Origin of the sequence: Rhizobium ruizarguesonis (assembly GCF_017357285.1) — a bacterium.
GTDB classification, from domain to species: Bacteria; Pseudomonadota; Alphaproteobacteria; order Rhizobiales; family Rhizobiaceae; genus Rhizobium; species Rhizobium ruizarguesonis.
In genome coordinates this window covers 4,816,913-4,931,945 of record NZ_CP071678.1, presented here as the reverse complement: position 1 = coordinate 4,931,945, position 115,033 = coordinate 4,816,913, and the positions used below count along the sequence as shown (strand labels likewise).

Here is a 115,033-nt window from a genome sequence, read left to right as displayed (position 1 = left end):
GTCGAAACAACGCAGGAGGCGCGGCCCCGAAAGGGCCGTGCCGTCGCCTTTGCAAAGGCGGCAGGGCGGTTCCTGTTTGCCGCCGTCACCACCTATTTCGGCCTGCTGGCCGTCACCTTTTTCATCGGCCGCGTCGTGCCGATCGATCCCGTGCTCGCCATCCTCGGCGATCGCGCGCCCAACCATGTCGTCGAGCGCGTACGCCAGGAGATGGGCTTCAACCTGCCGCTCTATCAGCAGTTCTTCATCTATATCAAAGGCATCCTGTCCGGCGATTTCGGTAATTCGGTCCTGACGACCAATCCCGTCATGGTCGATATTCGCCGTGCATTTCCGGCGACGGTCGAGCTTGCGACGCTCGGAACGCTGATTGGCGCTTTCGTCGGCGTGCCGCTCGGTGTTCTCGCCGCGGTGCGTCGCGGCAGCATCGTCGACCAGGTGGTGCGCGTCATCGGTCTGATCGGTTATTCGGTGCCGATCTTCTGGCTGGCGCTGATCTCGCTCGTCATCTTCTATGCGCAACTGCGCTGGGTGGCCTTTCCCGGCCGCATCGACATCGTCTTCGAATATACGTTCACGCCGATCACCGGCTTCTATCTGCTGGACAGTGCCTGGCAGGGGCAATGGGATGTCTTCTACGACGTGTTCCGCCATATCATCCTGCCCGCTTCGCTGCTCGGCTACTTCTCGCTTGCCTATATCAGCCGGATGACGCGCAGCTTCATGCTGAACGAGCTTTCCCAGGAATATATCGTCGCCGTGCGCGCCAAGGGGCTTTCGGAAACGCGGGTGATCTGGGGCCATGCGCTGCGCAATGCCGCCGTGCCGCTCGTTACCGTCATTGCGCTTTCCTATGCCGGCCTGCTGGAAGGATCGGTGCTGACCGAGACTGTCTTTTCCTGGCCGGGCATCGGGCTCTACATCACCAATTCGCTGCAGAATGCCGACATGAATGCCGTGCTCGGCGGCACGATTGTCATCGGTACGGTCTTCATCGGCATCAACCTTCTGTCCGATCTTCTCTACCGGACGCTCGACCCGAGGACGCGAAACCGATGACGGTGACCGCCAGCCCATCCCAACCGATGAGCCGCCGCGAATGGCTGCTCTCCGACCGGCCGCAATCGCGCCTGCAGGCCCGCCTCGGCCGCACCTATGTTACCTGGCGGCAGTTCACGGCAAACCGACTTGCCGTCGTTGGTCTGCTGATCATCGTGGCGCTGCTTTTCATCGCCGCCTTTGCCGATGTGCTCGCAACGCATAATCCGGTGATCGGCGATCTGCGCAATGCCCGCCTGCTGCCGCCCGGCACGGGGGAATTCTGGCTCGGTTCGGATGACCAGGGCCGTGATATCTATTCCCGGCTGATCTACGGATCGCGATTGACGCTGCTTGTCGTTGCGCTCGTCGCCGTCATCTCGGCGCCGATCGGGTTGATCGTCGGCACCGTCTCCGGTTATGCCGGAGGCTGGGTGGATGCGACGCTGATGCGCATCACCGATATTTTCCTTGCCTTTCCGAAGCTGGTGCTGGCGCTCGCCTTCGTCGCAGCCCTCGGTCCCGGCATCCAGAATGCGATCATCGCCATCGCCATCACATCCTGGCCGCCCTATGCCCGCATCGCGCGCGCCGAGACGCTGGCGGTGCGGCGTTCCGACTATATTTCGGCGGTGAAGCTGATGGGCGCCTCGCCGCTTCGCATTGTCGTGCGCCATGTCATGCCGCTCTGCATTTCCTCGCTGATCGTGCGCGTGACGCTCGACATGGCGGGCATCATCCTGACGGCGGCCGGTCTCGGTTTCCTCGGTCTCGGCGCGCAGCCGCCGCTACCGGAATGGGGTGCGATGATCGCCTCGGGACGGCGCTTCATCCTCGATCAATGGTGGGTCGCGGCGATGCCCGGCATCGCCATCCTCATCGTCAGCCTCGGCTTCAATCTCCTCGGCGACGGCCTGCGCGACGCGCTCGATCCGAAGGAGAGCGGCCAATGACGACACTTCTGACGGTGGACAAGCTCAAGGTCAGCTACCCCACGCGCACAGGCGTGATCGAGGCCGTACGCGGCGTTTCCTTCACTCTCGGCAAGGAAAGGCTGGGCATCGTCGGCGAATCCGGTTCCGGCAAGTCGCAGACCGGACGGGCGATCATGGGCCTGACGCCGAAACACGGCATCGTCACGGCCGACAGGCTTAATTTCAACGGCATCGATCTGATCAACGCCTCCGCCGGCGAAAGACGCAGGCTGCGCGGCAAGCGTATCGCCATGATCCTGCAGGATCCGAAATATTCGCTCGATCCCGTCATGTCGATCGGACGGCAGATCTGCGAAACGCTGCGGACGCATGAGAAGGTCGGCAAGGCGGAGGCGCGCGAGCGCGCGCTCGCCATGCTGGAAGCGGTGCAGATCCGCGACCCGAAACGCGTCTTCGACCTGCATCCGCACGAGGTTTCGGGCGGCATGGGGCAGCGGGCGATGATCGCCATGATGCTGATTGCCGGGCCTGAGCTGCTGATTGCCGACGAGCCGACCTCGGCGCTCGATGTGACGGTGCAACTCGACGTGCTGAGGATCATGGACAAGCTGGTGTCCGAGCGCGGCATGGGGCTGATCTTCGTCTCCCACGATCTAAGGCTGGTCTCTTCCTTCTGCGACCGCATCGTCGTCATGTATGCCGGAAAGATCGTCGAGGAGCTGGCGGCGGCCGATCTTAAACATGCGCAGCATCCCTATACGCAGGGATTGCTGAATTGCATGCCCGAGATCGGTGCAAACCGCCATCCGCTGCCGGTGCTCGACCGAAAGCCGGAGTGGGCGGCATGAGCGCAGCTCTCCAAGTCGACAATCTCAGCGTCGTCTACGACCATTTTCATGCCCTGAAGGATGTCAGCATCGCCGTCGAACGCGGCGAATCCTTTGGCCTTGTCGGTGAGTCCGGCTCGGGAAAATCGACCTTGCTGCGGGCCGTTGCCGGACTTGCGCCGGTCAGCGGCGGTGCGATCAATATCGACGGTGAGCCACTGAAGGGCTCGAAGCGCAGCAAAGTTTTCTACCGGCGCGTGCAGATGGTCTTCCAGGATCCTTATGGTTCGCTGCATCCGCGCCAGACGATTGACCGGCTTCTGCTCGAACCGCTTGCAATCCACGGCATCGCCGACGGCGAGAAGCGTATCGCCCGAGCGCTTGACGAGGTCGGCCTCGGCAACGGTTTCCGTTTCCGCTACCCGCACCAGCTCTCCGGCGGCCAGCGCCAGCGCGTGGCGATCGCCCGGGCGCTGATCGTGGAGCCGTCGATCCTGCTGCTCGACGAGCCGACATCGGCACTTGACGCCTCGGTGCAGGCCGAGGTGCTGAACCTGCTGGAGCAGATCCGACGCGACCGCAAGCTCACCTTCGTGATGGTGAGCCATGATCTCGGTGTCGTCACCCATATGTGTGAACGGCTGGCCGTGATGCGCAACGGCGCCGTCGTCGAGCGGTTGAGCTCGCAGGAACTGGCGACGGGTGCGGTTCACGAGGACTATACGAGAAATTTGATGATCGCGAGCAAGGGTTTCGTCAAAGCCTGAAGGTCAATCTTTTCAAACCTTTGAAAAGAAAAGATCGGCGGCGGTGTTAAGGATAATGTTTCCCTAAAAGACGACCATTCGACTAGACTATTGACAGCTGCCTTGCTTCTGTCATGATCCCGTTAACGTTTGTTAGCTTTCGTGATCGATGGAGGTTGAAGCATGTTCTTTCTCGGTGGGATGACCATGGGCTACCTCGATCCTCCCGTAAGAACCGATCGCCGGGAACAGATTTCGGTATCCCTTCCCGCGGAAAAGGACCGTCGGCTGATCGAGGCTTCCTCCAACCCGCCTGAGAACGAGAGTGCCGTCGAGCGCTCGTTGATCTGGGCTTGGCGTACGCTCTGCTAAAAGGGCTGGTTGAATTTTCTCTTCCGTACGCTCTGGACGGAAATTTATCTCTACCTACTTGATAGAGAAAATAAGAATATAAGCGCGAGCCGCACAACCGGCCGCACGAGAACAACGGAGGCGACATATGGCAGATCTGGGTATTTCGCATGCTCACGTGAACCAGTATGGTTCCGTACCGACCAAGAAGCCGCTCACCACGCGCCACAGGCTTCAGACGATGCTCCACGGCGCAATCTTCACCGCGGCATTCCTGTTCGTCGTCGCCATGGTTTGCGGCGTCGTCGGATAATCCGGCGGATGATAAGCGTCGGCAGATGCCGGCGCTGCGGTGGTTTCCGCCTCTATTGAATTCCGGACTATTCAATTTGTCTCGGCATTCTCCTGACACTCGAATGTCAAAAGGAGATTGGTCACGAGATGACTTTTGTTATGGTTGATCGACGTTCCGATCCCCATCATCATTCTTCTCTATTTTTCACGCCATCTGAAGCGTCCCACGGCGGCCTTGATCTCGAGCGCAAGTGGCGTGGGCCGCCAGCCGCCCAAACCGCCGCCAGGCGCATGGTCAGGCAATCATGCGTCTTTCGTTTTTCTGAAATCGAACAGCTCTTGCATTGCCGGAACCAGGTGCCGGCATTTTCGTCATTTCCACTGCCCAGACAAGCTCGCTGGGCGGCGGCGCATGCCTTGCGACTTGAATTTTCCCAAGGATGTCCAAATTTTCGACATGGCTTTCGTGGAGAGGGTATCGATGGTCTCGATCACCCGTCGGGCCGCGTCCTGATCAGGGCTTAGCCCGTTTGCATCGCTTGCCAAGTGTCGTTCACCCCGGCTTCATCGATCTTTGAAGAATAGGGCTCCGTTCATGTAGCAGTCATGATAAGCAGTGCAAAAGGCTGAGCAAAACAGCCATAACTTCGTTTGGATCCAGAACCGAACCCATGTCTATTTCAAATCTTTCTCCGAGCCTTTCGCGCGAACCCGAGACGAAGCAGATCGATCATAACGATTCGATCCGCTCGACCTATCTTTCCATCGAGGACATCAAGGCGATGGGCGATGCGGTCGCCCGCAACGGCGTCGACAAGCTGCCGGCTTTCGCCCCCTTCGATTTCTTTGCGCGTCATAAGGAAAACGAGAAGGAAATCCTGCGCGTCTACCGGACCACGGCGACCGATGTCGAGGCCGGCGAGACCATCACGCCGGCGGCAGAATGGCTGCTGGATAATCACTATATCGTCGAAGAGGCGATCCAAGAGGTGCGGCGCGACTTCCCCCGCCGCTTCTATCGCGAATTGCCGACCATGGTCGTCGGCGGCGTCGAAGTGCCGCGCACCCTCGTGCTTGCCTGGCTCTATGTCGCCCATACCCACAGCACGATCTCGCAGGAAAGTCTGACGGCGCTGGTCGATGGCTTCCAGGCCAGCGAGACGCTCAGGATCGGCGAACTCTGGGCGTTGCCCTCCCTCGTGCGCTATGTGCTCGTGGAAAACCTTCGCCGTATTTCAAGCCGTGTCGAAGCCAGCCGCCGCCTGCGCCGCCGCGCCAACGAGGCGGCCGACGAATTGGTGCGCCTGACCGACCCAGCCGGGGCGGCCGCCTATCTGAAGACGCTGGAACCGCTTGCCGAGGACAATACCTTCTCGACGCAGTTCCTCTACCGCCTGCGCGACGGTTCGCAGACGTCGAGCCTGGCGATCACCTGGCTCGACGAGCGGCTGGAGGAGCTCGGCCGCAACACCGAAGAGGCGACGACGGCCGAACACAGCCGGCTGTCTTCCGGCAACGTGACGATGGGCAACATCATCCGCAGCCTTCGCGAGATCGATGATGCCGAATGGTCGGTCTGGGTCGAGCAGGTCAGCCATGTCGACAAGCTCCTCTGGGAGCATTCGGATTACGGCATCCTCGATTCCGGCTCGCGCAACAAATATCGCAAACAGATCGAGAAGCTGGCCAAGCGCTCGCCGCTGTCGGAAATGGAAATCGCCCAGCTGGCGCTCGACATGACCGATGCCGCCAAGGCCTCCGGCGAGCCGCAGCCGCATGAACCGAATGTCGGTGGCTTCCTGTCGGGCGCGCAGCGGCCGAAACTCGAAGCACGGGCGAACTATCGCCCGACAGTCATCCAGCATTTCGTGCGTGCCGTGCGCCGGTTCAACTGGCTGGCGATTGCCGTGCCTGTCATGCTGCTGACGGTCATCGCCATGGCGATCGTCGGCAAATTCATGGCGAATGCCGGCATGGGTGCGATCGAAATCGCCCTGCTGCTGATCATGTTCTCAGTGCCGGCATCGGAGGGGGCGACAGGTCTCTTCAACACCGTGCTGTCCTTCTTCGTGACGCCGGCGCGCCTCGTCGGCTACGAGTTCAAGGAAGGCATTCCGGAGGATGCGCGCACGCTGCTCGTCGTGCCCTGCCTGATCTCGAACCGCGACAGCGTCGACGACCACGTGCGCAATCTCGAGGTTCATTATCTCGCCAATCCGCGCGGCGAGATCTATTTCGCGATGCTCAGCGACTGGCCGGATAGCGAGGCCGAGGAAACGCCCGCCGATCTCGAGGTCCTCGATTATGCCAGGCGCGAGATCGCCAATCTCTCCGCCCGCTATGCCTATGATGGCAAGACGCGTTTCTATCTGTTGCATCGCCGTCGCCTCTATAATCCCTCGGAAGGCGTCTGGATGGGCTGGGAGCGCAAGCGCGGCAAGCTGCACGAGCTGAACATGCTTCTGCGCGGCGACCGCGACACGACCTATCTGCCGGGCGCCAATGCGGTGCCGGCCAATGTGCAATATGTCATGACGCTCGATGCCGATACGCGCCTGATGCGCGATGCCGTCACCAAGCTCGTCGGCAAGCTCTATCATCCGATCAACCGCCCGGTCATCAACCCGAAAACCGGCCGCGTCGAAAGTGGTTATGGCGTACTGCAGCCGCGGGTTACTCCGTCGCTGACGACGGGCAAGGACGCGTCGGTCTTCCAGCGCGTCTTTTCGATCAACCGCGGCCTCGATCCTTATGTCTTCACCGTTTCCGACGTCTATCAGGATCTCGCGGGCGAAGGCACATTCACCGGCAAGGGCCTTTATCAAGTCGATGCCTTCGAAGCGTCTCTGAAGGGCCGGATCGACGAGAACTCCGTGCTCAGCCACGATCTTCTTGAAGGCTCGATGGCGCGTTGCGCGCTCGTCACCGATCTCGAACTGGTGGAGGATTTCCCGATCCGGTACGAGGTGGAAACCTCGCGCCAACATCGCTGGGCGCGCGGCGACTGGCAGCTTCTCCCCTACATGTTCAATCCGAATTACGGCGTCACGGCACTCGGCCGCTGGAAGATGTTCGACAATCTGCGCCGTTCGCTGACGCCGATCGCCTGGTTCTTCGCCTCCGTGCTCGGCTGGTATTTCATGGGTCCGCTCGGCGCGCTTATCTGGCAGATTCTGCTGATCTTCTGCCTCTTCGTTGCGCCGACGCTGTCGCTCATCAACGGCATCATCCCGCGCACCAGCGATATCATCGCCCGCGCCCATCTCTATACGGTCTGGTCCGATATCACGGCCGCCAATGCGCAGGTTGCGTTGCGCATCGTCTTCATCGCCGATTCGGCTTGCATGATGGCGGATGCGATCGGCCGTTCGCTCTATCGCCTCTTCGTCAGCCGCAAGCTGATGCTGCAGTGGCGGACCGCCGCCAGCGTTCAGGCCGGCAGCCAGGGCACGTTGATTTCCTACTACAAGGCGATGTGGCATGCGCCGGCGTTGGCGCTGCTGGCGCTGGGTTTCGCAGCCCTCCCCGGCGACAACGCCTTCCTCGTCGGCATTCCCTTCGCGCTGCTGTGGATGTTCTCGCCGGTGGTGGCCTGGTATGTCAGCCAGTCGGCAGAGACCGAGGATCGGCTCGAGGTTGCCGATTCCGTGTCGAGCGAACTGCGCAAGATCGCCCGGCGCACCTGGCGCTATTTCGAAACCTTCACGACGGCCGAGCAGAATTATCTGCCGCCGGACAATATCCAGGAAACGCCGCATGTGATCGTAGCGGCGCGCACCTCGCCGACCAATATCGGCGTCTATCTGCTTTCCGTCGTTTCCGGCCGGCATTTCGGCTGGTTCTCCTTCGAGGAGACGCTCGAGCGGCTGGAGCAGACGATCGCGACGATCGACAAAATGGAGAAATTCCGCGGCCATCTGTTCAACTGGTATCACACCGATACGCTGCAGACGCTTGGGCCCCGTTATGTCTCGGCCGTCGACAGCGGCAATCTCGCCGGTCATCTGATCGCCATTTCATCGGCCTGTCGCAACTGGGCCGAGGCGCCGTCCGCCCATATGCAGGGCAATCTCGACGGCGTCGGCGACACGGCCGGCATTCTCGGCGAAGTGCTGGCGGACCTGCCCGATGACCGCAAGACCGTGCGCCCGCTGCGCCGGCGCCTGGAGGAGCGCATCGTCGGCTTCCAGAACGCGCTTGCCGCCGTCAAGCGCGAGCATGAATTCGCCTCGATCCGCATCATCAACCTCGCCGTTCTGGCGCGCGACATCGAGAAACTCGCCGCCAATCTCGACCATGAGGTCAAGTCGAAGCAGAGCGAAGAGGTCACCCTCTGGGCGGCATCGCTGGTGAAGGTCTGCGAGGCGCATATATCAGACAGCACCTTCGATCTTTCCAAAGTCGATGCGCTGAGGCCGCGCCTGGTGGCGCTGCGCGACAAGGCGCGCGATCTCGCCTTCTCGATGGATTTCGGCTTCCTGTTCCGGCCGGAGCGGCGCCTGCTGTCGATCGGCTACCGGGTCGAAAGCGGCGAACTCGACCAGGCGTGCTACGACCTTCTCGCCTCGGAATGCCGCCTGACCAGTCTCTTCGGCATCGCCAAGGGCGACCTGCCGACGGAGCACTGGTACCGGCTCGGCCGCCAGGTCGTGCCTGTGGGGTCGCGCGGTGCGCTGGTCTCCTGGTCCGGCTCGATGTTCGAATATCTGATGCCGCCGCTCGTCATGCAGGAACGCGGGGGGGGTATCCTCAACCAGACCAACAATCTGGTCGTCATCGAACAGATGAACTATGCCCGCAAGCTCGGTATTCCCTGGGGCATTTCGGAAGCGGCCTTCAATGCCCGCGACCACAACCTCAATTATCAGTACACGAATTTCGGCGTGCCGACGCTCGGCCTGAAGCGCGGCCTCGGCCACAATGCCGTCATCGCGCCTTACGCATCGTTGCTCGCCAGCCAGTACGACCCGCCGGCCGCGCTCGAAAACCTGCAGAGGCTGCGCAAGGTCGGGGCGCTCGGCAAGTTCGGCTTCCACGACGCCGTCGACTTCACGCCGACGCGCGTGCCGGAAGGCAAGAAATGCGCGGTGGTATACAACTATTATGCCCACCATCACGGCATGTCGATCGCGGCGGTCGCCAACGTCGCCTTCAACGGTCATCTGCGCGAGCTCTTCCACTCCGATCCCGTCATCGAGGCTGCGGAGCTGCTGCTGCAGGAAAAAGCGCCGCGCGACATTCCCGTCATGAGCGGCAAGCATGAATCCGACACGCCGGCCAGCATCCAGGACGATCTCTTGCGGCCGGAGCTCAGGAAGATCAGCGATCCGGCTTCGCGCGACCGCGAGCTCGTGTTCCTGTCCAACGGTCATTATTCGCTGATGCTGACGGCGACGGGTGCTGGTTATTCCCGCTGGAACGGTCTTTCCGTTTCCCGCTGGAAAGCCGATCCGACCGAAGATCGCTGGGGCAGCTTCATCTTCCTGCGCGATACCGCCACCAACGAATGGTGGTCGACGACATCAGAGCCGAAGGGTGTCGAAGGCGAAAAGATCAAGGTCGAATTTGCCGACGAGAAGGCGCAGTTCACCAAGACGGTCGGTGACCTCACTAGCGAGGTGGAATGCATCATCGCGACCGAGCATGATGCCGAGGCCCGCCGCGTCACCCTGCTCAACATGGGCACGGAAGACCGTTTCATCGAGGTCACCTCCTATCTCGAACCGGTGATCACCTCCGACGATACCGACAATGCGCATCCGGCATTCGCCCGCATGTTCGTCAAGACCGAGATCGGCAAGCGCGGCGACGTCATCCGCGCCGAACGCAACAAGCGCGACCCGAACGAGCCGAACATCAGCATCGCACATCTGATCGTCGACAATGCCGGCGACACCCGCCATACCGAATTCGAGACCGACCGGCGCAAGTTCATCGGCCGTGGCCGCAGCCTTGCCGATGCGGCGGCCTTCGATCCGGGCGCTACGCTTTCCGGCAGCGACGGTTTCATGCTCGATGCCGTCATGTCGCTGCGTCGCACCGTCCGCGTGCCGGCTGGCAAGAAAGTCAGCGTGATCTTCTGGACGATCGCGGCGCCGACCCGCGACGAGGTCGACAAGGCGGTCAATCGCTACCGTCATCCCGACGCCTTCACCCACGAGCTCGTTCAGGCCTGGACACGCACGCAGGTGCAGATGCGCCATGTCGGCGTCACCTCGCAGCAGGCGGCGGCCTTCCAGCATCTCGGACGCTATCTCGTCTATCCCGATATGCAACTGCGCAAGGACGAGGCGACCGTCGAGGCCGGCTTGCAGTCGCAATCGGCGCTCTGGCCGCTGGCAATCTCCGGCGACTTCCCGATCTTCACGCTGCGCATCAACGACGACATGGATCTCGACATCGCCCGCGAGGCGCTGCTGGCGCAGGAATATCTGCGCTCGCGCGGCGTCACCGCCGATCTCGTCATCATGAACGAACGCGCTTCTTCCTATGCGCAGGACATGCAGCATGCACTCGACGCCATGTGCGAGAACGTCCGTCGCATGGGTCAGGCAGACGGATTGCGCCAGCATATCTTTGCGGTTCGCAAGGACTTGATGGAGGAGAGCACCTATCGCGCGCTGATCGCGGCTTCGCGTGTCACGCTGCATACCAAGAACGGCAAGGTGGTCGACCAGATCAACCGCGCCGTGGCGCTGTTTGCACCCTCCAAGGAGGAACTGCAGGAGAACGAACGGGCCGAGCGCAACAAGCCCCCCGTCAAGCGTGTTGCACCTGTGCCACCGCCTGTCGTGCCTGCTGTCGTCATCGAGGAGGAAGGCGATCTCGACTTCTGGAACGGCATCGGCGGCTTTGCCCGCGATGGGCGTGAATATGTCGTTCGCCTGCCCGGAGGTCATGCGACGCCGCAGCCCTGGATCAATGTCATCTCCAATGACAGATTCGGCTTCCACGTGTCGGCGGAGGGCGCCGGATTCACCTGGAGCGCCAATTCACGCGACTATCAGCTGACCTCCTGGTCAAACGACACCGTGGTCAACCGTTCGGGCGAGGCGTTCTATCTCGCCGATCTCGACAGCGGTGCCGTCATGACGCCGTTCGCAGCGCTTTCCCCCCGCCCGGACATCCGTTTCGAAGCCCGCCACGGGCTCGGCTATTCCGTCTTCTCCAGCGTTCAGCATGAGATCGCGCTCGAGCTGACGCAGACGATCGACCGCGAAAAGCCGGTGAAACTGCAGCGCCTGCGCCTGCGCAACACCGGTTCGACCGGCCGCAGGCTGCGTCTCTACGGCTATGTCGAATGGATCCTCGGCAGCAATCCGGGACGCACGGTGCCTTTCATCCTGTCGAGCCATGACGAGGAGACGGGGGCGCTGTTTGCGACCAATCCCTACAGCATCGATTTTTCCAACCGCACTGCGTTCTTCGCGGCGAGCGAGACGCTTTCTAGCTTCTCGGCAAGCCGGCGCGAATTCATCGGCAAGGCGGGAACGATCCAGGCGCCGCAGTCCGTCATCTCCGCCGCCGCCCTTTCCGGCGCGACCGAACTCGATGGTGATCCGGCCGCGGCTCTTGCGATCGACATCGAACTTAGCGCCGGCGAGGAGCGCGACTTCACCTTCTTCCTCGGCGATACGCCGACGGAAGAAGAAGCGCGCACTGTCATCGCCGATATTCGCAAGGCTTCGTTCGACGATGCCGTCGAGGCGAACCGCGCCTTCTGGCGGGATTTCACCGGCAGGCTGCAGATATCGACGCCGGATCGCGGGATGAACAATCTCGTCAATACCTGGCTGCCTTATCAGAGTCTCGGCTGCCGCATCATGGCCCGCACTGCCTTCTACCAGGCAAGCGGTGCCTTCGGCTTCCGCGACCAGCTGCAGGACACGCTGGCCTTCGTGCTGCACGAACCCTCGCTTGCCCGCCGGCAGATCCTGAATGCCGCTTCGCGCCAGTTCCGCGAAGGCGACGTGCAACATTGGTGGCTGCCGGGAACGGGTGCGGGCGTGCGCACGCTGATTTCGGACGACGTCGTCTGGCTCGCTTACGCGATCCATCACTATTGCAACGTCACCGGCGACAAAAACGTCCTCGACGAGGAGATCGCCTTCCTGGAAGGGCCGGCACTGCTCGAAGGCCAGCACGACTCGTTCTACAAGCCGGAGATTTCCGAGGACAAGGCGAGCGTCTACGAACACGCGGCCCTGGCGCTCGATCTCGCCATCGCTCGCAAGGGGGCTAACGGCCTGCCGCTGTTTCTTGGCGGCGACTGGAACGATGGCATGAACCGCGTCGGCATCGGCGGGCGCGGCACCAGCGTCTGGCTCGGCTGGTTCCTGGCGGGCGCATTGCGCTCCTTCATTCCCTATGCCGAAGAGCGCGGCGACACGGCCCGTGCAGAGCGCTGGTCGGCGCATCTCACCGAGCTGAAGAAGGCGCTGGAAACTGCGGCCTGGGATGGCGGCTACTATCGCCGCGGCACGTTCGACGACGGTGCGCTGCTCGGCTCCAGGGAAAGCCCCGAATGCCGGATCGATTCGATCGCGCAGTCCTGGAGCGTGCTGTCGGGCGAGGGCGATCCGGCCCGCGCCGTCACGGCGATGGATGCGGTGCTCGATCAGCTGGTCGACGAGGATGCCCGCATCATCCGGCTGTTCACGCCGCCTTTCGTCAATTCCGCCAGGGATCCCGGCTATATCAAGGCCTATCCGCCGGGTGTGCGCGAAAACGGCGGGCAATATACCCATGCCGCGACCTGGGTCGTGATGGCGCTGGCGGAGCTGAAGCGGGGCGACGATGCCTTCCGCTGCTTCCAGATCCTCAACCCGATCACCCATGCGCTCGACAAGGCTTCAGCGGAGCAATACCGCGTCGAACCCTATGTCGTGGCGGCCGACGTCTACGGAAACGAGCCTTATACGTCGCGCGGCGGCTGGACCTGGTATACCGGGTCTGCCGGCTGGCTCTACCGCGCCGCCGTCGAGGGCATCCTCGGTATCCGGCTGAAGGACGGCCGGCTCTATGTGCGCCCGTCGCTCCCGTCGGAATGGGACGGTTTTGCGGCAGAGGTGGAGCAGGGCGACGGCAAATACCGCATTTCGGTCTCAAAAGCGTCCAATGACAGCGGCTACACTCTGTCGATAAACGGCTGCGAAGTCACCGATCCCGAAGAGGGATATCCGCTCGGATAACAGCGTTCTCCACGCTGAAAAACACGGCGATTCGCGACGGCCAAAAGGGAACCCTTTTGGCCGTCGTCGCGTTTGCAAATCGGATAATAAGGAGAGACCAATGGCAAGCACGCCGACCCACGCTATCGTCACGGGGCGCAGTTCCCTATCCGCAGCTGCGCCAGTGCGTGATACGAGGCTCGACGTCTTGCGCGGCGTGGCCCTGATCATGATCTTCATCAATCATGTTCCCGGACAGATCTTCGAATATGTGACGACGAAGAATTTCGGCTTCTCCGATGCCGCCGAGGCCTTCGTGCTGATCTCGGGCATTGCCGTCGGCCTTGCCTATGGGGGCCGCTTCCAGCCGGGCAACCGGCTCACGGTGGCGATCAAGGCGGCAAAGCGCGCCTTCACGCTCTATCTCGCCCATATGATCACCACCTTCATGACGCTGGCGCTCTTCATCTGCGGTGCCTGGCTGTTCCATCGGCCGGGATTGCTGGTCGAAATCAATATCCTGGCGGTTCTGATGAACCTGAAGGAAGGCATTCCGGCGCTGCTCCTGCTCGGCCACCAGATCGGCTACAACAATATCCTGCCGATGTACGGGGCGCTGATGCTGATGGTGCCGATCATCCTGCTGTTGAATGCGCGCAGCCCTTGGCTGGCGCTCGGCGTCTCGGGCACGGTCTGGCTGCTTGCGGGCATCTACGAAGTGGCACCGCACAACATGCTGATCGAGGGCTACTGGTTCCTCAATCCGCTCTCCTGGCAGTTCCTGTTTTCGATCGGCATCGTCTCGATGCTGCATATCAAGCGCGGCGGCACGATCCCGCAGCATCCGCTGCTGCTGACGGCCGCTGCCGGTTACGTCATCTTGTCCTTCGTCTGGGTGACCGGCCATCTCTGGATTTTCGGCAACTCGCTGGCAGCCCTTGGCCTGCCGCCTGTCATCACAGGTTTCGACAAGACCTTCCTGTCGCTGCCGCGGCTGCTGCATGTGCTGGCGCTGACCTATCTCGTTATCAGCATCCCGGCACTCTCGCGTATCCTGCGCCGTCCTGCGGACCATCCGCTGACGATCCTCGGCCGCCATTCGCTGAACATTTTCGTTGCCGGCACCATCCTTGCGATGATCGGCCAGGTGGTGCTCTACATCACCAACAAGGACCAACTGGTCGGTCCGCTCTTCGTGATCGCTGGGGTCGCGACACAATTCGCCTATGCCTATTATCTCGAGCGCAAGCGCCAGCAGGGAAAGGTCAAGGGGAAACTTGTCGCCGATACCGCCACCATCCCGGTTCCCGTCCGCATTGGCGGGACGGCAAATGCCTATCGCCGGAACGATCGGAAATAAGCATCGGGTTTGCCCGACATGAAGAAGCCGGCGGCCGATGGCCGCCGGCTCAATTTTTATGAACGAGGATGTTCACCAACTTGCCGAAGGGATCGCGCACGTAAAAGCGCCTGACGCCCCAAGGCTCGTCGGCCGGGCCGTATTCGATGGGGAAGCCTGAGGCCGACATCGCCTCGAAAGCGGCATCGAGGTCGTCGACCTCGATCGAGAGGTCGGGCACCTCAGTTCCGGACCCGCCTTCGCTGGCGATACTGAGTTGAACGTTCATCGAACGCGCGGCGCCGAACGTCGTGATCCAGCCGTGATCCATGATGACGTCAAGACCGAGGATATCCTGATAGAAGCGCCGGGCCGGGGTGATATCCGGTGCCTGGATATTGGCGACGATGCGCAGGACCTTCATGGCTTCGCTCCCCGTTGCTCTTTGACTGGCGGAGGCTAGGGGAGATCGGGGCGGGGATCAATCGTCCAAGCCCTGCGGAGACATTGCGGCGTTGGATATCCCTCGGCCATGCCGGGCATCTCCCCGACGGCCTTGATACATAGCTGTCAGATGTTCGGAGACATGTCTGACACTTCCGTGATGATTTCTCGGGAGGTCGGCATGGTCTGGTCTGGCGGAGAGATGCCCGGCAGGTACGACACTGTCTCTAGATTTTCGGGAAGGGTTTGAGGGGATGACCGCCTCGGCCTTCGTCTTCGCGATCGTTGCGCGCAAGGCATTGCTGTCATACGCTTTATCGCCGAGAATGCCTGACCTGTCTGGTTATTGAGAAGAGCGGCAGCTTGCGTGATCTCGCCGACTTGGCCGGCCGTCACGATAAAGCGCAGGGGACGCCCGAGCGCATCGGCCAGCATATGGATCTGGTCGTCAGTCCACCTCTGGAACGCCCCAGCGCCTGATCCTTGGCCCACCTTTTCCGCTCGCTGCCTGTTGATGGGCGCGCATGATGGTACTGTCGATCATTAAGTACTGATTGTCCCGGTCAGCAATGAGGGCATCAAAGACCAGCTCCCATACGCCGGCATGGCACCAGCGACTGAACCGGCGGTGGACCGTCTTCCACTTCCCATAGCGCTCCGGCAGGTGCTGCCAGTGTGCGTCCGAGCGCAGTATCCACAAACACCCGTTCACAAACAACCGGTTATCTACCCCCGTCCGACCCGGATCGCTGGCCTTACCTGGTAACAAAGGCGCAATTCTCGACCATTGCGCCTCGTTCAACTCGTATCGCTTCACTCCCATCAAAGGCCTCCGTGCTGCACACGATACCCCATGAATCAGTGATCAACCGATTTGGGAATCCTGAGTGTCGATTGGTCCTCAGTCCCAGAGCCAACAAAAAAGGCCGGAAGGAGTTACCTTCCGGCCTTTATCTTGAAACCCGAACCGATCAGGCGGCTTCGGTGGCGTGGGCCTTGCGGACCTCTTCGTCCGTCAGGATGCCGCTGGCGCGCAGCAGGGCGGCGAAGCGGCCGTTGCTGTGGCTAAGCTCGTCGAAGCTGCCCTGTTCGACCACACGGCCGTCGTCCAGGAAGAGCACCATATCGGCTTCGCGGACGGTCGACAGGCGGTGAGCGATGATGAAGGTGGTGCGGTTCTGGCGCAGGTTGTCGATTGCGGCCTTGACACGAGCTTCGGTTTCGACGTCGAGCGCCGAGGTCGCCTCGTCGAGCACCAGGATCGGCGCGTCCTTGAGGATGGCGCGGGCAATCGCGATGCGCTGGCGCTCGCCGCCGGAGAGCTTGTTGCCGCGTTCACCGACATGCGTATCGTAGCGATCCTCACGGGTCTCGATGAAGTCGGCGGCAGCGGCGGCTTCGGCCGCACGGCGCATTTCCTCTTCACTGGCGCCTTCGCGACCAAGGCGGATATTGTCGCTGATCGAACGGTTCAGCAGGCCCGCATCCTGGAAGACGGTGGCGATGTGGCGACGCAGCGACTTGCGGGTCACCTTGGTGATATCGGTGCCGTCGACGAGGATCTTGCCGCCCTGGGCATCGTAGACACGCTGCAGCAGGTTGACGAGCGTCGTCTTGCCGGCGCCGGTCGGGCCGACGATCGCGACCGTCTGGCCTGCCTTCACCGAGAAGGAGACATTGTGCAGGCCCTGTGAGCTGTTGCCGAAGCCGAAGGAGACGTCGCGGAATTCGATCGCACCCTTGACGTCCTTGATCTCGCCGTTGCCGGCTGGCTCTTCACGTTCACGCACCGAGTCTTCAAGCGTATAGAAGTCCTCGAGCTTGGAACGGGCCTCGAAAATCTGCGTCGCGAACTGGCGCATCAAGTCGAGACGGCCGATCAACAGGTTGGCAAAGCCGATGAAGGCGATGACGTCGCCAACGCGCAACTGGCCGGCCTGGACGAGCATGGTGCCGATGATCAGGACCACCATCATCGCGATGGTCGACGCCATGCGGTTCAGTGCGCTGGCGATCGCCCACCAGTCGAGCACCGGATATTGGGCTTCGAGCAGACGGTCGGCGAAGGATTTCAGCGCTCGGGTTTCGGCCTCGATGCGATTGTAGCTGTGCAGGACCGAAACGTTGCTGATCGAGTCGCTGACATGCGAGAAGACGGTGTGATAGTGGTTCTCGACCGAAGCCTGGCCGTCCTTGGTGCGGCTCATGACGACGCGGCCGATCAGCCAATAGGCGATGGCGAGCACCATAAGCACGGCGGAAAGGCGCAGGTCCATCGACATTGCGGTCGGCACCAGAAGCGTAAGCGCGATGACCGTCGACAGGTGGTTGCGCATGAATTCCAGCCAGAGGCCGAACAGCGTTTCGCAGGCGCGCAGCAATGTATGCAGCGCGTTGGAGGTGCCGCGCTGATGGTGCCAGCCAAGCGGCATGGAAATGATGCGGCCGAAGGCTTCCGTCAACAGCGTCGCCCGCCGGCCATGGGCCAGCCGGTCGGCCTCGCGGGCCACTAGGACGAAGGCAATAGTGTTGAAGACGGCGAAAGTCGCCCACATGAAGAGGATGGGCTTGACCTCACCCTTGCCCGAAATCGCATCGATAATGCGACCGAACAGGATCGGCTCCGCGATGGTAATCGTCGCAAGAACAATGTTTGCGACAACGACCAGGGATACGCGCAGCTTGTAGGCGCCAAGATAGCGCAGAGCCCTTGCATAGACCTTGAATAGCGTCACGTCGAACCTCTTGTGCATCTGCGAAAACGGGATGATGCGATGCTACAAAAGCCTACCTGAACGGGCGATTAACGGAGCATTCAGGGTTCAGTCGATGTGATGATTAACACGATCGCACTATTGCAGGATGCGACGAGATGGCCATGGCGCTGAAATTGCCGTCCGGATATATCTCGCAACAATTTGCGCTTGCATTTTATTAAATGTTTAGCACAGCATTAAATTACAGACTGCATTTATTGAGGAAGACCGTTTCGCGACCAGTTCGACAAGCCGCCGACGGCCTCAGGCGGGCATCAGGTCCGGGCAAGGGGCATTTTTGTGAATATTAATTCGTTAATTCAATTACTTGTAATTCTGGAAGAATGTTCAAATCCTGCAGGCGTCATTACCGAGTTGGAGCAGCTCCTCCATGCTTGCGGCTTCGAATATTACGGCCTGCTACGCCATCTGCAGCAGAATCCGGTACAGCAGAATCCAGAGCCCTGGGCTGCGGCGCTTGCCGGCCGCTGGCCGGAACAATGGCCGCAGATATATGCCGCGAAAAAATATGCTCTGATCGATCCGATGCTGCGCTATCTCGCCCACGCGCAGCGGCCTTTCCGCTGGCGGGAGGCGATGGCGGCCTTCCACAAGGATGCGCATCAACGCCGCATGGAGCAGATGATGGTCGATGCCTTCGGGCATGGAATGGAGGATGGCTACATCTTTCCGATCCACGGACGCAACGGCATTCTCGCCAGCCTCAGTCTCGCCGGCAAGCCGATCGAGCTGTCGCCGGTGGAGATCGCACTGTTGGAGGCGGTGGCGCGCAAAGCCTTCTGGCGGCTGCTCGATCTGAAAGGCGAGGCGCCGGCGCTGGAAACCGTGTTGCCGGCCGATACGCCGCTGACGCGGCGCGAGATGGAAATCCTGCATTATCTCGCCGAAGGCATGACGTCGATGGAGATCAGCAAGATGCTGAAGATCTCAAACCACACGGTCGACTGGTATATGAACGGCCTGCAGGACAAGCTGAAGGCGAAAAACAGGCAGCAGGCGGTGGCGCTTGCCTTCCGTCATGGACTGATAAGTTAGAGCAATTCCGCTTCTCATCGAAGCGGAATTGCTCCGGTTTTTTATTTTGACGCAACTTCGGACGGAAAACCGCTTCGCACTTTTTCTGGAGTTGCTCCAGAATGTCGAAAAATTGCATTTCGCAGTCGCAAGATAAATTGAACTTTCTGTGACAAGAAGTTAAGAATTTCCTTCGCGGGTGCAGCATGCCCGCGTCTGAACGTCTGAGGAGACCGTTTTGCCCATTTCCAAGATTCTCGTTGCCAATCGCTCTGAAATTGCCATTCGCGTGTTCCGTGCGGCCAACGAACTTGGAATAAAAACGGTGGCGATCTGGGCGGAAGAAGACAAGCTGGCGCTGCACCGCTTCAAGGCGGACGAGAGCTACCAGGTCGGTCGCGGCCCGCATCTTTCCAAGGATATGGGTCCGATCGAAAGCTATCTGTCGATCGCGGAAGTGATCAGGGTCGCGAAGCTCTCCGGCGCCGATGCCATTCATCCCGGCTACGGCCTGCTTTCGGAAAGCCCCGAATTCGTCGATGCCTGCATCGAGGCCGGCATCATCTTCATCGGCCCGAAGGGCGATACGATGCGCCAGCTCGGCAACAAGGTCGCCGCGCGCAACCTGGCGATTTCGGTCGGCGTGCCTGTGGTGCCGGCCACCGGGCCGCTGCCGGAAGACATGGCCGAAGTGGCGAAGATGGCGGAAGGGATCGGTTATCCCGTCATGCTCAAGGCCTCCTGGGGCGGCGGCGGGCGCGGCATGCGCGCGATCCGCGATCCAAAGGATCTCGCCCGCGAGGTGACGGAAGCCAAACGCGAGGCGATGGCGGCCTTCGGCAAGGACGAGGTCTATCTGGAAAAGCTCGTCGAGCGCGCCCGCCATGTCGAAAGCCAGGTTCTCGGCGATACGCATGGCAATGTCGTGCATCTCTTCGAGCGTGACTGCTCGATCCAGCGCCGCAACCAGAAGGTCGTCGAGCGCGCTCCGGCGCCCTATCTCTCGGAGGCGCAGCGCCAGGAACTCGCCGCCTATTCGCTGAAGATCGCGGCCGCGACCAATTATATCGGCGCCGGTACCGTCGAATATCTGATGGATGCCGATACCGGAAAATTCTATTTCATCGAGGTCAATCCGCGCATCCAGGTCGAGCATACGGTGACCGAAGTCGTTACCGGCATCGATATCGTCAAGGCGCAGATCCACATCCTCGATGGCTTTGCGATCGGCACGCCGGAATCGGGCGTGCCGCGCCAGGAAGATATCCGTCTCAACGGCCATGCGCTGCAATGCCGCATCACCACGGAAGATCCGGAGCATAACTTCATTCCGGATTACGGCCGTATCACCGCCTATCGCTCAGCGTCTGGTTTCGGCATCCGCCTCGATGGCGGCACTTCCTATTCGGGCGCCATCATCACCCGCTTTTATGATCCGCTTCTCGTGAAGGTTACGGCATGGGCGCCCAACCCATCCGAAGCGATCGCCCGCATGGATCGGGCGCTGCGCGAATTCCGTATTCGCGGCGTGGCAACCAACCTGACCTTCCTCGAAGCGATCATCGGCCATCCAAAGTTCAGGGACAACAGCTACACGACACGCTTCATCGACACGACGCCGGAACTCTTCCAGCAGGTGAAGCGCCAGGATCGCGCCACGAAGCTCCTGACCTATCTCGCCGACGTCACCGTCAATGGTCACCCCGAAGCCAAGGACAGGCCGAGGCCGCTTGATAACGCGGCCGAGCCGGTGGTTCCCTATGCCAACGGCAATACGGTCAAGGATGGTACGAAGCAGCTCCTCGACACGCTCGGCCCGAAGAAATTCGGCGAATGGATGCGCAACGAGAAGCGCGTGCTTTTGACCGACACGACAATGCGCGACGGCCATCAGTCGCTGCTCGCCACCCGCATGCGCACCTATGACATCGCCCGCATCGCAGGCACCTATGCGCATGCGCTGCCAGGCCTTTTGTCGCTCGAATGCTGGGGCGGAGCGACCTTCGACGTCTCCATGCGTTTTCTGACCGAGGACCCGTGGGAGCGCCTGGCACTGATCCGAGAGGGCGCGCCGAACCTTCTGCTGCAGATGCTGCTGCGCGGCGCCAACGGCGTCGGCTACACCAATTATCCCGACAATGTCGTCAAATATTTCGTCCGCCAGGCGGCCAGGGGCGGCATCGATCTCTTCCGGGTGTTCGATTGTCTGAACTGGGTCGAGAACATGCGCGTCTCGATGGATGCCATTGCCGAGGAGAACAAGCTCTGCGAGGCGGCGATCTGCTATACCGGCGACATCCTGAACTCGGCCCGTCCGAAATACGATCTGAAATACTATACCGACCTTGCGGTCGAGCTCGAGAAGGCCGGCGCGCATATCATCGCGCTCAAGGATATGGCAGGCCTCCTCAAGCCTGCGGCTGCGAAGGTTCTGTTCAAGGCGCTGCGCGAGGCGACCAGCCTGCCGATCCATTTCCACACGCATGATACCTCAGGGATTGCGGCCGCGACCGTTCTTGCCGCTGTCGATGCCGGCGTCGATGCCGTCGATGCCGCCATGGATGCGCTTTCCGGCAATACCTCGCAGCCCTGTCTCGGCTCGATCGTCGAGGCGTTGCGCGGTACGGAGCGCGATCCGGGCCTCGATCCGGAATGGATCCGCCGCGTTTCCTTCTATTGGGAAGCGGCGCGCAACCAGTATGCCGCCTTCGAAAGCGATCTGAAGGGTCCGGCATCCGAAGTCTATCTGCATGAAATGCCGGGTGGCCAGTTCACCAACCTCAAGGAACAGGCCCGCTCGCTCGGCCTCGAGACCCGCTGGCATCAGGTGGCGCAGGCCTATGCCGACGCCAACCAGATGTTCGGCGATATCGTCAAGGTGACGCCGTCTTCCAAGGTCGTCGGCGACATGGCGCTGATGATGGTGTCCCAGGACTTGACGGTTGCCGATGTCGTCAGCCCCGACAAGGAAGTCTCCTTTCCGGAATCGGTGGTCTCGATGCTGAAGGGCGATCTCGGCCAGCCGCCGTCAGGATGGCCTGAGGCGCTGCAGAAGAAGGCGCTGAAGGGCGACAAGCCCTATACCGTGCGTCCCGGCTCACTGCTCAAGGAGGCCGATCTCGATGCGGAGCGTAAAGTCATCGAGACGAAGCTCGAGCGCGAGATCAGCGACTTCGAATTCGCTTCCTACCTGATGTATCCGAAGGTCTTCACCGACTTCGCGCTCGCCTCCGATACCTACGGCCCGGTCTCGGTGCTGCCGACGCCCGCCTATTTCTACGGTCTCAAGGACGGCGAGGAACTGTTTGCCGATATCGAGCGCGGCAAGACGCTTGTGATCGTCAACCAGGCGATGAGCGCAACCGACAGCCAGGGCATGGTAACCATCTTCTTCGAGCTCAACGGCCAACCGCGCCGCATCAAAGTGCCGGACCGGGCCCATGGGGCGACAGGGGCCGCCGTCCGCCGCAAGGCCGAACCGGGCAATGCCGTTCACGTCGGTGCGCCGATGCCGGGTGTCATCAGCCGCGTCTTCGTCTCGCCCGGCCAGGCCGTCAATGCCGGCGACGTGCTGGTCTCCATCGAAGCGATGAAGATGGAAACGGCGCTGCATGCGGAAAAGGATGGCACGATTTCCGAAGTACTGGTGCGGGCGGGCGATCAGATCGATGCCAAGGACCTGCTCGTCGTCTACGCAGGTTGAACAACAAGTGGCCGTCGTTGAACAGCGCCCTTGAGCGCCTTTGCGAACCGGCTCCATTCACCCGATCGTGTACGATCGGCCTGTCAAAAAGCTGAGAGTTAGCAGCCTCCGCGCCTTGCCCGGCGTGGAGGCTTTCTCATAAACTTGGCCATCCGCCCCCAAGACCAATCCAGGAAACAATATCCATGAGCAAGTTGAAGATTGCCGTCATCGTCGGCAGCACGCGTATTGGCCGTTTTGCCGAGCATCCGGCCAAGTGGATTGCCGCTATCGCCGCCGAGCGCCAGGACATCGAGGTCGAGGTTCTCGACCTGCTCGACTACCCTATGCATTTTTTCGGTGAGCAGCGTGCCACCACCGCTGAAAGCGAGACGGCAGAGCGCTGGAAAAAGAAGCTGCGTGAATTCGATGGCTTCATTTTCACCGTCGCCGAGTACAATCACGCTCCGACGGCCGTTCTGAAGAACGCCATCGACCTCGGCGAGTTTATCCAGAAGCCGGTCGGTTTCGTCGGTTACGGCGGCGTCGGCGGCGCACGTGCGGTCGAGCATCTTCGCCTGATCTTCGTGGAAATGGGGGCGGCTTCGGTGAAAACGGGCGTGCATATCGCGCTTGGCGAATATCTTGGCGTCCTCAAGGAAGGCAAGAGTCTCAGCGATTACGCGCATCTCAACGAAGCAGCGAAGAACCAGCTCGACCAGCTCACCTGGTGGGGCAATGCGCTGAAGGCGGCGCGCTCGGTCGTCACGGCCTCCTGATTGGAGTTCCAGCAATGCCGGGATGTTCGCATCCCGGCATTAGATCCGGATGATTTTAGAACCAGGTCGGCCTAAAATCTGAATCCGGATCTAAATCAAAGAAATAGAGCATGATGTCGTCCGAAAACCGCTCACACTTTTCGGCATCATGCTCTAGCTCAGATATCGTAAGTATGGGCGGCGTTGATCGTCGAGATGAAGCGTTTGGTGCGCTCGCGCTCCGGCGCACTGAAGATCGCCTTGGCGCTGCCCGTTTCCACCACGCTGCCGGCTTCCAGGAAAACCACGTCATTGGCGATCTTCGAGGCGAGCCGGAGATCGTGGGTCGCCATCACCATCGTCGTGCCTTCGCTGGCAAGTTGGCCCAGCACATCGACCACTTCGGCCGAAAGCTCGGGATCGAGGGCGGATGTCGGCTCGTCACAGAGAAGCACGCGCGGCGACGGCGCCAGTGCGCGGGCGATCGCGACGCGCTGCTGCTGGCCGCCCGACAGCGTCGAAGGCCAGGCATCGGCCTTGTGCGTCATGCCGACCTTGGTCAGCAATTCCATCGCACGCTCGCGCGCTTTTTCCTTCGGCCATCTCAACACCGTCACCAGGCCTTCCATGACATTCTCGATCGCGGTCTGATGCGGGAATAGCTGGAAGTTCTGGAAGACCATGCCGGTCTGGCGGCGGATCTTCTGGATCGCCTGCCAGCTCGTTCGTTTGCCCGGCGCAAAGGCCAGCTTCTCCTCCCCGAGGCGGATAGAGCCGGCGGTCGGAATTTCGAGCAGGTTGATGCAGCGCAGCAGCGTGCTCTTGCCGCCGCCGGAAGGCCCGACCAGCGCGGTGACGCTGCCTTCGGGGATGCGGATACTGATATCCTTGAGGATGATGGCGTCGCCGAAGCGTTTTTCGATATTGGAAAGCTCGATCATGCATTTGCCTCCAGCATGCCGCCATAACGCGCGAAGCGGCGTTCCAGCCGCACCTGCAGCTGCGAGAGGACGGAGCTCAGGACGAGATAGATCAGCGCCGCCTCGATATAGAGGATCAACGGCTCATAGGTGGTGGCGACGATGCGTTGCGCCGCCTGGAAAAGCTCCGGCACGGTGATGGCCGCGGCAAGCGAGGTGTCTTTGACCAGAGAGATGAAGGTGTTCGACAAAGGCGGCACGGCGACACGAGCGGCCTGCGGCAGGATGGTGCGGCTCATCGCCTGGCGCCAGCTCATGCCGATCGAATAGGCGGCCTCCCATTGGCCCTTCGGCACCGAGGAAATGACGGCGCGGATGATCTCGGAGCTGTAGGCGCCGATATTCAGCGTGAAGCCGATGAGGGCGGCAGGGAAGGCATCGAGCAGGATGCCGAGGCTCGGCAGGCCGTAGAAGATGACAAAGAGCTGAACGAGCAACGGCGTGCCGCGGATGACCCAGACATAGAAGCGCGCGATGGCGGAAAGTGGCGTCGGCCCGAAGAGCCGGGCGATCGCGGTGGCGAGCCCGAGGGCCAGGCCGAAGACGAAGGATAGCAGGGTCAGCGGAATGGTGAAGATCAGCCCCGCCCACAGGAGCGAGGGCAGCGATTCCGCCATCAGTTGGAGCCAGTGCGCCAAGGGAGTTCCCTCTCGTCGGTTGCTACGTTGAAATGGAATACCCCTCCCCAACCCCTCCTCACAAGAGGGAGGGTTTATCGGAGGCCCGGACGCACCAAATAGCGACCCCGCTGTTGGCTGAGAGGCTGTTTTGAGATGAGAGCAGCAGCATCGAAACCCCTCCCTTTGTGGGGAGGGGATGGGGAGGAATTTAAATTACTTGGAAACGTCCTGGCCGAAATACTTGTCGGCGATCTTCTTGTAGGTGCCGTCGGCCTTGATGTCGGCAAGCGCCTTGTTGATTTCGGCGAGAAGCTCCGGCTCGTTCTTGCGGATGATGACGCCGGAGTAGTCGGCATTTTCCTGCTCGGCGACGATCTTCACCGGCGCGTCCGGCTTGTGCTTCTTGAAATCGAGGAAGGAGAGGCTGTCGTTGATCGTGGCGTCGGCGCGTTTGGTCAGTACGAGCTGGATCGACTGATCAAAACCGTCGGTGCCGACGAGCTCGGCACCGGCTTCGGTTGCGAGCTTGCCGAAGTTGCTGGTCAGCGACTGTGCGGCCTTCTTGCCCTTCAGATCGGCGAAGGACTTGATGCTGCCGTCGCCGTCGCGGGCGATTAGTACGGCCTTGGAAGCGATATAGGGCTCGGAGAAATCATATTTCTGCTTGCGGGTTTCGGTGATGCCGACCTGGTTGATGACGGTGTCGTAGCGCTTTGCGTCGAGGCCGGCGATCAGGCCGTCCCACTTGCCTTCGACGAACTCGGCCTTGACGCCGAGCTTGGCGGCGATCGCTTCGCCGATCTCGACATCGAAGCCGACGAGCTTGCCGCTTTCGTCATGATAGGTGAAGGGCGCATAGGTGCCTTCGGTGCCGATCTTGAAGACGCCGGCCGATTTGATGGCGGCGAGGTTTTCACCGGCATGGGCAGGCAGGAGGGCCGCAGCCTGAATGAGGGCGGCGGCGGCGACGGTTTTCAACCAGTTCATTGTTTCATCCATCCTTGGGAGGTGCTTCGGGTGAGGATAGTTGGCAGAAAATTATGGCGCCGGAAGCGTAGAAAACTGCGAATAAAAGCAGCAACTGCAAATATTTTTCTCAAACGGCCGCTCGAACCATGAATCCGGCAGAATCAGGCATCAAGCGGTGATGCGGCGGCGCAGCCTCTCGCTGACGATGATGATCAATCCGGCGCCGAGGATCATCGCTGCGCCGACAACCACATTCTGTGTCGGGACGTCGGCCCAGATCAGATAACCCAGGAGGAAGGCCCAGACGAGAGAGCTATATTCGAATGGCGCAAGCACGGAGACGGGCGCCTGGCGCATGCCTTCGAAAAGAGCGAACTGCGCGCAGCCGGCAACGACGCCGGTGGCAATGAGGAGCGCGAGCTGCGTCATATCGGGGGTCTGCCATGTCCAGATCACGGCAATGCCGGTCATGGCAAGAAAAAAGACGTTGGAAACGGTGAGCTGGATAATGGTCTTCTCGTGCAGCGAGGTCTTGCGCAGCAGCACCATGGCGGAGGCCCAGAGCACGGCTGCCTGCAGCGCTAGATAGACCGGCCAGGAGATGGTGAGGCCGATCGGATTGCAGGCAATGAGAACGCCGACGAAGCCGACGCCGACGGCCAGCCAGCGCGCCGGCGTGACTTTCTCCTTCAGGATGACCCAAGCCAGCAAGGTGCCGACGACAGGTGCGGCGTAATAAAGCGTGGTCACTTCGGCAAGCTGCAGGCGGCTTGCGGCGGAATAATAGGAAAGCCAGGCGCAGAGCAGAAGGATACTGCGGGCGACCATCGGCTTGATGATCGGCGATGTCATCGTCTGGCGGACGAGCTTGCCGCGACCATAGGCGAGAGAACCGACGAGGATGGTGAGACTGCGGAAAAACAGGATCTGCCAGACGGGAATGCTTGAAACCAGGATCTTGATGATCGCGTCGTGGAAGGTGAACGCCATATAGGCGACGGTCGTGAGCAGGATGCCCAGGCTGACGGAGTTTTTCACGGGGAGAAAGCACCAGGTGGCGGATATGCCGGCGGGAATCGGGATTGAGCAATCGATATTCCCGCCTTCAAGACCGGTCAATAGGGCATATTCGCTCTGGTAGTGCAGCTTTGTTTCCGAACGTCAGAAAACGTGTAACCGTGCATATTGCCTGCATGATCATAAGCGTTTATGCACGTTTTCGGTTTATGAGATCTCGATCCGGTAGGAACATGCAGGATTTTTTGTTGCGAGAGCGCCAAGGCGTGATTTCCGAGAGGCTGCGGCTGAATGGCCGCGTGCTGGCGACGGAGCTTGCGCTCGAATTCGGTGTCTCCGAGGATACGGTGCGGCGGGATCTGCGCGAGATGGCGGCGGCAGGGCTCTGCGAGCGGGTCTATGGCGGCGCATTGCCGGTCTCGCCGGCGCATGGAAGCCTGACGCAGCGTATCGGCTTTGCCGCTGACCGGAAACAGGCGCTGGGGCGCGCTGCGGCAAAGCAGATTGCCGCCGGCTCGACCGTGTTCTTCGATGCCGGCAGCACCAATCTGGCGATTGCCAATGCGTTGCCGGCCGAACTAGCACTGACGGCTGCGACGAATGCGCCGGCGATTGCCGCGGCGCTGATCGACAAGCCTGCCGTCGCCGTCATCCTGATCGGCGGAATGGTGGACCGGCAGACGGGCGGTTCGCTCGGCGCCAAGGCCTTGCGGGATATGGAGCAGATCTCGCCCGATCTCTGCATTCTCGGCGCCTGCGGCGTCGATCTCGAGGCCGGCATCACGGTGTTCGGCTTCGAGGATGCGGAGTTCAAGCGGTTTGCGACATCCAGGAGCAAAAGGGTGCTGGTGGCTGCAACCTCGGAGAAATTCGGCACTGCGGCCCCCCATAGCATCCTGCCGGTCGCGCATTGCGAATGCCTGGTCGTCGAGCACGATGCCGATCCGGCCATTCTCGCCGGTTACCGCGAGCGCGGATGCAGGACTGTTCTCGCCGAGAAAACGAACTGAGGCGACGTCATAGAGTTTAGGGAGACCGGGCCAAGCAAGCCCGGCAATGAGGAAAGACCGGAAATGGATAGTCATGTGAGTACGCCGGGAGCCCGGAGCGGCTTCATTACCAGAAGCAGGGCGGCGGTTTCCCTGCTCTTTCTCATGAACGGTTTTGTCGTCGGCTGCTGGGCGCCGAAGATCCCGGATTTTGCCGAGCGTCTGGCGCTGACCAAGTTCGAGCTTGGGCTGATGATCCTCGTCTTCGGCGTCGGCTCGCTGGTCATGATGCCGATCGCCGGTGCGCAGATCGCCAAACACGGCTCGCGTGTCGTCGTTCAGGTACTGGCTGTCTGCTTGCTGCCGTTGCTGCTGGCATTGACGCTCGCGCCAAATGTGCCGACCGGGGCAATCTCGCTCTTCCTGTTCGGCGGCTTCATCGGCGCAATGGATGTGGCGATGAATGCCAATGCGGTGTCGGTCGAGAAATCCATGCGCCGCGCCATCATGTCGTCCTGTCACGCTTTCTGGAGCCTTGGCGGACTGATCGGCTCCGGTCTCGGCGGCATCGTGATTTCCAAGCTCGGCGTGCTCGGCCATGCGCAACTGGCGACGGTGCTGGCGGCAATCTTCCTTGCCGTCGCGTGGCCGATGATCCTTGCGGATCCGCCGCATCCTGACACCAAGAAGGAAAAGACGAAGCTGCCGATGGTGCCGCTGCCGTGGCTGCTCGGGTTGATGGCGCTGTTCAGCATGGTGCCTGAAGGTGCGGTTCTCGACTGGGGCGCACTCTATCTCCGGCAGGAAATGGATGCATCCGTGGCACTATCCGGTCTTGGCTTCGCAGCCTTTTCGGCGACCATGGCAATCATGCGCTTTGGCGGCGACCTGGTGCGCGACCGTCTGGGCGGCGTCAAGACGCTGCGCATCTGCACGCTGTTTGCCATCGTCGGCATGCTGCTTGCAGGCCTGGCACCCAATGCCGAGATTGCCATCCTGGGCTTTGCCTTTTGCGGTATCGGCATTTCCAACATGGTGCCGATCGCCTTCTCGGCGGCGGGCAACATACCCGGCCTCAAGCCCGGCATCGCCATCTCGGTGGTCACGACCATGGGCTATTCCGGCATGCTGGTTGCGCCATCGTTGATCGGCTTTGTCGCCGAGCATATCGGCTTTGCCGTCGTTTTCATGGCGCTGCCGGTGCTGCTCATCGTCGTTCTCCTGCTCTCCAAGCTGGCCCATTATGCCGACGGCACGACCGGAGGCGGTCACTGAGCCGCCTCCCAACAAAAGTGATATCAGGGGCGGTTGACAAGAAAGCGGTCATGATCCACCTGAAAGGCACTGTTTCTAAAGCGCGTCGCAATCTTTCAGATTTGCTCCTCGCGCCTTAGGTCTTTATTTTTCGCATGTCGTTATCGCAAAACCGCTGCACACTTTTGCGCGACATGTTTTAGGGGTGCAAGAACTCTTCATGTTGTCAGCCGCCGATTTTGATCCGAAACCACGCCGCGCTTCCGTTGCCGTCGATGTCGGCGGCGTCATCGTCGGCGGCGGGGCGCCGGTCGTCGTGCAATCCATGACGAACACCGATACGGCCGACGTCGATTCCACCGTCGCGCAGGTCGCCGCTCTCCACCGGGCGGGCTCGGAGTTGGTGCGCATCACCGTCGATCGCGACGAGAGTGCGACCGCCGTGCCGAAGATCCGCGAGCGGCTGCTGCGCCTCGGCATGGACGTGCCTTTGATTGGCGACTTCCACTATATTGGCCACAAGCTGCTCGCCGATCATCCTGATTGTGCCGCGGCGCTGGCGAAATACCGCATCAACCCCGGCAATGTCGGCTTCAAGGACAAGAAGGACAAGCAGTTCGCCGAGATCATCGAGATGGCGATCCGTTATGACAAGCCGGTGCGCATCGGCGTCAACTGGGGCTCGCTTGATCAGGATCTGCTGACGGCGCTGATGGACCAGAATGCCGAAGCCGGGTCGCCGCTTTCGGCCCGGCAGGTGACGCGCGAGGCGATCGTGCAGTCGGCGCTGCTTTCGGCAGCCCTTGCCGAAGAGATCGGCCTGCCGCGCAACCGCATCATCCTGTCGGCCAAGGTCAGCCAGGTGCAGGACCTGATCGCCGTCAATTCCATGCTTGCCGAACGCTCCAATCATGCGCTGCATCTCGGCCTGACTGAAGCCGGCATGGGCACCAAGGGTATCGTCGCCTCGTCGGCGGCGATGGGCTTCGTGCTGCAGCACGGCATCGGCGATACGATTCGCGTGTCGCTGACGCCGGAGCCGAACGGCGACCGCACGCGCGAAGTCCAGGTGGCGCAGGAAATCCTGCAGGTCATGGGCTTCCGCCAGTTCATACCCGTCGTTGCGGCCTGTCCGGGCTGCGGACGCACGACGTCGACGGTGTTCCAGGAGCTCGCTCAGAACATCCAGAACGATATCCGCAAGAACATGCCGGTCTGGCGCGAGAAATATCCCGGCGTCGAGGCACTGAACGTCGCCGTCATGGGCTGCATCGTCAATGGGCCGGGCGAAAGCAAACATGCCGATATCGGCATTTCGCTTCCGGGTACCGGCGAGACGCCAGCGGCCCCCGTCTTCATCGACGGCCGGAAGGCGTTGACGCTGCGTGGTCCCAATATCGCCGCCGACTTCGAAGCGCTTGTCGTCGACTATATCGAGAAGCGTTTCGGCCAGCGGACGGCGGCGGAATGAGCGCCCGCAAGTTCGCATGAGCCGGTACTGGTCGCCAATCGTCAGCAAGCTTCGGCCCTATGTCGCGGGCGAGCAGCCCCGCATCGCGAACATGGTCAAGCTCAATACCAACGAGAGCCCTTACGGGCCGTCTCCGAAGGCGCTCGAGGCGATCAGGGACGCGGCGGACGATCGTCTGCGGCTCTATCCCGATCCCTCCGCCATGGAATTGCGCGGGACGATCGCGGCCCATTTCGGCCTGACGGCGGAAGAGGTATTCGTCGGCAATGGCTCCGACGAGGTTCTTGCGCATGTGTTTCAGGCGCTGCTGAAACATGAACGGCCGCTTCTCTACCCCGATGTGACCTACGCCTTCTATTCGACCTATAGCCTGCTATACGGCGTCGAAGCGATCGAGGTGCCTGTTGATGATGGGTTCCGGATCCGGCTGGAAGATTACGACAGACCATGCGGCGCGATCATCATCCCCAATCCGAATGCACCGACCGGTATCGGCCTGCCGCTTGCTGGTATCGAAGCACTTCTTGCCGCCCATCCGGATGCGGTCGTCGTCATAGACGAGGCTTATGTCGATTTCGGCGGTGAAAGCGCCATCCCGCTGATATCCACGCATCCCAATCTGCTGGTAATCCAGACCCTGTCGAAATCCCGTTCGCTTGCAGGTCTGCGCATCGGCTTCGCGCTGGGACAGCGGCCGCTGATCGAGGCGCTGGAGCGGGTCAAGGACAGTTTCAATTCCTATCCGCTCGATCGTCTGGCGCAGCTTGCCGCGACGGCGGCGATCAAGGACGAGGCGTGGTTCGAGACATGCCGGAGGAAAATCATCGCCAGCCGGGAAAGCCTCGGTTCTGAACTTGAAGCTTTGGGTTTCGAGGTCTTGCCGTCGCAGGCGAATTTCGTTTTCGCGAGGCACGAAAGCCGTTCGGGAGCAGCGCTTCAAGCCGCCCTACGGGAGCGCGGCATTCTCGTCCGGCATTTTGCCAAGCCGCGTATTTCGGACTTCCTGCGTATCAGCATCGGCACGGACGAGGAGTGTGCCCGTCTGGTTTCCGCCCTTGAGGAGATATTGGCCGCCTGACCAGGAAAGGCTCTAGTTCTTCCGGTCGGCGATGAAATGCGCCGCGGCGGTAAGGGTCGAGGCGCGGGCGCCATAGGGGGCCAGCAGCGCCTCGGCATCGCGGACATGCTCACGGAGCTGGGCCTCGGCCCATTCCATGCCGCGCAGGGCCACAAGCGTTCCCTTGCCGCGGGCCGCATCCTTGCCGGTTGCCTTGCCCATGGTCGCCGCGTCCGAGGTCAGGTCGAGGATGTCGTCGGCAAGCTGAAAGGCAAGGCCGATCTTTTCGCCGAAGGCGCGCAGGCGGCGGCGATCTTCCGGCAGGCTTGCCGAGATGACGGCGCCGGCTTCGCAGGCGAAGCGGATCAGCGCGCCCGTTTTCATCGCCTGCAGCCGGATGATGCCGGCCTCGTCAGGGACCTGCCTTTCCGCCGCGAGATCGAGCGCCTGGCCGCCGGCCATGCCGCCGAGACCGGCTGCGCGGGCAAGGGCCAGCACAAGCGATGCCTTGCTCGAATCGGGAAGGGTCGTTTCCGGCGCGGCGATGATGTCGAAGGCATAGGTCAGCAGGCTGTCACCCGCGAGGATTGCCGTCGCTTCGTCGAATTTTATGTGCACCGTCGGTTTACCGCGGCGCAGGTCGTCATCGTCCATGGCCGGCAAGTCGTCATGTACGAGAGAATAGCAGTGGACACATTCGAGTGCGGCGCCGACGCGAAGTGCCGCCTCAGCGTCGCCGCCGAGAAGGGCTGCACTTTCGACGACGAGAAACGGGCGCAGCCGCTTGCCGCCGTTCAACACGGCATAGTGCATGGCATCGCGCAGCGTCTCGGGCCTGGCGATTTCATCGGAAAGAGCATTTGCTGAAAGCAATGCGTCGAGCAGCGCCTCGATCTCGCGGGCGTTGTTCTTCAGCCTCGTCTCGAAAGTGTCCCGGTTCGCGTCCATGGGCGCTGTTTGGCATGAGCGCCCCCGGGCTTGCAACGGAATTGTCGATGGCGGCAGCAAGATTCGCCACGCACTCTGGCATAAGCTCTGCACAGGCGTTATGAGAACGACAGGAGCGAAATCGGACTGGGGACATTGGATATAGCGCCAGAGAGAGAGGACAGCGTCGACATGCCGGCTCGTCGGCGATGGTTCGAAGACCGGCGTGTGTTGAAACGCATTGTTCTTGCCGTGCTGATCGTGCTGATCCTTCCCTATGCGCTGATCCTTTTCTATCTGCTGCCCTTCATTCACCCCGTCTCGACGCTGATGCTGCGCGATCTCGTGCTGCTGCGTGGTTACGACCGGCAGTGGGTGTCGCTGGATAAAATCGCCCCGGTTGTGGTGCAGTCGGTGATGATGTCAGAGGACGGACAGTATTGCTTTCACGGCGGCGTCGACTGGGCGGAAATGCGCATGCTGGTCGAGGATACGCTGAAAGGCCAGGCGACGCGCGGCGGCAGCACGATCCCGATGCAGACGGCGAAGAACCTCTTCCTCTGGAACAGCCGCTCGTTCGTGCGCAAGGCGCTGGAACTTCCGCTCGCGGTGACCACGGATTTCGTCCTGTCGAAACGGCGGCTGATGGAAATCTATCTCAACATCGCCGAATGGGGTCCCGGCATCTACGGTATCGAGGCGGCGGCCCAGCATCATTTCAAGGTGCCGGCCTCGAAGCTGACGCGGCGCCAGGCATCGCTGCTTGCCGTCTCGCTGCCAAACCCGATCGACCGCAATGCCGGCAAGCCCGGACGAGGCCTTCGCCGGCTCGCCGGCGTGATCGAGAGACGCGCACAAGGTTCGGGCGATTACATCAAGTGCATCTATGACTGAGATCAGAACTTGTCGCTAGAACAGGATGATTTTAGGCCGGGTCCGCCTAAAATCTGAATCCTGTTCTAAATTATATAGTTAGAGCGGCAAGTGTCATCTGACATTCTTGGTTCTGCCATATGGGCGAATGCAGTCCAACCAGAGCCCCCGAGTCGCCCATGACCATCACGACATTTTCGCCCGAGCTTCTCTTTTGTTCGAAGAGGCACAATCCAACCCCGCCCGCCCATCTCGGCAGCCGCTATGGCAAGGTCGGCGGCTTTCTGCCGGAAGCCGGCAACACCATCGTTTGCCATCTCGAAAAGGGCTCGCAGACGCAGTCAGTACTGATCGAGGCGCGTGAGAAATATCTGGCGATGCCCGAGGCTCCGCAGTTCCTCTTCACGCCGATTTCAAGCATTCACATGACGCTTTTCGAAGGTGTCATCGAGACCAGGCGCCGCCAGGATTGCTGGCCGGGCGATCTCCCGCTCGATACGCCGATCGACGACATGACCGCGCTGATGGCGGCCAGGCTGGAAGGTTTCTCGATGTTCGACCCCTTCAAGGTCGCCATCGCCGAAGCGCGTCCGTCAGGCCTGCTCGTCGACGGGGCCACGGCGAACGACCGCAAGGTCATGCGCGCCTGGCGCAGCGCACTGGCCGATCTTCTCGGCTATCGCCAGCCGAACCATGAGGACTATAAGTTCCACATAACCTTCGCCTATGCGATCGAACGGCTGGAGGACGAAGCCTTGCCGCGCTGGCAGGCGATGCTCGATGACGTGGCCGACGATATCCGCCGCAAGGCCGCTGTTTTCGAGCTGACACCGCCGGCATTCTGCATGTTCGAGGATATGAACCATTTCCACGAATTGCTGATCTTCGATTTCGAAGCCTGAACGGGAGAGCCTCATGGACAAACCGACGCTTTACATCGCCAACAAGAACTATTCCTCCTGGTCGTTCCGGCCGTGGATGGCGCTGACGGCTGCCGGAATCGATTTCGAGGAAGTCTTGATCCCCTTCGACGATGCGGGTGGCAATCCCAATATCAAGGCGGTATCGCCGACCGGGCGGGTGCCGCTTCTCAAGCACGGCGCATTGAAGATCTGGGAATCGCTGGCGATCATCGAATATGTCGCCGAACTTTATCCGGACGCCGGCCTTCTGCCGAGGGATCGGGCCGAGCGGGCGCTCGCCCGCTCGGTTTCGATGGAAATGCTCTCGAGCTTTCGGGCGCTGCGCAGCGCCTGCCCGATGAATATCCGCCGGCCGAAGGGCAAGATCGCGTTGCCGGATGGTGTCGACGCCGATATCAGCCGCATCGAGACGATCTGGCGCGACCTCCTGCAGCAATCCGGCGGACCGTTTCTCTTTGGCGCGTTCAGCGGGGCGGATGCGATGTTTGCGCCTGTCGTCAACCGGTTCGACATCTATGATCTCGTCAGCCGAAACGACATCCTGGCCTATATGGAGACCATGAAGGCGCATCCGGCCTGGCGGAAATGGGAAGAGGCGGCCCGCGCCGAGCCTTGGATCGTACCGGAGGACGAAGTCTGAGCCTGGAATCATCGGCTTCGCAAAAAATACGCATGGGGACTGGTCAAGGCCACCCCTTGCATGTATAAGCGCGCCAAATTCCGAAATCGCGACATGTCCGTTTCGGCCGCCAGTGTGGCCGTGGGAATGTTTTGCCCGCAAGTGGAGTAAGAGAAATGGCTGTACCGAAGAGAAAAACAAGCCCGTCCAAGCGCGGTATGCGCCGTTCGGCAGACGCCCTGAAGGCTCCGACCTACGTCGAAGACAAGAACTCCGGCGAACTGCGTCGCCCGCATCATATCGACCTGAAGACCGGTATGTATCGCGGCCGCCAGGTTCTGACGCCGAAGGAAAGCGCATAATTTCCCGATCCGGCTTGTCCGATCAAAGTTTTAAGGCCGGCGTCACGCCGGCCTTTTGCATTTCGACGATATAATATTTGCAATGACTTGCAGTCAGGCAACGGTTTGCGGCAGTATTCTTCCATGATGCGCTGGGAGATTGCAGATGATAGCCGCCATGCCCCTAATGATTATCCCGTTTATTCTTTACAATCTTGCGATGCTGGGCCTGATGGGCGATGGCGGCATTCCGGCACTGCAACATGATATCATCGTACTGTCGATGATCTCGGGCGCCATCTGGAGCATGGCGCTCGGCGATCTTTTCATCGTCATCGCACTTGTCGTGCTGTTCTTCGAAATCCTCAAAGCGACCAGAACCGGTCCCGGCAATCTCGTCAACCACATGCTGTCGATGCTGGTGTTCATCGCGTTCCTGGTCGAGTTTCTGCTCGTCCGGGATGCTGCGACGCAGGTGTTCTTCATTTTGATGACGATCGCTCTGATCGATGTCATCGGCGGTTTTGCCGTGTCGATCCGGAGCGCCGGGCGGGATGTCTCGATCGGATTATAGGTTGTCGAGCTTGTTCTGAAGGGCGCGGAGCTGTTCCTTCAACTCGTCGATATCCTTGGCCTCGGCCTTGCGGCTTTCCTTGGCGGGCGGCGTCATGAAGGGCGAGAACATCTGCATCGCCTGCTGAAACAGCTCGGTATTGCGGCGAACATGGTCCTCGACCATCTGCATCGGCAACTGCAGGTTCTTGCCGAGCGGCGTTTCGCCGAAGGCGCGGGTCACCTGCTCGCGCATCTGGGCCTGCTGTTCGGTGAAGGAGCGCATCGAATGTTCGAGAAAGCTCGGCACGACCATCTGCATCTGGTCGCCGTAATAGGTGATGAGCTGGCGCAGGAAGGAGATCGGGAGCAACGTGTTGCCGGTCTTCGATTCCTGTTCGAAGATGATCTGGGTCAGCACCGAATGGGTGATGTCATCTCCGCTTTTTGCATCTTGTACGGTAAATTCTTCGCCCTTCTTCACCATCTCCGCCAGGTCTTCCAGCGTCACGTAGGTGCTGGTGCCCGTGTTGTATAGGCGGCGATTGGCGTATTTCTTGATAACGATCTGACCCTCATGCTTCGCCATATCAGTCTCCTGAACCCCCGTCTGATTTATGGATATTCCTCCACTTGAGACTGTAAACGCAAAAGAAGGCCGGTGACAATCTCTTTGTGCGATGCGGCAAACCTTTCACAGAGCAGATGAATCGGGCTTTCGCGGAAGGCTGCCGGTCTTCGCGTTTGACTTGTGCTCCAAGCTTTGCCAGTTTCCACTTATGTAAGTGAGACGAAAACGAGGAGCGTCCCCATGAGCAATCCATCCATCGTCATCGCCAGCGCCGGGCGAACAGCAGTCGGCGCCTTCAACGGCGCTTTCGCGACAGTCCTCGCGCATGAGCTCGGGGCGGCCGTCGTCAAGGGCGCTCTCGAGCGCGCAGGCGTCGATCCCGGCGAGGTGGATGAGGTGATCCTCGGCCAGGTGCTTTCCGCCGGTGAGGGCCAGAACCCGGCCCGCCAGGCGGCGATGAAGGCCGGTATTCCGCAGGAAGCGACGGCCTGGGGCGTCAATCAGCTCTGCGGCTCGGGCCTGCGCGCGGTCGCGCTTGGCATGCAGCAGATCGCCACCGGCGACGCCAAGATCATCGTTGCCGGCGGCCAGGAATCCATGACGATGGCGCCGCATGCCGCGCACTTACGCGGCGGCGTCAAGATGGGCGACATGAAGATGATCGACACGATGATCAAGGACGGCTTGACCGACGCTTTCCACGGTTACCACATGGGCATCACCGCCGAGAATGTTGCGCGCCAGTGGCAGCTTTCGCGCGATGACCAGGATCAATTCGCCGTCAGCTCGCAGAACAAGGCGGAGGCAGCGCAGAAGGCCGGTCGCTTCGTTGACGAGATCATCCCCTACGTCATCAAGACACGTAAGGGCGACGTTACGGTCGATGCCGACGAATATATCCGTCACGGCGCTACGCTGGAGGCGATGGGGAAATTGCGCCCGGCCTTCGACAAGGACGGCACGGTCACGGCCGCGAACGCGTCCGGCCTCAACGACGGCGCCGCTGCGGCGGTGCTGATGAGCGAAGCGGAGGCGGTCCGGCGCGGCATCCAGCCGCTCGCCCGCATCGTTTCCTGGGCAACGGCGGGTGTCGATCCGCAGATCATGGGCACTGGACCAATCCCGGCGTCGCGCAAGGCGCTCGAGAAGGCCGGCTGGTCGGTGAACGATCTCGATCTCGTCGAAGCCAACGAGGCCTTCGCGGCGCAAGCCTGCGCCGTCACCAAGGATCTCGGGTGGGATCCGTCGATCGTCAACGTCAACGGCGGGGCGATTGCGATCGGCCATCCGATCGGCGCCTCCGGCGCGCGCGTTCTCAACACGCTGCTGTTCGAAATGAAGCGCCGCGGCGCGAAGAAAGGTCTCGCCACGCTTTGCATCGGCGGTGGCATGGGTGTGGCCATGTGCTTTGAAGCGCTTTAAATAGCATACGATCCATGTTTGATTGAAGATCCCGCCAAGCGGCGGGCGAAAAACAAAAGGGGAGCGGAACATGAGCAGAGTGGCTTTGGTCACCGGGGGCACACGCGGCATCGGCGCGGCAATATCCATGGCACTGAAAAATGCCGGATACAGGGTCGCCGCCAGCTATGCCGGCAACGACGAGAAGGCCAAAGCCTTCCACGACGTTACCGGCGTTCCGGTGTTCAAATGGGATGTTTCGGATTACCTCGCCTGCGGCGAGGGAATTGCCAGGGTCGAAAGCGAGATCGGTCCGGTCGAAATCCTCGTCAATAATGCCGGCATCACCCGCGACGCGATGTTCCACAAGATGACGCAGCAGCAATGGCATGAGGTAATCAATACCAACCTCACCGGCCTGTTCAACATGACGCATCAGGTCTGGACCGGCATGCGTGACCGCAGCTTCGGCCGTATCGTCAATATCTCGTCAATCAACGGGCAGAAGGGCCAGATGGGCCAGGTGAACTATTCGGCGGCCAAGGCGGGCGATCTCGGCTTCACCAAGGCGCTGGCTCAGGAAGGCGCGAACAAGAACATCACCGTCAACGCCATTTGCCCCGGTTACATCGGAACGGAAATGGTGCTTGCCGTGCCGGAGAAGGTGCTGAACGAACGCATCATTCCGCAGATCCCCGTCGGCCGTCTCGGCGAACCGGAAGAGATCGCGCGCTGCGTCACCTTCCTCGTCTCCGACGATGCCGGCTTCATCACCGGTTCGACGCTGACGGCCAATGGCGGACAGTTCTTCGTCTAGGCATTGCTTCTTCGACTGAACAGTACGGATTAGATTCAAAACAATGGCGCGTCCGGCAGGACGCGCCATTGCTGTTTATCGATGTCTGTCGGTGATGCCGGCGGCGATCTTGTGACCGAAGTGGTGGTGCGTTTTCGGGAAGATCAAGAGCGGCGGTCGGTGTTCGGATGTCGCTGTGTCCGAACTCTGGCCGGCACTTTGCGCAGCGAGCGGTCTTCGCGGCTGAGGGCTGATATCGTGGTCGTCAGGAAAGCCGACGCGATGAGAACGACGACGAGAGAATTCAAGAAAATCTGGGTCATTGGAGGCGTTCCTTTCAACTGCGCTCGGCGGCTGTGCCTGCCGCTGCACTCGTGAAAGAAATATGTGCCTGCCCGTTGGGCGGTGGTAGATTTGACTTTCGCAACCGATTGTCAACGTCACGTTGACGAATGGACCAGCAAAGAAAACGGGCGCCGAAGCGCCCGTTGGGAGTCCGAGATGCTTTTGCCGATCAGCAGCGGGCCTCGTAGCGGCGGCCGTAGCGGTCGCGATAGACGCAGTAGCCGCGGCGTTCGACCGAGTGGCCGATCAGGGCGCCGGTCAGGCCACCGGCAACGGCGCCGACGGCTGCGCCGCCCCAGCTGTTGGTGACGACACCGCCGATGACCGCACCAGTGCCGGCGCCGATCGCCGTGCCTTGTTCGGTCGCTGTGCAAGATGCGAGTGCGCCGACGAGCGCACCAATAAGAACAATCTTCTTCATCATGTCGTAACTCCCCAGGTTAGTTGGCCTTTAGACGCGGCCCATTAGTACAAGGATAATGATAATCACGAGAACTAGCCCCAAACCGCCAGAAGGTCCATAGCCCCAGCCACGGCTATAACCCCAATTCGGCAAGGCTCCGATCAAGAGCAGAATGAGGATAACAAGTAGTATTGTGCCAAGCATGGTGTGTTTCCTTCATTTCACCGGCAATTTGGATGGACGAGAAACACGCATTGGCGATTTTTGTTCCCGGTTGAGCTCCGAATTGTGAGGAGCCCTGATTCAGGGTTTAATTTCCGTCATTTCGGAAAATTGCCGCTATGGTTAAAAAGACATGCAAATACAATATGTTGCGGTGAACAAAGCGGGAAAATCGAGATGTCGCCGATTCGTCAGCGATTCGTTCCGTGTTTGATCGGAGCCCCAACATGGGCCGCCTTGACTTAACGCCGTCTGAATCCAGCTCTCGAAAGATTAGTGCCGATGCGACGCGGCGGGGCAAAGGGATCTGCCATCGATCCGCATCTAGCATCCGGACCTGAGGCCGCTACCAGATGTGGCCGTGAACGAAAGGTGAAAATGGTGGAGTCAGCGATTCGTCTCCGATTCGTTCCGGCTTTGGTCGAGAGGTTAATTTCGGGCGGATTTTCGCCCGTTCAACATGGGGGCGGGAATCGTCACCCGCGACCTCGAAAATGCAAACGGGAGAGAGTCTCGCGATTCAGCATCTAGTGGGAAAAAGTGATTCAAAATCAATACTTAGCCGTGAACAAAAGCTGAATCAGCGAGAGTCAGCGATTCGTCGCTGATTCGTTCTCACGCTGTTCCGAATCGGAAATTCGGGCATTCCGCACGACTCGCAAAGGTCGTAATCCCCGAGGCATTTTGAAATCTGCCCTTGCGTTTGCGGCGGCAGCTGTCCATGTGTTCTCTGCTTCCATCCAGGAAGCAAGATTTTCCTGGGGCCACCCGCCTCATTTGCATGGACTCATGACTCTGACTTCGCAGCCGATGATTCTGAGCGGGCGCGGTGTGACCGCGGTGCTCGGGCCGACCAATACCGGCAAGACCCATTATGCCATCGAGCGCATGGTCGCGCACGGTACGGGCATGATCGGCCTGCCGCTCAGGCTACTGGCGCGCGAGGTCTATACGCGGGTGGTGGAGAAGGTCGGCGCGCAGAATGTGGCGCTGGTCACCGGCGAGGAAAAGATTTCGCCGCCCAATGCGCGTTTTTCCGTGTGCACCGTCGAAGCGATGCCGCGCGAGACCAAGGCCGCCTTCGTCGCGATCGACGAGGTGCAGCTCGCCGGCGATCTCGAGCGTGGCCATATCTTCACCGACCGCATCCTGCATCTTCGCGGCCGCGAGGAAACGCTGTTGCTCGGCGCGGCGACAATGCGGCCGATCCTGCAGCAGCTCCTGCCCGGCATCAATATCGTCGAGCGGCCGCGGCTTTCGCATCTTTTTTATGCCGGGCAGAAGAAGATTACCCGACTGCCGCAGCGCTCGGCCATCGTCGCCTTCTCCGCCGACGAGGTCTATGCCATCGCCGAGCTCATTCGCCGGCAGCGCGGCGGCGCGGCCGTCGTGCTCGGTGCGCTGAGCCCGCGCACCCGCAATGCGCAGGTGGCGCTCTATCAGGCGGGCGACGTCGAATATCTGGTGGCGACCGATGCGATCGGCATGGGCCTCAACCTCGATGTCGATCACGTCGCCTTTGCCCAGGACCGGAAATTCGACGGTTACCAGTTCCGCAATCTCAATCCGGGCGAACTCGGCCAGGTCGCCGGGCGTGCCGGGCGGCACGTGCGAGACGGGACCTTCGGCGTCACCGGACAGGTCTCGCCTTTTGACGAGGAGCTGGTGCAGCGCATCGAGGGGCACGAATTCGACAACGTCAAGGTTTTGCAGTGGCGGACGACGGAGATGGACTTCTCCTCGATCGCATCGCTGCGCGCCAGCCTTGAGGCGGCACCGCGTGTGCCGGGGCTGACGCGGGCGCTGCCTGCGGTCGACCAGCAGGCGCTGGAACAGCTTTCGCGTTATCCCGAGGTCATCGATCTCGCTGACAGGCCGGCGCGCGTCGAAAAACTCTGGGAGGCTTGCGCGCTTCCCGACTATCGGCGTATCACCCCAGCACAACATGCCGATCTTATCTCGACCCTCTTTTCCGATCTCGTCCGCTATGGCACGGTGAACGAGCAGTTTCTCGCGGAGCAGGTTCATCGCTCCGATCGAACAGATGGCGAAATTGACACGCTTTCGGCGCGAATCGCGCAGATAAGGACCTGGACCTACGTTTCGAATCGGCCCGGTTGGCTTGCCGATCCGACACACTGGCAGGAAAAGACGCGGGAAATCGAAGATCGATTGTCCGACGCGTTACATGAAAGGTTGACGAAACGCTTTGTTGATCGCAGGACATCTGTGCTCATGAAGCGCCTGAGAGAGAATGCGATGCTGGAAGCTGAAATCAGTGTGAATGGCGATGTCTTCGTTGAAGGACATCATGTAGGGCAATTGAGCGGATTCCGCTTCACGCCGGTGGCGGGAACGGAGGGACCGGATGCCAAGGCGGTTCAGGCTGCGTCGCAGAAGGCGCTCGGGCTCGAGTTCGAAGCCCGCGCGGCCCGGATGCATGCCGCCGGCAACAGCGATCTGGCGATCGGCTCGGATGGTTTGATCCGGTGGCTGGGCGATCCGGTGGCGCGGCTTTCGGGCAGCGATCACATCATGCGTCCGCGCGTGATCCTGCTGGCTGACGAGCAACTGACGGGTAATGCGCGCGATCACGTCGCCGCCCGCATCGAGCGCTTCGTCAATCATCATATCAGCACGGTGCTGAAGCCGCTCGACGACCTGTCGCGCGCCGAGGACCTGCAGGGACTCGCCAAGGGGCTTGCCTTCCAGCTCGTCGAGAATCTCGGGGTGCTCTTCCGCCGCGACGTGACCGAGGAGGTGAAGTCGCTGGACCAGGAGGCCCGTGCTTCCATGCGCCGCTACGGCGTGCGTTTCGGCGCCTATCATATCTTCGTTCCCGCACTTCTGAAGCCGGCGCCGGCCGAGCTCATTACGCTGCTCTGGGCGCTGAAGAATGACGGTTTGGACAAGCCGGGCTACGGCGATCTCATTCCCGTGCTTGCCGCTGGCCGCACCTCCGTGGTCACCGATCCGAGCTTCGAGCGGATGTTCTACAAGCTGGCCGGCTTCCGTTTCCTCGGCAAGCGTGCCGTGCGCATCGACATTCTGGAACGGCTTGCCGATATCATCCGTCCGTTGCTGCAGTGGAAGCCTGGTCAAAACAACCGTCCGGAGGGCGCCTATGACGGCCGTCGCTTCACGACGACGACGGCGATGCTGTCGATCCTCGGTGCGACACTCGAGGACATGGAAGAAATCCTCAAGGGACTTGGCTATCGCGCCGATGCCGTGAAGGCGGAAGAAGCATCGGTCCATCTTGCGACGCAGGATGCAGCCTCAACGCCTGCCGTCAGCGCGCAAACGCCCGTGGAAGAGACAGCCGAAAGGGCCGACCACGACGATGCCGACGGCGCCGCTGAAGAGACTGCTGCCGAGCCATCCGCAACCGAGGCGGCTTCGGCGGTCGTCGACGCGCCCGTGACGGAAGCGGTCGAAACAGCCGCTCCGGCTGAACCGATCGAGACATCCACTCCTGCGGAAGCCTCAGTCGCCGAAGAAACCTCCGCTCCTGCTGAAGCGGTATCGGCTCCCGAGGAAGCAGAAGCCGGCGAGCCGGTAGAACCGAAGCCGGTTCTTCTGTGGCGTCTCGGCGGTCGCAACGACAATCAGCGCCAGGCGCGCGGCGGGCATGGCGAACGCCGTGGCGGCCAGGGCCAGGAGCGCGGTCAAAACCAGGAGCGCGGCGACCGCAATCGCCGGCCGGGCGGCGGTGAAGGCGGCGAGGGCAATCGCGGTGGCGACGGCCGCGACAACAATCGCCAGAACCGTGGCAAGGACGGCGCCGGTCGCGATGGCGGCCGACCACAGCAGGCAAGGGGCGATCGCAATAACCAACCACGGGGCGACCAGCCGCGCGGTGACCGGCAGGATCGTGGCGATCGCAAGGATCGCGGCGAGCGTAACGATCGTAACGACCGCAATAACAATCGTGGCGGCTCACAGCCGCTGCGCTTCGAGGCTAAGCCGCCGCGCAAGGAGAAGCCGATCGATCCGGATTCGCCTTTCGCCAAGCTCGCAGCTCTCAAGGAGCAGATGAAGAAGTAATCATGAGCGTGGAGACACAGCCGACAAGCGGTTCGCGCCAGCGCATCGACAAGTGGCTGTTCTTCGCGCGCATGGCGAAGTCGCGCTCGTTGGCGCAGAGCCATATCCAATCGGGCCATGTGCGCATCAACGGCGAGCGTTGCAACCATCCGAGCCAGATGGTCAAACCGGGCGACCGTATCGAGCTCAAGCTGGAGCGGCGCGATGTCGTTCTCGTCGTGCGCCTTGCCGGCGAGCGGCGGGGGCCTTACGAGGAGGCGCGCCTGCTCTACGACGACCAATCCCCGCCGCCCGATGAGGCAAAACGTCTCACGCCCTATGAGCAGGCGATCCGGGCGACCGGCGCCGGCCGTCCGACCAAAAAGGAAAGACGTGCAATCGACAGGCTGATGTCGGACGAGGATTAGAAAACTCTGTCTGCGGCGGCGGTTTTTGCAGATCGTTTATCCTTGAAATCCGGCGCTAAAGCCGATACGTCACTGACAACCTGCCGGAAGCGTGCTTGCCTCCCAAGCCTGCTCACGCTTTTCCTCCGGCACGGGGATAGGCGCGACGTTCCAGGTTGCCCGGCCCCATCCGCATGGAAATCCTGGAGTTCTTCATGACCTATGTCGTGACCGACAATTGCATCAAGTGCAAATACACCGATTGCGTGGAAGTCTGCCCTGTCGACTGCTTCTACGAGGGCGAGAATTTCCTCGTCATCCATCCTGACGAATGCATCGATTGCGGCGTCTGCGAACCGGAATGTCCCGCCGAGGCGATCAAGCCCGATACCGAGCCGGGCCTCGACAAATGGCTGAAGATCAACACCGAATATGCCACGATCTGGCCGAATATCACGGTCAAGAAGGACCCATTGCCTGAGGCCAAGGAAATGGATGGCGAGACCGGAAAATTCGAGAAATATTTCTCCGACAAACCCGGTTCCGGCGATTGAGACAGTGCCCACATTCGGCCTCCGGATTCGGGCGACCGTAGCTCAAAACGTTTTAAAAGCTGCGTGAGGCATATGGGTGACATGTGTTGCCCGCATGACTCAAGCGAAGCAAATTATTGATTTCCTCATATTTTTATGATAGGTTTCGGCTACTGTTCCATTTGTGGCATGACGCATGCCCAAAACCATCACGAAAGCAAAACAAATCCGTACACGGTTTCCGTGACATATCAACGCTTTGAGCGCCGGGTCCCAAGATCGAGCGCAAGAAGTCTTTGCTTTTGCCCGATGGGACCAGAGTGAAGTCACCCGACGGATACTACCGTCTCACCCGGGCCTGACTGACCCGGCTCCGGCCGCCGCCGGAAGCGTAACAGGGAGTTTTTGAATAGAATGACGACTCAGCAGAAAAAGCCTTCTACAGCACGTCACGGCTTCAAGACCGGTGAATCGATCGTCTACCCCGCTCATGGCGTCGGTACCATCACCGCTATCGAAGAGCAAGAAGTTGCCGGCATGAAGCTCGAACTTTTCGTTATCGATTTCGAGAAGGACAAGATGCGTCTCAAGGTTCCGGTCGCCAAGGCCATGAGCATCGGTATGCGCAAGCTTTCGGAAACGGATTTCGTCGAGCGTGCTTTGAAGGTTGTGCAGGGCAAGGCGCGCGTCAAGCGCACTATGTGGTCCCGCCGCGCCCAGGAATATGATGCCAAGATCAATTCCGGCGACCTGATTTCCATCGCTGAAGTCGTGCGCGATCTCTATCGTGCCGAGAACCAGCCCGAACAGTCCTATTCCGAGCGCCAGCTTTATGAGGCTGCGCTCGATCGCATGGCGCGCGAAATCGCCGCCGTCAACAAGATGTCGGAAACCGAAGCCGTCCGCCTCGTCGAGACCAATCTCAACAAGGGTCCGAAGCGCGGCAAGGCGATCGAAGAAGACGATTCACAGGACGAAGCCGCATAAAGCGACCCTGTTTTTCTATCAAAAAACCCGGCCTTCGCGCCGTGTTTTTTTATTGGAACTTTTTTCCGACTGCCGCGTTTAACACACGTAATTGCGGACTGCTCGTCGGGCAATGCCTCAGCGAGCGAACTGCTATTCCGTCAATGTTCGATGAGGAGCGGATCATGCCTTTTCTATATTGCCCATCCGGCAAGGTGAAGATACAGGTCCAGCCCAGCCGTCTTACCGGCACATGTTGAGAAATAGGGCCTCCCCCTGAAAAGTCCAGGGGCGAGGCTTTTATGCATTCAGAGCACCATTCAATCCGGACAGCGATGTTCCGGAAGATGAGTTTTATTGTTCATTTCAGGGCGAGAGGCCTGTTTCGGGAGATCGAAATGAAGAACATGTCTGCAGATCGGCGAATGATCAAAATCGCGATGGCCGCCCCTTATCTCGCCCGTCAGGAAGAGCATGATCTCGCCACCCGTTGGAAGGATCACGACGACCGCGGCGCGCGCAACCAGATCGCCATGGCCCATATGCGTCTCGTGATATCCATGGCCGGTAAATTCCGCAATTTCGGCCTGCCGATGAGCGATCTGGTGCAGGAGGGCTATGTTGGCCTGCTGGAAGCGGCCGCTCGCTTCGAGCCGGAGCGCGACGTGCGCTTTTCGACTTATGCAAGCTGGTGGATCAGGGCTTCGATTCAGGACTATATTCTGCGCAACTGGTCGATCGTGCGCGGCGGTACGAGTTCGGCGCAGAAGGCGCTGTTCTTCAATCTGCGCCGTCTTCGCGCCAAGCTCGCCAAGGGTGACACGCAGCTGACGCTGCAATCCATTCACCAGGAAATCGCCGCGGCCCTCGGCGTCAGCCTCTCCGATGTGCAAACGATGGATGCCAGGCTTTCCGGCAACGACGCTTCGCTGCAGGCGCCTTCGGTCTCCGGCGATGCCGAGAGCGCGGAGAAGATGGACTTCCTCGTTAGCGACGATCCCCTGCCGGACGAGCAGGTGTCCAACATGATCGACGGCGAGCGCCGCCGCGTCTGGCTCGCCTCGGCGCTGAAACATCTCAACGAACGCGAGATGAAGATCATCAGCGCCCGGCGTCTGGCGGAAGACGGCGCCACGCTTGAAGAACTCGGTGCCGATCTCGGAATTTCCAAGGAACGTGTGCGTCAGATCGAAAGCCGAGCGATGGAGAAGCTTCGCAGCGCGCTCGTCAGCGCCGATCCGCATATGGCGGCCTACGCCTGACCTAAAGCGCGTCGCTATCGCAAAACCACTGCACAGTTTTGCGCGACATATCCCCCTCCAGCAGCACAGACTGGCCCGGCGCAAGCCGGGCCTCTTTTATTCTGCGATGATCTTGACGCGATCGCCTGTGGAAACGGCTGCCCCCGTGGGCAGGGCGTTGATGAGCTTGAAGAGATCGAGCTTGCGGTCTGTGCCCATCATGCGGGCGGCGAGCGTCGAGATGTTCTCACCCGGCCGGACGGTGACGACGCGGATGCGCAGCGGCTTCAGTGAGGCTGCCTCTGCCGGCGTCATGCGGCGGAAACTCGCGCGCAAGACATTGGCCGTTGGCTCAAGGGCGTCGCTGCCTTTCGGCACGGCGGTCAGGAAACGGAAGATCTGCGAATTGTTGCGGATCACGGTGACATCGAAATCCCAGCGGTCGGCGCTGGCGCGCGCGGTGGCTGCTTCCATGCCGTTGATGGTGATCGGCTGGATGGTCGACGGGTCGAGGCCGGTCACCCAGCCGCTGGAGATATAGTTGGTGAGGCTCTGGTTCTGATTGTCGGCGACGCCGTCGAAGCGGACGGCGATGTCGTTTGGGCCGGTGGCCATCACGGCCTCGACCTTGTTGTCGATGTGGAAATCCGGCGGCACGTCGAAGCGGATGCCGAGGCCGCCATGCAGGAAGGTCTGGCCGCGCACATAGCCTTCTTCCGGGCTGTCGCCGTAGAGCAGTCCGTCTATGCCGTCGAGATAATAATCACGGCCCTTGTCGCCGACCGAGCCTTCCTGGCCGAAGGCGCGGGCGTGGGTGCGGGCAAGCTCTATGCGTTGCGCCGAATTCGGATGGCTCGACAGGAAGTCGAGGCTCTGGTCGGCTTCGGGATCAACCGACATGAAGCGACTGTAAGCGGCCATCGAATCGAGGAAACGGGCGGCGGAATAGGGGTCGTAGCCGGCTTCGCCGAGCATGCGCACACCGATGACATCGGCCTGCAGTTCCTGCTGGCGGGAGAAGGCGGCGAGCCGCAGCTTGCCGCGGGCAAGCGCCTGCTTGCCGGCGATGTCGCTGGAAAGGACTTCGGCGACGACGCGGCTGGCGATGACCTCAGCCTCTTCGCGCTTCTGCCGCTCGATGCCGTGGTTTGCGGTGACGTGGCCCATTTCGTGCGACAGCACGGCGGCGACTTCCGAGGCGTCGTTGGCAAGGGCGAGCAGGCCGCGGGTGACGTAGAGATAACCGCCCGGCAGCGCGAAGGCGTTGATCGCCGGCGAATTCAGGATGGTGATGCGGTAGGACTGGCTCGGATTTTCCGACACCGCCGTCAGCGCGCCGGCGATGCGGGCGACGAGACGCTCGGTCTTGGCGTCCTTGTATTCGCCGCCGTAGCTTGCCACGATGCGCGGATGCTCACGAGCGCCCATCGCCGCGCGCGGATCGTTCTTCTGCACCTCGTCGACGATCTGCGGATTGGAAGAAGGCGAAACACTCGGCTGATAGGATTGATCGATCAGCGTTTGGCAGCCGTTCAGCGCCATTGCGACGGCCGAAAGCAGCATCAGGCGACGGGCGAAACGCTGCGGCGCGGAGATGCCATCACTGGAAAGCGCGGGCGATTTCCACGTCGTCAAGCTGTCCAGTCTGTTTCTCCGCATCATGTCGCTGTTTTGCCGGTTTGCCGCAGACTCGGACCGACCATGGCAAAGGGAATTCAACAGGTGCGCACCCCTGATCTCGCACTGCACAATCGGCCGATACAAGTCCTTGCTGTAGCTGATTTACGCATCGGTTGCATAGCGAGACTCTGTTTAAATGTGGCGCCGTTGCATTTTGGCAAGCCTCAGGCATTAAGGCCTCCCTTCGCTCGGATGAAATTATGGCGAAAGTTCCGTCACAAAGCGGAGATTCGTCGACGGCGCGGAAAAAGAACGGCCCGATTGAAGCAACCGGCTCGATAGCGACAGTCCTGCGGGAAAATTGCAACCCGTGATATGTCCATCGAGAAGGAGCGCCTTCTGATGAAGCATTCTCTCGCTGTCGTGATTCGACTATTCCGCAGCTTCCGCCGCCGTTGGTTGCGGCTTCATCGTCTCGCCGGCGCGGGGCAGCTGCACAGGCTTCAGCATGATGGCGGCCGCAAGGCCGATCAAAGCAATGGCGCAGGAGGTCATGAACAGCGGCGAGAAAGCGGCGGCATAGGTATCGGCGACGGCCTGGCGGCTCGCTTCGGGAAGGGCGGCCATCATTTTCGGCGTCAGCTGCTTGATATCGGCGACGCCGGGAATGGAGCCGCCGACCTTGCCGAGCTCAGAGGCGATGATGGCGCCGTAGATGGAAATGGCGATGGAGGCGCCGCCCATGCGCGACAGCGTCACCGAGCCGGTGGCGGCGCCGACGTCGCGGGCGGGTGCTGCATTCTGTACGCCGATGATGGGAACCTGCTGGGCAAGGCCGATGCCGATGCCATGCAGCATCATGATCGCGCCGATGAAGGCGATCGGCGTTCCGGCGTGGATCTGCGACATCAGCGCAAAGGCGGTGGCGCTGCAGGTGAGGCTTGCGATGGCGAAGGGTTTGTAGCGCCCCGTCTTCGAGATGATCCGACCTGCGGAAAGCGACCCGCAGACGAGGCCGCCGGTCAGAAGGATGAAGAGCAGGCCGGCGGCAGACGGCGAAAGGCCGGTCGTGGTCTGCAGGAAGAGAGCGAGATAATTGACCATGCCGATGGCGATGGCGCCGCCCGTGATAGAGATCACCAGAAGCAGGCTGAACGTCGAATTGCGAAACAGCTGCAGGGGAACGATCGGTTCCGGCGCGCGGCGCTCGACGAACACCCAGGTGACGGCGCAGACGACGCCGAAGGCGACGATGCCGATGCTCTCAGGCGAGATCAATGCGCCGAACAATTCGCTGCTGTCGGTGGCAAGCACGATGCTTGTCGTCGTCATGGCAAGCAGGAGCGCACCGGCATAATCGATCTTCGGGCGGCGATGCGGTTTGCGGTACGGCAGCATGAAGGCAAGGCCGATGAGCACGACGAAGCCGATCGGCACGTTGACGAGGAAGATCGAGCGCCAGCCGAAGAGATCGCTCATCGTGCCGCCGAGCACGGGGCCGATCGCGCCCGATGCCATCAGCACAAGGCTGGAATAGCTTTGGTAGCGAGCCCGCTCGCGCGGCTCGAACAGGTCGGCGTTGACGGCGAAGATCGACACCATGATGCCGCCGCCGCCAAGGCCCTGCAGCACGCGGGCGGCGATCAGCGTGTCCATCGAGACCGCCAGGCCGCAGACTGTCGATCCGACGGTGAAGATCATGATCGCCGTCATCATCACGTATTTGCGGCCGAACAGATCGCCGAGCTTGCCGTAGACCGGCATGACGGCACTCAGCGACAGGAGATAGGCCGAGCCGATCCAGCCGAAGCGCTCGAGATGGCCGAATTCGCCGACGATCGTCGGCAGAGCCGTGGAGACGATCTGATTATCGAGCGTCGCCATGAACATGGCCGTCATCAGGAAGAAGAAGAGAATAAGCCGGCGACGAGGATCCGTCACGAGCGGCGCAGGCGCGAGTTGCATGTCCATGGGATGCATCGTTCCGGGTTGATGCACTTTTATGTGCTAACAGCATATAGTTGTCAATGGCACATTAATGACATCGGCATATTCAATTTTTGAATCGGCTCTGTTATGGTCCTGTGATGAGTGAAATCCTGACCAAGACCCTTTCTGCGGAGCCGGCCGAGCCGGATCGTGAAAACGTGCCGCGTATCGGCCGGAGCATGGCGCGCATGCGGCTGATGACCGGGCGGCGGCTGATCGGCCGGCTGGCGATCCAGAGTGCTGCACCAGGCCTTGAGCTTTCGCATCTCGACGTGCTCGATGCCGTGCGCAGGGCGCAGCCTGCCGGCGAGGTCACCGTTGGGATGATCGCGGAGATGCTGCGCATTGATCCGTCACGGGCAAGCCGGGTGGTGGCCGACATGGTCGGGCGCAACGTGCTGCGCCGCGAGGCCTCGCAGGCCGATGCGCGGCGGATCGTCGTCGTCATGACCGAGGTCGGGCAAGACCTGCTCGCCGAGATCGTCGCGCAGAAGCTTGCGATCATTTCCGAGATCGTTTCCGACTGGCCGCAGGAAGATGTCGAGCGCTTCGCAGCGCTTTTCGAGCGCTTCATCGGCGGTTACGAGGCGGTTTTCCTGTCGCGCGACAAGGATACACCGGGCTAGGCGGCGGTTCAAAGTGATCGAGCGTCCTATTGGTGTTGGACGCGAGGCGCTTTCAGGCAAGCGGCGCCCCTTCCCCTCGACCCCCCGTTTGCGCTAAGGGCAATGCCCATGAGCCAATCCACCTTCACCATTCTGCTTGGCGGCGAACTCAGCCTGACGGAGCGCCTGCGCGGTGCCATCGCCGACAGCCGCTTCATTGCGGCCGACGGCGGCATGCGGCATGCGGCAGCACTCGGTATTACGCCGGAACTCTGGGTCGGTGATTTCGATTCGACGCCTGATGATCTCGCCGATGCATTTCCCGATGTGCCGAAACAGCCTTATCCGGCAGCGAAGGCGGCGACGGACGGCGAGATCGCAGTGGCGGAAGCAATCGCGCGCGGCGGGCAGCGGCTCATCCTCGCCGGCGCGCTCGGCGGCGAACGTTCCGATCACGCGCTTCAGCATCTGCTGTCGGCCGTCAGCCTGGCGGAAGAGGGTTTCGACCTGCTGCTGACCTCGGGCAAGGAAGAGGCCGTGCCGCTGGTTGCCGGTACGATCGAACTCGACCTTCCCAAAGGCAGCCTGTTTTCCGTGCCCGGATTCAGCGAGCTGAGAGGGCTTTCCATCGAGAATGCGCGTTATCCGCTCACGGATTTCCATCTGCCTTTCGGCTCGTCGCGCACCATTTCCAATGTTGCGGAAGGCACCGTTCGCTTTTCGCTCGGCAGCGGCCGGGCAATCGTGCTCGCCCGGCCCTATGATCTTTCCGGAGTCTGATTTTTGGCCCCTCCCATTCTGAAACTCGACGATATCTTCCTGAGCTTCGGCGGCGCACCGCTTCTGGCGGGTGCTGGCTTGCAGATCGAGCCCGGTGACAAAATCTGTCTCGTCGGGCGCAACGGTTCGGGAAAATCGACACTGCTGAAAATTGCCGCCGGCCTGGTCGAGGCGCAGTCCGGCGAGGTTTTCCGCCATCCGTCCTCGACAGTGCGCTATCTCGAACAGGCGCCGGATTTTGCCGGCTTCAAGACGGTGCAGGCCTATGCCGAGGCCGGCCTCGGGCCAGGTGATGACCCCTATCGTGTCACCTATCTGCTGTCGCATCTCGGGCTGACCGGGGATGAAGACCCCAAAATGCTGTCCGGTGGCGAATCGCGGCGCGCAGCCCTTGCCCGGGTTATGGCACCCGAGCCGGACATCCTCCTGCTCGACGAACCGACCAACCATCTCGACCTGCCGACCATCGAATGGCTGGAAGGCGAGCTGCAAAAGACGCGCAGCGCCTTGGTGCTGATCTCGCACGACCGGCGTTTCCTCGAAAAGGTCTCGACGGCAACCGTCTGGCTCGACCGTGGCACCTCGCGCCGGCTCGACAGAGGCTTTGCACATTTCGAAGCCTGGCGCGACCAGGTGCTGGAGGCCGAGGAACTGGAGCAGCACAAGCTCGGCAAGTCGATCGAGCGCGAGGAGCACTGGCTGCGCTACGGCGTCACGGCGCGGCGCAAGCGCAACATGCGCCGTCTTGGCGAGCTGCAGACGATGCGCTCGAACTATCGCGGCCATAAGGGGCCGCAGGGCACAGTGCAGGCGACGGTTTCGGACGCGCAGGAATCCGGCAGGCTGGTGATCGAGGCCGACAAGATCACCAAGAGCTTCGGCGAGCGGGCAATCGTCACGCCGTTTTCGATCCGCGTGCATCGCGGCGACTGCATTGGTCTGGTCGGACCGAACGGCGCCGGCAAGACGACGCTGCTGAAGATGCTGACCGGGCAGCTTTCGCCGGATAGCGGCATCGTTAAGCTCGGCACCAATCTGGAGATCGCGACGCTCGACCAGAAACGCGAGGATCTCGATCCCGAGGATACGCTTGCCAACTATCTGACGGACGGGCGCGGCGAAAACCTGCTCGTCAACGGCGAACAGCGCCATGTCACCGGCTACATGAAGGAATTTCTGTTCCAGCCGGAACAGGCGCGTACACCGATCAGAAATCTCTCCGGCGGCGAACGCGCCCGGCTGATGCTGGCGCGCATCCTTTCGCGCCCGACAAACCTCTTGATCCTCGACGAACCGACCAACGATCTCGATATCGAAACGCTCGATCTCCTGCAGGAGGTCGTCGCCGGCTTTCCCGGCACCGTCATTCTCGTCAGCCACGACCGCGATTTCCTTGACCGCACCGTGACCTCGACGATCGCACCCGCCGTGCCGGATGCGCCTGATGGTCGCTGGATCGAATATGCCGGCGGCTACTCGGATATGCTTGTACAGCGCAAGGGCGCGCTCGAGGAGCGTAAAAAGGCCGAGAAGGCGGCGGAGAAGCCGAAGACGCAGCAAGCAACAGCTTCAGGCAGCACGAAGGTCAAGCTCTCCTTCAAGCAGAAATTCGCACTGGAAAACCTGCCAAAGGAAATGGCGAAGGCCGAGGCCGAAATCGCCAAGCGCGAACAGGTGATGGCAGATCCCAATCTTTTCACGCGCGATCCTGCAGCCTTCAACCGGCTTGCCGGCGAGATGGAAAAACTGCGCGCCAGCCTGACTGACATGGAAGAGGAGTGGCTGGAGCTCGAAATGCTGCGGGAAGAGCTGGAAGGCTGAGATCTTCTCGAGGCCGAAGGCTCACTTTTCCTTGATTCGTCAGTGTGTCGTCCTGCGGCATAAGGTGCCGTCCGGCAGCCGGGGATATTGCCGATCGCAATGGCGACAAGGAAAAGTCATATGTCTCGCAAGCCTTATTCCGGAATTTTCACGGCGTTTGTCGCCGGCAGCCTCGTCGCGCTTGCCCTGTCGCAAGCCGCAGAGGCGCAGGATGCCCAGCGCATTCGTGTTCGCGGCGCAATCGAAAGCCTCAGCGGCGATACGCTCGTCGTCAAGACGCGCGAGGGCAACGATGCGACGGTCGCGCTGAAAGCCGGCTGGAAGGTCGGCGGCATTAGACAAGCTTCCGTCGAGGATATCAAACCCGGCGATTTCGTCGGCGTCGCTTCGCTTCCGAAGGGCACGGGCCCGGACGGGGCGATCGAGGTGCTGATCTTTCCAGCGTCGATGAAGGGAACTGGTGAGGGCAACCGTCCCTGGGATGCGCAGCCGAACAGCCAGATGACCAACGCGACTGTCAGCAACGCCGTCAAATCCGTCGACGGCCACACGATCACGCTGACCTATCAGGGCAAGGAAAAGACCATCTCGATTGCCGATGGCACGCCGATCGTGACGTTGGCGCCTGCGACCAAGGATGATCTGAAGCCCGGCGCTGGCGTTGTCGTCACTGGCGAGAAGGCGGCGGATGGCAGCATCTCGGCCAGCCAGATCGCCGTCGGCCTCAACGGCGTCATACCGCCCATGTGACGGATGCGCTGCAAATCTTAGTTTTATGCGTTGCCGTTCAATCAAACAGCTACACCGCCTTTTACGGCGCGTCTTTTGAGACGCGTAAAGGGCGCTGTAACACAGTGCAGTAGCGGCGTTTTACAGCGCCGGCGCGGGCACCGCGGCAGCGCCGACACTGGCGCTGGCGCCGGTCTGGACGACAGGCGGCGGTTCCTCGGATTTTGACGGCAGCGCCTGCAGATGCAGCACGCGCGGCTTCAGCGCCTCGAGATAGGCCTCGGAGCGGCCGATATAGATCATGCCGCTTTCGGGCATGGAGGTGAGCAGTTTGGCCATTGTTTCCTGCCATTCCGGCTCCATGCCTTCCAGCACTTCGTCGAAGATCATCCAGCGCGGGCGTACGAGCAGCAGGCGGGCGAAGCCGATCGCCTTCTGTTCGTCGCTGTCGAGCAGCTTGTCCCAGCGGGCACGGGTGTCGAGCCTTGCGATCAGCGAATGCAGGCCAGCCTTGTCGAGGGCCGCCTCGACGGCTGCTTTCTCGTATTTCTCCGGACTTTCGGGAAAGGCCAGCGCCTCGCGCAGCGAACCGCCGGGGACATAGGCAACCTGCGGAACGAACACCATATCGTCGATCGGTGGCAGACCCATCGTGCCGCTGCCGCACGGCCAGAGGCCGGCCATCGCCTGGAACAGCAGCTTGCGGTTGACGCTATGATCGCCGTTGATCATGATTTTTTCGCCGGCCTTGATCACGACATCGGTTTCGCGCAGGCGGAAACCGCCGCATTCATCGATGTCTTCGCCGATCTTAGCGACGATCACCACATCCTTCAGCGTCAGCGTGTCGGGCGCGGCATTTTCATAGGCGATGCTGTCCTTCAGGTCGAAGTCCTCTTCCATCTCGACCAGCGCCTGGCGGAAATCGGTGACGCGCATCAGCGTGGCGCGCCATTCGGCGATCGGGCCGAAATTGGCGACGTACCAGCGCAGCGCCGTGTTGACCTGGTTGAAGGCGCCGACGGACATCATCAGCTGGCCGAGGGTGAGGCCGCCGGAGAAATAGGCCGGGGCGGCAACGATGATCGGGATGACGATCACCAGCCAGCCGTAGCCGGCCGAAACCCAGGTAAGGTTGGTATTGGCCATGGCGAGCCGCTTGACGACCCTCAGCACCGAGCTGATGTCGGTGTTGATGCGCCGGCGCTCGTTTTCCTCGCCGCGGGCAACGGTGATTGCCGGCATGTTTTCGTTGGCGTGCATCAGCGTGAAGCGAAGCTCGGCCTCTTTCGAAAAACGATCGGCATTGAGCTTCACCAGCTTGCGGCCGACGACCTGGCTGAGCACCGAGGCGGAAGCGGCATAGAAAATCGCCGCCCAGACCATGTAGCCCGGAATGGAGAAGCTGTGGCCGCTGATGCGGAAGATGAAGCCGCTCGAAAGCTCCCAGAGCACGCCGATGAAGCTCACCAGGAGAATGGTCGACTGCAGCAGGCCGAGAACCAGCCCTGTCGTGCTTTCGGCGAGGTTGCGGGAATCCTCGTGCAGACGCTGGTCCGGATTGACGCCGATCAGGCCGCTGGAAGCGAGCCGCAGCGCCCGCTTGCGCTTCAGCCACTGGTCGACGAGATCGCGCGACAAGCCTTCGCGCATATAGAGCGCCGTCATCTGGTTCAGCCAGGCCTGCAGCACGTTGAGAAGCAGCAGTGTGCCGGCGATCATCGCGAAGATTTCGAGCTGGTGGAAGAATTCGCCGAGGTCGCGGCGCTCCAGCGAATCATAGAAGGGAGCATTCCACTCGTTCAAAATGACCTGGCCGTAGGATGTCACCAGGATGACGAGGATCAGCACGGTCGCCAGAAACAGCACCTTGCCACGCACTTCCGAATTCCAGAATGCTGAGAACATGACGCCGAGGCGATATGTCAGGCTGAGATCATACCCTACCCTATCCTGCCTCCGGATGCCCGGCCTCCCCTCGATTTTATCTGCCATTACGCTTTTCCAAATCGCCCATGCCCCTATAAATAACATGGTGGCGTTACGGGTCTATCAACAGATTCTATCATTCATTAAACTGTGATGATGCGGCAGAGGTCACTTGACTGCAGTCGACAGTTGATTCGCGACCCGACTGGGTCTAATTAAAGCGCTCCGTGGTGATTTGGCCGGCCGGCTTGCAGCCACGTTAAAAAAGTCGCTAAAGGGCCGCGTGCGGACCGGTAGCGATTTTTTTCGCCGCCGGTTTTTTGTTTTTGATCGAGTGACCGCAATGCCCATCAAGATCCCCGATACGCTGCCCGCCTTCGAAACCCTGGTTCAGGAGGGTGTGCGGGTGATGACCGAGACGTTGGCGATCCGTCAGGATATCCGACCGCTGCAGATCGGGCTGCTCAACCTCATGCCGAACAAGATCAAGACCGAGCTGCAGATGGCCCGCCTTGTCGGCGCCTCGCCGCTGCAAGTGGAGCTGTCACTCATCCGCATCGGCGGCCATAAGGCGAAGAATACGTCCGAGGATCATCTGCTTGCCTTCTACCAGACCTGGGAAGAGGTAAAGCACCGCAAGTTCGACGGCTTCATCATCACCGGGGCGCCGATCGAGCTTTTGCCCTATGAAGATGTCACCTATTGGGCGGAGATGCAGGAGATTCTCGACTGGACGGAAACGAATGTCCATTCGACGATGAACGTCTGCTGGGGCGCGATGGCGGCGATCTATCATTTTCACGGCGTTCCGAAATACGAGCTGAAAGAGAAGGCCTTCGGCGTCTACCGCCACCGGAACCTGAAACCTTCCTCGATCTATCTCAACGGCTTTTCTGACAATTTCGAGGTGCCGGTGTCGCGCTGGACCGAAGTGCGCCGCGCCGATATCGAGAAGTCCGAAAGCCTGGAGATCCTGATGGAATCAGCCGAGATGGGCGTGTGCCTCGTGCACGAGAAGAAGGGCCGGCGGCTCTACATGTTCAACCATGTCGAATATGATTCCACCTCGCTTTCCGACGAGTATTTTCGCGACATCGATGCCGGCGTGCCGATCAAGATGCCGCACAATTACTTCCCGCACAACGATCCGGCGCTTGCGCCGCAGAACCGCTGGCGCAGCCATGCGCATCTCTTGTTCGGCAACTGGATCAACGAAATCTACCAGACGACGCCCTTTGATGTGGAAGAGATCGGCACGGACCTCTGACCGTTGCCGATCGCCCCTCGAGCCGGTGCCGCTGCATCACCGCTGCGGCATTTTCTTTCTGATCCGCCGGTTGCGGATTGAAGCAAATGCGGGCAGGTTCCTGTCCTGAACCCTACCACACCGCGCGTCTTCATCGGACGTGCAATGCACACTTTGAATCGCTGCAAATTCCTCAAATCGATTCCGGATTGAGGAATTTGCAGCAGGGATAGAATGGACGGTCAATGATGTCGGATAAGTTGGAGCGGGACGTTCTCGGGCAGACGAAGGCGGGCGAGACCGTCTATCGCGTCGTGATCAAGGGCGGCGGGCTGACGGCCAAGATCATAAGCTGGGGCGCGGTCATCCAGGATCTGCGTCTCGAGGGCCATGACGCGCCGCTGCAGCTCGGCTTCGATGATTTCGACAGCTACCCCCTTTATTCGTCCTATTTCGGCGCGACGCCCGGCCGCTGCGCCAACCGCGTCGGTGGCGGCAGGTTCATGCTTGACGGCAAAGACTATCAGCTCGAGCAGAATGAAAACGGCGTCACGCATCTGCATGGCGGCAGCGACAATATCGCCAAACGCAATTGGACGATCGTCGAGCATGACGTCGACCGCGTGGTGCTGAAGATCGTCGATCCCGATGGCCGCGCCGGCTATCCCGGCAATTGCACCATCCAGGCGACTTTCTGGGTGCATGGCAACGGTGAACTGTCGATCACCTACGAATCGACCAGCGATCAGCCGACGCTCGCCAATGTCTGCCAGCACGCCTATTTCAATCTCGACGGTCGCGAAGATGCGCTTGGCCACGATATCATGATTGCCGCCGATCATTATCTGCCGACCGATGAAAAGCAGGTGCCCACCGGCGAGATCCGTTCCGTCGAGGGCACCGAATTCGATTTCCGCGAGATGGCGCCGATGAAACGTTTCGTCGGCAGCGAACAGATGTTCTACGACCATAACTTCTGCCTGTCGGGCGAGCGCACCGCCAAGCGGAGTGTCGCGCTTGCCCGCAGCCTTTATTCCGGTGTGTCGCTGGAGGTGCGCAGCACCGAGCCAGGCGTCCAGTTCTATGCTGGCTTCAAGCTCGATACCGGGGCTCCCGGCATCGGCGGGCGCAAATACGGTCCATTCGCCGGCTTCTGCCTGGAGACACAGGTCTGGCCGGATGCCATCAATCACCAAGGTTTTCCGAATGCGATCCTGCGCCCCGGCGAAGTGCTGCGCCAGGAGACGGATTATATCTTCACCAAGAACTGAGCATCCTCCAGCGGACGCACGGCTGTCAAATTTGAGCGCTATGAAACCCTTGCCGGTCCGCCGGCGAGGGTTTTTTCTTTCTGCGCTCGATTCTGTCTTGCCGATTGGTTCTAGATAGGTTCTATTGTGCGCCCATGGATAGAACCAGTCTGATAGCGGAACTGAACAGCCGCGGCCTGCGTGACGAGGCGCTGACCGGGCCGCTCTACAAGCGGTTGGCGCAGACGCTGACCGGCCTCATTCAGGAAGGGCTGCTGAAGCCCGGCACCGCACTGCCGGGCGAGCGCGACCTTGCCGAGGCTCTGAAGCTCGGCCGTGTTACCGTGCGTACCGCCTATCGCGATCTGATGGTATCCGGCGCACTGGAATCGCGCCACGGAAGCGGTACTTTTGTGTCAAGCAGGGTGGAGCGCATGGAACAGTCGCTGTGGCGGCTTTCCTCTTTCTCCGCCGACATGCGTTCGCGCGGGCGTCTGCCAGCCGCACGGATATTGTCGCGGACGGTCAATACGCCGTCGCCGGAGGAATCCTTCCTGCTCGGTCTCGGCGGCGATGAGCCGGTGCTGAGACTCGACCGCTTGCGCCTTGCCGACGGCCTGCCGCTGGCGATCGAACGCGCCGTGGTGCCGATCAAGTTCCTGGGGCACGATGCCGGCGGCGAGGGATCGCTTTACGATGCGCTGACGGCCAGCGGCCACAGGCCCGTGCGTGCGCTGCAGCGGCTGACGGCGGTCACGCTCGACCCGTCCTCCGCCGCGATCCTGAACGTCAAATCAGGCGCGCCGGCGCTTCTGATCGAACGTGTCTCGCGCTTGGAAGACCAGCGCGTCGTCGAATACACCCGCTCGCATTATCGCGGCGATGCCTATGATTTCGTTGCCGAATTGAGAATCGGAGATGACCTATGAATGACAACCAGTCACTGATGCTGCAGGAAGCCGGCCAATCGCCAGAGGTGGTCGCCACGCTTCTTGAAAAGGAAAAACCGGTCTTTGCCGAGATTGCCCGGCTGTTTTCGTCCGCCCGCCCGAGCGTGGTGACGACGGCGGCGCGCGGCTCCTCGGACCACGCCGCCACCTTTTTCAAATATCTGTTCGAAATTACCTGCGGTGTTCCGGTCGCCTCGGTCGGTCCGTCGATCGCTTCCGTCTATGGTGCGGCGCTGCATCTGAAGGGCGGTGTCCATTTCACCGTCTCGCAGTCGGGTGCCAGCCCCGACATCGTTGCGCTGCAGGACTCGGCGAAGAAGGGTGGAGCGACGACGATCGCCGTCGTCAACGTCACCGACAGCCCGCTTGCGAAACAGGCCGATATCGTTCTCGGTCTCAATGCCGGTGCTGAAAAGAGTGTCGCGGCGACAAAATCCTTCATCGCCTCGGTCGCCGCCCTTTCCGGGGTGACAGCTGCTATCGGCGGCGCGTCTGATCTGCAGGCTGCGCTCGGCAAGCTGCCGGAGGCACTGTCGGCAACCGCCGGGATCGACACGGCGGCAGCCGAGGAGGTGCTCTTCAACGCGACCTCGCTCTATACCGCCGGCCGCGGCCCGGCCTTCGCGATCGCGCTCGAAGCGGCGCTGAAGGCCAAGGAAACCTCCGGCCTGCATGCCGAGGCCTTCTCGCTGGCGGAACTGATGCACGGCCCCATGCGCCTGGTGCAGCCGGGCTTCCCGATCGTCGCTTTTGCGCCCGACGATGCGGCCTTCGCCAACAATGTCCAGGCGTTGGAGCGCCTGCAGAAGCTCGGCGCCACCACCGTCGGCTTCTCGGCGCAGCCGCTTTCCGGTGTTCATCTGCGCGTGCCGACGACGGGCAACGGCCTCGTCGACCCGCTGGTGTCGCTGCTCGTCTACTACCGGCTGATCGAGTCGGTGACGCGCCGCAAGGGCTTTGATCCCGACAAGCCGGCAAACCTGCTCAAGGTGACGGAGACGGTCTGATGGTCCGCAAGATCTTCCTCGGCGCCCGCATCTTCGACGGCGAGCGCTTCCATGACGACAAAGCCCTCATCGTTGCCGATGGCCGCGTCGAAGCGATTGTCGCGAGAAACGATCTGCCGGACGGCGAAGTGGTGACGCTTGCCGGCGGTGTTCTGTCGGCCGGCTTCATCGATGCGCAGGTCAATGGCGGCGCCGGGCGGATGCTGAACGACGAGCCTTCCGTTGCCTCGATGGATATTATCGCCGGCGGGCACCGACCCTATGGCACGACGTCGCTGCTGCCGACGCTGATCACCGATACATCAGAGGCCTCCATTGCCGCCATCGAGGCGGCCAAGGAGGCAGTGAAAATGAACCACGGCGTCGCCGGCCTGCATCTGGAAGGCCCGCATCTGGCGCCTGCGCGCAAGGGCGCGCATCTGGCCGAACTGATGCGGCCGGTGGAGGACCGCGATGTCAAAGCCTTCATCCGGGCGCGCGAGGCAATCGGCACGCTGCTGGTCACCATGGCCGCCGAGCAGGTGACGGTTGCCCAGGTGCGTGAGCTTGCGGAAGCCGGCGTCACCGTCAGCATCGGCCATTCCGATTGTTCGAGCGAGGCGGCGGAGGAACGTTTCGATGCCGGCGCGCGGGGCGTCACGCATCTCTTCAACGCCATGAGCCAGTTGGGACACCGTGCGCCCGGTCTCGTCGGCGCGGCAATCGATCATCCCTCGACCTGGTGTGGCATTATCGCCGATGGCCATCATGTCGATCCGAAGGCCTTGCGCACGGCGCTGCGCGCCAAACGTGGCGAAGGCAAGCTGTTCTTCGTCACCGACGCGATGTCGCTTGTCGGATCGGAGAAGGATTCGTTCACGCTGAACGGGCGTACCGTCCGGCGCGAAAGGGGCGGTTTCTGCTCGAAGCTGGTGCTGTCCGACGGCACGCTGGCCGGTTCCGACGTCGACATGATCTCGACGATCCGGTACGGCGTCACCTATCTCGACCTGACGCTCGCCGAGGCTTTGCGCATGGCGACCCTTTATCCGGCCCGGTTCCTCCGGCTTGCCGATCGCGGCCATCTCTCGCCGGGCGCGCGTGCCGATCTCGTGTATCTCACCGATGCGCTTGCCGTCACCTCCACCTGGCTCAGCGGCGAAGCGGCCTGAAATCAAGGAGAAGTGGGATGACCGACATTACCGATGCCTATTTCTCCAACCTCATCGGTCGGCTGGAAGAACTGAAGCAGACGCTTGCCCAGCCGATGGCGCAGGCAGCAGCCGTCATCCTCGATGCTGCCCGCAGCGACAAGCGTGTCTATGTCTTCGGCACCGGCCATTCGCATATGCTGGCGGAAGAGGTGCACTATCGTGCCGGCGGGCTCGCATTCACCGTGCCTGTACTCGTCGGCTCGGCCATGCTGCATGAGGGCGCGGTCATCAGTTCGGTCTATGAGCGCACGCAGGGCCTAGTGCGGCCGATGCTGGAGCGTTACGGCATGCAGCCGGGCGATGTCATCATCATCGCCTCCAATTCGGGCGTGAACGCCGCGCCGATCGAGGCCGCCGACTATGCGCGCGAAATCGGCGCAAAGGTGATTGCCATCACGTCGATCGCCTATTCCTCGGCGATTGCCAACGGCCGCCGGCGGCTCGCCGACGTGGCCGATGTGGTACTCGACAACGGGCTGCCACCGGGTGACGCCGTTGTCGATCTCGAAGGCACGGGGCTTCGGGTTGGGCCAGTCTCGACGGCCGTCGGGGTGACCGTCATCAATGCGATCTTCGCCGAAGTCGCCTCGGAGCTTTCGAAATCCGGCGATGCGCCAATTTATCTCAGCGCCAACATGCCGGGCGCTGCCGAGATCAACCAGAAGCTCGTCAAGAAATACCGGCCGCGCAACCCGCATCTCTAGAGCACGATGCCGAATAGTGTGGCGGCGGATACAAAAAAGGCCGGCGCGAGCCGGCCTCTTCGATAGGCTGAAACCAGGATCAGTCCTTGGCGCGTTCGACGTAGGAATTGTCTTCCGTGGCGATGACGACGCGGGTGCCGGCATTGATGTGCGGCGGCACCATGGCGCGCACGCCGTTCGACAAAATCGCCGGCTTGTAGGAGGACGATGCCGTCTGGCCCTTGACGACCGGTTCCGTCTCCATGATTTCGAGCGTGACGTGGCGCGGCAGTTGGAGCGCCAGCGCAATACCTTCATGCATCGAGAGGATGCAGGACATGCCTTCCTGCAGATAAGCCTTGTCGTCACCCATCGTGGCGACATCGACGACGACCTGATCGTAGCTCGCCGGGTTCATGAAGTGGAAGCCTTCGCCGTCTTCATAGAGAAACTGGAAGGAGACGTCCTCGACGAAGGCGCGCTCGACCTGTTCGGTGGTGCGCCAGCGCTCGGAAACCTTCACGCCGTCGACGATGCGGCGCATATCGACCTGGGTGACCGGCGTGCCCTTGCCCGGATGAAAGTTCTGGGCGGTGAGAACGACGTAGAGCTTGCCGTCGACATCGAGAACGTTGCCCTTGCGGACCGAAGAGGCGATGACCTTGACCATAAGACTTCCTTGTAACTCGGCTTTCGGCGTCGTAGATGACTGTCGAGACGCCCCCGAAGACGCAAATGTTTTTCTTGGGGGCGCAACTAACCTAAAATCCGGGAAATAGCCACCCCCCATACCGGCCTCTCCGGCGAAGAAAGCTTGGAATGAACTCTTCGGCGAAAGCGTCCCCCTGGTGGACCCCGTCCGTGCATGCCGACCGCCGTCCGTTCCTGATCGGGCGCAATGCGATCCAGGCGGCGTTGCGCGGGTTTTTCGCGCGCGAGGATTTCATCGAGGTGGATACGGCGGTGCTGCAGGTCTCTCCCGGCAACGAGGCGCATCTGCATGCCTTCGCCACGGAAGCACTGACGACGGATGGGCAAAAGGCGCCGTTCTACCTGCACACCTCGCCGGAATTCGCCTGCAAGAAGCTGCTTGCGGCGGGCGAGGAACGCATTTCGTGTTTTGCCCATGTCTACCGCAACCGCGAGCGCGGGCCGCTGCATCATCCTGAGTTCACCATGCTCGAATGGTATCGGGCCGGCGAAAGCTACGAGAGCCTGATGATGGATTGCGTACGGATCCTGGCGCTTGCGGCCGAAACGGTGAAGACCGGGAAGCTTGCCTATCGCGGCGCCGAGAGCGACCCCTTTGCCGGGCCGGAGCGGATTGGGGTTGCCGAAGCGTTCGAGCGTCATGCCGGCATCGATCTTCTCGCCTCGGTCGCCGCCGACGGTTCGACCGACCGCGACCATTTGGCCGCTGAGATGAAGCGCGTCGGCATGCGTGTTGCCGATGACGACGGCTGGGCCGATCTCTTCAGCCGGGTGCTGGTCGAAAAGATTGAGCCGCATCTCGGTTTCGGCCGCATCACCATCCTCGACGAATATCCGATCTCGGAGGCGGCACTTGCGCGTCCCTCGGCACGCGACTCGAGGGTTGCCGAACGTTTCGAGCTCTATGCCTGCGGCGTCGAGCTTGCGAACGGCTTCGGCGAGCTCACCAACGCTGCCGAACAGCGGCGACGGTTCGAGATCGAGATGGCCGAGAAGGCGCGGGTCTACGGCGAGACCTATCCGATCGACGAGGATTTTCTCGCTGCGCTGCCGCTGATGCCTGAGGCAAGCGGTATCGCGCTCGGCTTCGACCGGCTGGTGATGCTGGCGACGGGAGCATCACGCATCGACCAGGTGCTTTGGGCGCCGGTGGCGGAGTATGGAAGATGAATGCCGTCAAACCGATCAAGAGCGTCGACGATCTTGTGAAGGCGGGGCTGGTCGCGCCTGCCGATCGTGCAAGGCTCGAGGAGGTTGCGGTGCGTTACGCGATTGCGCTGACGCCTGCGATCAGCAAGCTCATCGACCGCACCGATCCCGATGATCCGATCGCTCGGCAATTCGTGCCTGATGCAGCCGAACTCACGATCGCCCCGGAAGAACGCGCCGATCCGATCGGCGATCATGCCCACAGCCCCGTCGAAGGCATCGTTCACCGCTATCCCGATCGTGTATTGCTCAAGGCCGTGCATGTCTGCCCGGTCTATTGCCGCTTCTGCTTCCGGCGCGAAATGGTGGGGCCGCAGGGCCTCGGCACACTCGATGCCGCGGCGATGCAGGCCGCTTTCGATTATATAAGCGGTCATGAGGAGATCTGGGAGGTCATCCTCACCGGCGGCGATCCGCTGGTGCTTTCGTCGCGCCGGCTCCACGAGATCATGGAGGCGCTTGCCGGGATCGCGCATGTGAAGATCGTGCGTTTCCATACGCGTGTTCCGGTCGTCGATCCCGGGAAGATCGATGCGGCGATGATCGCGGCACTGAAGGCGAGCGGCAAGACGGTCTATATCGCGCTGCACGCCAACCATGTGAGAGAGCTGACGCCGGAAGCGCGGGCGGCCTGCGGCCGCCTCGTCGATGCCGGCATTGCCATGGTCAGCCAGTCGGTGCTGCTCAAGGGCGTCAACGACGATCCCGCCGTGCTTGCGGAGTTGATGAAGGCCTTCGTCGAAATCCGCGTCAAACCCTATTACCTGCATCATCCGGATCTGGCGCCCGGCACCGGTCATTTCAGAGTGACGATCGAGGAGGGGCAGGAGATCGTCGCGGCGCTGCGCGGGCGGATTTCCGGTCTCTGTCAGCCGGCCTACATCCTCGATATCCCAGGCGGTCACGGCAAGGCCGTCGTCACTGGGAGCGCGATCCGGACGACAGGCGACGGATGTTATTCCGTCACCGATTATCGCGGTGGCGAGCATTCCTATCCGCCTGCCGATTGAGACAAAAAGCGACGCTTTGCGTGTCATTTCTGTACTCTCCACGCCAGAAACCAGAGTGCGTCGCAGCGTCGAAATTACCTTAAGTAATTGATATAAGATGGTTTTTTTACGACAATTCGGAAATGATCGCTAAAATCCTAACTATGAGCCTTAGTCATATTTAACTCAATAAATTAGCGGAATGTTCTGTTTTCCGCACTAAAAGAACGCTCATGACAAGGCGATGAACGCCGGTTCGGGATCATGAGAATCTTGGAGTGATGGGATGAATAAGGCAATCCGCGACCTCGTAGCTAAATTCGGCAAGCTTCCCGGGTCGATCGACCAGGTTGCCGACGACGCCGATCTTTATGCGGCAGGTTTGACGTCCTTTGCTTCTGTGCAGTTGATGCTTGGCCTCGAAGAGGCCTTCGACATCGAATTTCCCGACAATCTCCTGAACCGCAAATCCTTCGCGAGCATCTCGGCCATCGCCAGGACCGTCGATCTCATCCGGGACAGCCGGAAGGTCGCGTGATGAATTTCCCCGTCAAGATCATGCAGGACGGTCTTGTCGCAAGGGCGGCCCGCGTCGCCGAAATCGCGGCGAAGCACGCGGATACCGTCGATGCCGAAGCCCGTTTCCCCCGGGAAGCCGTGGATGCGATGAAGGCCGAAAGGCTGCTCGGCATCCAGGTGCCGCGCCATCTCGGCGGCGAATCCGCCTCGATCACCGAGATCGCCGAATTGTGCTCGATGCTCGGTCAGGTTTGCGCCGCAAGCGCCATGGTCTTCGCCATGCACCACATCAAGCTGTCGAGCCTCGTTGAACACGGCGCCGACAGCGAATGGCATCGCGGTTTCATGCGCCGCATCGCCGCCGAGCAGCTGCTGATCGCATCCGCCACCACCGAAGGCGGCATCGGCGGAAACCTGCGCAACAGCATCTGTGCGGTCGAAGTCGATGGCGACACGTGCCGCCTCGAAAAGGATGCGACCGTCATTTCCTACGGCTCGCATGCCGACGCCATTCTCATCACCTCGCGTACCCACGCGCAGGCGGCTTCCTCCGATCAGGTGCTGACGGCCTTCCTCAAGGACCAGTACACGCTCGAGAAAACGCATGTCTGGAATACGCTCGGCATGCGCGGCACCTGCTCCGACGGCTTCCTGTTCAAGGGCGAAGCGCCGGCTTGCCAGATCCTGCCGAAGCCTTTCGCGGAGATCGCGGCGCAGTCCATGCTTGCCTCCTCGCACCTCTTATGGAGCGGCGTCTGGTACGGCATCGCCGTCGACGCCGTTGTACGCGCCCAGGCTTTTGTGCGTGCCGCAGCCCGCAAGGCGCCGGATGCCCAGCCGCCGGGCGCGCTACGCCTCGCCGAGGTTTCGAACCTGCTGCAGATGGTGAAATCCAACGTGGTTGCCGGCCTCAAGGCCTATGAGGATGCCAAGGCCGACGCCGACAGGCTGTCTTCGATGGGATTTGCGGTGGCGATGAACAACGTCAAGATCGCCTCGTCCGAGACGATCCTGGAGATCGTCAACCATGCGATGCTGATCTGCGGTATCATGGGCTACAAGAACGGCACGCCCTTCAGTCTTGGACGCCATCTGCGCGACGCGCATTCCGCACAACTCATGATCTCGAATGATCGCATCCTCGGCAACACGTCGAGCATGCTTCTTGTCCATAAGCAGGACACTAGCCTACTGGGGTGACAGTCATGGATATGCAGACCTCGTTTCTGGACCGGCTTTTCGAATCCGGTCTGCTGATCGATACCGGCATCGACGGGCTCTACGGCCGCAGCGGCCAGTTCGAAGACGTGATCGCTGCCTTCGAGCGCCTGATCGACACGTTCGGCGGCTCCGATGGTGCCGAAGCCATGCGCTTTCCGCCCGGCATGAACCGCGCCTTCTTCGAAAAGAGCGGTTACATGAAGAGCTTTCCGCAGCTCGCCGGCACGGTGCACAGCTTCTGCGGCAGCGAGCTCGATCATGTCAGCCTGCTGCAATGCATGGAAGTCGGCGAAGACTGGACCAAGGGGCAGGAGGCGACCGACATCGTGCTGACGCCGGCTGCCTGCTATCCGCTCTATCCGACGATCGCCAAGCGTGGCAACTTGCCGAAGACGGGCGGCCTCTTCGACCTGCAATCCTATTGCTTCCGCCATGAGCCGTCGAAAGACCCTGCCCGCCAGCAGTTGTTCCGCATGCGTGAATATGTCTGCATGGGCACAGAGCTGCACGTCACCGATTTCCGCCAGCGCTGGATGGATCGCGGCGTCGAGATGATGAAGGCCGTCGGCCTCGAGGTGACGATCGACGTCGCCAATGATCCGTTCTTCGGCCGCGCCGGCAAGATGCTCGCCAATAATCAGCGTGACCAGAACCTGAAGTTCGAGCTTCTGATCCCGATCACTTCGGCCGCCAATCCGACCGCCTGCATGAGCTTTAATTACCATCAGGATGCCTTCGGCACGAAGTGGGGTCTCAATCTTGAAGACGGCAGTGTCGCGCACACCGCTTGCGTCGGCTTCGGGCTGGAGCGCATCGCCCTTGCCCTCTTCCATCATCACGGGCTCGATGTGAAGCAATGGCCGGCCAGCGTACGGAAAGCGCTGTGGGGCTGAGCAAATCGATGACATCGGTATTCCCGGGAATAGACCCGGAGGCCTACTGGCCGCACGCGCTGCATTCCAGCGAGCGCGCCTGGCCGGAAACCAATTGTTATATCGATCTCTGGATCGAGGTTCTGGCGACATCAGGCGTTGCGCCAGAGGCGATGCTGGGTTTTACCCTGACGCAGGATTTCGAGGGCGACCAGTTCACCTTCTTCAAGGTGCCGCTCGAGGATCTCGAAGCGCTCTACGGCATTCGTGCGACCGAGCTTGCCATCTACGACCGTGTCGAACGCCATGTCGAGGTTCAGATCGCGCGGGCCCGCCTTTGCCTGATCGAAATGGATTCCTTCTACATGCCGGATACGCGCGGCACCGCCTACCGGCAGGAGCACGGCAAGACGACGGTTGCGATCAACCGGCTGGACGTTGCGGCCAAGCGCGTCGATTATTTCCACAATGCCGGCTATTTTCGTCTCGAAGGCGAGGATTTCGACGGGCTGTTCCAGCTGCATCTGACGGAAAACGACCCGCCGTTCCTGCCCTACACGGAATTTGCGCGGTTCCCGGAAAAGCCGGCTGATGAAACGCATCTGCGTTCGACCGCGCGGCGGCTTGCCGGCTTTCACTTTGCCCGGCGTCCCGGCGAAAACCCGATCCGCGCCTTTGCAAGCGTCTTTCCGCAACAGGTCGAAGCGGTGGCGGAACGGCCGTTCGGCTTCTTTCACAAATACGCCTTCAACACGCTTCGCCAGGTGGGCGCCAATTTCGAGCTGGCGGCCGATTACCTCACCTGGCTTTCCCCTGTTGAATTCGCGGTGGCCGCCGAGCATGCCAGGCGCATTTCGGAGGTGGCGAAATCGGTGCAGTTCCAGCTTGCCCGCGCCGTCACCCGCAAGAAGTTCGAGCCGTTGCAGGCAGCACTTGATCCGGCCGCCGATGCATGGGATTCCATGATGGCGTCGCTTGCGGGGCGAATCTGAGGCCGGAGATCTGACCATGCGGGGGCGTTTGGCGAGCATCGGTGCCGAGGAAAGTCTACTTTCCGAAGGCTGGAACCTGATCCTGACGGAGCCGGGCGCCTGCGCCGTGCCGCACGACATCCCGCTCTCCGCACAGTTCATTCCAGCACCCGTTCCCGGCACCGTCGCTGCAGCGCTTGAAAAAGCCGCGCTCTTCGACCGGGAAAATCCCGAGCCGCTGAACACGCGGGACGCCTGGTATCTCTGCCGGCTTTTCGATACCGAGCCGGGTGACGCGATCCTGCGTTTCGCAGGGCTGGCGACGCTCTGCCATGTCTTCCTGAACGGCCAGGAAATCCTGTTTTCCGAAAGCATGTTCACGGCGCACGAGATTCCGGTGACGCTTTCGGGCGGCGACGAGCTGGCACTGTGCTTCCGGGCGCTCGGTCCCCGCCTGTCGGAGCCGGGCCCGCGCGCGCGCTGGCGGCCGCAGATGATCACGCCGGCGGGCTTGAAGAATTTCCGCACGACGCTGCTCGGCCATATGCCGGGCTGGTGCCCCGATATCCATGCCGTCGGGCCATGGCGGCCGATTTCGATGGTGCGGCGTCATCCCGTCTCGATCGACAATGTCTCCATCCGCGCCGTATTGGAGGAGAGTGGCGTCGGCCGCCTCAGCGTGTCCCTGCATAGCAATGCCGAGAATCCCTCAATGCTGCTGCGCTGCGGCGGGATGGAGCAGCCCTTCGAAAAGGTCGGCGACAGTCATTACTCGGCTATCCTCAAGCTTTCCGACATCGAGGCCTGGTGGCCGCACACGCATGGCGCTCCGCGTCTCTACGAGCTGACGCTGGTTTCCGGCGGCGTGGAATATCCGCTCGGCAGGACCGGCTTCCGGCGCATCGACGTCGACCGCGGTGCCGATGGCGATGACTTCGCGCTCCTCGTCAATGGTGAACGCATCTTCTGCCGTGGTGCGGTGTGGACGACGGCCGACATCGCGCGATTGCCGGGCGGGCGGGCGGATTATGAGCCGTTCCTGCGGCTTGCCGCCGGAGCCGGCATGAACATGATCCGCATCGGCGGCACCATGGCCTACGAGACACCAGATTTCTTCACGCTCTGCGACGAGCTCGGCCTGCTCGTCTGGCAGGATTTCATGTTCGCCAATTTCGATTATCCGCGCAACGACAAGGCTTTTCTCGGCCACGTGCATGCGGAGGTCGAGGAATTCCTGCACGGCGTGCAGGCGTCGCCTTCGCTGGCCGTGCTCTGCGGCGGCAGCGAAATCCACCAGCAGGCGGCAATGCTCGGCCTGCCGGCGGAATTCTGGAGCGGGCCGGTCACCGATGAAATCATTCCGGCAGTCGTCGCGCGCATGCGCCCCGACGTACCCTACGTGCCGAACTCGCCGTATGGCGGGGCGATGCCCTTTTCGCCGAATGCCGGTATTGCGCATTATTACGGCGTCGGCGCCTATATGCGGCCGATTGCCGATGCGCGCCGCGCCGACGTGCGGTTTGCCTCTGAAAGCCTCGCCTTCGCGCATGTGCCGCAGCAGAGGACGCTGCAGCGACATCTCGACGTGCCCGCCGTCCACAGCCCGCTATGGAAGGCCCGCGTGCCCCGCGACCGCAGCGCATCGTGGGATTTCGAGGACGTTCGCGACTTCTACCTGCAGCTTCTCTACGGTTTCGATCCGGCTGAGCTGCGCCGCGAAGATCCGGAACGCTATCTCGATCTCTCCCGCGCCGTCACCGGCGAGGTGATCGAGGAGACTTTTGCCGAATGGCGGCGCAAGGGCTCCGCCTGCAACGGCGCGCTCGTCTGGACGCTGCAGGACCTGCTGCCCGGCCCCGGCTGGGGGGTGATCGATTCCACCGGAGAGCCGAAGCCGGTCTGGTATGCGATGCGCCGTGCATTCCGGCCGGTTCAGGTGGTCTTCACCGACGAGGGAACGAACGGTCTCGACGTGCATGTCGTCAACGAGACCGATGCCGCGCTCGACGTCGAGCTCGAGGTTGTCTGCCTGCGCGGCGGAAAACAGCAGGTCGTCAGCGGCAGCAGGGCCTTTAAGCTCGCGGCAAGAGACACGGAGCGCCTTGCCTGCACCGCGCTGTTCGGCGCTTTCTTCGATACGACCTATGCCTTCCGTTTCGGGCCGCCGGCGCATGATGCAAGTGTGGCGCGCCTGCGCTCGCTGGCAGACGGCGCCATTCTCGCCGAGAGCTTCCACTTCCCGTGCGGACGGGGGAAGGCGCTCCATGACGCAGGGATCGAAGCATCATTCAGCAGAGACGGCGACGGCTGGTTCGTCGATCTCAGGACCGACCGGCTGGCGCAATCGGTGCATATCGACGTCGAAGGCTATCGGGCCGACGACGACTGGTTCCACCTTGCCCCCGGTGCGATGCGGCGTGTGAAGCTCCACGCGCTGTCCGGCGTGGAAAGCGATATTCCGCCTGCGGGCGAGATCAAAAGTCTAGGCAGTTCGCATCGCGTCGCAATCGAGGGCTGACGCTTGTGCGAAGGATGATGCCGATCCATTGGGAAAGACCGTGATTTGAGAACGATATACCGCCTTCTGCGCGCCCATGTCCTGCAGCGGCTTATCCCGCGGTCGCGTCTTGCTTTCAATCCGCGCAGGCCGGTGGAAATCGTCGGCTATCTCTCGATGGCGGTCGGCGTCGGCGAATCGGCAAGGCTCTGCGCCGGCGCGTTGTCGGAGGCGGGGCGGGCGATTTCGCTCTCCGACGTCAGCACGCATCCTGACGAGAATTCCTTCGCCGGATGGATGCCGTCGCATCTTTCCACCGAACCTGCGGGAAGCCGGATCTGGCATCTCAATCCGCCGATGCTGCCGCGCGCCATCCTGAAGAAGGGCGTAGCGAATTTCACTCGCGCTTTCAACATCGGTTATTTCGCCTGGGAGCTCGAAGTCGTGCCGGCGGAGTGGCGCAATGCGATGCATTACATGAATGCCGTCTTCGTGCCGTCGGAATTCACCAGGCGGGCGATTGCGCCCCTCACGGCGGCACCCGTCATCGTGGTTCCCCATCCCGTCACCGAGAAGCCGGCAACGGAAGGCATGCGCCAGAAATTCGGCATCGAGGAAGACGCCTTTCTCGTCAGCTTCATCTTCAGCGCCGGCTCCTCGATCAACCGGAAGAATCCGCAGGCCGTCATCGAGGCCTTCCGGATATTCGCCGCAGAAGCTCCAAGCGCCTTCCTGTTGATGAAGGCCAGTGGCGATATCGGCAAGGATGAGGGCCTGCGCGAACTGGTCGCCTCGGTCGCAGGCAATACCCGGATCAGGATCGTCACCGACAGGCTGTCGGACTCCGATATCAACGGCCTCATCCGCTGCTCAGACGCCTATCTTTCGCTGCATCGTTCCGAGGGTTTCGGGCTGACGGTTGCCGAGGCGATCATGCAGGGTACGCCGGTCATTTCCACGGCCTGGTCGGGAACAGCGGATTTCTGCGATCCCGACAATAGCTGGCTGGTTGCCTCTCCCCTCATTCCGGTGGTCGACACCCATCCGGAATTTGCCGGGCTCGAGGGCGCGGTCTGGGCCGATCCTTCTCCCGAAGTGGCGGCCACGCACTTGCGGGATATCTTCCGCGCGCCAGAGCGTGCGCGAGAGAAGGCGGAGAAGGCGCGAGCGTTCCTGCTGCGCTACCTCGCGGACAACAGCTATGACAACGCGCTTCAGACGCTGGCGGCGATGCAGACCAGCTAAGCTGAGGTCGTCACTCCGCTTTATTTTAACATTTTCGCATTAGAGATGGCAGGTATGCGGCGGTAGGCCGATCCTGACGGATGGACAGATGTCGAAGGGTATTATCGCAAACTCGGTGATGAACGGGGCGGCAGGCATGCTGCTGCTTCTGACGGGCTTCGTTTCCTCGATCATAACCGCGCGGTTGCTCGGGCCGGAAGCCAACGGCATCGTCGCCTTTTCGCTCTGGCTGGTGGTGACCGGCGCGTCGATCGCCGAGCTCGGCTCCAGCATCACGCTGCTGAAGACATTGCCGCAGCTTTCGGCGGAAGGCTTCGACGCGCGCCGCCGGCGGGGTTTTGCCGCCATCCTCGTCAGCTTCATGATGTTCTCGACCGTCGTGCTGCTGGCGCTCTACGCGTTGTTCTTCCTGACCTCCGAAGAGATGCACTGGGCCGATACGGCGCCATCCGTCGCTCTGGTCACGGGCGTGCTGTTCTTCGTCCAGGCGATCGGTTCCTTCGTCAAATTCTACCTGATCGGCGAAAAGAAGCTGGGCGCCTTCTTTAAGCTGACGGTCGCCGTCTCGATCGTGCAGCTTGCCGGGGTTGCCGTCGGCGCCGTCTTCTATGGCGTCGAAGGCGTTCTCGTCGGCTATGCGCTCGGCCAGCTGGTGCTGTTTTTCGCCACGCTGCCGATCCTTCTGGCGCGGCGCGACTGGTGCGGGGTCTCGCTGAAATATCTCGCCTCCTCCTCCGTCATCCTGTCGATCCAGTTCATCATCGATTCCATTTTCCTCAACCGGCTCGAGCTGCTCTTCCTGCAGCAATTCTGGTCGGTGGAGATGGTCGGCTATTATGCCGTCGGCCTGTCGATCGCGAATATCGCGCTGCAACTGCCGATCCAGATGACCGGCAGCCTGCTGCCCTATTATTCCGAGCGGCGCCACAGCAGCGACGATTCGACATTGCCGGTCGAGGTCTTTGCCGCCGTCACCCGAAGCATGGCCTATATCGTGCTGCCGATGAGCCTCGGGCTTGCCGCGATCTCCAGCGAATTGGTGATTGTGGTGTTCGGCGAAGCGTTCCGCCGCAGCGGGACGGTGGTGGCGCTGCTTGCGCTCGTCGCTCCCGCCTATACCTTCATGCAGATCCTCAGCCTCTACCTGCTGTCAATGGACAGGGCCCGCTCCCGCCTGAATATCAGTGTGATAGGTGGCCTACTGATGGTAGCGGGTTGTTTACTGATCGTACCTAGGCTTGCGGCCGAGGGCGCCGCAATCGTGCGCATCCTCGTATTCGTTGCGATGTCGATGATGATGATCAGACAGACAGGATTCGGATCCCAGCTTTCGGGTCTCTACGCAAGCCTGACGAAGGTGACGCTCGCCTCCGTCCTCTGCGCTTGCGGAGCGACTTCCGTACTGGAATTCGTCCAGGGTCCGGCCGGATTGGTCGGCGCGATCATCGCCGGCGCATTCGCCTATTTCGCAGCACTCCGGGTGCTGCGCGCCGTGCCGGGCGAGGATGTCGAAGTCATGCGCTCCATTCTCGACAAGATGCCGTCCCTGCTGCGGCGACCGGTCGGCAATGCAATCAATTTCATCGCGCCGCGGCTTCCCGGTGATCCCGATCGCGCCAAGGTCGCGCCCGGCGAATTCTCGCTGGAACCGGCCGAGGGTGCGGGGCGCAGCGCTGCCCTGCCCGTCGTCTTCGATGGTACGATCGGGCTGTTCATGCCTGAGAATCCTCTCGCCAAGAAACGTTCGGCCGCCGTGCTCTTCGTCAGCCCCTGGGGTTTCGAGGAGATGTGCAGCCGCAAATTCTTCCGCGTCGCGGCCGAGCATTTCTCGGATATCGGCGTGCCGAGCCTGCGCTTCGACTATCGCGGCACCGGTGATGCGCTCGATTTCGCCGCGCTGCCGGCAAGGCTGGAAACCTGGGAAGATTCGATCCGTGCGGCCGCGGATAAGCTGAAGTCGCTGAGCGGCTGCGACCGCATCATCCTCATCGCACAGGGCCTCGGCGCGACGCTTGCCCATCGCGTCGGTTCCTCGATCGAAGGCGTCGACAGCCTCGTCATGCTGGCGCCGGTGCTGAGCGGCCGGGCCTATCTGCGCGAACTCACCATGTGGTCCAAGATCATCGATGCCGATCTCGGCCTCAGCAAGGAGCATGTCCAGACCGCCAAGGTGCAGATCGCCGGGCTCGTCATGCCTGAAGAGATTGCTGCCGAGCTCGGCAAACTCAGCATCGCCTCGCCGCAAGGGCTCGGAGCCTCCCGCTATCTGATCCTCGAACGTCCGGCCAAGGCCGAGGATACCGGCTTTGCCGATGCGCTGAAGGCGCTTGGCGCCGATGTCGAGCAGACGGCCTTCGAAGGCTATGACGAGCTCGCCACCAATCCGCTGTTTGCCAAGACGCCGATGGCTGTCGTCGCGCTGCTGACGACGTGGCTGGAGACAACGACGACGGAGACATCCGCCGCCCATTCGCCGACGGCGATCGACAACCCGCTGCTTGCCGGCGATCATTTTGCGGAAACGCCGGTCCGTTTCGGAAGCCATAATCATCTGGTCGGTGTCGTCAGCCGGCCGCTCGGCGAGATCAAGGGCAACGCCGTGCTCTTCCTGTCGACAGCCTATGACCGGCATGCCGGCTGGGGACGGACGACGGTTGATATGGCGCGCGAGCTCGCCCGCCAAGGCGTCGTTTCGCTGCGCTTCGATTCCGCCAATGTCGGCGACAGCCCGCCGCGGCCGGATGCGCCGGAACAGGTGCTTTATTCGGACACGCAGACCGGGGATGCGGTCGCAGCGCTCGACCTGCTCGAAAGCGTCGTCGCCGGCCCCGTCATGGTCGCCGGCCGATGCAGCGGCGGCTATGTCGCCTTCCGCGCCGGCGTCGCCGACGAGCGCTTGAAGGCTGTCGTGTCGATCAATCCGTTCGTCTATTACTGGGATCCTGACATGCCGGTGCGCAGGGAGCATGTCGTCTCCGTTCCCCGTAGCCTCGATGATTACAGCCAGCGCCTGGCGCGGCTCGACACGCTGAAGCGGCTGCTGCGCGGCCAAGTGGATGTCGTCTCGGCGTTGCAGAACATCGTCATCGCCGCCGGCCGCCGGCTGTCGCCGTGGATCGCGCCGCTGCTCGAGCTGCTTCCCGACCGGCGTCATATCGCCCGCGAGGTTCGGCACTCCTTCGCGTTGTTCGGCAAACGCAAGGTGCCGCTGACGCTGATCTACAGCGAGGGCGATGTCGGACTCGACCATGTCTTTTTCCACTTCGGGCCGCGCGGCGCCAGGCTTTCCCGCTATCCGAACGTGCGGCTGCTGATGCTGCCGGATGCCGACCACAATCTGACGCCGCCGCAATCACGCAAATTCGTGCTCGACGAGATCATCCGTCTCGCCAGAGCATGACCTGAATTTCAGCGAAAGCATGTCGCGCAAAAGTGTGCAGCGGTTTTGCGCCGAAGACATGCGGAAAACAAAGACCTGAAGTCCGGCAAGCGAATCTGGAAGACCGCGACGCGCTTTAGGCGGGATCAGATGCTTTCTGCGGCGACGACATCAAGCGATCTGTAGAGATCGATATAACGTCCGGCGACGATATCCCAGGAATAGCCGCGGGCGGCATTGAGAAGCTCGGCTCGAACGGTGTCCGGTTGGCGCGAAAGGTGTTCATAGGCCGTTTCGAGCCCCATGGCGGCACTCTCAGGATTCGTGAAATCGGCAGGCATGAGAACGGGATGCCGGGCAGCAAGCGTCGTAAAGGCATCGTTGGCGTTCAGCACCGGCAGGAGACCGGCGCTCATCGCCTCCAGCGCCACCAAGCCGAAACCTTCATATTCCGAGGCGGAGGCGAAAATCGAGGCTTCTGCGATGATGCGCCGGATCGTGTCGTTCTCGGGCGACACATGCAGGGTGACGCGGCCGGAAAGATGACGGCTTTCGATTGCGCCTTCGACATCCGCCCGGTTCAGGTCGGATTCGGCGCCGACGATGTCGAGATGCCATTCCGGGTCACGGGTCTTCAGCATGGCCATCGCATCGAGCAGGTGGTCCAGCCGCTTGTTCACTGAAAACCGGCCGATCGTGACGATGCGGCGCTTTGCCCGGCGCGAAGCGGTGTCGGCGAACTTGCCGATATCGGCGCCGTTTTCGATCAGGAGGCTGTCGGGCACGATCTCGGAAAACTGCCTGAGGTCGGAGGCGCTGCAGCAGACGACGCGGCGGTAGGCCATCGCCGAAGCACGGGTCAGCGTCTGGAACCAGATCTTCTTGATCGTCGCGTATTTCCGCGTGTGGAAGAAGCCGCCATGGGTGGTGACGATCATCGGCCTGCCGTGCAGCAGCCGGCCCCAGGCGAGCGCATCGAAGAAGAAGTCGATGGCATGGACATGCACGAGATCGGCATCGGCGAGATGGCGGAAGACCTGTGGCGCCAGCGGATAGCGGCTGGTGCCGGACCAGGGAATGCGCACCACCTCGATACCATCGATATCTTCGCGAGGCGGCAGCTTGTCCTGCGGCGCGGTGAAGAGCGAATCCAGCGTGACGACGCGCACGCGATAACCGCGGCGTACGGTCTGGCGGGCGAGATTGGCGACCACGTCTTCGAGGCCGCCGCGGTTGGGCAGGAACTGGCGCACGACATGGACGATCAGCGGGGCTGTTTCCAACTGCGGCTTCGCGCGCGCCCAATCTGCCTCGACGATCGACATTTTCCACCTATCGCTGCACGTGCCGGCCTGCACTGACGCGGGCCCGTGATAGCAACGACCAGACATGCCCGGCGTTAAGGCGCGGTTTAGGCGACGTCCTGCCAAGGCGATTCTTCGCGAAAAAGGTTAACCGTGTCTGACGGGGATTCAGAATGCCTTGAAGGTCAGAGTCGTCAGCGAGCGGACGATGCCGGGAATATTGGCGATGTTGTCGTTGATGAATTTGCCGATATCCTGGCCTTCCTCGATATAGACCTTCAGCAGCAGATCGTAGTCGCCGCTGGTCGAATAGAGCTCCGAGACCAGTTCGGTCTGGTAGATGGCGTCGGCGACCTCATAGGTCTTGCCGGGTGCGCATTGGAGCTGGACGAAGATCGGCTTCATGGAGATTTCCTGCAAAGTTGTTTGGCCGATATAATGGTCGAAAGCGCCATGCCGATGCAAGCCGTTCGTCACGCAGTCGGATTGGCGGCTGCTTCCGCGATGATCCAGTCGCGAAAGGCGGCAAGCGGTGCGTAGTCGGCGCGCTCGGGCGGAAAGGCGAGATAGTAGCGCTCGCGGCTTTCCATTTCGCGGTCGACAGCGGCGACGAGATCGCCGCGCCTGATCTCCTCCTGCATCAGGAATGTCGGCAGCAGGGCGATGCCGAGGCCGGCGATCGCCGCTTGCGCAGCGGTGGCGAACTGGTCGAAGAGCATGCCGTGCACGTTTTCGAAGGAAACGCCGTTGCTGGCGAACCATTGCTCCCAGGCGTCAGGGCGCGTCGTCAGATGCAGGAGCGGAACGGCAAGCAGATCCTCCGGCGCTTTGATAGCGTATCGTTGCAGAAAATCAGGGCTGCAGGCCGGCACCGTGCGCTCCGACATCAGAAGCGCGAGCTCGGCGCCTGGCCAGTGCGGGTGGCCGAAATGGATGGCGGCGTCGATCGAATCGAGGCGGAAATCGAAGGGCGAAAGCCGAGTCACCAGATTGATGGTCACGCCGGCATTGGCGGCGAGGAAGCGTCCCAGGCGCGGCGCCAGCCAGCGCGTGCCGAAGGTTGGCAGGATGGCGAGGTTAAGCGTGCCGCCATGCGGATTGGCGCGCAGGTTCAGCGAGGCGCTCGATATGCGCCGCAGCGCCTCGCGAATCTCGCGGGCATATCCGTCGCCGGCAAGCGTCAGCCGCATGGTCTGGCGTTCGCGCAGGAAGAGCTCGACGCCAAGCTGCTCCTCCAGCGCGCTCACCTGGCGGCTGACGGCGCTCTGCGTCAGATCGAGTTCGCGCGCCGCTGCCGTCACGCTGCCGGTGCGGGCAACCGCCTCGAAGGCGGCGAGATGCGAGATCGATGGCAGAAAACGTCTAGACGTCAGCATGGTCATTCCGTTTCAGAATGGGCTATTTCCGAAATAGCGATATTTCCAGCTTTGTCGCGCGTGTAAAGAGGTTCATCCTGCAAAAACGGAATGAGCCGGAGTTTCTCAATGCCGCAAGCCTTCGTTTCCCCAGACCGCATCCGATCACTGTTTACCGAGGCGATGTCGCAGATGTACCGGACAGAGGTGCCGCAATACGGCACGCTGATCGAACTGGTGGCGGATGTGAATGCCGGCTGCCTCGAAAGGGATCCCGATCTGCGCGCGCGCCTGGCCCGCGCCGGCGAGCTGGAGCGCATCGATGTCGAGCGTCACGGCGCTATAAGGCTCGGTACGGCAGACGAACTCTTCACTATCCGCCGGCTGTTTGCGGTCATGGGCATGCAGCCGGTCGGCTACTACGATCTTTCGGTCGCCGGCGTGCCGGTTCATTCCACCAGCTTCCGGCCGATCGACGAGGCAGCGCTCAACGTCAATCCATTCCGCGTCTTCACCTCGCTGCTGCGACTGGAACTGATCGAGGACGAAGGGCTGCGCGGCGAAGCCGAAGCCATTCTGGCGAAACGGCGGATCTACACGCCGCGCGCCGTCGCGCTGATCGAGCGCCACGAGCAGAACGGCGGCCTGACCGAGGCGGAAGCGACGGAATTCGTCGCCGAGGCGTTGGAAACCTTCCGCTGGCATGGCGAAGCGACAGTCAGCGCCGACACCTACAAGCGCCTGCACGACGCCCATCGGCTGATCGCTGACGTCGTCAGCTTCAAGGGACCGCACATCAACCATCTGACGCCGCGCACGCTCGATATCGACGCCGTCCAGGCCCGCATGCCGGAACGCGGCATCACGCCGAAGGCTGTCATCGAAGGGCCGCCGCGCCGGCATTGCGATATCCTGCTGCGACAGACGAGTTTCAAGGCGCTGGAGGAAACGATCGCCTTTTCCGGTGACGACGGTGCCATTAAAGGCACACATACCGCCCGCTTCGGCGAGATCGAACAGCGCGGTGTGGCGCTGACGGCGAAGGGCCGGGTGCTCTACGACCAGCTGCTCGCCTCGGTTCGCGGCGAGGTGCAGGTGGGCGCCGGCGGCGCCAAGGCCGGCGCCTACGATCACGAACTCGCCGCGCGTTTCAAGGCACTGCCGGACAGCTGGGACGAGCTGCGCAGGGCGGATCTGGCCTTCTTCCGCTATTCCGCGACGCCTGCGGGCATTGCCGCCGCGGCCGGCAGCAGGCTGCCCAGCGATCCGGAGGCGCTGATCGCCTCGGGTTATCTTGCCTTCACTCCGATCGTCTACGAAGACTTCCTGCCCGTCAGCGCGGCCGGCATCTTCCAGTCGAACCTCGGCACCGACCAGCAGCAGAACTATGCGACCCGCTCGAACCGCGACGCCTTCGAGGCAGCACTCGGCGCCACCGTCCAGGACGAGCTGGCGCTCTACGCCGAACGCCAGGCCGCATCGCTGGATTCGGCACTGGCCGCGCTCGGCCTTGCGGGCCTGCCGCTGAAGACCGTTGCGTGAAATGGCTGCTTCAACACTTTCTTTTATGCATTAGAGTACCCGCGATTTCGCTCTGATCGGACTGAGCCATGCTGAATGATCCGCGCTCCCACGGCCTCTGGGAAAAGACAGCGCCCGAAGCGCCGACGACCTCGCCTCTCGAAGGCGCGATTTCGGCCGATGTCGTCATCGTCGGCGGCGGTTACACCGGCCTCTCTTCCGCCCTGCATCTTGCCGAAGCCGGGTCGAAGGTGGTGCTGCTGGAGGCCAAGGAGATCGGCTTCGGCGGTGCCGGGCGCAATGTCGGACTGATCAATGCCGGCATGTGGGTGATGCCGAACGATCTGCCCGGTGTGCTCGGCCCGGTGCATGGCGAACGTCTGCTCGATCTGCTCGGCAATGCGCCGAAGCTCGTCATGGAGCTGATCGACAAACATCAGATTGCCTGCGAACTCGAACGGAACGGCACGCTGCATTGCGCGGTTGGCGCGGATGGGCTGAAGGAGATCGAGGATCGCGCGGCGCAATGGTCCGCCCGCGGCGCAGCCGTGACGCTGCTCGATGCGGCGGAAACGGCAAAACGCATCGGCAGCGATGCCTATACCGGTTCGCTGCTCGACAAACGCGCCGGAACGCTGCAGCCGCTTGCCTATGCGCGCGGCCTTGCCCATGCCGCCGTCAAGGGTGGCGTCGCCATTCACACGTCCAGCCCGGTCATCGCAACGGAGCGCAATGGCAGCCGCTGGACCGTGAAGACATCAAGCGGCGAAGTCAGCGCCGAGTGGATCATCGTCGCGACGGATGCCTACAGCACCGGTCCGTGGGAGCAGGTGCGCAGCGAACAAGTGCATCTGCCCTATTTCAATTTCGCCACCGTGCCGCTGGGCCACAATCTGCGCCAGTCGATCCTGCCAGGGCGGGAAGGCGCATGGGATACCAAGGAGATCCTTTCCTCCTTCCGGATGGATCAGGCCGGCCGTCTCGTTTTCGGCAGTGTCGGGGCGCTGCGCAATACCGGACTGGCCGTACACAAGGGCTGGGCCAAACGCGCATTGAAGCGGCTCTTCCCTGTTATCGGCGACGTTGAATTCGAGTGTGAATGGTATGGCCAAATCGGCATGACCGACAATGCGCTGCCGCGCTTCCACAAATTCGCACCTGGTGTCGTCGGCTTTTCGGGCTACAATGGCCGCGGCATTGCCCCCGGTACGGTCTTCGGCCGTACGCTGGCGGAGCATATCCTCGGCCGGCTTCCGGAAGCCGATCTGCCGCTGCCGTTGACTTCGCCCACCGAGCCAAGCTTCCGTGCACTCAAGGAAATATGGTACGAAGCCGGCGCTCAGGTCGCCCATTTCGCCGATGCCCGCTTCTAAAAAGCGATGCACGCTTCTGAGAATAATAAGATTGGAAACACGACAATGACCATCGCCGTCCTCGATCTCGCCACCGAAACCGCCAAACTGCTCGCCGAACTCGGCGTCGATGCCGGCCGCTATCACGGCGGCACGCTTTCCGTCACCTCGCCGGTCACCGGCAAGGAAATCGGCAAACTCAGGGAACATTCCGTTTCCGAGACGAAGGCGGCGATCGAAGCGGCGCACCAGGCCTTCCTCGAATGGCGTGCCGTGCCGGCGCCGAAGCGCGGCGAACTGGTCCGCCTGCTGGGCGAGGAACTGCGCGCCTCCAAGGCGGCGCTCGGCCGTCTCGTTTCGATCGAGGTTGGCAAGATCACTTCGGAGGGTCTGGGCGAAGTGCAGGAGATGATCGACATCTGCGATTTCGCGGTCGGTCTTTCCCGTCAGCTCTACGGCCTGACGATCGCCACCGAGCGCTCCGAGCACCGGATGATGGAAAGCTGGCATCCGCTCGGCGTGATCGGCATCATCTCCGCCTTCAACTTCCCGGTTGCCGTCTGGTCGTGGAATGCTGCACTTGCGATGGTCTGCGGCAATTCCACCGTCTGGAAGCCCTCGGAAAAGACGCCGTTGACGGCGCTTGCCGTGCAGGCGCTGTTCGAAAAGGCGCTGAAGCGTTTCGTCGCCGAGGGCGGCACGGCGCCGGCCAATCTGTCGACGCTGATTATCGGCGGCCGCGAGGTCGGCGAAGTGCTGGTCGATCATCCGAAGATCCCGCTGGTTTCCGCCACCGGCTCGACGGCCATGGGCCGCGCCGTCGGTCCGCGCCTGTCGCAGCGTTTTGCCCGCGCCATTCTCGAACTCGGCGGCAACAATGCGGCGATCGTCTGCCCGTCGGCCGATCTCGACCTGACGCTGCGCGGCGTCGCCTTCTCCGCCATGGGCACGGCAGGCCAGCGCTGCACGACGCTGCGCCGTCTCTTCGTGCATGACAGCGTCTACGACCAGCTGGTGCCGCGCCTGCAGAAGGCCTATGGCTCCGTCACCATCGGCAATCCGCTCGAAAGCGGTACGCTTGTGGGACCGCTGATCGACGGCCAGGCTTTTAAGAACATGCAGGCAGCGCTTGGTGAGGCGAAATCGGCCGGCGGCACGGTGACCGGCGGCGAACGCGTCGACAATGGCTCGGCTGAGGCCTTCTACGTTCGCCCGGCGCTTGTCGAAATGCCGGATCAGACCGGCCCCGTCGAGCACGAGACCTTCGCGCCGATCCTCTATGTGATGAAATACAGTGATTTCGACGAAGTGCTGGCGCTGCACAATGCGGTGCCGCAGGGACTGTCGTCGTCGATCTTCACCAACGACATGCGCGAGGCCGAAACCTTCGTCTCCGCCCGCGGTTCGGATTGCGGCATCGCCAACGTCAACCTCGGACCATCCGGTGCCGAGATCGGCGGCGCCTTCGGTGGCGAGAAGGAAACCGGCGGCGGCCGCGAATCCGGCTCGGATGCTTGGAAGGCCTATATGCGCCGCTCCACCAACACGATCAACTACGGCAGAACGCTGCCCCTTGCGCAGGGCGTCAAGTTCGACGTCGAATAGGCGGCTGCAAAAGGCTGCAAAAGAGGGGCGGCGCTTGGGAGCGTCGCCTTTTTTCCAAATCGAGATTTATTCCCCTGTAATATGAAATATTTAGTCAAGATATTGTGATGGCTTTTCCGGCCAAGACAAACTTGAAATCTGCAGTCAGGAAAAATATACGCCTCTCATCGCCCTTGGAGAGCTCGGGTGACATCGCCACGGAGGCCATCATGAACATTGCTCTTAACCGTTTTTCCCTCGCGCTTGCTGCTTCGCTTCTCTCTGCCACCGCGCTCGCAGGCAGCGCCAATGCGCAGGACGAAGGTCTCGTTGTTTACAATGCCCAGCACGAAAGCCTCGGCCGCGAATGGATCGACGCCTTCACCAAGGAGACCGGCATCAAGGTCACCATACGCCAGGGCAGCGACATGCAGTTCGCCAACCAGATCATCCAGGAAGGCGACGCCTCTCCAGCTGACGTATTCCTGACCGAGAATTCACCGGCGATGACGCTGGTCGATGGCGCGGGCCTCTTCGCCCCCATCGAAAAGGAAACGCTGGATCAGGTTCCGGAGCAGTATCGCCCGGCTGACGGCATGTGGACCGGCATTGCCGCCCGCACCACGGTCTTTGCCTATGACAAGACGAAGCTCACCGAAGACAAGTTGCCGAAGTCGTTGCTCGACCTCGCAGATCCGGCCTGGAAGGGTCGTTGGGGTGCGGCCCCCGCCGGTGCCGACTTCCAGGCCATCGTTGCTGCCCTGCTGCAGCTCAAGGGCGAACAGTCGACCGCCGACTGGCTGAAGGGTCTCAAGGAAAACGCCACGCCCTATAAGGGCAACAGTGTCGCCATGAAGGCCGTCAACGCCGGCGAAGTCGAAGGCGCGGTTATCTATCACTATTATTGGTTCGGCGATCAGGCCAAAACAGGCGAGAACAGCAAGAATGTCGGCCTGCATTACTTCAAGAACCAGGATCCGGGCGCTTTTGTCAGTGTTTCGGGCGGCGGCGTCCTGAAGTCCACGCAGCACATGAAGGAAGCCCAGGCTTTCCTGAAGTTCCTCACCAGCAATGCCGGCCAGGCAGTCCTCAAGGACGGCGATTCCTACGAATATGCCATTGGCAAGGATGCGCCCTCCAACGACAAGCTCACTCCGCTTGCCGACCTCAACGCTCCGAAGGTCGAAGCTTCGACCCTCGACAGCAAGAAGGTCGTCGAACTGATGACGGCCGCCGGCTTGATCTAACCTTTCTGCCGCAGGCGTCTTCCGGCCAAAACTATTGCATTTGGCTCAAGAAAACCTTAGGGCATGACGATATCCGGCAACCGCCTTTCAAAGGCGGTTGCCTTCCTTTTTCAGCGTGTAAAGGCATCGGCCTTGCTGCAGGACAACAGATTGCTCGCATCCGGCAACCAGGCGCCGGTCGCGCCGAGGGCCACGCGAATGGCTTTGCCGCGCGGACGTATGCCGCACGCTTCGGTGATCCTCCTCGCAACCGTTGTCGCGATCTTCAGTCTCGTGCCGCTCGGTTTCATCGGCTGGGTCACCTACGATGTCGGCTGGGAAACGGTGAAGACCCTGGTCTTCCGGCCGCGCGTCGGCGAACTTCTTGTCAATACGATTCTCCTGGAATCGATCACCATCCCGCTGTCGATCGCGCTTGCCCTGACGCTTGCCTGGCTGACGGAGCGGACGGACATTCCTTTTGCGCGGCTGTGGGCGTGGCTGGCGATCGCTCCGCTCGCCGTGCCTGCCTTCGTACACAGCTATGCCTGGGTCAGTCTGGTTCCCGGCATGCGCGGCCTGCAGAGCGGCGTCTTCGTCTCGGTCATCGCCTACTATCCGTTCCTCTACCTGCCGGTCGCCGCAGCGCTGCGGCGTCTCGATCCGGCCATTGAGGATGCCGCTGCCTCGCTGGGCCTTAATCCCTGGCGCGTCTTCTTCCGCGCCGTGCTGCCGCAGCTGAGGCTTGCCATCTGCGGCGGTTCGCTGCTGATCGCCCTGCATCTGCTTTCGGAGTACGGCCTGTTCGTCATGATCCGGTTCGACACGTTCGCGACTGCCATCGTCGACCAGTTCCAGTCCTCCTACAACAGCCCGGCCTCCAACATGCTCGGCGGCGTGCTTGTCGCCTGCTGCCTTTTTCTACTCGGCTTCGAGGTGCTGGTGCGCGGCAACGAACGTTATGCCCGCGTCGGCTCGGGCTCGCCACGTCCCACGGACCGCCGCCGGCTGGGCTGGTTCGTGGTGCCCGCGGTTTTGCTGCCTGTCATTCTCGCGGTACTGACGCTCGGCGTGCCGCTGGTGACGCTTGGCCGCTGGCTCTATCTTGGCGGTACCGATATCTGGCGCATCGAGGTCGGCAGCGCCTTCCTGCAGACGATCGTGCTTGCCATTGTCGGCGGCGTGCTGGCGACGATTGCCGCAGCACCGATGGCCTGGCTTTCCGTGCGTGCGCCCGGCCGCTTCCAGCGTGTGCTTGAAGCCTGCCATTATTATGTCGGCTCGCTGCCGGGCGTCGTCGTGGCGCTGGCGCTGGTGACGATCACCGTGCGTCTCGTGTTGCCGCTCTATCAGACCTTCGCAACGCTGCTCGTCGCTTATGTGATGCTTTTTCTGCCGCGCGCCATGGTCGGGCTGCGCGCCAGCATCGCCCAGGCGCCGGTGGAGTTGGAGCGCGCCGCGATGGGTCTCGGCTGCACTCCGGGCCAGGCAGTGCGGCAGATCACCATGCGGCTTGCAGCACCGGGAGCGGCCGCCAGCGTCGCGCTGGCCGCACTCGGCATCACCAATGAACTTACGGCGACACTGATGCTGTCGCCCAACGGCGTCGATACGCTGGCGACGAAATTCTGGTCGCTGACCAGCGAGATCGATTATGTCGCGGCCGCCCCTTACGCCTTCATGATGGTCGTGCTGTCGCTGCCGCTCACCCTGATGCTCTATACCCAATCGAAACGGACCGCCGGCCAATGACGCTGCTCACGATCGAAAACATCAGCAAGCGCTATGGCCCCGTCCAGGCGCTGAAGGATATTTCGCTCGAGGTTTCGGCAGGCAGCCGCACCGCCGTCGTCGGCCCGTCCGGTTCAGGCAAGACGACGCTGCTGCGCATCATTGCCGGCTTCGAGCAACCCGAGGTCGGCAGGGTGACGCTGGATGGCGACCTGCTGGCGGACGGTCCGGCGACAGTACCGGCCCACAAGCGCGGCATCGGCATCGTCTCGCAGGACGGCGCGCTGTTTCCGCACTTAAGCGTTGCCGAGAATATCGGCTTCGGCTTCGAGCGAAGGGCCCCGGATCGCGAGCAGCGCGTACTTGAGCTGCTCGATATGGTCGAGCTCGACCGCGGCATGCTGGTGCGGCGCCCGCATCAGCTTTCCGGCGGCCAGCAGCAGCGTGTGGCGCTCGCCCGTGCGCTCGGCCGCAAGCCGCGGCTGATGCTGCTTGACGAACCGTTCTCGGCACTCGATACCGGCCTGCGTGAAAACATGCGCAAGGCGGTTGCGCGCGTGCTGCAGGCGGCCGGCATCACCACCATTCTCGTCACCCATGACCAGGAAGAGGCGCTGACCTTTGCCGATCAGGTCGCGGTGCTTAGGGAAGGACGGCTGATCCAGGCCGGATCGCCGCAGTCATTGTATCTGCATCCACGCGATCGCGAGACGGCGCTGTTCCTCGGCGATGCCGTGCTGCTTCCCGCGATCATCCGAAACGGCCTCGCAGACTGCGCCCTCGGCCGCGTTGCCGTCGAGGGCAGTCGTCAGGGCAAGGCGGAGATCATGCTGCGGCCCGAGCAGATCCGCGTCGTTGCCGATGAAAGCGATCGCAAATATGGCGGGCGTGTCGTCGAGGTGGAATTCGGCGGCGCGGTCTGCACCGTTGCGGTTTCGCTGGACGGCGTTGCGCTGCCGCCGATCCTGATCAAGACCTCGAGCGTTGCGCTTCCGGCGCGAGGTGATCTCGTTCGCCTCGATATCGCCGGCAAGGCGCATGTCTTCGAGAGCTAAACTAAGAGCCCGCACCTCCTATTGGACGCGCGGGCTCTGTTGTTTTAGTTTTCGCGTCATCCTTTCCGGAAATCCATTTCGATTTCCGGGCTTATGCGCTAGCCGAACTTGCGCACCACTTCTGCCGGCTCGATGCCTTCGAGCCAGCCGCCGGTAAAGCCGGCGCGCTCGAGCCCGAGGCGGATGACCGGCGATTGCCGCATCAGTTTCCAGATGAAATCCGAACGGTCATTCTCGATGGTCATGACGACAAGGCCCTGGTCGATGCCGACGGTGCGGTCGTCGACCCAGCCTTCCGGCCGCTTGGTCTTGACCGTCGGGTTGAAGCCGCCGGGAAAGCCGCCTTCCAAGAGCAGGTTCGGATAGGTGGTCAGAAGCGCCTTGGTGCCGTCGAGAGCCGCCTGCCGGTCGTAAGGCAGGCAGGCAAGTGCTGCCCAGGGTGCGATCGTGCCGTCATCCGGGCCGAGCGGTGCGCCGCGGGCGGCATAACCCAGAACCTTCGGCTGGCGGCCGCCACGCATGCGTCGTGTCGGCGGCGGGCCGTCACAGGCAGAGAAACCCCAGATATTCCTGTTATAGCCGACGAACTGGCCGGGATTGCGTTCGGCATAGTCACGCTGGACGTTGATCATCACCTGCGTATTGCGGAAATAGTCCCAGTTCCGCTCCGCCATCGGCTTATCCTGAATGGTGCGGAAATCGATCCAGGCATGCGAGAAGAGGTGGATGAAGAGCGGCCCGGCATAGAGATAGGACTGCTCGCCGTGCAGCATCCAGGAATAGCTTGACGTGAAGGCGTCGTAGCTCGATTGCGGAATGGGGTGCGTCGGCGACGCGAGCGCCAGCGTATAGAGAATGATCGCCTCGTCGAAGCCGTGATAGCGCCAACGCAGGAAGCCGGATGAGGGCTTCCAACCCATGGAAATGGTGTCGCCCTTGTTCAGCGCCCAGCGCCAGTCAACGCGCTCGTAGATGAAGGTGGCGAGTTCACGGATTTCAGTCTCCGTCTCGTCGTCTTCGCGATTGAAATATTGCGCTGATGTCAGGATGCCGGCGACAAGCAGCGCCGTATCGATGGTCGAAAGCTCGCTGTTCCAGGCGCGATGGCCGGTATCCATATGCAGGAAGTGATAGAAGAAGCCGCGGTAGCCGGTCGCGTGGCGTTCCTCGCCCTGACGCGCCTCGGCGAAGAAACGCAGCGTATTGACCGTACGCTCGGCCGCTTCCTCGCGGCTGATCCAGCAACGCTCGACACCGACGGGATAGGAGGAAAGCGCAAAGCCGACGGCCGCGATGCTCGCCGGCACACCGCCGATCGAGGTATCTGCCACCAGGCCATTTTCGGGATTGGAATATTTCAGGAAGTACTTGAACGCCGAATGCTGCAGCCTGTCGACGAGCGCTGCATCAATGTCTTCAATCCGTTGCAGCATAGGCTCCTACCCAACTGTTGCATCGCCCCATGCTTCAACATGGTGGCCGTCCCCGGGCAAATCAAACCTTTTTGATTCGCAAGGATAAGAGAACACAAATGGGTGGAATCGGTCGTTAATAATTATCGGTAAAATAATATCTAGCATAAGTCATATAAGCGGTGCAGCAAAAATGACGGCCCGCGCGCCACCAGCACGGGTTATTTTCCCGCAATACTTGTGTATCCTCTGCTCCAGAGAATGGGTTTCCGCGCTCAGGCGGCTTCATCGACCCGCACCAGATGGCCTGCCGTCACTTCCCGGTATCGGCTCGGCGGCGCCACGTAGCCAACCGGACGAACGGGGCTCTTGAGCTCGTCGGTTCCGAGGTTGCGCTTGATGCCGCGCCGCGAGGGGTCGGGAACAGGCACGGCTGCCATCAGCTTCTTCGTGTAGGCGTGCTGCGGATTGCTGAACAGTTCCGCGCGCGGACCAATCTCGACGATTTCGCCGAGATACATCACCGCGACGCGGTGGCTGACGCGCTCGACCACCGCCATATCGTGGGAAATGAACAGGAAGGCGAGGTTGAGGCTTTGCTGCAGGTCCATCAGCAGATTGCAGACCTGCGCCTTGATCGAGACATCGAGGGCCGAAACGCTTTCGTCGGCGACGATCACCTTCGGATCGAGTGCGAGCGCGCGAGCGATGCAGATGCGCTGGCGCTGACCGCCGGAGAATTCGTGCGGATAACGTTTCATCATGTCGGGTTTCAGTCCGACGCGTTCGAGAAGATCGGCCGCCTTGTCGCGGGCCTGAGCGCCGCTGCCGAGGCCGTGCTCCGTAATCGGTTCGGCGACGGCGGCGCCGACGGTCATGCGCGGGTTGAGGCTGGCGAAGGGATCCTGGAAGATCATCTGGATGCTGCGGCGCATCCGTCTGAGACTGACTGCGTCAAGGCTCAGCACGTCATAACCGTCGAGGCTGACACTGCCGCCGTTCGGCTGGACGAGGCGGGTGATCGAGCGACCGGTGGTCGATTTGCCGCAGCCGGATTCGCCGACGAGCGACAGCGTCTCGCCCTGGAAGAGATTGAAGGAGACGTCCTCGACCGCATGGATCGCTCCCGTCTTGCGGCCGAGCAGCCCGCCGCGGATATCGAAACGGGTAACGAGATTCTTGACTTCGAGGATCGGCGTCCGGCGGCGGTCGACGGTGTCGGCCACCTCGACCGGCTCGCGCCGTTCGCCGGTCGTGGTATCGACGACCGGGAAACGCAGCGGCCATTTCCGGTCGGCCATCGAGCCGAGGCGTGGCACGGCCGAGAGCAAAGCGCGGGTATAGGGATGCCTGCCGCGATGGAAGATGTCGTCGGTCGTGCCGGTTTCCACAGCCTCGCCGCGATACATGACGATGGTGCGGTCGGCGATTTCGGCGACGACGCCCATGTCGTGGGTGATGAAGAGCACGGACATGCCCTCTTCTTCCTGCAGCATCTTGATCAGGTCGAGGATCTGGCCCTGGATCGTCACGTCGAGCGCCGTCGTCGGCTCGTCGGCGATCAGCAATTTCGGCCGGCTGGCGAGCGCCATGGCGATCATCACGCGCTGGCGCATGCCGCCTGAGAACTGGTGCGGATATTCGTCGAAGCGCGAGGCGGCGTTCGGGATGCGGACCTTTTCCAGCAGGCGCACGGTTTCGGCCCGCGCCTCGGCCTTGCCGATATCGCCGTGGCAGGTGAGCGCTTCGGAGATCTGGCGGCCGATGGTGAAGATCGGGTTGAGGGATGTCATCGGCTCCTGGAAGATCATGGCGGCGTCGTTGCCGCGCACCCGGCGCATCTCCTTTTCCGGGAGGGCGAGAACATCCTTGCCGTTCAAGGTGATGGCGCCATCGATGCGGCTCGATCCCTTGGCGAGAAGCCGCATGATCGAAAGGGAGGTGACGCTCTTGCCCGAGCCGCTTTCGCCGACGATCGCCACCGTCTCGCCTGGCATGACGTCAAAGGAGACGTCGCGCACCACCGGCTTCCAGTCGCCATCGACGAGGAAGGCGGTCGTCAGGTTCCTGACCGAGAGAACAGGAGAGGCGGAGGCTGAAGAAACATCACTCATATCGTTCCCTTGGTTTTATCTAATTCACATCTTCAAAGGCGTGGCGAACGAGGCGGAAGGCCCGCCTTCCGCGATGCGGGCCGCTTCCAGCGCCGCGATCTTTTCATCGATCTCGCGCCTGTCAGTCATGCCGTTCGGATTTTGCCGCGTCGCCATCGTCTCCGCGACATGCAGATAACGTTCACCCGCCACCGTATGCAGGCGGACAAGTTCGGCGAGCGGATCGGGATGATCGTCGGCGCGGATGCTGAGCCAGGGATAATCCTGGTCGCGGTGGATGACGAGGGCGGCGGACTGCCTGCCGCGCTTGTCGCCGCCGGCATCCTCGCCTGCCTGCATCGCCAGGAGCAGGCGTTCGGCCAGCGGCTTGTCCATCGCATTGTTGTAGGTGGCGAGCGTTTCGGCGACGACGTCAGGACCTGCGAGCATGTTGCCGGCGACTGAGACGTTTTCGTCGATCAGATGCCCCGCCCAGTCGATGCATGCGGCGCCGGTGAAGGCGGCGTTGCGCCCCTTCGCATCGATGAGGTGCAACTGCCGCTGATTTCGGCCGGCGTCACGCGCGGTCAGCTCGGCGATAATCTCCTCCGGCGCCTTGCCTGCAGCCAGCAGCGACAGGCCGTCGAGGCCGTAAAGCGGGCTGACGAAGGCCTGGGTAGCAACGGCGCCGATGCCGCCGCGAATATGCGGCACCAGGGCGCCGACGGCAAAGAAGCGGGTCGCGACGGCGATGCCGAGATGGCCGGTCAAGGGATCACGGGCGACGATGGACCAGGTCATGGCTATCTCCCGATCGCATAGGCCTGCATCAGGCGCGGGGTGGCCGCGGCGCGCAACAGCCCGTCGGCATCGCGTCTTGCGGCAGTCAGCCGGCCGATCGTCCAGGGATCGGCGACTGTCAGCTTGTGACCCTTGCGACGCAGGGCATCGAGGACATCAGGGCCGAAATTCGCTTCCGCCATCAGGCTGCCGGGTTCGCGGGTGCGCGGATAGAAGGAGCCCGGAAAATGCGAGGTGTGGAACAGCGGCTGGTCGATCGCCGCCTGCAGGTTCAGCTTGTGATGCGCATAACGCAGGAAAAAGGAAAGTTGCCACTGTTCCTGCTGATCGCCGCCCGGTGTGCCGAAGGCGAGCGTCGGGCGGCCCTCATAGAGGCCGAGCGAAGGCGTCAGCGTCGTGCGCGGCCGCTTGCCGGGAGCAAGCGACGTCGGCAGGCCTGATTTCAGCCAGAACATCTGGGCGCGGGAATTGAGGCAGAAGCCGAGGCCGGGCACGGTCGGGGAGGATTGCAGCCAGCCGCCGGACGGGGTGACGGAGACCATGTTGCCGTCGCGGTCGATGACGTCGATATGCACGGTGTCGCCGCGCTTTTCGGAAAGATGCGCCATGGTCGGCTCGTAGACGGCGCCGGTCTTCGAATCCGCGCCGAGCATCGTCATCGTCAGATCATGCTGCGCTTCGAAGCCAGGCACGATGCCGGGACGAAGATCGAAGGAGGCGTCCGCGCCGACCAGCTTGCGGCGCTCGGCGGCATAGGTCTCCGACAGCAGATGCGCGATGGGAATCTCCGAAAAATTCGGATCGCCGTAATAGACTTCGCGGTCGGCGAAGGCGAGCTTCATCGCTTCGACGACGGTATGGACGAAATCGGCGCCGGCGGGATCCATCGCGGCGAGTTCGAAGCCTTTGAGGATCGACAGGGTCTGCAGGAAGACCGGACCCTGGCCCCAGGGGCCGATCTTGGCGATCGTCCAGCCATGATAATCATAGGTCAGCGGTTCCTCGATCGTCGCCGACCAGTTCGCCATGTCGTTGGCGGTCAAAACGCCCTTGTGGCGGTTGCCGCTTGCATCCATCACCTCTGCGGTCTTCAGATAGTCGTCGATTTTCTCGGCGACGAAGCCGCGATAGAAGGCGTCGCGGGCCGCCTCGACCTGCGCTTCCCGGCCGCTTTTCGCCTCGGCCTCCGCGATGATGCGCTTCCAGGTTTCGGCAAGCACCGGATTCCTGAAATTCGCATGCGCTTCGGGGGCGCTGCCGCCAGGCAGCCAGGTCTCGTAGGAGGTCGGCCATTCCTTCTCGAAGAGGGCGGCGAGCCCCTTGATGGTGGCGGAGACGCGCGGCAGCATCGGATGGCCGTGCTCGGCGTAATAGATCGCCGGTTCCAGCACATCGCGCACGCTCATCGAGCCGTAGTCGCGCAGCATCAGCATCCAGCCATCGAAGGAGCCGGGGATGACGGTCGCAAGCAGCCCATCGCCGGGGATCAGGCTCAGCCCTTCCGCCGTGTAGTGTTCGATCGTCGCACCGGCGGGGGCGGGGCCTTGCGCGCAAATGACCTCGACCTTGTCCTTTTTCTTCGAATAAATCACCGCAGGCAGGTCGCCGCCCGGGCCGCAAAGATGCGGCTCGACGATCTGCAGCACGAAACCCGTCGCCACCGCCGCATCGAAGGCGTTGCCGCCCTTTTCGAGAATGCTCATGCCGACCGCCGAGGCGATCCAGTGCGTGGAGGTGACGACGCCGAAGGTGCCGAGGATTTCTGGACGGGTCGTGAAAGCGGTCATGTCAAATGTCCTTTCAAGAAATCATGCTTCGCGCGGATCGAGCGCATCGCGCAGGCCGTCGCCTAAAAGATTGAAACCAATGACGACGAGGAAGATCGCGGCACCCGGCCACATTGCCATCCATGGCGCCTGGGAGAGGAAATTTTTGGCGACGTTCAGCATCGAGCCCCAGCTCGGCGCCGGCGGTTGCTGCCCGAGGCCGAGAAAGGAGAGGCTCGCTTCGGCGATGATGGCGGTGGCGATGGTCAACGTCGCCTGGACGAGGATCGGTGCAAAGACGTTCGGCAGGATGTAGCGGGTGATGATGCTCGATGACCGGAGGCCGATCGAGCGGGCGCCCTCGACATATTCCTCGGTCTTGACCGAAAGCACCTGGCCGCGCGTCAGCCGCACGAAGACGGGCATGGCCGAAAGGCCGATCGCAATCATCGCATTGGTCAGACTCGGACCGAGAAAGGCTGCGAGCGCGATCGCGGTGATGAGGAAAGGCATGGCCAGAAAGGCTTCGGTGATGCGAGAGATCACCATGTCGATCCAGCCGCCGAAATAACCGGAGATAAGGCCGAAGGGCACGCCGATGATAACGGCAATGGCTACCGAGAAGACGCCGGCCATCAGAGAAGCCTGCGCGCCCCAGATCATCCGGGAAAGAATGTCGCGGCCGATATCGTCGGTGCCAAGCCAATGGGCGGCGGACGGGGCCTTGCGGATTGCCGACCAGCTTGTGGCGTTCGGATCGGGAATCGGAAGAAGGGGAGCGGCAATTGCGAGGATGGCGAAGAAAGCGATGATCGCAAGGCCGACGAGGGCGCCCTTGTTGGCCTTCAGCTTGCGCCAGGCGCGGCTCGGCGTGCGGTCGGCGGCCGGAATGCCGGTCTCTCCAATCGCGGTCATAGAGCGGCCCTCATGCGCGGATTGAGCAGGACGTAGAGAATGTCGGCCAACAGGTTCATCAGGATGAAGCCGATCGCCGTGCAGATCACCACGCCCTGGACGACGGCGTAGTCACGGTTGAAGACGGCGTCGACGATGAGCTTTCCGAAACCCGGAATGGTGAAGATCTGCTCGGTCAGTACGGCGCCGGCGAGCAGTTCGCCGAAGAGCAGGGCGGTCAGCGTCACGATCGGCAGCACCGCATTGCGGAAGCTGTGTTCGAGCACGACAGTGCTTTCCGGCAGTCCCTTGGCGCGGGCGGTGCGGATGTAATCGGCGCTGAGTACGCTAAGCATGGCCGAGCGGGTATGTCGCATCAGCGTCGCGGCCAGCGCATTGCCGAGCACGAAGGAGGGCATCAGCATGGTTTCCAGCGAACGAAGCGGATTGCTGAAGAAGGGTTCGTAGCCCGATGCCGGCAGCCAGCCGAGATTGACCGAAACCAGGAGGATCAGCATGATGCCGAGCCAGAAATTCGGGATCGACAGACCGGTCAGCGCGATGATGTTGGCGAGATAGTCGATCATCGTGTTCTTCTTGACGGCCGCCAGGATGCCCATCGGCACGCCGATCGCAAAGGCGAATATCATCGACATGATGGCAAGCTGGATGGTGACCGGCAGCTTTTCGCCGACGAGTTGCAGAACCGGCTGGTTGGTGCGCAGCGAGATGCCGAGGTCGCCCTGCAGTGCGGCACCCAGCCAGCGGACATATTGATAGGGCACGGGATCGTTCAGCCGGTATTTCTCGCGCAGGAATTCGAGAACCTGCGGATCGCGTTCCTCGCCGGCCATGGCAAGGATCGGGTCGCCGGGCAGCAGCTTCTGCAGCGAGAAGACGAAGATCGAAATGATCAAAAGCGTCGGTATGGCGACCAAGAGCCGTTTGGCGATGTAGGTATACATGGGCGATCCTGACACGACTAAAGCATGTCGCGCAAAAGTGTGCAGCGGTTTTGCGATAACGACATGCGTAAAACAAAAAGCTAAAGCGCGTGACGCGAATCTGAAAGATTGCGACGCGCTTTAGAATCATGCGGCGGAGGGTTTCCGCCGCATGATTTGCTGGATCCAGATGATTTTAGGCCGGAGCGGCCTAAAATCATCCGGATCCAAATCAAAAAGTAGAGCATGATGTCGTCCGAAAACCGCTCACACTTTTCGGCATCATGCTCCAGGGATCAGCCGGCTTTCTTGACGCCGACGAGGCGGATCATGCCATCCGGCGACGGAACGAAGCCGGTGATGTTCTTGTGCAGCGCCCAGATCCAGGACTGATGGCCGAGATAGATGATCGGCAGATCGTCGTTCAGGATGACGGCGGCGGCATCATACTTCTGCTTGCGCACGGCCTCGTCGGTCGACGCACGGGCTTCGTTCAGCAGCTTGTCCACCTCGGCGTTGCAGTATTTCGTGTCGTTGATGCCGCCCTTGCAGGTGATGAACTGATGGATGTTGCCATCGGGATCGACGCGGCCGGACCAGTCAGAACGGCTGAGCTGATAATTTCCGGCGGTCTGCTCGCTCAGCAGCGTAGCGAATTCCGTCGACTTCAGGCTGACGTCGAAGCCGGCTTCACCGACCATCGACTGGATGATCTGCATCATCTGCATGGCGACAGGATTGTTCGGGATCTGCAGCTCGATCGGCACACGGTCGAAGCCGGCTTCCTTGATCAGCGCCTTGGCCTTGTCGAGATCGCGGGCGGGGACGGGAATATCCTTGTCGAACCACGGGCTGCTCGGCGGAAAGGGCTGGTTGCCGGAGATGGCCGTGCCTTCATAGACGATCTGGTTGACGGCATCGCGATCGATCGCCAGCGAGAAGGCCTGGCGCAGGCGCTTGTCCTTGCCGAACGGATTGTCGGCGCGCGCACCATTGCCGATATTGGTGTAGAGCGCCATGTAGCCGGTGCCGACGGCATCGGCATAGACGAGGCTCGAATCCGCCTTCACCGCTTCAGCATCGGTCGCGGCCAAACGCTCGATCATGTCGAGATCGCCGGACCGCAGGTTGGCGAGGCGCACCGTCGTATCCGGGATCGGCAGATAGGTGAGCTTGTCGATGAAGATCTTGTCCTTGTTCCAGTAGTCCTGGAACTTTTCAAGCACGATGCGGTCCTGCTGGACGCGCTCGACAAACTTGAACGGGCCGGCGCAAACCGGGTGATCGCCGAACTTGGCGCCGAGCTCCTTGGCGGCCTTCGGCGAGACGATCATGCCGGCGCGGTCGGAAAGCTGGGCAAGAAGGGTGACGTCGGGCGCCTTGAGGGTGAACTTGACCTCGTATTCGCTTGTCGCCTCGACCTTTGCGACCGAGGTCAGTTCGCTCTTGCGGCGTGATTCCGGCAGGGTGATGTTGCGCTCGATGGTGGCGACGACGGCTTCGGCGTTGAAGGGGGTCTCGTCATGGAACTTAACGCCCTGGCGGAGCTTCATGGTGAGCTCTTTGCCGTCGGCCGACCAGCTCCATTCGGTGGCAAGCTGCGGCACGATCTTCAGGTCCGGTGAGACGTCGACCAGCTTGTCGCACATCGCGGTATAGACGATGCGGCCGACGAAGGTGCGCGACTGCGCGGGATCGAGCACGTCGGCATCGTCCTGCAGGCCGATCTTCAGGTCGACGGCGAAGGCAGGAAGTGCAAACAGTGCGCCTGCAACGGCGGTGGTCAGCAATTTGGCGATCTTCATTCCATTCTCCTCTGTCTATTTTTGTTTGGTTTTTGCTTCCATTCCGGCGGTTATGGCCCGCCCGTATTTTTTCTCCCGGCTCACCTCCCCTGTTCAGGCGAGGGTCTTGTCGGCCTCCGTTTCGCTGTGGTCGAGCGAGGTGATGCGGACGAGGCTTTCCTGCAGCGTCAGCAGATGCTGGCGCATCGCTTCGCCTGCCCTGGCCGGATCACGAGCGGCGATCGCATCGACGATCGCCGTATGCTGGTTAAAGGTGACGGGCCGCGTCCGGCTGGCGCTGCGGGCGCGCTCGCGGATCGTCTGCCAGGCCTCGTCCTGGCGCACCCGGTTGATGACGTCGAAGATGGTGAGGAAAAAACCGTTGCCGGCGCATTGGGCGATCTGGCGGTGCAGCGCCCCGTCCCAGAGTTCGCGCCCGTCGGCATCGGTGCTTTCGTAGATCTTCTTCACCAGATCGTACATGCGCTCGATATCGGCGGCCTTGGCGCGCATGGCGGCAAGCTGGGCGAGCTGCGGTTCGATGCGCAGGCGCACTTCCATGACTTCCATGAGATCGGTGCCGGCAACGATCGAGCCGACATGATCGCTCCAGCCATCGGGGCGCGGGCCGGCATAGGTGCCGGAGCCCTGGCGGCGCCAGACGCGGCCCTCGGCCTCCAGCACTTCGAGGGCGCGGCGGACAGCACGGCGGCCGACGCCCAGCATTTCCGAAAGGGTGCGCTCGGTCGGCAGCTTGCCGTCGGCGTCGAGACTGTCGGACCGCAAGAGAGCCCTCAGCCTCTCCAGCGCATAATTCGAATTGCCCTGCGTCTCATCCATCGGCATTCGCTTAAATGGTCCGTACCAATTTTCTATTGGTTCAGTGCAAACCAAAACGCAGCGACCGTCAAGCGCTTTTTTGTGCAAATGGAAATCTGCCCGTTTTTTGCTCAAGCCCGCAATTGACCCGATATGGGAAACGGTCGATCGCGCCGACAGGGCGGCGGCGCGATCGACACTATCATCCAGAAAAACGCAATTGGTTCAGGTGAATCTCAGGCCGGCGTCGAGCGTGCGGAAAGAAAGACCTGCGGCTCGAAGGCGAAATCCTTGTCGAAGGGATAGGTCGGATGCTGCTTGCGCAGCCGCGGCAGGCGCTCGACGAACTGGTCGACGACACCTGTTGATAGCGCCATCAGGTTCGGATTGGCGAGCGGCGCCAGTTCCGGCGAGAGATAGCCCGATTTGACGACGATGATGCTTGCCTGGTGCGGGTCGAGGCCGAGCCGGGTGAAATCGGCGATATTGTGATAGGGCCGGCGCTTGGCGGAAAGCACGAGATCGATGCCGCCGGTCGAAACCACCGCCTGGCGGTCGGTCGGATCAGAAGTTTCGTGCAGGAATTTGACGATGAAGCGGGCGATAACCGGCCTGCTGCCTTTGGTATCGAGCGAGGCGCCGACGCTGAGCTCCAGTTCCGCGCCGATGCCGGCGGCATAACAGGCCTCGGTCCCCGCCTTGTCGGCGATGCCGGCGAAGACGACGCCGGTGGCCTCCCTGGCGATCAACTCGGCCAGCACATCGGCCCGGTCCCCGACACCGCCACCGGTGGGGTTGTCGCCGGATTCGGCAAGCACAACAGGGGCAGTCGAGCTTGCGATCGCCCTTTCCACGCATTCCTCGACCGAGCCGGTTTCGCAGCCGAAGACAAAGTCTTCGCGCGCATCCCAATAAGCCCTCGCGAGGCGTTTCGCCTCGCGCTCCAGCACGGTGCGGTCGGTGCCGGTCATGATGGCGGCGGCGGTGGCGCGAGGTTCGTCGGCCCAGACATAACCGACCATCAGCGATGCATCCCAGACGCCATCAATCGCATCGATCCCGGGCAGCATGTCATAGAGGCTCTTTGCCGGCTCATCGACGGTGCTGGTGCGCTCGCCGGGCAGCACGACGGGGATCGGCGCCCAGAGGAGGCTCGGCCTCTCGCCGGTTTTCAGGCTCTTCACCAGCATGGAGACGGAGCGGCGCATCGTCTCCTCGACATCGATATGCGGCGCGGTGCGATAGGTGGAATAGATATCGAGCGCATCGATGATGCGCTGGGTGACGTTGCCGTGCAGGTCGTAGCTGGCCGAAACCGTGCAATCCGCGCCGACCAGCGCACGGGCCGCGCTGATCCAGTCGCCCTCGGCATCCTCCATGCCCTCGACATACATGGCGCCGTGCATGGCGAGATAGAGGCCGTCGAGCGGCAGCATCGGCTTCAGCCGCTCGAGGAATTCACCCTTGAAGGCCTCGTAGGTGGCGCGCGAAACCGGGCCGCCGGCAATGGCGCGGGCGTGGATCGTCGGCAGGAACTCGGCGTCATAATCCCTGAGGAAGGCGAAATAGGGAGACGCCAGCAAGGCCTCGCCACGTAATACTCGAAAATCCTTCTCCTCGTTCAGGACGGGATTGTATGTGCTGCATTCGGTATGAATGCCACCGACGGCGATGCGCATGGGAAACCTCAGTTGATGTTGGGAGCAGTCAGAAAGTTGTAAGTGGCGTCGGCGGCGCCCGGGCCTTCGAGGCCAGTGCCGTCGTCAAGAATTTCGCCGGTCATCTGACACCAAGCGCGGGCTCGCCGCAAGCTGTGCCTGCCCATCTCATCACAGCGCGATCGGTCGCCTGTCGATCACCATGATCAGAAAAATCATCGCGCTTGTCGAGGCCAAGCAGGGTGGCGTTGCCATGCCGCGGGTCGCGGGATGCACGCAAAAGATCGCGTCAAGCTCAGCAGTTTTCGCTTATGGCTGCGAGGAGTACCCGCCTCTCTGATTCGCCGGATCGACGAACTTGCGGATCGGCAAACACCAAGGTCGCAGCTTATATGCGCGACAAAGATATACTAAAGCTTTGATATTTTGGGAAACTGGAGCGGGCGAAGGGATTCGAACCCTCGACCCCAACCTTGGCAAGGTTGTGCTCTACCCCTGAGCTACACCCGCTCAATCCGCATCGGTCCGGGGTAGTTGTTGGACCGTGGGCGCCGCCTCGCGGCGACCGGCGCTATATGGCCTAACGGGTTTTCAAATGCAACAGGGAAATGACGGAGAGGTGAAGAAAAATTCTGATGCGCGCAGACGCCCGGCGGAAAGGCCGCAAATGCGGGGCAAAGCGTCGGTCGCAAAGATTGCCAAACGATGTGGACCGACTTAATCAGGACGCCTCGCTTTTTTCCCTTCCTGCCCAATGGATTGCCCCATGTCAGAAAATGCCCCGAAGACAAGAGAAGAATTGTTTGCCTTTCTCGATGGGCTCGGCATTGCCCATAAGACGGTCGACCATGCGCCGGTCTTCACCGTGGCGGAATCGGTGGCCCTGCGCGACGAGATCCCCGGCGGCCACACCAAGAACCTCTTCATCAAGGACAAGAAGGACAGGTATTTTCTGCTGACCGTGGAGGAAAATGCCGAGGTCGACCTCAAGCAGGTGCATAATTTGATCGGCGGGTCCGGCCGGGTCTCCTTCGGCAGGGCGGAAAAGCTGATGGAATATCTCGGCGTCATCCCTGGGGCCGTCACCGCCTTCGGCGCGATCAACGATACCGCAGAGAATGTCACCTTCGTGCTCGATGCCGAGCTGATGCGCGAGGAGATCGTCAACTGCCATCCGCTATCCAACGATGCGACGACCTCGATTGCGAGCAGCGATCTCATCCGTTTCATGGAAGCGACCGGACATAAGCCGCTTGTCTTGAAAGTGACGTCCTGACATACGATTTTAGCGCTAAAGCGCGTCGCGGTCTTTTAGATTCGCTTGCCGCGCTTTAGTCTTTGGTTTTGCGCATGCCTTTATCGCAAAACCGCACCATAGTTTTGCGCGACATGCTTTAGCAAAGACGCCGGCAGGATCGGCGCGGCGGGAGATACCTATGAGCGGCAGCGACAACCCCTATAACGCTTCCTTCGGAAATCAGATGACGGCGACGACAAGCTTCAGTGCTACGCCGGAACCTGCCGGCAGCTACATCACGGAGACGACGACCGCGAATTTCGGCAAGGATGTGATCGAGGAATCGCGCAAGCAGCCGGTGCTGGTCGATTTCTGGGCACCCTGGTGCGGTCCGTGCAAACAGCTGACGCCGGTCTTGGAGAAAGTGGTCAACGAGGCCAAGGGCCGTGTCCGGCTGGTCAAGATGAATATCGACGACCATCCCTCGATCGCCGGCCAGCTCGGCATCCAGTCGATCCCCGCCGTCATCGCCTTCGTCAACGGCCGTCCTGCCGACGGTTTCATGGGCGCGGTGCCGGAAAGCCAGATCCAGCAGTTCATCGACCGGATCGCCGGTCCGGCCGGCGCCGACGAGGCGGCCGAAATCGAAGCGGTGGTTGCGGAAGCGGCGGAACTGCTTGCCGCCGGCAATATCAACGAGGCCGCTCAGCTCTACGGCGCCGTGATGCAGGCCGATCCCGAGAATGCCAAGGCGCTTGCCGGCATGGCTGAATGCATGATCGCCGCAAACCAGCATCAGCGGGCGCGCGAAATACTGACGGAATTGCCGGAAGAGCTGGCGAAAGACGCCGGCATCCAGGCCGTGCTGATGAAGCTCGAGCAGATCGAGGAGGCCCGCAAGCTCGGCGATCCCGTTGCGCTCGAGCGCGAGCTGGCTGCCAATCCCGATGACCACGAGGCGCGGATCAAGCTTGCCAAGATCCGTAATGTCGAAGGCCGGCGCGACGAGGCGGCCGACCATCTGCTGCTGATCATGCGCAAGGACCGTGCTTTCGACGATGACGGCGCCCGCCGCCAGCTGCTGCAGTTCTTCGAGGTCTGGGGCTTCAAGGACCCAGCGACGGTTGCAGCGCGCCGCAAGCTTTCGGCGATGCTGTTCTCCTAGAGCGGTTCTGCTTTTTCATAGAAGCGCAGCACCGCGCCAGCCTTTTGTTTTTACGCAATTCCTGGGGAAACGGCATCGCATTTTCCTGGAGTTGCTCTTGAGCGCCGCGCGTCCAACAGGATGCGCTAAGCGCGCTCTATCACTTTGAATCCACCTATGATCCTTTCCGAAAATCGATTCCGATTTTCGGGGTATGCGTTAAGTTTCGAGCATCTGCCCTTGCGTTTTCGGGCGAGGGCACCACATTCTCGTGAGGACGGGCATGCCCGTTACAAGAATGCGGGACGGTTTCATGCAAGTCGGGAATGCCAGATACCTGAAGCCGGGCGATCTGCCTGATGCCATCGCTGTCTTCCCCCTGACCGGCGCCCTCCTCCTGCCGGCCGGGCAGCTTCCCCTCAACATTTTCGAGCCGCGCTATCTGGCGATGCTGGATGCAGCCCTGACCGGAAACCGGCTGATCGGCATGGTGCAGCCGGCACTCGGCGAACATGAGGACAAGGGCAGCGAGCCCAATCTTGCCGCTGTCGGCTGCCTCGGCCGCATCACCTCCTTCGCGGAGACCGGCGACGGGCGCTATATCGTATCGCTGACCGGCGTCTGCCGCTTCCGGCTGCTGGAAGAGAAATCGACCAGCGATCCCTTCCGGATCTTCCGTATCGCCCCGTTCATCGCCGACCTCTCGGCCGCGAACGAGGAGGAGGCGGTCGACCGCGCAGCGCTTCTGACCGCTTTCAAGGCCTATCTCGATGCCAACAAGCTGGAGGCTGACTGGGAGAGCGTCGAGCGGGCGAGCAATCTGACGCTGGTCAATTCGCTGGCGATGATGTCGCCCTTCGGGCCGGCGGAAAAACAGGCGCTGCTGGAGGCGCCGGACCTGAAGACGCGGGCCGAGACGCTGATCGCCATTACCGAAATCGTGCTGGCGCGCGTCTTCGGTGACTCCGACACGGTTCTGCAGTAGACTTCAGCCATGGATGAAAAACTCAGCCGCGTCGATCCAAAGCTGCTCGATCTCCTGGTCTGCCCGCTCTCCAAGGGCCGGCTTTCCTATGATCGCGAGCAGAATGAGCTTGTCTCGGAAAAGGCGCGGCTTGCCTATCCGATCCGCGACGGCATTCCGATCATGCTGGTGTCCGAGGCCCGCCGCCTCGACGACTAAAGCGCGTTACGATCTTTCAGATTCGCTCCTCGCGCTTTAGAGCCTTTCCTGGTCAGATTGAAGCATTCTGTTGGCTCAAACGGAGTCGGATGGTCGACCGGCCGGCGCGCGTCGTAGTCCAGTTCTACGGCCAAGCCGGCCGGCCGATCAGGCGGCCCGTTTCAGCCAACCCGAAGGGCCGGGCATCTTTCCGCCAGGATCAAAGGCGATCGGCGCTCGGACGTACCTTGGGGTATGCCCTTCGCCAATCGCCTCTGCCCTGACGAAAACCCGCTCCGGCAGAATGCTCCAAGCTGACCAGGAAAGGCTCTAGGTCCTTTTTTTACGCATGTCGTTTCGCAAAACCGCTGCACAGTTTTGCCGGGAATTGCGTAAAAACAAAGGTTAAATCGTCTCCCCGGCAAGCAGGCGCGGATTGTCCTTTGCCGTCGTTCCGGCCGCCTGGCCGATGAAGAAGGATTTGAGGCGCGGCAGCCGGTCGACGATGCCGAGGCCGACGTCGCGGGCGATGCGGATCGGCGTCGCGTCGTTGGAGAAGAGCCGGTTCAAGACGTCCGTCGTCACCCCCATGCGGAAAGTGTCGAAGCGCCGCCACGTCTGGTAGCGCTCGAGAATGTTGATCGAGCCGATATCGAGGCCGACGCGATCGGCGTCCACGATGGTTTCGGCAAGTGCCGCCACATCCTTGAAGCCGAGATTGAGGCCCTGACCGGAAATCGGGTGGATGCCATGGGCGGCGTCGCCGGCCAGCGCGAAACGCGGCGCGATGAAGGAGCGGGCGAGCGTCAGGCCGAGCGGGAAGGCGCGCTTGTCGCCGATCACTTTCAGTGCGCCGAGCTTATGGCCGAAGCGGCGTTCGAGCTCTTCCTCGAAGATCAGGTCGTCGGCGGCGACCAGCCGGTTGGCATCCGGCGTGCGCTCTGTCCAGACGAGCGAGGAGCGGTTGTTCTTGAGCGGCAGGATGGCGAAGGGGCCGGCCGGCAGAAAATGTTCCTCGGCGCAGCCGTCATGCGGCCGCTCGTGTTCGACGGTCGCAACGATGCCGGATTGGCCGTAGTCCCAGGTGACGGTCCTGATGCCGGCGAGATCGCGCAGTTTCGAGCGCACGCCGTCGCAAGCAACCAATAGCTTGGTTTCCAGCGTACCACCGTCCGAAAGCGTAACCGTGACATGAGTGTCGTGGGTCTTCAGCTCCGTGGCGCCGAGCCCGTGGCGGATGTCGATGCCGAGCCGCTCGCAGGCGCCGCGCAGGGCTGCGACCATCGCGACATTCGGGATCATGTGGGCGAAAGGCCGGCCATCGGCCACTTCGCCGTCGAAGGTCAGAAAAACCGGACGCACCGGATCGGAGGTTTTGGAATCGGTGACGATCATTTTGGTGATCGGCTGGGCTTCCGGCTCGATCTCGTTCCAGATGCCGAAGGCCTCGAGCATTTTCGCCGCCGCCGCGATGATGGCGGAAGCGCGCGTATCGTTTTTCCAGACATTTTCGGGGGCCGCCTCGACGACGGCGACATTCAGATGCGGCGCGGCCTGTTTGACCGCGACAGCGGCGGAAAGGCCGACATAACCCCCGCCCACAACCAGCATGTCCAGCATCGCGCCGCTCCCGTACCTTGTGCCTCAGATGTGCTCTATATAGATCATCGCAACTTCACTTCCTACCGCTGGGAGACATAGAAATGACGAGCGCGACATCAGGGCCTTCGGCGATGGAGACGCTGCTTTCGACGCTCGACCTCGAACCGATCGAGGTCGATATCTTCCGCGGCCGCAGCCCCAAGGCCGGCTGGCAGCGGGTCTTCGGCGGCCAGGTGATCGGCCAGGCGCTGATGGCGGCGCAACGCACCATCGACGGCGAACGTTTCGTCCATTCGCTGCATGCTTATTTCATGCGTCCCGGCGATCCCACGGTGCCGATCATCTATCAGGCGGAGCGCATCCGCGACGGATCGAGCTTCAACACGCGGCGTGTCGTCGCCATCCAGCACGGCAAGGCGATCTTCGCGCTGTCGGCCTCCTTCCAGGTGGAGGAGCCGGGCTTCGAGCACCAGATCGCGATGCCTAAGGTCGAGATGCCGGAGGCGTTGCTCGGCGAGCAGCAGATCAAGGAACAGTATCTCGCCCATGCGCCGGAAGCGATCCGAAAATACTGGCAGCGCGAGCGGCCGATCGAGATCCGTCCGGTCTCGCTGACGCATTATTTTTCCGACAGGAAGCTCGATCCCAAACAGGACGTCTGGGTGCGCGCCACCGGGCCGGTTCCCGACGACCGGCTCTATCAGGCGGCGGTGCTTGCCTATCTTTCGGACATGACGCTGCTCGATACGTCGCTTTATGCGCACGGAACGTCCATCTTCGACCAGAGCCTGCAGGTGGCGAGCCTCGATCACTCCATGTGGTTCCACAGACCCTGCAAGCTCGACGATTGGCTGCTTTATACGCAGGACAGTCCGTCGGCTTCGGGCGCCCGAGGGTTAACCCGGGGTAGCCTATTTACACGATCTGGTAGCCTGATCGCATCGGTCGCGCAGGAAGGCCTGATTCGGAAAAAGGCAAATGAATAAAAAATGTGCAACTTTATAAATTTGCGCGTTATTTGTGCGCTTATCGGCCGATCATTTGCCTGTTTATTGGCACTCTTTATTATAACCTTTACTTTTCAATAACTTACGCCTTGCCTCGAATCTGGCACGTCCCTTGAATGTGTATTGGCCGGTCGCTGTTCAGGAACGTCAGCGGCAAGGAGAGTCGGCTCCGCGCCGAGGATAACGAAGGATGGGAAACCAGATGAAAATTGTGATGGCCATTATCAAGCCGTTCAAGCTCGATGAGGTCCGCGAAGCCCTTACGGCGATCGGTATTCAGGGGCTGACCGTAACCGAAGTGAAGGGCTACGGGCGCCAGAAGGGGCACACCGAAATCTATCGCGGCACCGAATATGCAGTCAGCTTCCTGCCGAAGCTCAAGATCGAAATCGCGGTTGCATCGGAACTCGTCGACAGGGCGGTCGAGGCCATAGCGGCATCGGCCAAGACCGGTCAGATCGGTGACGGCAAGATCTTCGTCTATTCGATCGACCATGCCGTGCGCATCCGTACGGGCGAAACCGATTCAGAAGCGCTGTAAGAACGGCAGATCAAGGAGCTTTTTCCAATGTCAATTTCGAAGTTTTCTTCCACCTTTGCGCGTCTTTGCGCAGCTTCGGCCGCCCTTCTGGCGCCGGCCGTTGCTTTCGCGCAGGAGGCTGCACCAGCTGCCACCGCCGCTGCTGCTCCTGCTTTCACCATGGACAAGGGTGACAATACCTGGATGCTCGTCTCCTCGGCGCTCGTCCTTCTGATGACCATCCCCGGCCTTGCGCTTTTCTACGGCGGTCTCGTCCGCGCCAAGAACATGCTCTCGGTGCTGATGCAGGTCTTCATGATCACGGCCGTCGTGGCGCTGATCTGGGTGACCTACGGCTATTCGCTCGCCTTTACCGATGGCGGCTCGCTGAACAGCTTCGTCGGCGGCTTCTCCAAGGCGTTCCTCGCCGGTGTCAACACGTCGTCGCTCGCCGAAACCTTCTCGAAGGGTGTCGCCATTCCGGAATACACCTTCATCGTGTTCCAGATGACCTTCGCCTGCATCACGCCTGGCCTGATCGTCGGCGCGTTCGCCGAGCGCATCAAGTTCTCGGCAGTCATGCTCTTCGTCGTGCTCTGGGTCACCTTCATCTACTTCCCGATGGCGCACATGGTCTGGTTCTGGGGCGGTCCGAGCTCCTACACCGCGCCAGCCGGCCTGATCTTCTCCTACGGCGCAATCGACTTCGCTGGCGGCACGGTCGTTCATATCAATGCCGGTATTGCGGGCCTCGTCGGCGCCATCATGCTCGGCAAGCGCACGGGCTATAAGAAGGAAATCATGGCTCCGCACTCGATGACGCTGACCATGGTCGGCGCCTCGCTGCTCTGGGTCGGCTGGTTCGGCTTCAACGCCGGCTCCAACCTCGAAGCCAATGCCTATGCCTCGCTTGCCTTTATCAACACCTTCGTCGCAACGGCTGCCGCCGCTGTGTCCTGGTGCATCGTCGAAACCCTCACCCGCGGCAAGGCTTCCATGCTGGGTGGTGCTTCCGGTGCCGTCGCCGGTCTCGTTGCCATCACCCCGGCAGCCGGCTTTGCCGGCCCGATGGGCTCGATCGTTCTCGGCCTCATCGTTTCGCCGGTCTGCTACTTCTTCGTCGACGTCGTGAAGAACAAGTTCAACTACGACGACAGCCTTGATGTCTTCGGCGTCCATTGCGTCGGCGGCATCATCGGCGCTCTCGGCACCGGTATCCTCGTCAACCCGGCGCTCGGCGGTGCAGGCATTGTCGATTATTCCACAGCCGATTTCGCGGCCTCCTATGCCGGCACGGCAACCCAGGTCATGAACCAGGCCAAGGGCGTGCTCACGACGCTGCTGTGGTCGGGCATCGGTTCGGCGATCCTTTACAAGATCGTCGACGTCGTCATCGGCCTGCGTGTCACCGTTGAAGCCGAACGCGAAGGTCTCGACCTTTCGACCCACGGCGAAGCCGCCTACCACGCTTCCTGATCACAGGGTTTGCGGCGCCCGGCAAAAGGGCGCCGCTTCATGGCCCGTCGCGGCCTATCTAACCATAGACCGCATTTCGCCCGGACCTTCCAAGGTTCGGGCCTTTTTCATTTCCCTGTCCGGAATTGTCGTCCAGCCATGCATGGTTAACATCGCTTTAACCCGGCTCTGATTAGGTAGAGCGGACGCATTTTGGCACGGCGAAGCTTCAGCGATTCGCGTGTCCTCAGGCATTGGACGGGTTAGACACATGGCAAGAAGCACGTCGCCGGCAATGGATGGCCGTCCGGATCGGTTCTCCTTCTCGGCATTCATGCTGCGGCAGATCCAGGCACTCATCGGCTTTGCGATCTTTCTGCTGCTGGCGTTCTGCGTCGCGGCGCTGGCGACATGGAACGTTGCGGATCCGAGCTATTCCTATGCCACCGCCAACCTGCCGACGAATATTCTCGGTTACAGCGGTGCCGCCTTTGCCGATATCGTCATGCAATTCCTCGGCCTTGCCAGCGTCGTTTCGATGCTGCCGATCGTCGCCTGGGCGCTGACGCTGATTTCTGGCCGCCGCTTCAGCCGTATTCCTGCCCGGATCGGCGCCTGGTTTGCCGGTTCGGTCCTCTCTTCCGCCGTCATCGGCTGTTTTCCGCCGCCGCTCACCTGGCCGATTCCGAACGGCATCGGCGGCGTCGTCGGCGACATGATCCTGCGTTTTCCCGCACTCTTCGTCGGCGCTTATCCCACAGGCACCTTCGCCATGGTCGTCGGCTGCATCTTTGCCGCGCCGACCGCCTGGATGATGCTGTTTGCCGCCGGCCTCGTCGGTCGCAGCGACGCCGATGAGGAGATCGAGGAGGATTACGTCGATACACGCAGCAAGGCCCGCGTCGTCGGAGACGAGGACGAGGAGGAGGACGAGTCGCGCTGGGTCGCTTTCAGCGGCGCGGTGACGCATGCCTGGTACATGAGCCAGGGCCGGCTGCGCCGGCTCTTCGGCATGGGGCCGCGCAAGCGGCGCCAGGGCGATTACGAATCACCTTATGATTTCAACGATGACGAGTTCGGTACGTTGAACGAACCCGTTCGCGCCAAGGCGCCGACCGTCCGCGGTGAGCGCATGGAGCCCTCGATGGAACCATCAATGGGGCCAAGGGCGGCTTCGCCGCGGCGCATCGTCTCCGCGCCGTCGCTGTCCATCGATGACGACGATGATAATGACGACGACCTGCCCTTCGATAACGACATGCCGCCGCGCCCGGCCGATATCCTGCCGGACGACGATGACGACGACTGGATGATCCGCGCGCCGGCAAAGGCGGCCGGCAAGCCGGAACCGCGCGTCATCCCCGTGGTCGCACGCCCGAAGCCCAGCGCCCGCATCGAGCGGGAGGCGCAGGGCTCGTTCATCCGCCCCGAGGGTTTCCAGCTTCCCTCGATGCATCTGCTCGCCGAACCGAAGAACGTCGTGCGCGACTCCACGCTTTCGGCCGATGCGCTGGAACAGAACGCCCGCATGCTCGAAGGCGTGCTCGAAGATTTCGGCGTCAAGGGCGAGATCATCCATGTCCGCCCCGGCCCTGTCGTCACGCTCTACGAACTGGAGCCGGCGCCCGGCATCAAGTCGTCGCGCGTCATCGGCCTTGCCGACGATATCGCCCGCTCGATGAGCGCCATTGCCGCCCGCGTCGCCGTCGTGCCCGGCCGCAACGCGATCGGCATCGAATTGCCGAACCAGACGCGCGAGACCGTCTATCTGCGTGAACTCATCGCTTCCCGGGATTTCGAGGGCAGCAAGGCGAAGCTCGCCATGGCGCTCGGCAAGACGATCGGCGGCGAAGCCGTGATCGCCGATCTTGCCAAGATGCCGCATCTGCTCGTCGCCGGCACCACCGGCTCCGGCAAGTCGGTCGCCATCAACACGATGATCCTGTCGCTGCTCTACCGCATGACGCCGGAACAGTGCCGGTTGATCATGATCGACCCGAAGATGCTCGAACTCTCCGTCTATGACGGCATCCCGCACCTGCTTTCGCCTGTCGTCACCGATCCGAAAAAGGCCGTCGTCGCGCTCAAATGGACCGTTCGCGAGATGGAAGAGCGCTACAAGAAGATGTCGAAGATCGGCGTGCGCAACATCGACGGCTTCAACACCCGCGTCGAGCAGGCGCTGTCGAAGGGCGAGGCGATCTCGCGCACGGTGCAGACCGGCTTCGACCGCCATACCGGCGAGGCGATGTACGAGACCGAGGAATTCGATCTGCGGCCGATGCCCTATATCGTCGTGATCATCGACGAGATGGCCGACCTGATGATGGTCGCCGGCAAGGATATCGAAGGCGCCGTCCAGCGTCTGGCGCAGATGGCGCGTGCGGCCGGCATCCACGTGATCATGGCGACACAGCGTCCGTCGGTCGACGTCATCACCGGCACGATCAAGGCAAACTTCCCGACCCGCATCTCCTTCCAGGTGACCTCGAAGATCGACAGCCGTACCATCCTCGGCGAACAGGGCGCTGAACAGCTGCTCGGCATGGGCGACATGCTCTACATGGCGGGCGGCGGGCGTATCCAGCGCGTGCACGGCCCGTTCGTTTCGGATGTCGAAGTGGAAGAGATCGTCTCCTACCTGAAGACCCAGGGCTCGCCGCAATATCTCGACGCAATCACCGCCGATGACGACGAAGACGGCGATTACGGCGGCGGTGGCGGCGGTCCGGCCGGCACGTCCAATCTTTCCGAATCGGAAGATCCCTACGACCAGGCGGTCGCCATCGTGCTGCGCGACGGCAAGGCGTCGACCTCTTACGTCCAGCGCCGGCTCGGCATCGGCTACAACCGCGCCGCCTCGCTCGTCGAGCGCATGGAGAAGGAGGGCATCATCGGACCGGCCAACCATGCCGGCAAACGCGAGATCCTCGTTCCCACAGAAGGCGACATCCTCGACCGCTGACAGAACAGGCATATATTTCCGATACAGCCGCTTTTGCGGAAACCTGATAGCGTCGAAGCCGTTACCTCTCGCAGGCCGATCGCAACGCCTTGAAGACGCCGCCTTTCGGCAGCATGCAGATCGCATAAAGGAGATTTAGATGAGTCACTCCGATACCTTCCTCTCCGGCCTGGCGGTAACGCGCCGCGACCTTCTCGGCGCCTTCGCCGTCGCTGCGATGGCGAGCGCCATTCCCCTTGGCGCTTACGCGCAGGCGGCAGCTCCCGCCTCCGGCACCGCGCAGGCGATCGCCGATCATTTCTCCGGCGTCACGACGATGCAGGGTGAATTCGTGCAGTTCGGTCCGCGCGGCGAACAGACCGGCGGCAAGTTTTTCATCCAGCGCCCGGGTAAGTTGCGCTTCAACTATGACGCTCCGTCGCCGATGCGGGTGATCGCCGACGGCAGGAACGTCGCCATCGGCAATACGAAGCTGAAGACCTGGGATCTCTATCCGCTCTCCAAGACCCCGCTCAGCCTGCTCCTGGCGCAGCATATCGACCTTTCGGCCGGCATGGTGAAGGGCGTGAAGGAAGAGTCTGATCTGACGACGATCGCGCTGGGTAACAATACGGTGTTCGGAAACTCGACCATCACCATGATGTTCGATCCGAAGACCTACGACCTGCGTCAGTGGACGATCACCGACAATCAGGGCAAGGACACCTCGGTGATGATCTTCAACGTCAAAACCGGCATGCAGTTCGACGATCGCGTCTTCCGCGTGCCCTATGAGACCATTCCAGGCACGCCTCAGTCGCGCGACTGAGACCTTTTCGGTTGATCGCCGGCCGCTTTGACATGCGGCCGGTTCCCTCGCGTCCGCCTTTGTTCTAAAGCCCTTTCATGAAAGCGCATCGCGGGGAAACCGTTGCACAGTTTGCGCGATACGCGTTGGGCGTGAAAGGGCATGGGCATGGGCTTTTCGATCACCACCTGGAACATCAACTCGGTGCGGCTGCGCATGCCGATCGTCGAGCAGCTCGTTCTCAAGCACAGGCCCGATATCCTCTGCCTGCAGGAAACCAAGGTGACGAACGACCTGTTTCCGGCGGCACCGCTCAGGGCGATGGGCTACAATCACATTATCATCCATGGCCAGAAAGGCTATCATGGCGTGGCGATCGCCTCGCGCATTCCGCTAACCGAGGATCACCGGCAGGATTATTGCGGCGTCGGCGATGCGCGCCACATCTCGGCGATCTTCGAGCACGGCAATCGTCGAGTCCGGCTGCATAATTTCTACGTCCCGGCCGGCGGTGACGAGCCGGATCGCACGATCAATCCGAAATTCGGCCACAAGCTCGATTTCATCGAGGAGATGAAGCTGCTGAAAGCCAATGGCGAGGCCAACACCTCAGCCATCCTCGTCGGTGACCTCAACATCGCGCCGCTGGAGCATGACGTCTGGTCGCACAAGCAGCTTCTGAAGATCGTCAGCCATACGCCCGTCGAAACCGAAGGGCTGCTCGAGGTGATGAAGCGCGGCGCCTGGCTCGATCTCATGCGCCAGCATGTGCCTGAAAACGAGAAGCTCTACACCTGGTGGAGCTACCGCGCCAAGGACTGGGAGGCGGCCGATCGCGGCCGCCGTCTCGACCATATCTGGTCATCGTCGGATCTCGGGCCGCATCTGAAGCGGATCGAAATCCTGAAGGAGGCGCGCGGCTGGGATCGCCCCTCCGACCACGTGCCGGTGACGGCGCATTTCGATTTCTAGCGCATCCTCTCGGACGCGCGGCCTCTATCAAGATCAGCTGAAGCGGTAGAACTGGCTTGCGGCCTTTGCCGCAAGCTCCGCAAGATTGTCGCGGATGCGGTTCTCGATCAGCCGGGCCGCGTCCGGATATTCTTCGATCAGCCGGTGGAAGAGGGCGCGGGTGATGCGGATGATGCTGGTGTCCTCGCGCGCTACCGCGGTGAACTTGCGCTCCACCAGCGTGACCAGCGCCAGCTCGGAAACCAGGGTTCCGGGACCGGCGATCCCCTCTGTCCTCTGCATGCCGTCGCTGCTCGTCGCGCTCAGTTCCAGGCTGCCGCTGAGGATGACATAGGCGCTCTCGGCGGGTGAGCCTTGGCGAAACAGCATCTGGCCGGCAGCGATCATGCGCCGGTCGGCGCCGAAGGCGACCAACCGCAGTTGATCCTCGTTCATGTCCTTGAACAGAGGAAGCTGCGCGAGCATGTGGATGTCGTCGGTCAGCGCCATGCGGGCTTTTCGCCTTAGAGCAATTCCAGCAAAAGTGCCTAGCGGTTTTGCCAGGCAAAAGCGTGAAACGCTTTTGCCGGGAATTGCGTGAAAACAAAGAGATAGAGCATTTCCGTGATTCGGAGAAAAGGAAAATGCTCTAGGGTATGATCTTGTAGCCGCCGTTTTCCGTGACGAGAATTTCGGCATTGGAGGGATCGCGCTCGATTTTCTGGCGCAGGCGATAGACGTGGGTTTCCAGCGTATGCGTCGTCACGCCGGAATTATAGCCCCAGACCTCTTCGAGCAGCACGTCGCGGGTGACCACTTTCTGTTCGGCGCGGTAGAGATAGCGGATGATCGCCGCTTCCTTTTCCGTCAGTCGGATCTTCTGGCCGTTATCGGTGGTCAGCAGCTTCTGGCTCGGCTTGAAGAGATAGGGGCCGACGGTGAAGGTCGCATCCTCGCTCTGCTCATGCTGGCGCAGCTGCACACGGATGCGCGCGAGCAGAACGGCGAAGCGGAAAGGCTTGGTGACATAGTCGTTGGCGCCGGCTTCGAGGCCGAGGATCGTGTCGGAATCGGTATCGTGGCCGGTCAGCATGATGATCGGCGCCTTGAAGCCGCCCTTGCGCAGCAGCTTCACTGCCTCGCGGCCGTCCATATCGGGCAGGCCGACATCCATGATCAGCAGGTCGATCGGCGTCGAGCGGGCGGTCGAGACACCTTTGCCGGCGTTGGCTTCCTGCAGAACCGTGAATTCCTCATACAGCGACAATTGCTCCGTCAGCGTCTGTCGAAGGTCATCGTCGTCATCCACCAGAAGAATGGTGCGTGCGGTCATGCCGTTTGCGTCCTCATGTTAAGTCCCCTAGTCCTACGCCAAATTCCTGGTTTGGCAAGGATCGGGCAGCGGGCTGTTGCCGGGTCGGTTTCGATATGATTTCAATCGAAGCCCCAGACAAGGCACGACATGCGAGAAAAATGGAAAAAGCAAGGCAGAGGCGGGGTGTGACGCCGTCGACGATGGTGGTGCGCGCTGCGCCGGGGCGCAAGAGCCGGGCGATCGTCCGGCTCGGCGCTATCACCGTGCCTGCTGCGATCGGCCGCTCCGGCCGCACCGTGATGAAACGCGAGGGGGACGGCGCCACGCCGATCGCCTCGATGAGGCTGATATCCGGCTTCCGGCGCGGCGAGCGGAACGGCCTGCTCGTCACTCCGCTTTCCATCCGCCGCATCCGCCCCGACATGCTCTGGTGCGATCAGTCTGATAACGCCAGCTACAACCGCCTCGTCCGAGCGCCGTTCGGCGCAAGTCACGAGGAGATGCGGCGCAGCGACGGGCTCTACGATATCTGCCTGGTGATGGACTGGAACATCTCCTCGCGTGCGCGCAATCGCGGCTCGGCGATCTTTTTCCATCTCATCAGGCCGGGCTACGAGCCGACGGCGGGCTGCGTGGCGGTGAGTCTCGGCAACATGCGCCGGCTCCTGCCTTATCTTCGAAAGGGAACGATTGTCCGGGTTCTCTGATTGTATTGTCGAGATGGTCGCCTATATGCCTTCGGTGACCGAACGCTCCGGCTGAAATGCGTTCAGGGACGTCCGCAAGCGCGGGCTCAAACCATGCCTCGTCCAATTCTTCAAACTCCCGGAGATATATTGTGACCGCTCAACCCATCATCACTTTCCATGACGGACATTCCATTCCGCAGGTCGGCCTCGGCGTCTGGCAGACGCCGCAGGACATTGCCGCTCCCACCGTGCGCACCGCGATCGCCGCCGGCTATCGCCATATCGATACCGCTTCCGGCTACGACAACGAAGAGGGCGTCGGCGAAGGCATCCGCTCTTCCGGCCTCGACCGCAAGGATATCTTCGTCACCACCAAACTCAGGAATACCGACCAGGGCTATGACAATACGCTGCGCGCCTTCGACGGCAGCCTGAAGAAGCTCGGTTCCGAATATGTCGACCTCTATCTCATTCACTGGCCGTCGCCGCATCGCGGCCTCTATACAGAGACTTGGAAGGCTTTCGCCCGCATCCGGGAAGAGGGCCGCGCCCGCTCGATCGGCGTGTCGAATTTCTATCCTGAACATCTCGAGCGCATCATCGGCGA

Annotated in this window: 95 protein-coding genes, 1 tRNA gene, 1 pseudogene and 1 riboswitch (2 of these 98 cut by a window edge); of the genes and pseudogenes, 65 read left to right on the top strand and 32 right to left on the bottom strand. The window is 61.7% G+C overall.

Annotation, left to right across the window (positions count from 1 at the left end; genetic code table 11):
• From J3P73_RS24020 to J3P73_RS23980, 9 genes are all read left to right on the top strand, one after another.
• Nucleotides 1–1,059, top strand: partial view of an ABC transporter permease gene (locus J3P73_RS24020; protein ID WP_018071954.1) — the 3' portion only. 9 nt of this gene lie to the left of the window's left edge; 1,059 of the gene's 1,068 nt are visible here — the last part of the coding sequence; its start codon lies beyond the left edge, outside the window; its stop codon occupies nucleotides 1,057–1,059.
• Complete coding sequence (locus J3P73_RS24015; RefSeq protein ID WP_026230976.1) at nucleotides 1,056–1,991, top strand: ABC transporter permease; 936 nt, start codon at nucleotides 1,056–1,058, stop codon at nucleotides 1,989–1,991. The genes J3P73_RS24020 and J3P73_RS24015 overlap by 4 nt, the downstream gene beginning before the upstream one ends.
• Entirely contained in the window at nucleotides 1,988–2,821 is an 834-nt protein-coding gene (locus J3P73_RS24010) for an ABC transporter ATP-binding protein (RefSeq protein WP_130692994.1), read from the top strand. Before J3P73_RS24015 ends, J3P73_RS24010 begins: the two co-directional genes overlap by 4 nt.
• The gene (locus J3P73_RS24005; protein ID WP_026170895.1) at nucleotides 2,818–3,567 is read left to right on the top strand and encodes an ABC transporter ATP-binding protein; all 750 of its coding nucleotides are present in this window, start codon (nucleotides 2,818–2,820) and stop codon (nucleotides 3,565–3,567) included. The genes J3P73_RS24010 and J3P73_RS24005 overlap by 4 nt, the downstream gene beginning before the upstream one ends.
• A gap of 162 nt (nucleotides 3,568–3,729) precedes the next feature.
• The gene (locus J3P73_RS24000) at nucleotides 3,730–3,918 is read left to right on the top strand and encodes a hypothetical protein (protein WP_018071958.1); all 189 of its coding nucleotides are present in this window, start codon (nucleotides 3,730–3,732) and stop codon (nucleotides 3,916–3,918) included.
• A gap of 127 nt (nucleotides 3,919–4,045) precedes the next feature.
• Complete coding sequence (locus J3P73_RS23995; RefSeq protein WP_003543858.1) at nucleotides 4,046–4,210, top strand: hypothetical protein; 165 nt, start codon at nucleotides 4,046–4,048, stop codon at nucleotides 4,208–4,210.
• 128 nt (nucleotides 4,211–4,338) lie between these two features.
• Nucleotides 4,339–4,716 carry a hypothetical protein gene (locus J3P73_RS23990; protein WP_163884889.1) on the top strand — a complete coding sequence of 126 codons (378 nt, stop codon included), beginning with the start codon at nucleotides 4,339–4,341 and terminating at the stop codon, nucleotides 4,714–4,716.
• Nucleotides 4,717–4,862: 146 nt separating this feature from the next.
• Nucleotides 4,863–13,382: a glycoside hydrolase family 94 protein gene (locus tag J3P73_RS23985; protein WP_130692993.1), complete on the top strand. Its 8,520-nt coding sequence runs from the start codon at nucleotides 4,863–4,865 to the stop codon at nucleotides 13,380–13,382.
• Between the two features lie 100 nt (nucleotides 13,383–13,482).
• The gene (locus J3P73_RS23980) at nucleotides 13,483–14,721 is read left to right on the top strand and encodes an OpgC family protein (protein ID WP_130656643.1); all 1,239 of its coding nucleotides are present in this window, start codon (nucleotides 13,483–13,485) and stop codon (nucleotides 14,719–14,721) included.
• 49 nt (nucleotides 14,722–14,770) lie between these two features.
• Here J3P73_RS23980 and J3P73_RS23975 read toward each other — a convergent pair whose 3' ends face one another.
• The 3 genes and pseudogenes from J3P73_RS23975 to J3P73_RS23965 all read right to left on the bottom strand — a co-directional run bounded on the left by J3P73_RS23975 (nucleotide 14,771) and on the right by J3P73_RS23965 (nucleotide 17,879).
• A complete protein-coding gene (locus J3P73_RS23975; RefSeq protein ID WP_130675934.1) occupies nucleotides 14,771–15,124 on the bottom strand; it encodes a VOC family protein in 354 nt (117 codons plus the stop codon).
• 246 nt (nucleotides 15,125–15,370) lie between these two features.
• Nucleotides 15,371–15,961: pseudogene (locus J3P73_RS37665) on the bottom strand (IS5 family transposase); the annotation flags it as partial.
• 154 nt (nucleotides 15,962–16,115) lie between these two features.
• Nucleotides 16,116–17,879: a glucan ABC transporter ATP-binding protein/ permease gene (locus tag J3P73_RS23965; protein WP_024320501.1), complete on the bottom strand. Its 1,764-nt coding sequence runs from the start codon at nucleotides 17,877–17,879 to the stop codon at nucleotides 16,116–16,118.
• A 321-nt stretch (nucleotides 17,880–18,200) separates the two neighbouring features.
• Here J3P73_RS23965 and J3P73_RS23960 point away from each other — a divergent pair, with 321 nt between their 5' ends.
• From J3P73_RS23960 to J3P73_RS23950, 3 genes are all read left to right on the top strand, one after another.
• Nucleotides 18,201–18,956, top strand: coding sequence for a helix-turn-helix transcriptional regulator (locus J3P73_RS23960; protein ID WP_130662477.1), 756 nt, complete (start codon nucleotides 18,201–18,203; stop codon nucleotides 18,954–18,956).
• A gap of 217 nt (nucleotides 18,957–19,173) precedes the next feature.
• Nucleotides 19,174–22,638 (top strand): pyruvate carboxylase, encoded by a 3,465-nt coding sequence (gene pyc / locus J3P73_RS23955; RefSeq protein WP_130686927.1) that lies wholly within the window; start codon nucleotides 19,174–19,176, stop codon nucleotides 22,636–22,638.
• 185 nt (nucleotides 22,639–22,823) lie between these two features.
• Nucleotides 22,824–23,396, top strand: a complete 573-nt coding sequence (locus J3P73_RS23950; protein ID WP_130675930.1) for an NADPH-dependent FMN reductase — start codon at nucleotides 22,824–22,826, stop codon at nucleotides 23,394–23,396.
• A gap of 158 nt (nucleotides 23,397–23,554) precedes the next feature.
• Here the strand turns inward: J3P73_RS23950 and J3P73_RS23945 are convergent, their stop codons facing one another.
• The 4 genes from J3P73_RS23945 to J3P73_RS23930 all read right to left on the bottom strand — a co-directional run bounded on the left by J3P73_RS23945 (nucleotide 23,555) and on the right by J3P73_RS23930 (nucleotide 27,063).
• Nucleotides 23,555–24,316 carry an amino acid ABC transporter ATP-binding protein gene (locus J3P73_RS23945; RefSeq protein ID WP_130675929.1) on the bottom strand — a complete coding sequence of 254 codons (762 nt, stop codon included), beginning with the start codon at nucleotides 24,314–24,316 and terminating at the stop codon, nucleotides 23,555–23,557.
• The gene (locus tag J3P73_RS23940; RefSeq protein ID WP_018071968.1) at nucleotides 24,313–24,993 is read right to left on the bottom strand and encodes an amino acid ABC transporter permease; all 681 of its coding nucleotides are present in this window, start codon (nucleotides 24,991–24,993) and stop codon (nucleotides 24,313–24,315) included. Before J3P73_RS23940 ends, J3P73_RS23945 begins: the two co-directional genes overlap by 4 nt.
• Nucleotides 24,994–25,188: 195 nt before the next feature.
• Nucleotides 25,189–25,962: an amino acid ABC transporter substrate-binding protein gene (locus J3P73_RS23935; RefSeq protein WP_024320498.1), complete on the bottom strand. Its 774-nt coding sequence runs from the start codon at nucleotides 25,960–25,962 to the stop codon at nucleotides 25,189–25,191.
• A 150-nt stretch (nucleotides 25,963–26,112) separates the two neighbouring features.
• Nucleotides 26,113–27,063, bottom strand: coding sequence for a DMT family transporter (locus J3P73_RS23930; RefSeq protein ID WP_197727335.1), 951 nt, complete (start codon nucleotides 27,061–27,063; stop codon nucleotides 26,113–26,115).
• 131 nt (nucleotides 27,064–27,194) lie between these two features.
• Here J3P73_RS23930 and J3P73_RS23925 point away from each other — a divergent pair, with 131 nt between their 5' ends.
• The 4 genes from J3P73_RS23925 to hisC all read left to right on the top strand — a co-directional run bounded on the left by J3P73_RS23925 (nucleotide 27,195) and on the right by hisC (nucleotide 31,753).
• A complete protein-coding gene (locus J3P73_RS23925; protein ID WP_024320496.1) occupies nucleotides 27,195–27,971 on the top strand; it encodes a DeoR/GlpR family DNA-binding transcription regulator in 777 nt (258 codons plus the stop codon).
• Nucleotides 27,972–28,034: 63 nt separating this feature from the next.
• On the top strand, nucleotides 28,035–29,225 hold the full coding sequence (locus J3P73_RS23920; RefSeq protein WP_130673281.1) for an MFS transporter: 1,191 nt from the start codon (nucleotides 28,035–28,037) through the stop codon (nucleotides 29,223–29,225).
• Nucleotides 29,226–29,424: 199 nt separating this feature from the next.
• Complete coding sequence (gene ispG, locus J3P73_RS23915; RefSeq protein WP_130692991.1) at nucleotides 29,425–30,675, top strand: flavodoxin-dependent (E)-4-hydroxy-3-methylbut-2-enyl-diphosphate synthase; 1,251 nt, start codon at nucleotides 29,425–29,427, stop codon at nucleotides 30,673–30,675.
• A 16-nt stretch (nucleotides 30,676–30,691) separates the two neighbouring features.
• On the top strand, nucleotides 30,692–31,753 hold the full coding sequence (gene hisC, locus J3P73_RS23910; protein ID WP_130692990.1) for a histidinol-phosphate transaminase: 1,062 nt from the start codon (nucleotides 30,692–30,694) through the stop codon (nucleotides 31,751–31,753).
• A 12-nt stretch (nucleotides 31,754–31,765) separates the two neighbouring features.
• Here hisC and J3P73_RS23905 read toward each other — a convergent pair whose 3' ends face one another.
• Complete coding sequence (locus J3P73_RS23905) at nucleotides 31,766–32,680, bottom strand: polyprenyl synthetase family protein (RefSeq protein ID WP_024320492.1); 915 nt, start codon at nucleotides 32,678–32,680, stop codon at nucleotides 31,766–31,768.
• A 135-nt stretch (nucleotides 32,681–32,815) separates the two neighbouring features.
• On the opposite strand from J3P73_RS23905, the gene mtgA reads away from it, so the two are divergent.
• The 5 genes from mtgA (at nucleotide 32,816) to J3P73_RS23880 (ending at nucleotide 35,989) form a co-directional block, all read left to right on the top strand.
• Nucleotides 32,816–33,553, top strand: a complete 738-nt coding sequence (gene mtgA / locus J3P73_RS23900) for a monofunctional biosynthetic peptidoglycan transglycosylase (protein ID WP_024320491.1) — start codon at nucleotides 32,816–32,818, stop codon at nucleotides 33,551–33,553.
• A gap of 158 nt (nucleotides 33,554–33,711) precedes the next feature.
• Entirely contained in the window at nucleotides 33,712–34,434 is a 723-nt protein-coding gene (locus J3P73_RS23895; RefSeq protein ID WP_130692989.1) for a DUF1868 domain-containing protein, read from the top strand.
• Between the two features lie 13 nt (nucleotides 34,435–34,447).
• Nucleotides 34,448–35,095 carry a glutathione S-transferase family protein gene (locus J3P73_RS23890; RefSeq protein WP_018071977.1) on the top strand — a complete coding sequence of 216 codons (648 nt, stop codon included), beginning with the start codon at nucleotides 34,448–34,450 and terminating at the stop codon, nucleotides 35,093–35,095.
• Nucleotides 35,096–35,250: 155 nt separating this feature from the next.
• Entirely contained in the window at nucleotides 35,251–35,436 is a 186-nt protein-coding gene (gene rpmF / locus J3P73_RS23885) for a 50S ribosomal protein L32 (RefSeq protein WP_003543812.1), read from the top strand.
• Nucleotides 35,437–35,581: 145 nt separating this feature from the next.
• Nucleotides 35,582–35,989 carry a hypothetical protein gene (locus J3P73_RS23880; protein ID WP_003543801.1) on the top strand — a complete coding sequence of 136 codons (408 nt, stop codon included), beginning with the start codon at nucleotides 35,582–35,584 and terminating at the stop codon, nucleotides 35,987–35,989.
• On the opposite strand, the gene phaR is transcribed toward J3P73_RS23880, so the two are convergent.
• Nucleotides 35,984–36,556 (bottom strand): polyhydroxyalkanoate synthesis repressor PhaR, encoded by a 573-nt coding sequence (phaR, locus tag J3P73_RS23875; protein WP_003543798.1) that lies wholly within the window; start codon nucleotides 36,554–36,556, stop codon nucleotides 35,984–35,986. The genes J3P73_RS23880 and phaR overlap by 6 nt on opposite strands.
• Before the next feature lie 222 nt (nucleotides 36,557–36,778).
• Here phaR and J3P73_RS23870 point away from each other — a divergent pair, with 222 nt between their 5' ends.
• Together J3P73_RS23870 and phbB are read left to right on the top strand one after the other, a co-directional pair.
• On the top strand, nucleotides 36,779–37,960 hold the full coding sequence (locus tag J3P73_RS23870) for an acetyl-CoA C-acetyltransferase (RefSeq protein WP_130692988.1): 1,182 nt from the start codon (nucleotides 36,779–36,781) through the stop codon (nucleotides 37,958–37,960).
• Between the two features lie 70 nt (nucleotides 37,961–38,030).
• Nucleotides 38,031–38,756 (top strand): beta-ketoacyl-ACP reductase, encoded by a 726-nt coding sequence (gene phbB, locus J3P73_RS23865; RefSeq protein ID WP_018071979.1) that lies wholly within the window; start codon nucleotides 38,031–38,033, stop codon nucleotides 38,754–38,756.
• A 143-nt stretch (nucleotides 38,757–38,899) separates the two neighbouring features.
• Here phbB and J3P73_RS23860 read toward each other — a convergent pair whose 3' ends face one another.
• The 3 genes from J3P73_RS23860 to J3P73_RS23850 all read right to left on the bottom strand — a co-directional run bounded on the left by J3P73_RS23860 (nucleotide 38,900) and on the right by J3P73_RS23850 (nucleotide 39,687).
• Entirely contained in the window at nucleotides 38,900–39,058 is a 159-nt protein-coding gene (locus tag J3P73_RS23860; protein WP_165410339.1) for a hypothetical protein, read from the bottom strand.
• 191 nt (nucleotides 39,059–39,249) lie between these two features.
• Nucleotides 39,250–39,504: a YMGG-like glycine zipper-containing protein gene (locus J3P73_RS23855; protein ID WP_018071981.1), complete on the bottom strand. Its 255-nt coding sequence runs from the start codon at nucleotides 39,502–39,504 to the stop codon at nucleotides 39,250–39,252.
• Nucleotides 39,505–39,531: 27 nt separating this feature from the next.
• The gene (locus J3P73_RS23850; protein WP_007632343.1) at nucleotides 39,532–39,687 is read right to left on the bottom strand and encodes a DUF3309 family protein; all 156 of its coding nucleotides are present in this window, start codon (nucleotides 39,685–39,687) and stop codon (nucleotides 39,532–39,534) included.
• An 807-nt stretch (nucleotides 39,688–40,494) separates the two neighbouring features.
• On the opposite strand from J3P73_RS23850, the gene J3P73_RS23845 reads away from it, so the two are divergent.
• The 5 genes from J3P73_RS23845 to J3P73_RS23825 all read left to right on the top strand — a co-directional run bounded on the left by J3P73_RS23845 (nucleotide 40,495) and on the right by J3P73_RS23825 (nucleotide 46,899).
• Nucleotides 40,495–43,752 (top strand): helicase-related protein, encoded by a 3,258-nt coding sequence (locus tag J3P73_RS23845; RefSeq protein WP_130692987.1) that lies wholly within the window; start codon nucleotides 40,495–40,497, stop codon nucleotides 43,750–43,752.
• A 2-nt stretch (nucleotides 43,753–43,754) separates the two neighbouring features.
• The gene (locus J3P73_RS23840) at nucleotides 43,755–44,159 is read left to right on the top strand and encodes an RNA-binding S4 domain-containing protein (protein ID WP_130656637.1); all 405 of its coding nucleotides are present in this window, start codon (nucleotides 43,755–43,757) and stop codon (nucleotides 44,157–44,159) included.
• A 194-nt stretch (nucleotides 44,160–44,353) separates the two neighbouring features.
• Nucleotides 44,354–44,692: a ferredoxin FdxA gene (gene fdxA, locus J3P73_RS23835; protein WP_024320484.1), complete on the top strand. Its 339-nt coding sequence runs from the start codon at nucleotides 44,354–44,356 to the stop codon at nucleotides 44,690–44,692.
• A gap of 393 nt (nucleotides 44,693–45,085) precedes the next feature.
• Nucleotides 45,086–45,658 (top strand): CarD family transcriptional regulator, encoded by a 573-nt coding sequence (locus J3P73_RS23830; RefSeq protein ID WP_003543775.1) that lies wholly within the window; start codon nucleotides 45,086–45,088, stop codon nucleotides 45,656–45,658.
• Nucleotides 45,659–46,035: 377 nt separating this feature from the next.
• A complete protein-coding gene (locus tag J3P73_RS23825) occupies nucleotides 46,036–46,899 on the top strand; it encodes an RNA polymerase factor sigma-32 (RefSeq protein ID WP_012759432.1) in 864 nt (287 codons plus the stop codon).
• 96 nt (nucleotides 46,900–46,995) lie between these two features.
• Here J3P73_RS23825 and J3P73_RS23820 read toward each other — a convergent pair whose 3' ends face one another.
• Complete coding sequence (locus J3P73_RS23820; RefSeq protein ID WP_130656636.1) at nucleotides 46,996–48,540, bottom strand: M48 family metalloprotease; 1,545 nt, start codon at nucleotides 48,538–48,540, stop codon at nucleotides 46,996–46,998.
• Between the two features lie 390 nt (nucleotides 48,541–48,930).
• Nucleotides 48,931–50,469: an MDR family MFS transporter gene (locus J3P73_RS23815; RefSeq protein WP_130692986.1), complete on the bottom strand. Its 1,539-nt coding sequence runs from the start codon at nucleotides 50,467–50,469 to the stop codon at nucleotides 48,931–48,933.
• 116 nt (nucleotides 50,470–50,585) lie between these two features.
• Between J3P73_RS23815 and J3P73_RS23810 the strand changes: the two genes are divergently transcribed.
• The 4 genes from J3P73_RS23810 (at nucleotide 50,586) to J3P73_RS23795 (ending at nucleotide 54,443) form a co-directional block, all read left to right on the top strand.
• Nucleotides 50,586–51,113 carry a MarR family winged helix-turn-helix transcriptional regulator gene (locus J3P73_RS23810; RefSeq protein ID WP_024320481.1) on the top strand — a complete coding sequence of 176 codons (528 nt, stop codon included), beginning with the start codon at nucleotides 50,586–50,588 and terminating at the stop codon, nucleotides 51,111–51,113.
• Nucleotides 51,114–51,215: 102 nt separating this feature from the next.
• Nucleotides 51,216–51,872, top strand: a complete 657-nt coding sequence (locus J3P73_RS23805) for a thiamine diphosphokinase (RefSeq protein ID WP_197727334.1) — start codon at nucleotides 51,216–51,218, stop codon at nucleotides 51,870–51,872.
• 3 nt (nucleotides 51,873–51,875) lie between these two features.
• Nucleotides 51,876–53,693, top strand: a complete 1,818-nt coding sequence (locus J3P73_RS23800; protein WP_130662464.1) for an ABC-F family ATP-binding cassette domain-containing protein — start codon at nucleotides 51,876–51,878, stop codon at nucleotides 53,691–53,693.
• A 120-nt stretch (nucleotides 53,694–53,813) separates the two neighbouring features.
• On the top strand, nucleotides 53,814–54,443 hold the full coding sequence (locus J3P73_RS23795) for a DUF5666 domain-containing protein (protein ID WP_130656631.1): 630 nt from the start codon (nucleotides 53,814–53,816) through the stop codon (nucleotides 54,441–54,443).
• 120 nt (nucleotides 54,444–54,563) lie between these two features.
• On the opposite strand, the gene J3P73_RS23790 is transcribed toward J3P73_RS23795, so the two are convergent.
• A complete protein-coding gene (locus J3P73_RS23790; RefSeq protein ID WP_197727333.1) occupies nucleotides 54,564–56,456 on the bottom strand; it encodes an ABC transporter ATP-binding protein/permease in 1,893 nt (630 codons plus the stop codon).
• Nucleotides 56,457–56,568: 112 nt separating this feature from the next.
• Nucleotides 56,569–56,646: riboswitch (SAM riboswitch) on the top strand.
• Nucleotides 56,647–56,694: 48 nt separating this feature from the next.
• Between J3P73_RS23790 and metA the strand changes: the two genes are divergently transcribed.
• The 6 genes from metA to J3P73_RS23760 all read left to right on the top strand — a co-directional run bounded on the left by metA (nucleotide 56,695) and on the right by J3P73_RS23760 (nucleotide 62,701).
• Nucleotides 56,695–57,618: a homoserine O-acetyltransferase MetA gene (gene metA / locus J3P73_RS23785; protein ID WP_130673273.1), complete on the top strand. Its 924-nt coding sequence runs from the start codon at nucleotides 56,695–56,697 to the stop codon at nucleotides 57,616–57,618.
• Between the two features lie 227 nt (nucleotides 57,619–57,845).
• A complete protein-coding gene (locus J3P73_RS23780) occupies nucleotides 57,846–58,868 on the top strand; it encodes an aldose epimerase family protein (protein ID WP_130692984.1) in 1,023 nt (340 codons plus the stop codon).
• Between the two features lie 134 nt (nucleotides 58,869–59,002).
• A complete protein-coding gene (locus tag J3P73_RS23775; RefSeq protein WP_075224935.1) occupies nucleotides 59,003–59,776 on the top strand; it encodes a GntR family transcriptional regulator in 774 nt (257 codons plus the stop codon).
• Nucleotides 59,773–60,804 (top strand): SIS domain-containing protein, encoded by a 1,032-nt coding sequence (locus J3P73_RS23770; protein ID WP_075224936.1) that lies wholly within the window; start codon nucleotides 59,773–59,775, stop codon nucleotides 60,802–60,804. Before J3P73_RS23775 ends, J3P73_RS23770 begins: the two co-directional genes overlap by 4 nt.
• A complete protein-coding gene (gene nagA, locus J3P73_RS23765) occupies nucleotides 60,804–61,955 on the top strand; it encodes an N-acetylglucosamine-6-phosphate deacetylase (RefSeq protein WP_075224937.1) in 1,152 nt (383 codons plus the stop codon). The genes J3P73_RS23770 and nagA overlap by 1 nt, the downstream gene beginning before the upstream one ends.
• Before the next feature lie 17 nt (nucleotides 61,956–61,972).
• Nucleotides 61,973–62,701: an SIS domain-containing protein gene (locus tag J3P73_RS23760; protein ID WP_075224938.1), complete on the top strand. Its 729-nt coding sequence runs from the start codon at nucleotides 61,973–61,975 to the stop codon at nucleotides 62,699–62,701.
• A gap of 79 nt (nucleotides 62,702–62,780) precedes the next feature.
• Here the strand turns inward: J3P73_RS23760 and efp are convergent, their stop codons facing one another.
• Nucleotides 62,781–63,350: an elongation factor P gene (efp, locus tag J3P73_RS23755; RefSeq protein WP_012759420.1), complete on the bottom strand. Its 570-nt coding sequence runs from the start codon at nucleotides 63,348–63,350 to the stop codon at nucleotides 62,781–62,783.
• Nucleotides 63,351–63,499: 149 nt separating this feature from the next.
• Here efp and epmA point away from each other — a divergent pair, with 149 nt between their 5' ends.
• The 9 genes from epmA to J3P73_RS23710 all read left to right on the top strand — a co-directional run bounded on the left by epmA (nucleotide 63,500) and on the right by J3P73_RS23710 (nucleotide 76,314).
• A complete protein-coding gene (epmA, locus tag J3P73_RS23750; protein WP_130692983.1) occupies nucleotides 63,500–64,561 on the top strand; it encodes an EF-P lysine aminoacylase EpmA in 1,062 nt (353 codons plus the stop codon).
• A complete protein-coding gene (locus tag J3P73_RS23745; RefSeq protein ID WP_130665262.1) occupies nucleotides 64,558–65,610 on the top strand; it encodes a lysine-2,3-aminomutase-like protein in 1,053 nt (350 codons plus the stop codon). The genes epmA and J3P73_RS23745 overlap by 4 nt, the downstream gene beginning before the upstream one ends.
• Before the next feature lie 265 nt (nucleotides 65,611–65,875).
• A complete protein-coding gene (locus J3P73_RS23740) occupies nucleotides 65,876–66,127 on the top strand; it encodes an acyl carrier protein (protein ID WP_003543737.1) in 252 nt (83 codons plus the stop codon).
• Nucleotides 66,127–67,308, top strand: a complete 1,182-nt coding sequence (locus J3P73_RS23735; RefSeq protein ID WP_075224941.1) for an acyl-CoA dehydrogenase family protein — start codon at nucleotides 66,127–66,129, stop codon at nucleotides 67,306–67,308. The genes J3P73_RS23740 and J3P73_RS23735 overlap by 1 nt, the downstream gene beginning before the upstream one ends.
• Nucleotides 67,309–67,313: 5 nt before the next feature.
• Complete coding sequence (locus J3P73_RS23730) at nucleotides 67,314–68,222, top strand: amino acid--[acyl-carrier-protein] ligase (RefSeq protein ID WP_024320469.1); 909 nt, start codon at nucleotides 67,314–67,316, stop codon at nucleotides 68,220–68,222.
• Nucleotides 68,223–68,230: 8 nt separating this feature from the next.
• Nucleotides 68,231–69,193 carry a DUF1839 family protein gene (locus tag J3P73_RS23725; RefSeq protein WP_130692982.1) on the top strand — a complete coding sequence of 321 codons (963 nt, stop codon included), beginning with the start codon at nucleotides 68,231–68,233 and terminating at the stop codon, nucleotides 69,191–69,193.
• 16 nt (nucleotides 69,194–69,209) lie between these two features.
• Nucleotides 69,210–71,690, top strand: coding sequence for a glycoside hydrolase family 2 protein (locus J3P73_RS23720; protein WP_130692981.1), 2,481 nt, complete (start codon nucleotides 69,210–69,212; stop codon nucleotides 71,688–71,690).
• A 45-nt stretch (nucleotides 71,691–71,735) separates the two neighbouring features.
• Entirely contained in the window at nucleotides 71,736–72,914 is a 1,179-nt protein-coding gene (locus J3P73_RS23715; protein WP_130692980.1) for a glycosyltransferase family 4 protein, read from the top strand.
• Between the two features lie 88 nt (nucleotides 72,915–73,002).
• Nucleotides 73,003–76,314 (top strand): oligosaccharide flippase family protein, encoded by a 3,312-nt coding sequence (locus J3P73_RS23710; protein WP_130692979.1) that lies wholly within the window; start codon nucleotides 73,003–73,005, stop codon nucleotides 76,312–76,314.
• Nucleotides 76,315–76,439: 125 nt separating this feature from the next.
• On the opposite strand, the gene J3P73_RS23705 is transcribed toward J3P73_RS23710, so the two are convergent.
• The 3 genes from J3P73_RS23705 to J3P73_RS23695 all read right to left on the bottom strand — a co-directional run bounded on the left by J3P73_RS23705 (nucleotide 76,440) and on the right by J3P73_RS23695 (nucleotide 78,979).
• On the bottom strand, nucleotides 76,440–77,618 hold the full coding sequence (locus J3P73_RS23705) for a glycosyltransferase family 4 protein (RefSeq protein ID WP_130688551.1): 1,179 nt from the start codon (nucleotides 77,616–77,618) through the stop codon (nucleotides 76,440–76,442).
• A 147-nt stretch (nucleotides 77,619–77,765) separates the two neighbouring features.
• Nucleotides 77,766–78,002, bottom strand: a complete 237-nt coding sequence (locus J3P73_RS23700) for an Lrp/AsnC ligand binding domain-containing protein (RefSeq protein WP_003567502.1) — start codon at nucleotides 78,000–78,002, stop codon at nucleotides 77,766–77,768.
• A gap of 68 nt (nucleotides 78,003–78,070) precedes the next feature.
• Nucleotides 78,071–78,979 (bottom strand): LysR family transcriptional regulator, encoded by a 909-nt coding sequence (locus tag J3P73_RS23695; protein WP_130692978.1) that lies wholly within the window; start codon nucleotides 78,977–78,979, stop codon nucleotides 78,071–78,073.
• A gap of 84 nt (nucleotides 78,980–79,063) precedes the next feature.
• Between J3P73_RS23695 and hglS the strand changes: the two genes are divergently transcribed.
• The 6 genes from hglS (at nucleotide 79,064) to J3P73_RS23665 (ending at nucleotide 87,421) form a co-directional block, all read left to right on the top strand.
• Nucleotides 79,064–80,494 (top strand): 2-oxoadipate dioxygenase/decarboxylase HglS, encoded by a 1,431-nt coding sequence (gene hglS, locus J3P73_RS23690; protein ID WP_130692977.1) that lies wholly within the window; start codon nucleotides 79,064–79,066, stop codon nucleotides 80,492–80,494.
• Between the two features lie 68 nt (nucleotides 80,495–80,562).
• Complete coding sequence (locus tag J3P73_RS23685; RefSeq protein WP_130692976.1) at nucleotides 80,563–81,846, top strand: NAD(P)/FAD-dependent oxidoreductase; 1,284 nt, start codon at nucleotides 80,563–80,565, stop codon at nucleotides 81,844–81,846.
• A 45-nt stretch (nucleotides 81,847–81,891) separates the two neighbouring features.
• A complete protein-coding gene (gene amaB / locus J3P73_RS23680) occupies nucleotides 81,892–83,430 on the top strand; it encodes an L-piperidine-6-carboxylate dehydrogenase (protein ID WP_024320461.1) in 1,539 nt (512 codons plus the stop codon).
• Between the two features lie 209 nt (nucleotides 83,431–83,639).
• Nucleotides 83,640–84,656, top strand: a complete 1,017-nt coding sequence (locus tag J3P73_RS23675) for an iron ABC transporter substrate-binding protein (RefSeq protein ID WP_018072013.1) — start codon at nucleotides 83,640–83,642, stop codon at nucleotides 84,654–84,656.
• A gap of 63 nt (nucleotides 84,657–84,719) precedes the next feature.
• Nucleotides 84,720–86,387 (top strand): ABC transporter permease, encoded by a 1,668-nt coding sequence (locus J3P73_RS23670; protein WP_130692975.1) that lies wholly within the window; start codon nucleotides 84,720–84,722, stop codon nucleotides 86,385–86,387.
• Nucleotides 86,384–87,421: an ABC transporter ATP-binding protein gene (locus J3P73_RS23665; protein WP_130692974.1), complete on the top strand. Its 1,038-nt coding sequence runs from the start codon at nucleotides 86,384–86,386 to the stop codon at nucleotides 87,419–87,421. Before J3P73_RS23670 ends, J3P73_RS23665 begins: the two co-directional genes overlap by 4 nt.
• A gap of 98 nt (nucleotides 87,422–87,519) precedes the next feature.
• On the opposite strand, the gene J3P73_RS23660 is transcribed toward J3P73_RS23665, so the two are convergent.
• The 10 genes from J3P73_RS23660 to J3P73_RS23615 all read right to left on the bottom strand — a co-directional run bounded on the left by J3P73_RS23660 (nucleotide 87,520) and on the right by J3P73_RS23615 (nucleotide 100,102).
• Nucleotides 87,520–88,854 (bottom strand): glucoamylase family protein, encoded by a 1,335-nt coding sequence (locus tag J3P73_RS23660; RefSeq protein ID WP_024320459.1) that lies wholly within the window; start codon nucleotides 88,852–88,854, stop codon nucleotides 87,520–87,522.
• A gap of 254 nt (nucleotides 88,855–89,108) precedes the next feature.
• Nucleotides 89,109–90,947, bottom strand: a complete 1,839-nt coding sequence (locus tag J3P73_RS23655; RefSeq protein ID WP_024320458.1) for an ABC transporter ATP-binding protein — start codon at nucleotides 90,945–90,947, stop codon at nucleotides 89,109–89,111.
• Between the two features lie 24 nt (nucleotides 90,948–90,971).
• A complete protein-coding gene (locus tag J3P73_RS23650; protein ID WP_075224951.1) occupies nucleotides 90,972–91,727 on the bottom strand; it encodes a DUF1028 domain-containing protein in 756 nt (251 codons plus the stop codon).
• Nucleotides 91,728–91,729: 2 nt separating this feature from the next.
• The gene (locus tag J3P73_RS23645) at nucleotides 91,730–93,514 is read right to left on the bottom strand and encodes a gamma-glutamyltransferase family protein (protein WP_130688550.1); all 1,785 of its coding nucleotides are present in this window, start codon (nucleotides 93,512–93,514) and stop codon (nucleotides 91,730–91,732) included.
• A gap of 21 nt (nucleotides 93,515–93,535) precedes the next feature.
• The gene (locus J3P73_RS23640; protein WP_064247216.1) at nucleotides 93,536–94,408 is read right to left on the bottom strand and encodes an ABC transporter permease; all 873 of its coding nucleotides are present in this window, start codon (nucleotides 94,406–94,408) and stop codon (nucleotides 93,536–93,538) included.
• Nucleotides 94,405–95,352 (bottom strand): ABC transporter permease, encoded by a 948-nt coding sequence (locus J3P73_RS23635; protein WP_024320455.1) that lies wholly within the window; start codon nucleotides 95,350–95,352, stop codon nucleotides 94,405–94,407. Before J3P73_RS23635 ends, J3P73_RS23640 begins: the two co-directional genes overlap by 4 nt.
• 275 nt (nucleotides 95,353–95,627) lie before the next feature.
• The gene (locus J3P73_RS23630; RefSeq protein ID WP_130692973.1) at nucleotides 95,628–97,136 is read right to left on the bottom strand and encodes an ABC transporter substrate-binding protein; all 1,509 of its coding nucleotides are present in this window, start codon (nucleotides 97,134–97,136) and stop codon (nucleotides 95,628–95,630) included.
• A 93-nt stretch (nucleotides 97,137–97,229) separates the two neighbouring features.
• Complete coding sequence (locus J3P73_RS23625) at nucleotides 97,230–97,961, bottom strand: FadR/GntR family transcriptional regulator (protein WP_017989759.1); 732 nt, start codon at nucleotides 97,959–97,961, stop codon at nucleotides 97,230–97,232.
• Nucleotides 97,962–98,170: 209 nt separating this feature from the next.
• Nucleotides 98,171–99,613 carry a M81 family metallopeptidase gene (locus J3P73_RS23620; protein ID WP_130692972.1) on the bottom strand — a complete coding sequence of 481 codons (1,443 nt, stop codon included), beginning with the start codon at nucleotides 99,611–99,613 and terminating at the stop codon, nucleotides 98,171–98,173.
• Between the two features lie 414 nt (nucleotides 99,614–100,027).
• Nucleotides 100,028–100,102, bottom strand: a tRNA-Gly gene (locus J3P73_RS23615).
• A 256-nt stretch (nucleotides 100,103–100,358) separates the two neighbouring features.
• Here J3P73_RS23615 and J3P73_RS23610 point away from each other — a divergent pair.
• The 4 genes from J3P73_RS23610 to J3P73_RS23595 all read left to right on the top strand — a co-directional run bounded on the left by J3P73_RS23610 (nucleotide 100,359) and on the right by J3P73_RS23595 (nucleotide 103,156).
• Nucleotides 100,359–100,868, top strand: a complete 510-nt coding sequence (locus tag J3P73_RS23610; protein WP_024320447.1) for a prolyl-tRNA synthetase associated domain-containing protein — start codon at nucleotides 100,359–100,361, stop codon at nucleotides 100,866–100,868.
• A gap of 160 nt (nucleotides 100,869–101,028) precedes the next feature.
• Nucleotides 101,029–101,994, top strand: a complete 966-nt coding sequence (gene trxA / locus J3P73_RS23605) for a thioredoxin (RefSeq protein ID WP_130688547.1) — start codon at nucleotides 101,029–101,031, stop codon at nucleotides 101,992–101,994.
• 277 nt (nucleotides 101,995–102,271) lie between these two features.
• Nucleotides 102,272–102,958 carry an LON peptidase substrate-binding domain-containing protein gene (locus J3P73_RS23600; RefSeq protein WP_018072028.1) on the top strand — a complete coding sequence of 229 codons (687 nt, stop codon included), beginning with the start codon at nucleotides 102,272–102,274 and terminating at the stop codon, nucleotides 102,956–102,958.
• A 9-nt stretch (nucleotides 102,959–102,967) separates the two neighbouring features.
• Complete coding sequence (locus tag J3P73_RS23595; protein ID WP_017966162.1) at nucleotides 102,968–103,156, top strand: Trm112 family protein; 189 nt, start codon at nucleotides 102,968–102,970, stop codon at nucleotides 103,154–103,156.
• 384 nt (nucleotides 103,157–103,540) lie between these two features.
• Here the strand turns inward: J3P73_RS23595 and J3P73_RS23590 are convergent, their stop codons facing one another.
• Nucleotides 103,541–104,755 (bottom strand): ubiquinone biosynthesis hydroxylase, encoded by a 1,215-nt coding sequence (locus J3P73_RS23590; RefSeq protein WP_130692971.1) that lies wholly within the window; start codon nucleotides 104,753–104,755, stop codon nucleotides 103,541–103,543.
• Between the two features lie 83 nt (nucleotides 104,756–104,838).
• Here J3P73_RS23590 and tesB point away from each other — a divergent pair, with 83 nt between their 5' ends.
• The 6 genes from tesB (at nucleotide 104,839) to J3P73_RS23560 (ending at nucleotide 112,443) form a co-directional block, all read left to right on the top strand.
• The gene (gene tesB / locus J3P73_RS23585; RefSeq protein ID WP_130688545.1) at nucleotides 104,839–105,723 is read left to right on the top strand and encodes an acyl-CoA thioesterase II; all 885 of its coding nucleotides are present in this window, start codon (nucleotides 104,839–104,841) and stop codon (nucleotides 105,721–105,723) included.
• A 211-nt stretch (nucleotides 105,724–105,934) separates the two neighbouring features.
• The gene (locus J3P73_RS23580) at nucleotides 105,935–106,285 is read left to right on the top strand and encodes a P-II family nitrogen regulator (protein ID WP_003543684.1); all 351 of its coding nucleotides are present in this window, start codon (nucleotides 105,935–105,937) and stop codon (nucleotides 106,283–106,285) included.
• Between the two features lie 27 nt (nucleotides 106,286–106,312).
• Nucleotides 106,313–107,740, top strand: coding sequence for an ammonium transporter (locus tag J3P73_RS23575; RefSeq protein WP_018072031.1), 1,428 nt, complete (start codon nucleotides 106,313–106,315; stop codon nucleotides 107,738–107,740).
• Nucleotides 107,741–107,990: 250 nt separating this feature from the next.
• Nucleotides 107,991–110,684: an FtsK/SpoIIIE family DNA translocase gene (locus J3P73_RS23570; protein WP_018481804.1), complete on the top strand. Its 2,694-nt coding sequence runs from the start codon at nucleotides 107,991–107,993 to the stop codon at nucleotides 110,682–110,684.
• A gap of 139 nt (nucleotides 110,685–110,823) precedes the next feature.
• Nucleotides 110,824–111,492 carry an outer membrane lipoprotein carrier protein LolA gene (locus tag J3P73_RS23565; protein ID WP_018481803.1) on the top strand — a complete coding sequence of 223 codons (669 nt, stop codon included), beginning with the start codon at nucleotides 110,824–110,826 and terminating at the stop codon, nucleotides 111,490–111,492.
• Nucleotides 111,493–111,639: 147 nt separating this feature from the next.
• Nucleotides 111,640–112,443 carry an exodeoxyribonuclease III gene (locus J3P73_RS23560; RefSeq protein ID WP_018497630.1) on the top strand — a complete coding sequence of 268 codons (804 nt, stop codon included), beginning with the start codon at nucleotides 111,640–111,642 and terminating at the stop codon, nucleotides 112,441–112,443.
• Between the two features lie 33 nt (nucleotides 112,444–112,476).
• On the opposite strand, the gene J3P73_RS23555 is transcribed toward J3P73_RS23560, so the two are convergent.
• Nucleotides 112,477–112,932 carry a cyclic nucleotide-binding domain-containing protein gene (locus tag J3P73_RS23555; protein WP_018481801.1) on the bottom strand — a complete coding sequence of 152 codons (456 nt, stop codon included), beginning with the start codon at nucleotides 112,930–112,932 and terminating at the stop codon, nucleotides 112,477–112,479.
• 139 nt (nucleotides 112,933–113,071) lie between these two features.
• Nucleotides 113,072–113,755, bottom strand: coding sequence for a response regulator transcription factor (locus J3P73_RS23550; protein ID WP_075224968.1), 684 nt, complete (start codon nucleotides 113,753–113,755; stop codon nucleotides 113,072–113,074).
• Between the two features lie 167 nt (nucleotides 113,756–113,922).
• On the opposite strand from J3P73_RS23550, the gene J3P73_RS23545 reads away from it, so the two are divergent.
• Together J3P73_RS23545 and J3P73_RS23540 are read left to right on the top strand one after the other, a co-directional pair.
• Nucleotides 113,923–114,444: a L,D-transpeptidase family protein gene (locus J3P73_RS23545; RefSeq protein ID WP_018481800.1), complete on the top strand. Its 522-nt coding sequence runs from the start codon at nucleotides 113,923–113,925 to the stop codon at nucleotides 114,442–114,444.
• 131 nt (nucleotides 114,445–114,575) lie between these two features.
• Nucleotides 114,576–115,033 carry the 5' portion of an aldo/keto reductase gene (locus J3P73_RS23540; protein WP_075224969.1) on the top strand. Its footprint extends 373 nt past the window's final position, so only the first 458 of its 831 coding nucleotides appear in the window; its start codon is at nucleotides 114,576–114,578; its stop codon lies beyond the right edge, outside the window.

What these genes read in the sequence shown, in the direction of transcription:
- J3P73_RS23660 (WP_024320459.1), bottom strand. Translation starts at nt 88,854, where the DNA reads ATGCTGCAACGGATTGAAGACATTGATGCAGCGCTCGTCGACAGGCTG.
- J3P73_RS23925 (WP_024320496.1), top strand. Translation starts at nt 27,195, where the DNA reads ATGCAGGATTTTTTGTTGCGAGAGCGCCAAGGCGTGATTTCCGAGAGG.
- J3P73_RS23945 (WP_130675929.1), bottom strand. Translation starts at nt 24,316, where the DNA reads ATGATCGAGCTTTCCAATATCGAAAAACGCTTCGGCGACGCCATCATC.
- J3P73_RS23575 (WP_018072031.1), top strand. Translation starts at nt 106,313, where the DNA reads ATGTCAATTTCGAAGTTTTCTTCCACCTTTGCGCGTCTTTGCGCAGCT.
- J3P73_RS23795 (WP_130656631.1), top strand. Translation starts at nt 53,814, where the DNA reads ATGTCTCGCAAGCCTTATTCCGGAATTTTCACGGCGTTTGTCGCCGGC.
- J3P73_RS23890 (WP_018071977.1), top strand. Translation starts at nt 34,448, where the DNA reads ATGGACAAACCGACGCTTTACATCGCCAACAAGAACTATTCCTCCTGG.
- J3P73_RS23610 (WP_024320447.1), top strand. Translation starts at nt 100,359, where the DNA reads ATGTCAGAAAATGCCCCGAAGACAAGAGAAGAATTGTTTGCCTTTCTC.
- J3P73_RS23905 (WP_024320492.1), bottom strand. Translation starts at nt 32,680, where the DNA reads ATGGACGCGAACCGGGACACTTTCGAGACGAGGCTGAAGAACAACGCC.
- J3P73_RS23950 (WP_130675930.1), top strand. Translation starts at nt 22,824, where the DNA reads ATGAGCAAGTTGAAGATTGCCGTCATCGTCGGCAGCACGCGTATTGGC.
- J3P73_RS23995 (WP_003543858.1), top strand. Translation starts at nt 4,046, where the DNA reads ATGGCAGATCTGGGTATTTCGCATGCTCACGTGAACCAGTATGGTTCC.
- J3P73_RS23630 (WP_130692973.1), bottom strand. Translation starts at nt 97,136, where the DNA reads ATGAAGATCGCCAAATTGCTGACCACCGCCGTTGCAGGCGCACTGTTT.
- J3P73_RS23790 (WP_197727333.1), bottom strand. Translation starts at nt 56,456, where the DNA reads ATGTTATTTATAGGGGCATGGGCGATTTGGAAAAGCGTAATGGCAGAT.
- J3P73_RS23845 (WP_130692987.1), top strand. Translation starts at nt 40,495, where the DNA reads ATGACTCTGACTTCGCAGCCGATGATTCTGAGCGGGCGCGGTGTGACC.
- J3P73_RS23810 (WP_024320481.1), top strand. Translation starts at nt 50,586, where the DNA reads ATGAGTGAAATCCTGACCAAGACCCTTTCTGCGGAGCCGGCCGAGCCG.
- J3P73_RS23580 (WP_003543684.1), top strand. Translation starts at nt 105,935, where the DNA reads ATGGGAAACCAGATGAAAATTGTGATGGCCATTATCAAGCCGTTCAAG.
- amaB (WP_024320461.1), top strand. Translation starts at nt 81,892, where the DNA reads ATGACCATCGCCGTCCTCGATCTCGCCACCGAAACCGCCAAACTGCTC.
- J3P73_RS23985 (WP_130692993.1), top strand. Translation starts at nt 4,863, where the DNA reads ATGTCTATTTCAAATCTTTCTCCGAGCCTTTCGCGCGAACCCGAGACG.
- J3P73_RS23780 (WP_130692984.1), top strand. Translation starts at nt 57,846, where the DNA reads ATGTCGGATAAGTTGGAGCGGGACGTTCTCGGGCAGACGAAGGCGGGC.
- J3P73_RS23720 (WP_130692981.1), top strand. Translation starts at nt 69,210, where the DNA reads ATGCGGGGGCGTTTGGCGAGCATCGGTGCCGAGGAAAGTCTACTTTCC.
- J3P73_RS23665 (WP_130692974.1), top strand. Translation starts at nt 86,384, where the DNA reads ATGACGCTGCTCACGATCGAAAACATCAGCAAGCGCTATGGCCCCGTC.
- epmA (WP_130692983.1), top strand. Translation starts at nt 63,500, where the DNA reads ATGAACTCTTCGGCGAAAGCGTCCCCCTGGTGGACCCCGTCCGTGCAT.
- J3P73_RS23725 (WP_130692982.1), top strand. Translation starts at nt 68,231, where the DNA reads ATGACATCGGTATTCCCGGGAATAGACCCGGAGGCCTACTGGCCGCAC.
- J3P73_RS23920 (WP_130673281.1), top strand. Translation starts at nt 28,035, where the DNA reads ATGGATAGTCATGTGAGTACGCCGGGAGCCCGGAGCGGCTTCATTACC.
- J3P73_RS23700 (WP_003567502.1), bottom strand. Translation starts at nt 78,002, where the DNA reads ATGAAGCCGATCTTCGTCCAGCTCCAATGCGCACCCGGCAAGACCTAT.
- J3P73_RS23625 (WP_017989759.1), bottom strand. Translation starts at nt 97,961, where the DNA reads ATGCCGATGGATGAGACGCAGGGCAATTCGAATTATGCGCTGGAGAGG.
- J3P73_RS23850 (WP_007632343.1), bottom strand. Translation starts at nt 39,687, where the DNA reads ATGCTTGGCACAATACTACTTGTTATCCTCATTCTGCTCTTGATCGGA.
- J3P73_RS23695 (WP_130692978.1), bottom strand. Translation starts at nt 78,979, where the DNA reads ATGACCATGCTGACGTCTAGACGTTTTCTGCCATCGATCTCGCATCTC.
- J3P73_RS23675 (WP_018072013.1), top strand. Translation starts at nt 83,640, where the DNA reads ATGAACATTGCTCTTAACCGTTTTTCCCTCGCGCTTGCTGCTTCGCTT.
- J3P73_RS23975 (WP_130675934.1), bottom strand. Translation starts at nt 15,124, where the DNA reads ATGAAGGTCCTGCGCATCGTCGCCAATATCCAGGCACCGGATATCACC.
- J3P73_RS23840 (WP_130656637.1), top strand. Translation starts at nt 43,755, where the DNA reads ATGAGCGTGGAGACACAGCCGACAAGCGGTTCGCGCCAGCGCATCGAC.
- J3P73_RS23740 (WP_003543737.1), top strand. Translation starts at nt 65,876, where the DNA reads ATGAATAAGGCAATCCGCGACCTCGTAGCTAAATTCGGCAAGCTTCCC.
- hisC (WP_130692990.1), top strand. Translation starts at nt 30,692, where the DNA reads ATGAGCCGGTACTGGTCGCCAATCGTCAGCAAGCTTCGGCCCTATGTC.
- J3P73_RS23685 (WP_130692976.1), top strand. Translation starts at nt 80,563, where the DNA reads ATGCTGAATGATCCGCGCTCCCACGGCCTCTGGGAAAAGACAGCGCCC.
- J3P73_RS23650 (WP_075224951.1), bottom strand. Translation starts at nt 91,727, where the DNA reads ATGACCTGGTCCATCGTCGCCCGTGATCCCTTGACCGGCCATCTCGGC.
- J3P73_RS23560 (WP_018497630.1), top strand. Translation starts at nt 111,640, where the DNA reads ATGGGCTTTTCGATCACCACCTGGAACATCAACTCGGTGCGGCTGCGC.
- J3P73_RS24010 (WP_130692994.1), top strand. Translation starts at nt 1,988, where the DNA reads ATGACGACACTTCTGACGGTGGACAAGCTCAAGGTCAGCTACCCCACG.
- J3P73_RS23770 (WP_075224936.1), top strand. Translation starts at nt 59,773, where the DNA reads ATGAATGACAACCAGTCACTGATGCTGCAGGAAGCCGGCCAATCGCCA.
- phaR (WP_003543798.1), bottom strand. Translation starts at nt 36,556, where the DNA reads ATGGCGAAGCATGAGGGTCAGATCGTTATCAAGAAATACGCCAATCGC.
- J3P73_RS24005 (WP_026170895.1), top strand. Translation starts at nt 2,818, where the DNA reads ATGAGCGCAGCTCTCCAAGTCGACAATCTCAGCGTCGTCTACGACCAT.
- J3P73_RS23555 (WP_018481801.1), bottom strand. Translation starts at nt 112,932, where the DNA reads ATGGCGCTGACCGACGACATCCACATGCTCGCGCAGCTTCCTCTGTTC.
- J3P73_RS23710 (WP_130692979.1), top strand. Translation starts at nt 73,003, where the DNA reads ATGTCGAAGGGTATTATCGCAAACTCGGTGATGAACGGGGCGGCAGGC.
- J3P73_RS23855 (WP_018071981.1), bottom strand. Translation starts at nt 39,504, where the DNA reads ATGATGAAGAAGATTGTTCTTATTGGTGCGCTCGTCGGCGCACTCGCA.
- J3P73_RS23735 (WP_075224941.1), top strand. Translation starts at nt 66,127, where the DNA reads ATGAATTTCCCCGTCAAGATCATGCAGGACGGTCTTGTCGCAAGGGCG.
- J3P73_RS23645 (WP_130688550.1), bottom strand. Translation starts at nt 93,514, where the DNA reads ATGACCGCTTTCACGACCCGTCCAGAAATCCTCGGCACCTTCGGCGTC.
- J3P73_RS23820 (WP_130656636.1), bottom strand. Translation starts at nt 48,540, where the DNA reads ATGATGCGGAGAAACAGACTGGACAGCTTGACGACGTGGAAATCGCCC.
- J3P73_RS23655 (WP_024320458.1), bottom strand. Translation starts at nt 90,947, where the DNA reads ATGAGTGATGTTTCTTCAGCCTCCGCCTCTCCTGTTCTCTCGGTCAGG.
- J3P73_RS24000 (WP_018071958.1), top strand. Translation starts at nt 3,730, where the DNA reads ATGTTCTTTCTCGGTGGGATGACCATGGGCTACCTCGATCCTCCCGTA.
- J3P73_RS23830 (WP_003543775.1), top strand. Translation starts at nt 45,086, where the DNA reads ATGACGACTCAGCAGAAAAAGCCTTCTACAGCACGTCACGGCTTCAAG.
- J3P73_RS23870 (WP_130692988.1), top strand. Translation starts at nt 36,779, where the DNA reads ATGAGCAATCCATCCATCGTCATCGCCAGCGCCGGGCGAACAGCAGTC.
- J3P73_RS23640 (WP_064247216.1), bottom strand. Translation starts at nt 94,408, where the DNA reads ATGACCGCGATTGGAGAGACCGGCATTCCGGCCGCCGACCGCACGCCG.
- J3P73_RS23935 (WP_024320498.1), bottom strand. Translation starts at nt 25,962, where the DNA reads ATGAACTGGTTGAAAACCGTCGCCGCCGCCGCCCTCATTCAGGCTGCG.
- fdxA (WP_024320484.1), top strand. Translation starts at nt 44,354, where the DNA reads ATGACCTATGTCGTGACCGACAATTGCATCAAGTGCAAATACACCGAT.
- J3P73_RS23990 (WP_163884889.1), top strand. Translation starts at nt 4,339, where the DNA reads ATGACTTTTGTTATGGTTGATCGACGTTCCGATCCCCATCATCATTCT.
- J3P73_RS23590 (WP_130692971.1), bottom strand. Translation starts at nt 104,755, where the DNA reads ATGCTGGACATGCTGGTTGTGGGCGGGGGTTATGTCGGCCTTTCCGCC.
- J3P73_RS23805 (WP_197727334.1), top strand. Translation starts at nt 51,216, where the DNA reads ATGCCCATGAGCCAATCCACCTTCACCATTCTGCTTGGCGGCGAACTC.
- ispG (WP_130692991.1), top strand. Translation starts at nt 29,425, where the DNA reads ATGTTGTCAGCCGCCGATTTTGATCCGAAACCACGCCGCGCTTCCGTT.
- J3P73_RS23760 (WP_075224938.1), top strand. Translation starts at nt 61,973, where the DNA reads ATGACCGACATTACCGATGCCTATTTCTCCAACCTCATCGGTCGGCTG.
- J3P73_RS23825 (WP_012759432.1), top strand. Translation starts at nt 46,036, where the DNA reads ATGAAGAACATGTCTGCAGATCGGCGAATGATCAAAATCGCGATGGCC.
- hglS (WP_130692977.1), top strand. Translation starts at nt 79,064, where the DNA reads ATGAGCCGGAGTTTCTCAATGCCGCAAGCCTTCGTTTCCCCAGACCGC.
- J3P73_RS23775 (WP_075224935.1), top strand. Translation starts at nt 59,003, where the DNA reads ATGGATAGAACCAGTCTGATAGCGGAACTGAACAGCCGCGGCCTGCGT.
- J3P73_RS23730 (WP_024320469.1), top strand. Translation starts at nt 67,314, where the DNA reads ATGGATATGCAGACCTCGTTTCTGGACCGGCTTTTCGAATCCGGTCTG.
- J3P73_RS23620 (WP_130692972.1), bottom strand. Translation starts at nt 99,613, where the DNA reads ATGCGCATCGCCGTCGGTGGCATTCATACCGAATGCAGCACATACAAT.
- J3P73_RS23550 (WP_075224968.1), bottom strand. Translation starts at nt 113,755, where the DNA reads ATGACCGCACGCACCATTCTTCTGGTGGATGACGACGATGACCTTCGA.
- tesB (WP_130688545.1), top strand. Translation starts at nt 104,839, where the DNA reads ATGACGAGCGCGACATCAGGGCCTTCGGCGATGGAGACGCTGCTTTCG.
- nagA (WP_075224937.1), top strand. Translation starts at nt 60,804, where the DNA reads ATGGTCCGCAAGATCTTCCTCGGCGCCCGCATCTTCGACGGCGAGCGC.
- J3P73_RS23670 (WP_130692975.1), top strand. Translation starts at nt 84,720, where the DNA reads ATGACGATATCCGGCAACCGCCTTTCAAAGGCGGTTGCCTTCCTTTTT.
- J3P73_RS23880 (WP_003543801.1), top strand. Translation starts at nt 35,582, where the DNA reads ATGATAGCCGCCATGCCCCTAATGATTATCCCGTTTATTCTTTACAAT.
- J3P73_RS23570 (WP_018481804.1), top strand. Translation starts at nt 107,991, where the DNA reads ATGGCAAGAAGCACGTCGCCGGCAATGGATGGCCGTCCGGATCGGTTC.
- J3P73_RS23895 (WP_130692989.1), top strand. Translation starts at nt 33,712, where the DNA reads ATGACCATCACGACATTTTCGCCCGAGCTTCTCTTTTGTTCGAAGAGG.
- efp (WP_012759420.1), bottom strand. Translation starts at nt 63,350, where the DNA reads ATGGTCAAGGTCATCGCCTCTTCGGTCCGCAAGGGCAACGTTCTCGAT.
- J3P73_RS24015 (WP_026230976.1), top strand. Translation starts at nt 1,056, where the DNA reads ATGACGGTGACCGCCAGCCCATCCCAACCGATGAGCCGCCGCGAATGG.
- J3P73_RS23595 (WP_017966162.1), top strand. Translation starts at nt 102,968, where the DNA reads ATGGATGAAAAACTCAGCCGCGTCGATCCAAAGCTGCTCGATCTCCTG.
- J3P73_RS23635 (WP_024320455.1), bottom strand. Translation starts at nt 95,352, where the DNA reads ATGTATACCTACATCGCCAAACGGCTCTTGGTCGCCATACCGACGCTT.
- J3P73_RS23745 (WP_130665262.1), top strand. Translation starts at nt 64,558, where the DNA reads ATGAATGCCGTCAAACCGATCAAGAGCGTCGACGATCTTGTGAAGGCG.
- metA (WP_130673273.1), top strand. Translation starts at nt 56,695, where the DNA reads ATGCCCATCAAGATCCCCGATACGCTGCCCGCCTTCGAAACCCTGGTT.
- trxA (WP_130688547.1), top strand. Translation starts at nt 101,029, where the DNA reads ATGAGCGGCAGCGACAACCCCTATAACGCTTCCTTCGGAAATCAGATG.
- rpmF (WP_003543812.1), top strand. Translation starts at nt 35,251, where the DNA reads ATGGCTGTACCGAAGAGAAAAACAAGCCCGTCCAAGCGCGGTATGCGC.
- J3P73_RS23705 (WP_130688551.1), bottom strand. Translation starts at nt 77,618, where the DNA reads ATGTCGATCGTCGAGGCAGATTGGGCGCGCGCGAAGCCGCAGTTGGAA.
- J3P73_RS23600 (WP_018072028.1), top strand. Translation starts at nt 102,272, where the DNA reads ATGCGGGACGGTTTCATGCAAGTCGGGAATGCCAGATACCTGAAGCCG.
- phbB (WP_018071979.1), top strand. Translation starts at nt 38,031, where the DNA reads ATGAGCAGAGTGGCTTTGGTCACCGGGGGCACACGCGGCATCGGCGCG.
- J3P73_RS23860 (WP_165410339.1), bottom strand. Translation starts at nt 39,058, where the DNA reads ATGACCCAGATTTTCTTGAATTCTCTCGTCGTCGTTCTCATCGCGTCG.
- J3P73_RS23815 (WP_130692986.1), bottom strand. Translation starts at nt 50,469, where the DNA reads ATGGACATGCAACTCGCGCCTGCGCCGCTCGTGACGGATCCTCGTCGC.
- J3P73_RS23980 (WP_130656643.1), top strand. Translation starts at nt 13,483, where the DNA reads ATGGCAAGCACGCCGACCCACGCTATCGTCACGGGGCGCAGTTCCCTA.
- J3P73_RS23565 (WP_018481803.1), top strand. Translation starts at nt 110,824, where the DNA reads ATGAGTCACTCCGATACCTTCCTCTCCGGCCTGGCGGTAACGCGCCGC.